General features: G+C 70.4%; 78 protein-coding genes, 3 pseudogenes and 1 riboswitch. Of the genes and pseudogenes, 41 read left to right on the top strand and 40 right to left on the bottom strand.

Annotated features, from left to right (window positions below):
- Positions 1–56: 56 nt before the first annotated feature.
- Positions 57–3,197, bottom strand: coding sequence for an AfsR/SARP family transcriptional regulator (locus tag E1267_RS04215; RefSeq protein ID WP_132329941.1), 3,141 nt, complete (start codon positions 3,195–3,197; stop codon positions 57–59).
- A 40-nt stretch (positions 3,198–3,237) separates the two neighbouring features.
- Entirely contained in the window at positions 3,238–3,600 is a 363-nt protein-coding gene (locus E1267_RS04210; protein WP_132329939.1) for a nucleotide pyrophosphohydrolase, read from the bottom strand.
- A 56-nt stretch (positions 3,601–3,656) separates the two neighbouring features.
- Here E1267_RS04210 and E1267_RS44065 point away from each other — a divergent pair, with 56 nt between their 5' ends.
- The gene (locus E1267_RS44065) at positions 3,657–3,815 is read left to right on the top strand and encodes a hypothetical protein (RefSeq protein ID WP_165959453.1); all 159 of its coding nucleotides are present in this window, start codon (positions 3,657–3,659) and stop codon (positions 3,813–3,815) included.
- Between the two features lie 488 nt (positions 3,816–4,303).
- Positions 4,304–5,314, top strand: coding sequence for a LacI family DNA-binding transcriptional regulator (locus tag E1267_RS04195; protein ID WP_132329937.1), 1,011 nt, complete (start codon positions 4,304–4,306; stop codon positions 5,312–5,314).
- Positions 5,315–5,324: 10 nt separating this feature from the next.
- Here the strand turns inward: E1267_RS04195 and E1267_RS04190 are convergent, their stop codons facing one another.
- Together E1267_RS04190 and E1267_RS04185 are read right to left on the bottom strand one after the other, a co-directional pair.
- Positions 5,325–6,689, bottom strand: a complete 1,365-nt coding sequence (locus E1267_RS04190; protein ID WP_246063437.1) for a sensor histidine kinase — start codon at positions 6,687–6,689, stop codon at positions 5,325–5,327.
- Positions 6,690–6,791: 102 nt separating this feature from the next.
- Positions 6,792–8,363, bottom strand: coding sequence for a DUF4434 domain-containing protein (locus tag E1267_RS04185; protein WP_132329933.1), 1,572 nt, complete (start codon positions 8,361–8,363; stop codon positions 6,792–6,794).
- A 95-nt stretch (positions 8,364–8,458) separates the two neighbouring features.
- On the opposite strand from E1267_RS04185, the gene E1267_RS04180 reads away from it, so the two are divergent.
- The 9 genes and pseudogenes from E1267_RS04180 to E1267_RS04145 all read left to right on the top strand — a co-directional run bounded on the left by E1267_RS04180 (position 8,459) and on the right by E1267_RS04145 (position 15,841).
- A complete protein-coding gene (locus tag E1267_RS04180) occupies positions 8,459–9,238 on the top strand; it encodes an SDR family NAD(P)-dependent oxidoreductase (protein WP_132329931.1) in 780 nt (259 codons plus the stop codon).
- 19 nt (positions 9,239–9,257) lie between these two features.
- A complete protein-coding gene (locus tag E1267_RS04175; protein WP_220449335.1) occupies positions 9,258–9,413 on the top strand; it encodes a hypothetical protein in 156 nt (51 codons plus the stop codon).
- A 102-nt stretch (positions 9,414–9,515) separates the two neighbouring features.
- Positions 9,516–9,701: pseudogene (locus E1267_RS47810) on the top strand (TetR/AcrR family transcriptional regulator); the annotation flags it as partial.
- 91 nt (positions 9,702–9,792) lie between these two features.
- Positions 9,793–10,911, top strand: a complete 1,119-nt coding sequence (locus E1267_RS04170; RefSeq protein ID WP_132329929.1) for an ABC transporter ATP-binding protein — start codon at positions 9,793–9,795, stop codon at positions 10,909–10,911.
- Positions 10,904–11,998: an ABC transporter ATP-binding protein gene (locus E1267_RS04165; RefSeq protein WP_132329927.1), complete on the top strand. Its 1,095-nt coding sequence runs from the start codon at positions 10,904–10,906 to the stop codon at positions 11,996–11,998. Before E1267_RS04170 ends, E1267_RS04165 begins: the two co-directional genes overlap by 8 nt.
- On the top strand, positions 11,995–12,948 hold the full coding sequence (locus E1267_RS04160) for a carbohydrate ABC transporter permease (RefSeq protein WP_132329925.1): 954 nt from the start codon (positions 11,995–11,997) through the stop codon (positions 12,946–12,948). Before E1267_RS04165 ends, E1267_RS04160 begins: the two co-directional genes overlap by 4 nt.
- A 4-nt stretch (positions 12,949–12,952) precedes the next feature.
- Positions 12,953–13,759, top strand: a complete 807-nt coding sequence (locus tag E1267_RS04155) for a carbohydrate ABC transporter permease (protein WP_132329923.1) — start codon at positions 12,953–12,955, stop codon at positions 13,757–13,759.
- A gap of 2 nt (positions 13,760–13,761) precedes the next feature.
- Positions 13,762–14,037, top strand: coding sequence for a DUF2160 domain-containing protein (locus E1267_RS04150; RefSeq protein ID WP_201760647.1), 276 nt, complete (start codon positions 13,762–13,764; stop codon positions 14,035–14,037).
- A gap of 19 nt (positions 14,038–14,056) precedes the next feature.
- Complete coding sequence (locus E1267_RS04145) at positions 14,057–15,841, top strand: ABC transporter substrate-binding protein (protein WP_220449333.1); 1,785 nt, start codon at positions 14,057–14,059, stop codon at positions 15,839–15,841.
- Positions 15,842–15,896: 55 nt separating this feature from the next.
- Here the strand turns inward: E1267_RS04145 and E1267_RS04140 are convergent, their stop codons facing one another.
- The 6 genes from E1267_RS04140 to E1267_RS04115 form a co-directional block, all read right to left on the bottom strand.
- On the bottom strand, positions 15,897–16,937 hold the full coding sequence (locus tag E1267_RS04140) for a dienelactone hydrolase family protein (RefSeq protein ID WP_132329922.1): 1,041 nt from the start codon (positions 16,935–16,937) through the stop codon (positions 15,897–15,899).
- Positions 16,927–18,207 carry a Gfo/Idh/MocA family protein gene (locus tag E1267_RS04135; protein WP_132329920.1) on the bottom strand — a complete coding sequence of 427 codons (1,281 nt, stop codon included), beginning with the start codon at positions 18,205–18,207 and terminating at the stop codon, positions 16,927–16,929. Before E1267_RS04135 ends, E1267_RS04140 begins: the two co-directional genes overlap by 11 nt.
- Positions 18,208–18,229: 22 nt before the next feature.
- Complete coding sequence (locus E1267_RS04130) at positions 18,230–19,513, bottom strand: ABC transporter substrate-binding protein (protein ID WP_132329918.1); 1,284 nt, start codon at positions 19,511–19,513, stop codon at positions 18,230–18,232.
- 43 nt (positions 19,514–19,556) lie between these two features.
- On the bottom strand, positions 19,557–20,423 hold the full coding sequence (locus E1267_RS04125) for a carbohydrate ABC transporter permease (protein ID WP_132329916.1): 867 nt from the start codon (positions 20,421–20,423) through the stop codon (positions 19,557–19,559).
- Complete coding sequence (locus E1267_RS04120; protein ID WP_132329914.1) at positions 20,407–21,369, bottom strand: carbohydrate ABC transporter permease; 963 nt, start codon at positions 21,367–21,369, stop codon at positions 20,407–20,409. Before E1267_RS04120 ends, E1267_RS04125 begins: the two co-directional genes overlap by 17 nt.
- 213 nt (positions 21,370–21,582) lie before the next feature.
- Positions 21,583–22,536, bottom strand: a complete 954-nt coding sequence (locus E1267_RS04115) for a LacI family DNA-binding transcriptional regulator (protein WP_132329912.1) — start codon at positions 22,534–22,536, stop codon at positions 21,583–21,585.
- Between the two features lie 192 nt (positions 22,537–22,728).
- On the opposite strand from E1267_RS04115, the gene E1267_RS04110 reads away from it, so the two are divergent.
- The 6 genes from E1267_RS04110 (at position 22,729) to E1267_RS04085 (ending at position 31,372) form a co-directional block, all read left to right on the top strand.
- Positions 22,729–23,616, top strand: a complete 888-nt coding sequence (locus E1267_RS04110) for an NAD-dependent epimerase/dehydratase family protein (protein WP_132329910.1) — start codon at positions 22,729–22,731, stop codon at positions 23,614–23,616.
- Positions 23,616–24,488 carry a 5-dehydro-4-deoxyglucarate dehydratase gene (locus E1267_RS04105; RefSeq protein ID WP_132329908.1) on the top strand — a complete coding sequence of 291 codons (873 nt, stop codon included), beginning with the start codon at positions 23,616–23,618 and terminating at the stop codon, positions 24,486–24,488. The genes E1267_RS04110 and E1267_RS04105 overlap by 1 nt, the downstream gene beginning before the upstream one ends.
- Positions 24,485–25,537, top strand: coding sequence for a mandelate racemase/muconate lactonizing enzyme family protein (locus E1267_RS04100; protein ID WP_132329906.1), 1,053 nt, complete (start codon positions 24,485–24,487; stop codon positions 25,535–25,537). Before E1267_RS04105 ends, E1267_RS04100 begins: the two co-directional genes overlap by 4 nt.
- Positions 25,537–27,462 (top strand): DUF6807 family protein, encoded by a 1,926-nt coding sequence (locus tag E1267_RS04095; RefSeq protein ID WP_132329904.1) that lies wholly within the window; start codon positions 25,537–25,539, stop codon positions 27,460–27,462. Before E1267_RS04100 ends, E1267_RS04095 begins: the two co-directional genes overlap by 1 nt.
- A 143-nt stretch (positions 27,463–27,605) precedes the next feature.
- A complete protein-coding gene (locus E1267_RS04090; RefSeq protein ID WP_132329902.1) occupies positions 27,606–29,591 on the top strand; it encodes an ABC transporter ATP-binding protein in 1,986 nt (661 codons plus the stop codon).
- Entirely contained in the window at positions 29,588–31,372 is a 1,785-nt protein-coding gene (locus tag E1267_RS04085; protein ID WP_132329900.1) for an ATP-binding cassette domain-containing protein, read from the top strand. Before E1267_RS04090 ends, E1267_RS04085 begins: the two co-directional genes overlap by 4 nt.
- 22 nt (positions 31,373–31,394) lie before the next feature.
- On the opposite strand, the gene E1267_RS04080 is transcribed toward E1267_RS04085, so the two are convergent.
- Positions 31,395–32,048 (bottom strand): TetR family transcriptional regulator, encoded by a 654-nt coding sequence (locus E1267_RS04080; RefSeq protein WP_132329898.1) that lies wholly within the window; start codon positions 32,046–32,048, stop codon positions 31,395–31,397.
- A 249-nt stretch (positions 32,049–32,297) separates the two neighbouring features.
- Here E1267_RS04080 and E1267_RS47120 point away from each other — a divergent pair, with 249 nt between their 5' ends.
- From E1267_RS47120 to E1267_RS04070, 3 genes are read left to right on the top strand one after another with little or no spacing between them, the layout of a single operon-like run.
- Positions 32,298–32,537 carry an ATP-binding cassette domain-containing protein gene (locus tag E1267_RS47120; RefSeq protein ID WP_281283586.1) on the top strand — a complete coding sequence of 80 codons (240 nt, stop codon included), beginning with the start codon at positions 32,298–32,300 and terminating at the stop codon, positions 32,535–32,537.
- Between the two features lie 7 nt (positions 32,538–32,544).
- Positions 32,545–32,904 carry an oligopeptide/dipeptide ABC transporter ATP-binding protein gene (locus E1267_RS47115; RefSeq protein WP_281283585.1) on the top strand — a complete coding sequence of 120 codons (360 nt, stop codon included), beginning with the start codon at positions 32,545–32,547 and terminating at the stop codon, positions 32,902–32,904.
- Between the two features lie 14 nt (positions 32,905–32,918).
- Entirely contained in the window at positions 32,919–34,142 is a 1,224-nt protein-coding gene (locus E1267_RS04070; RefSeq protein ID WP_132329896.1) for an acyl-CoA dehydrogenase family protein, read from the top strand.
- 229 nt (positions 34,143–34,371) lie between these two features.
- Here the strand turns inward: E1267_RS04070 and E1267_RS04060 are convergent, their stop codons facing one another.
- Complete coding sequence (locus E1267_RS04060; RefSeq protein ID WP_132329894.1) at positions 34,372–34,950, bottom strand: DUF6879 family protein; 579 nt, start codon at positions 34,948–34,950, stop codon at positions 34,372–34,374.
- Between the two features lie 101 nt (positions 34,951–35,051).
- Here E1267_RS04060 and E1267_RS04055 point away from each other — a divergent pair, with 101 nt between their 5' ends.
- The gene (locus E1267_RS04055) at positions 35,052–35,618 is read left to right on the top strand and encodes a kinase (RefSeq protein ID WP_132329892.1); all 567 of its coding nucleotides are present in this window, start codon (positions 35,052–35,054) and stop codon (positions 35,616–35,618) included.
- Here E1267_RS04055 and E1267_RS04050 read toward each other — a convergent pair.
- From E1267_RS04050 to E1267_RS04025, 6 genes are all read right to left on the bottom strand, one after another.
- Positions 35,560–36,492 carry a DUF6891 domain-containing protein gene (locus E1267_RS04050; protein WP_165959452.1) on the bottom strand — a complete coding sequence of 311 codons (933 nt, stop codon included), beginning with the start codon at positions 36,490–36,492 and terminating at the stop codon, positions 35,560–35,562. The two genes, E1267_RS04055 and E1267_RS04050, sit on opposite strands and share 59 nt — an antisense overlap.
- 9 nt (positions 36,493–36,501) lie before the next feature.
- Positions 36,502–37,299, bottom strand: coding sequence for a polyphosphate polymerase domain-containing protein (locus E1267_RS04045; protein WP_132329888.1), 798 nt, complete (start codon positions 37,297–37,299; stop codon positions 36,502–36,504).
- Positions 37,296–37,847 carry a DUF4956 domain-containing protein gene (locus E1267_RS04040; RefSeq protein WP_132329950.1) on the bottom strand — a complete coding sequence of 184 codons (552 nt, stop codon included), beginning with the start codon at positions 37,845–37,847 and terminating at the stop codon, positions 37,296–37,298. The genes E1267_RS04045 and E1267_RS04040 overlap by 4 nt, the downstream gene beginning before the upstream one ends.
- Before the next feature lie 88 nt (positions 37,848–37,935).
- Entirely contained in the window at positions 37,936–38,598 is a 663-nt protein-coding gene (locus E1267_RS04035) for a response regulator transcription factor (protein WP_132329886.1), read from the bottom strand.
- Positions 38,595–40,028: a sensor histidine kinase gene (locus E1267_RS04030; RefSeq protein WP_220449332.1), complete on the bottom strand. Its 1,434-nt coding sequence runs from the start codon at positions 40,026–40,028 to the stop codon at positions 38,595–38,597. Before E1267_RS04030 ends, E1267_RS04035 begins: the two co-directional genes overlap by 4 nt.
- Positions 40,029–40,040: 12 nt before the next feature.
- Positions 40,041–40,448 carry a hypothetical protein gene (locus tag E1267_RS04025; RefSeq protein WP_132329885.1) on the bottom strand — a complete coding sequence of 136 codons (408 nt, stop codon included), beginning with the start codon at positions 40,446–40,448 and terminating at the stop codon, positions 40,041–40,043.
- Between the two features lie 135 nt (positions 40,449–40,583).
- Here E1267_RS04025 and E1267_RS04020 point away from each other — a divergent pair, with 135 nt between their 5' ends.
- Entirely contained in the window at positions 40,584–41,366 is a 783-nt protein-coding gene (locus tag E1267_RS04020; protein ID WP_132329883.1) for an SDR family oxidoreductase, read from the top strand.
- On the opposite strand, the gene E1267_RS04015 is transcribed toward E1267_RS04020, so the two are convergent.
- From E1267_RS04015 to E1267_RS03990, 7 genes are all read right to left on the bottom strand, one after another.
- A complete protein-coding gene (locus tag E1267_RS04015; protein WP_132329881.1) occupies positions 41,356–42,852 on the bottom strand; it encodes a hypothetical protein in 1,497 nt (498 codons plus the stop codon). The two genes, E1267_RS04020 and E1267_RS04015, sit on opposite strands and share 11 nt — an antisense overlap.
- On the bottom strand, positions 42,849–43,577 hold the full coding sequence (locus tag E1267_RS04010; RefSeq protein ID WP_132329879.1) for an ABC transporter ATP-binding protein: 729 nt from the start codon (positions 43,575–43,577) through the stop codon (positions 42,849–42,851). The genes E1267_RS04015 and E1267_RS04010 overlap by 4 nt, the downstream gene beginning before the upstream one ends.
- Complete coding sequence (locus E1267_RS04005; protein WP_132329877.1) at positions 43,574–44,146, bottom strand: peroxiredoxin family protein; 573 nt, start codon at positions 44,144–44,146, stop codon at positions 43,574–43,576. The genes E1267_RS04010 and E1267_RS04005 overlap by 4 nt, the downstream gene beginning before the upstream one ends.
- On the bottom strand, positions 44,143–44,712 hold the full coding sequence (locus E1267_RS04000) for a MauE/DoxX family redox-associated membrane protein (RefSeq protein WP_132329875.1): 570 nt from the start codon (positions 44,710–44,712) through the stop codon (positions 44,143–44,145). Before E1267_RS04000 ends, E1267_RS04005 begins: the two co-directional genes overlap by 4 nt.
- Positions 44,706–45,605 (bottom strand): SDH family Clp fold serine proteinase, encoded by a 900-nt coding sequence (locus E1267_RS03995; protein WP_165959451.1) that lies wholly within the window; start codon positions 45,603–45,605, stop codon positions 44,706–44,708. Before E1267_RS03995 ends, E1267_RS04000 begins: the two co-directional genes overlap by 7 nt.
- Entirely contained in the window at positions 45,602–46,621 is a 1,020-nt protein-coding gene (locus E1267_RS44055; protein ID WP_342774768.1) for an MvdC/MvdD family ATP grasp protein, read from the bottom strand. The genes E1267_RS03995 and E1267_RS44055 overlap by 4 nt, the downstream gene beginning before the upstream one ends.
- A 94-nt stretch (positions 46,622–46,715) precedes the next feature.
- Positions 46,716–46,925, bottom strand: coding sequence for a hypothetical protein (locus E1267_RS03990; RefSeq protein WP_132329871.1), 210 nt, complete (start codon positions 46,923–46,925; stop codon positions 46,716–46,718).
- 151 nt (positions 46,926–47,076) lie between these two features.
- Between E1267_RS03990 and E1267_RS03985 the strand changes: the two genes are divergently transcribed.
- The gene (locus tag E1267_RS03985; RefSeq protein WP_132329869.1) at positions 47,077–49,920 is read left to right on the top strand and encodes an ATP-binding protein; all 2,844 of its coding nucleotides are present in this window, start codon (positions 47,077–47,079) and stop codon (positions 49,918–49,920) included.
- Positions 49,921–50,033: 113 nt separating this feature from the next.
- A complete protein-coding gene (locus E1267_RS03980; protein ID WP_220449331.1) occupies positions 50,034–50,453 on the top strand; it encodes a helix-turn-helix transcriptional regulator in 420 nt (139 codons plus the stop codon).
- Between the two features lie 80 nt (positions 50,454–50,533).
- Here E1267_RS03980 and E1267_RS03975 read toward each other — a convergent pair whose 3' ends face one another.
- The 10 genes and pseudogenes from E1267_RS03975 to E1267_RS47800 form a co-directional block, all read right to left on the bottom strand.
- The gene (locus E1267_RS03975) at positions 50,534–50,806 is read right to left on the bottom strand and encodes a hypothetical protein (protein ID WP_132329865.1); all 273 of its coding nucleotides are present in this window, start codon (positions 50,804–50,806) and stop codon (positions 50,534–50,536) included.
- Between the two features lie 19 nt (positions 50,807–50,825).
- A complete protein-coding gene (locus E1267_RS03970) occupies positions 50,826–54,785 on the bottom strand; it encodes a WXG100-like domain-containing protein (RefSeq protein ID WP_132329863.1) in 3,960 nt (1,319 codons plus the stop codon).
- Positions 54,786–54,788: 3 nt separating this feature from the next.
- Positions 54,789–55,073: a hypothetical protein gene (locus E1267_RS03965; protein ID WP_132329861.1), complete on the bottom strand. Its 285-nt coding sequence runs from the start codon at positions 55,071–55,073 to the stop codon at positions 54,789–54,791.
- Between the two features lie 298 nt (positions 55,074–55,371).
- Entirely contained in the window at positions 55,372–55,599 is a 228-nt protein-coding gene (locus E1267_RS47805; protein WP_425465065.1) for a tetratricopeptide repeat protein, read from the bottom strand.
- A 28-nt stretch (positions 55,600–55,627) separates the two neighbouring features.
- A pseudogene (locus E1267_RS03955) lies at positions 55,628–56,307 on the bottom strand (AfsR/SARP family transcriptional regulator).
- A 240-nt stretch (positions 56,308–56,547) separates the two neighbouring features.
- Positions 56,548–58,029, bottom strand: a complete 1,482-nt coding sequence (locus E1267_RS03945; protein ID WP_165959448.1) for an alpha/beta fold hydrolase — start codon at positions 58,027–58,029, stop codon at positions 56,548–56,550.
- A 594-nt stretch (positions 58,030–58,623) separates the two neighbouring features.
- The gene (locus E1267_RS03940; RefSeq protein WP_165959447.1) at positions 58,624–59,334 is read right to left on the bottom strand and encodes an alpha/beta fold hydrolase; all 711 of its coding nucleotides are present in this window, start codon (positions 59,332–59,334) and stop codon (positions 58,624–58,626) included.
- A gap of 88 nt (positions 59,335–59,422) precedes the next feature.
- Positions 59,423–59,908 (bottom strand): DUF3224 domain-containing protein, encoded by a 486-nt coding sequence (locus E1267_RS03935; protein ID WP_132329851.1) that lies wholly within the window; start codon positions 59,906–59,908, stop codon positions 59,423–59,425.
- A gap of 88 nt (positions 59,909–59,996) precedes the next feature.
- Positions 59,997–60,632 (bottom strand): TetR/AcrR family transcriptional regulator, encoded by a 636-nt coding sequence (locus tag E1267_RS03930; RefSeq protein WP_132329849.1) that lies wholly within the window; start codon positions 60,630–60,632, stop codon positions 59,997–59,999.
- Between the two features lie 220 nt (positions 60,633–60,852).
- A pseudogene (locus E1267_RS47800) lies at positions 60,853–60,969 on the bottom strand (hypothetical protein); the annotation flags it as partial.
- 226 nt (positions 60,970–61,195) lie between these two features.
- Here E1267_RS47800 and E1267_RS03920 point away from each other — a divergent pair.
- Complete coding sequence (locus E1267_RS03920; RefSeq protein WP_132329847.1) at positions 61,196–61,633, top strand: hypothetical protein; 438 nt, start codon at positions 61,196–61,198, stop codon at positions 61,631–61,633.
- Between the two features lie 199 nt (positions 61,634–61,832).
- Here the strand turns inward: E1267_RS03920 and E1267_RS03915 are convergent, their stop codons facing one another.
- Positions 61,833–62,630: a hypothetical protein gene (locus E1267_RS03915; protein ID WP_246063431.1), complete on the bottom strand. Its 798-nt coding sequence runs from the start codon at positions 62,628–62,630 to the stop codon at positions 61,833–61,835.
- 524 nt (positions 62,631–63,154) lie between these two features.
- Between E1267_RS03915 and E1267_RS03910 the strand changes: the two genes are divergently transcribed.
- The 9 genes from E1267_RS03910 to E1267_RS03870 all read left to right on the top strand — a co-directional run bounded on the left by E1267_RS03910 (position 63,155) and on the right by E1267_RS03870 (position 72,184).
- A complete protein-coding gene (locus E1267_RS03910; protein ID WP_132329845.1) occupies positions 63,155–63,451 on the top strand; it encodes a hypothetical protein in 297 nt (98 codons plus the stop codon).
- 226 nt (positions 63,452–63,677) lie between these two features.
- Positions 63,678–65,549 (top strand): hypothetical protein, encoded by a 1,872-nt coding sequence (locus E1267_RS03905; protein WP_132329844.1) that lies wholly within the window; start codon positions 63,678–63,680, stop codon positions 65,547–65,549.
- The gene (locus tag E1267_RS03900; RefSeq protein ID WP_132329842.1) at positions 65,546–67,003 is read left to right on the top strand and encodes a type 2 periplasmic-binding domain-containing protein; all 1,458 of its coding nucleotides are present in this window, start codon (positions 65,546–65,548) and stop codon (positions 67,001–67,003) included. The genes E1267_RS03905 and E1267_RS03900 overlap by 4 nt, the downstream gene beginning before the upstream one ends.
- Positions 67,000–67,650, top strand: coding sequence for a hypothetical protein (locus tag E1267_RS03895; protein ID WP_132329840.1), 651 nt, complete (start codon positions 67,000–67,002; stop codon positions 67,648–67,650). The genes E1267_RS03900 and E1267_RS03895 overlap by 4 nt, the downstream gene beginning before the upstream one ends.
- 63 nt (positions 67,651–67,713) lie before the next feature.
- The gene (locus E1267_RS03890; RefSeq protein WP_132329838.1) at positions 67,714–68,391 is read left to right on the top strand and encodes an ABC transporter permease; all 678 of its coding nucleotides are present in this window, start codon (positions 67,714–67,716) and stop codon (positions 68,389–68,391) included.
- Positions 68,384–69,568 carry a betaine/proline/choline family ABC transporter ATP-binding protein gene (locus E1267_RS03885; RefSeq protein WP_281283584.1) on the top strand — a complete coding sequence of 395 codons (1,185 nt, stop codon included), beginning with the start codon at positions 68,384–68,386 and terminating at the stop codon, positions 69,566–69,568. Before E1267_RS03890 ends, E1267_RS03885 begins: the two co-directional genes overlap by 8 nt.
- Complete coding sequence (locus E1267_RS03880) at positions 69,565–70,341, top strand: ABC transporter permease (protein ID WP_132329834.1); 777 nt, start codon at positions 69,565–69,567, stop codon at positions 70,339–70,341. The genes E1267_RS03885 and E1267_RS03880 overlap by 4 nt, the downstream gene beginning before the upstream one ends.
- Positions 70,338–71,294: a glycine betaine ABC transporter substrate-binding protein gene (locus E1267_RS03875; RefSeq protein ID WP_246063429.1), complete on the top strand. Its 957-nt coding sequence runs from the start codon at positions 70,338–70,340 to the stop codon at positions 71,292–71,294. Before E1267_RS03880 ends, E1267_RS03875 begins: the two co-directional genes overlap by 4 nt.
- Positions 71,295–71,332: 38 nt before the next feature.
- Positions 71,333–72,184: an SDR family oxidoreductase gene (locus E1267_RS03870; RefSeq protein WP_132329832.1), complete on the top strand. Its 852-nt coding sequence runs from the start codon at positions 71,333–71,335 to the stop codon at positions 72,182–72,184.
- 7 nt (positions 72,185–72,191) lie between these two features.
- On the opposite strand, the gene thiC is transcribed toward E1267_RS03870, so the two are convergent.
- Complete coding sequence (thiC, locus tag E1267_RS03865) at positions 72,192–73,796, bottom strand: phosphomethylpyrimidine synthase ThiC (RefSeq protein WP_132329830.1); 1,605 nt, start codon at positions 73,794–73,796, stop codon at positions 72,192–72,194.
- A riboswitch (TPP riboswitch) is annotated at positions 73,789–73,901 on the bottom strand. It overlaps the preceding gene by 8 nt.
- A 51-nt stretch (positions 73,902–73,952) precedes the next feature.
- On the opposite strand from thiC, the gene E1267_RS03860 reads away from it, so the two are divergent.
- The 7 genes from E1267_RS03860 to E1267_RS03830 all read left to right on the top strand — a co-directional run bounded on the left by E1267_RS03860 (position 73,953) and on the right by E1267_RS03830 (position 81,001).
- Positions 73,953–74,564 carry a class I SAM-dependent methyltransferase gene (locus tag E1267_RS03860; protein WP_165959445.1) on the top strand — a complete coding sequence of 204 codons (612 nt, stop codon included), beginning with the start codon at positions 73,953–73,955 and terminating at the stop codon, positions 74,562–74,564.
- 38 nt (positions 74,565–74,602) lie between these two features.
- Positions 74,603–74,950: a hypothetical protein gene (locus E1267_RS03855; RefSeq protein WP_132329826.1), complete on the top strand. Its 348-nt coding sequence runs from the start codon at positions 74,603–74,605 to the stop codon at positions 74,948–74,950.
- A 9-nt stretch (positions 74,951–74,959) separates the two neighbouring features.
- Positions 74,960–75,796 carry a universal stress protein gene (locus E1267_RS03850; RefSeq protein WP_132329824.1) on the top strand — a complete coding sequence of 279 codons (837 nt, stop codon included), beginning with the start codon at positions 74,960–74,962 and terminating at the stop codon, positions 75,794–75,796.
- An 83-nt stretch (positions 75,797–75,879) separates the two neighbouring features.
- Positions 75,880–76,611, top strand: coding sequence for a hypothetical protein (locus E1267_RS03845; RefSeq protein WP_132329823.1), 732 nt, complete (start codon positions 75,880–75,882; stop codon positions 76,609–76,611).
- A gap of 126 nt (positions 76,612–76,737) precedes the next feature.
- Positions 76,738–78,261 (top strand): VCBS repeat domain-containing M23 family metallopeptidase, encoded by a 1,524-nt coding sequence (locus tag E1267_RS03840; RefSeq protein WP_132329821.1) that lies wholly within the window; start codon positions 76,738–76,740, stop codon positions 78,259–78,261.
- Complete coding sequence (locus tag E1267_RS47110; RefSeq protein WP_342774769.1) at positions 78,155–78,835, top strand: FG-GAP repeat domain-containing protein; 681 nt, start codon at positions 78,155–78,157, stop codon at positions 78,833–78,835. Before E1267_RS03840 ends, E1267_RS47110 begins: the two co-directional genes overlap by 107 nt.
- A 30-nt stretch (positions 78,836–78,865) precedes the next feature.
- Entirely contained in the window at positions 78,866–81,001 is a 2,136-nt protein-coding gene (locus E1267_RS03830; RefSeq protein ID WP_132329819.1) for an FG-GAP-like repeat-containing protein, read from the top strand.
- Positions 81,002–81,075: 74 nt separating this feature from the next.
- Here E1267_RS03830 and E1267_RS03825 read toward each other — a convergent pair whose 3' ends face one another.
- From E1267_RS03825 to E1267_RS03815, 3 genes are all read right to left on the bottom strand, one after another.
- The gene (locus tag E1267_RS03825; protein ID WP_132329817.1) at positions 81,076–81,402 is read right to left on the bottom strand and encodes a hypothetical protein; all 327 of its coding nucleotides are present in this window, start codon (positions 81,400–81,402) and stop codon (positions 81,076–81,078) included.
- A complete protein-coding gene (locus E1267_RS03820) occupies positions 81,378–81,653 on the bottom strand; it encodes a hypothetical protein (RefSeq protein ID WP_132329815.1) in 276 nt (91 codons plus the stop codon). The genes E1267_RS03825 and E1267_RS03820 overlap by 25 nt, the downstream gene beginning before the upstream one ends.
- 183 nt (positions 81,654–81,836) lie before the next feature.
- On the bottom strand, positions 81,837–82,120 hold a 284-nt coding region (locus tag E1267_RS03815; protein ID WP_165959443.1), incomplete at its 5' end, for an AIM24 family protein.

Genomic DNA, 82,120 nt, shown 5'->3' with positions numbered 1-82,120 from the left:
GGGTGGGGTTCTTGCACCGCCTCGCCACCCACCTCGCATGAGCACCGCCCCACCGGCTACCGCAGCAGGTCGTGCACGTCGTCCAGTTTGTACGCCGCCCCTTCCTCGTACGCCGCCGCGAACCCCTTCTCCCCCAGCGCCTCGCGCGCCCCGGCCGTGACCCGGTCGATCTCGACCTGCTCCGACGGCCCCGCGGGAGTCTGGTTGTGCCGCCTGGCCACGGCCGAGAGCCCCAGCAGCGCGGCGGCCCTGCCGGGCGACCGGGTGGCGGAGGCCGCTCCCTCGACGGCCCACGCCATCGTCCTGGGATCGCCGATTTTCGCGGCGGCGGCCAGCGCCTCCAGGTGCAGGTCGAGGGCGGCGGCCGGGTCGCCGCGCGTCTCCGTGAGGAATCCCAGCTCGACCAGCGTGGACGGGACGTGCAGGGAGGGTTCGAGATCAGGGTCGCGCGGCACACCGTCGAGCAGGTGGAGCAGGTGCTCCTCGGCCAGGTCGAGCCGCCCGGCGCGGCGCGCGGCGAAGGCCAGGCCCATCCTGCCCATGGCCTCGCCCTCCTTGTAGCCCTGCTCGGCGGCGAGTCTCGTGGCGCGCTCGCAGATCTCGACGGCGCGGTCGTACTCGCCGCTGGAGAAGGCGATCCAGCCCAGCCACGCCGTCTGCGTGGCGGCCTCTGTCCAGAGCCCGAGGTCCTCGGCCATCCGCAGGCCCTCGCCGAACAGCCGGTTCGCCCGCTCGGCGTCGTGGGCCATCTCGGCCTGGGAGGCCAGCCACTCGGTGGCCCGCAGCAGCCCCCAGCGGTCGCCCAGCTCGGTGAACAGCCGCGCGCTCTCCCCGGCGGTGCGTTCGAGCGCTTCCAGGTCGCGCTGGGTGAAGGCGTCCCTTGCCTGCCGGGTCAGCGCGGCGGCGACGCCCCACGTGTCGCCGACGGCCCGGAACGTGGCCAGCGCCCGGCCGGTGAGCTCCTGGCCGGCCGGCAGATCCCTGATGTGCAGGCCGACGAACAGCTCGGCCCTGGCCCGCGCGCCCGGGTCGTCGATCGCCGCCAGCGCGGGCTCGTACTCGACCTGTTCGCCCAGCATGAGCGCGAAGCCGACGTGCCAGGCGGCCGCCCTGGCCCTGGAGGGGGACGGCTCCCCTTCGATCGCCAGTGCCCGCGCGAGCGCCCGCCGACCCTCGGCCAGCCTGCCGCGCAGGAACCAGTACCAGGCCAGCGCGTTGGCAAGCCGGGCCGCACGCTCGCCGTCCTTCGCGGCGGCCGCCGTGTCCAGCGCCGCCCGCATGTTCGCCGCCTCGGCGTCCAGGCGCAGCAGCCGGTCGCGCTGCTCGTGGCCGTACAGCTCCGGCTCGGTCCGCTCGGCCAGCTCCAGGTAGTGGCGGAGGTGCGCGAGGCGCACCCGGTCGAGCTCGGCCGCGTCGGACAGCCGGGCCACGCAGTACGCGGACACCGACTCCAGCAGCCGGTACCGGACGCCCGCCGGAGCGTCGGCGGCGACGACGACGAGCGAACGGTCGACGAGGCGGGCCAGCAGGTCGAGAACGTCGAGGCCGCGCTCCCCGCAGACCGCCTCCGCGGACTCCAGGGTGCAGCCGTCGGCGTGCACGGCCAGACGGCGCAGGACGCGGCGTTCGTCGTCGGACAGCAGGTCCCAGCTCCAGTCGATCACCGCGGTGAGCGTGCGCTGCCTGGCGGGGGCGCCGCGCTGCCCCGAGGCCAGCAGCCGGAACCGGTCGTCGAGCCGGTCCACCACGCCCTGCACGCCGAGCGCCCGCACCCGGGTGGCGGCCAGTTCGAGGGCCAGCGGGATGCCGTCGAGCCGCCGGCACAGCTGGGCGATGGCCTGCGCGTTGCCCGCGTCGAGCGCGAAGCCGCGGGCGGAGGCGGCGGCCCTGGACACGAACAGCCTGACGGCGTCGGAGCAGGCCATGGCCGCCAGGTCCGCCCCTGCGGGCACGTCGAGCGGCGGCACGCTCCAGAGCACCTCGCCCGCCACGGCCAGCGGCTCCCTGCTGGTGGCCAGCACGCGCAGGTCGGGGCAGGCCCGCAGGAGCCGCTCCGCCAGGTCGGCTACCTGTTCGACCACGTGCTCGCAGTTGTCCAGGACGAGCAGCGTCCGCCGTGGCCTCAGCGCGGCGGCCAGCTGCCCCACGGGGTCGGCGCCGGCGTCCTCCCTGATGTCGAGCGCCGCCATGACGGCCTCGGCCGGCGAGCGGGACGTCTGGTCGAGCGCGACCAGCCACGCGCCGTCGGCGAAGTCGTCCACGAGCCGGTCCGCCGCCTCCAGCGCCAGCCGGGTCTTGCCGACCCCGCCGGTGCCGGTGAGCGTCACCAGCCGCTCCTCCTCCGCCAGCGCGCACACCTCGGTCAGCGCCTGCTCCCGGCCGATCAGCCTGCCGACGGGGGCGGGCAGGTTCGTGACCGGGCGTTGCGCGGGCACGCTGAGCGCGGGGTCCTGGCCGAGGATCGCCTGGTGGAGCGCCACCAGCTCGGGGCCGGGGTCGAGGCCCAGCTCGTCGGCCAGCCGCTCGCGCAGCTCGGCGTACCCGGCCAGCGCCTCGCTCTGCCGCCCGGCCCGGTAGAGGGCCCGCATGTGCACGGCCCTCAGCCGCTCCCTGAGCGGGTGCCTGGCCACCAGGTCGCCCAGCTCGCCGACGAGCAGTCCGTGCTCGCCCAGTTCCAGCCGGGCCTCCGCGTGCTGCTCCAGCGCCGACAGCCGCTGCTCCTCCAGCCGGAGCACGGCCGCCCTCGTGTACTCCTCGTCGGCGAAGCCGGCGTACGCGGGCCCCCGCCACAACGCCAGCGCCTCGCCCAGCAGCCGCGCCCTGGCCCGCGCGCTGCCCGCCGCCTCGGCCCGGGCCAGCAGGCCGGCGAAGCGGACGGCGTCCACGGCCCTGTCGTCAGCGCTGTCGTCGGGACGCAGCAGGTAGCCGGGGGCGCGGGAGACGATCAGGTTCCTGCCTCCGGGCTCGGCGTCCTCCAGCGCCTTGCGCAGCTGGGAGACGCGGACCTGGAGCGCGCCCGCCGGGTTGGCCGGCGCATCCTCGCCCCAGAGGTCGTCGACCAGCCGGTCGGCGGAGACCGGATGGCCCTCGTGGACGAGCAGGTCCACGAGGAGCGCGCGTACTTTGAGGCCGGGGATCGTGACGGTCTCACCGGCGTCCGTCCACACGGCCAGCGGCCCCAGCACCCCGAATCGCATGTTCGTCACCTTATGCGGGGGGAGGTGACCGCGGGGAGATTCAGGTGGCGCCCGGGGACGGTGGCGCTTTCCTGGCCGAACCGCGGTAGACGGCGGGGTCGTAGCGGCGGTCGTTGTCGTCGAGCTTGGCCCTGGCCGCCTCCATGAGGTCGACGCCCAGGACGTCGGCCAGGCGCACGAGGTAGAGGGTCACGTCGCCGAGTTCGGTGCGCATCCTGGCGAGCGCCTCGTCACCGGGGTTCCCGGACTGCTCGGCGGTGAGCCACTGGAACTCCGCCACCAGCTCCCCCACCTCGCCCGCGAGCGCCATCGCCAGGTTCTTCGGCGTGTGGAACTGCTCCCACTGCCTGACTTTCGCGAACTCCCGCAACCGTACGGCGAGGTCCTCCAGCTCCGTCGTCACGGAACAGGACCCTACCGACCCGGGCTCGCCCAGGCACAGGAGGTGACCGCTCGTCAGTGGGGTTCGAGGTTGTCGGAGAGCAGGTCGAGGCCAGCAGGTCGGCGTCCTGCTCGGTGAAGAACGACGCGAGCAGCCGGTCGAAGAACGACTCCGCCCGCTCCTCCCCCAGCACCGAGCGTACGGCGTGCCGCATCGAGCTCTCGTTGGCCGGATAACCGGTGCCCCCAAGACCCACCCCGCGTAGTCGTACCGGCGTGTTGTCGTCCATGACGAGCTGGGTTCCGGACACGTGAAGCATGTTCACCCTGATGTCGGGCGCCTTGCCCGACTGCGTGATGGTGGTGAGCTTGGCCTTGTAGGCGTCGTTCTCCAGGACGGTGGCCTTGATGGTGACGTTCGGGTTCCTGGCCATGAACTCCTTGGCGCGCTGATCCCAGAGCGTCTTGAGCGGATCGGAGGTCGACAGGTACCACCACTCGATCGTGACCTTGCCGGGCGAGCCGGCCAGGAGCCCGGCGATGAGCACCGGGGCCGCGAACAGCACCACACTGCGTCGCATAGGGGTCCCCTTCCTCAACAGTGCGAAATTTTCATGAAAGCACCGATAGTTTCTTTGCCCGGAGCGCAAGTAAACGCCAGGCAAAGCGTCAACACCTAGGACCCGAGCAAGGGCAAACCGAAACTTTCGGATACACTCCCGAACGTGTCAGCGAAGAGGCGGGTCACGATCGCACTGATCGCGGAGGAGGCTGGAGTCTCCATTCCGACGGTCTCGAAAGTCATCAACGGACGTCCAGAAGTCGCTCCCGCGACCCGCCACCGGGTCGAGCGGCTGTTGCAGGAGCACGGCTACCAACGGCGCATCAGCCAGGACGACACCCCGGCAGGCCTGGTCGACCTGGTGTTCGCCGAGATCGAGTCGCCGTGGGCCATGGAGATCGTGCGAGGCGCGGAAAGCGCGGCCCACGAGGCCGGGGCCAGCGTGGTCATCTCCGTCCTGCACACGCACGCGGGCCCAGGACGCGACTGGCTCGAACGGCTGGCCGCGCGCAGGACCGACGGCGTGGTGATCGTCGCCTCGCGGCTGTCGACAGGCATCCAGTCACAGCTCAGCGCCCGTTCGCTGCCGTTCGCGGTGGTCGACCCCGAGGGCGAGCCCGCCCCCGGCGTGGTCTCGGTGGGCGCCACCAACTGGAACGGCGGCCTGGCCGCGACCCGCCACCTGCTGGAGTTGGGCCACCGCAGGATCGGCGTGATCAGCGGCCTGTCCGACATGCTCTGCAGCCAGGCCAGGATCGACGGCTATCGCGCCGCCCTGGAGACGGCGGGGCTGCCCGTCGCGCCCGAGCTGATCAGGCGCGGCACGTTCCTGGTCGAGTCGGGCCACGACCAGGCGCACGCCCTGCTGTCCCTCGACGATCCGCCCACGGCCATCTTCGCGCACAGCGACCTGATGGCCTTCGGCGTCCTGGAGGCCGCCAGGCAGCGCGGGCTGCGCGTCCCCGAGGACCTGAGCGTGGTGGGCTTCGACGACCTGCCGCTGGCCAAGTCGGCCTGGCCGCCGCTGACGACGGTGCGGCAGCCGCTGCAGGAGATGGCCTCGCTGGCCACCCGTACGGTGCTGGCCATGGGCCACGGTGAGGTGCCGGAGACCAAGCGGGTGGAGCTGGCCACGGAACTGATCGTCCGGGAGAGCACGGCCGCGTACGCGTAGGGCCGGGGGCTCAGCCGTCCTGCAGCGGCGCCCTGAAGACGAACCGGGCGCCGCGCTCGGAGTCCTCGACGGTCAGCGTGCCCCCGTGTGCCGCGGCGATCTCGCGGGCGATGGGCAGGCCGAGCCCGCTGCCGCCGACGTCGCGGTTGCGGGCGGTGTCGAGGCGGGCGAAGCGTTCGAAGACGACCTCGCGATGCTCGGGCGCGATTCCCTCGCCGTCGTCGAGCACCTCCAGGACGGCCTGGCCGTCCTCCTCCCGCACCGTCACCGTGATCCGGCTGTCGGCGTGCCGGTCGGCGTTGTCCATCAGGTTCGTCAGCAGGCGGGCCAACTGCAGCCGGTCACCCATGACGACCACCTCCGGCCGCAGGTCGGTGACGACCTGTTTCGCACGCGGCCGCACGACCTCCCGGGCAACCAGCTCGGCCAGTTCCACGGGCTCACGGCGGCTCGGGGCGCCCGCGTCCAGCCTCGTCAGCACGAGCAGGTCGGTGACGATCGCCTGCAGCCGGTCCAGGCTGGCGAGCACCTCGTCGCTCACCTCGATCCAGTCGGCCTCATCGGGGTGGAGCCGGGCGTCCTCCATCTGGGCGCGCATTGCGGTGATCGGACTGCGCAGGTCGTGCGAGGCGTCGGCGGCGAACCTGCGCTGGCGTTCCACCGCCTGTTCCTTCTCCCGCATCGCCGTCTCCAGCCGCTCCAGCGTGCGGTTGGCGGTCTCGGCCAGGGCCGCGATCTCGTCGTCGCTCTGCGGCACGGGCACCCGCATCCCGCCGACGAACGTGGTCAGCTCGGCCAGCTGCTTGGTGATGGCGCTGACGGGGGCGAGTGTCCTGGTCGTCGCCCGCCACACCACGAACCAGGTCAGCGCGACCAGCGCCGCCGCGAGCGCGGCCTGCGACAGGATCACCTGCGGGCCGACGTACCAGGGCAGCGTCTGGTCGAACGTGTAGATGATCCAGTCGCCGTCCGGCTGGTACGCGGTGATGGCGGTCACGATCTTGCACTCCCCGGGGAACCCGCTGAGGCCGCAGAGCTCCGCGACGGCGTTGGCCTGGCCGTCCTGGGGGATCGCCGTGGTCTGCCTGGGCAGGCCGACGAGATTGAGCGTGGAGGTGACCGGGCGTCCCGACGGGTCGACGACCTGGACGCCGTCGAGCGCGTCGTACTCCAGCACCTGCGGCAGGCGGTTGTCCTTGATCATGGGCAGCACGGACACAGCCCTGCTCGACATGTCCTGCGCCTGGATGTCGACGAGCTGATCGCGGATGCCGTGCAGCACGAAAGCGCCGACTGCGATGTTCAGCAACAGCATCGCGATGCTGGCGAACAGCGCCAGCCGCACCCGCAACGACCGGCCGAACCATGCCCTCACGCGCCTTCCCCCGGCCATCAGAAGATCACAGGCCTGCCCTTCACCGCCAATCCAGGGAGATTCCTCGACAAAGTGCGCACTCCCGCCGCCCGGGACGGCGGTTCAACGCATCGCGTACGGGCTCGTGCTGGTGTGGCCGGCACCGTTCGTGGCCGTGACAGACGTCAGGGGACCCGGGGGGACGTACGGGGCCCAGGCCGACTCGAGCCGTCCGTCCGAGTGCCACTCCTGCCGGACCACCGCCCCGTGGGGGTCGAAGCGCAGCGAGCCGCCCCGCAGGTTGTGGCCCTCGACGAGGATGCCGGGCCGCCCGTTCCTGTCCTGCCTGACGGCGTTGACGATGATGGGCCGCTGCCAGTCGCGCGCGATGTCGTCGGCCAGCGAGGGAGTGTCGTGGCGGGCCTGGCAGGTGAAGAACGGGTCCCAGCCGTACGAGATGATCTTCGTGGCGTGCGGGCCGGAGGCCATGATCTGCTGGTCGAGCCGGCTCTTCGTGGTCCGCCCGCGCAGCGGCAGCGGATCGACGCGCCCGCACTCGCCGGCGACCGGGGTGGGCTCGAAGCCCTCGACGTTCACCCACAGCTCCACCCCGTCGGGCACCTCACGGGCGGCCGCCTCGACGTATGCGTGGGTCGCCCCGTAGTAGGCCTCGGCGTTGCTGACGTCGCCCACCACCGGCGCCAGCCGCGGCACGACCTTGGCGCCGGTCTCGTGCGGGCCGTGCACCGGCACCTTGCCCGTGCCGCGCCCGTCCTGGACCGCGATGGCCATGGGCGCGCCGGCCCGCGTCGCCGCGATGTCCGCCATGCCGTCGCCCGCCTGCTCGGGCGGGAACCCGCGCCCGCGGCGGGCGTCGATGTACGGGCTGACCAGGATCGGCCTGCCCGGCAGGACGCCGGCGACGACGGCGTGCTGCGCGGCGTAGAGCTCGATGATCGGATCGTTGTCGGCGCGGTCCCGCATGGCCAACTCGAACGACTGGTAGACCCCGCCGAAGGCGCCGGACCCCCCGAACCGCGCCCGGTAGTCGGCCAGCACCCGCGCGGTGAAGGCCTTCAGCGCGCCGGTGTGGTCGTGGTCGGGCTCCCACGGCTTGTCCTCCCGCTGCGCGGCCGCCGGCAGCCCGGGAAAGACCTTCATGCCGTACGCCGCCGCCTCGGCCATCAGGTTGCCCAGGCCGTCGCCGTCCGTGGCGACCAGCACCAGGTCGTGCACGGGTTCCCGGCAGTTCTCCGCCAGCGACAACCGGTAGAAGACGCGGCCTGCGCTCTCGATCCGCCGCTCCAGCCCGGGGCAGCGCAGCATGCCCTTCCCGAACTCCTCGCTGGTCGTGTACGTGTAGACCCGCCGGATCTGCTTGCCCGGCACCTGCGCGCACGGACGGCCGTCGACGCGGCAGCTGGCGAAGCCGGGATCCTCGCCGGCGTTGAAGCGCGGGCCGAACGTGACGAGCGTGTCGCCGCCGATCGTGTGGATCGCCTCCACCATGCGCTGGGTCACGCAGCGGTCGGCCCGCGGGATGACCCAGTAGCCGGTGATCGCGTAGGGGGCGGTGACCCGGGTGTCGCGCGGCGGGCACTCCTCGGGCTCCGGCGATGCGGGCACGAACACACCCACGACGAAGGCGACCGCGACGATCAGCCACAGGATCCGGTGCACCCACGCCCCTTCCACGCCCGCGCACCCCAGCCTACGCACCGGCGCCCGGCCCGGTGCGTGCCCGCGGGGCACTGATCGCGGAGAATGACGGGAAAAGGGGGTGCGGAATCGTGCACATCGATCTCACCGGGAAGACCGCGCTGGTCACCGGGTCGACGCAGGGAATCGGAGCGGCCATCGCCGCCGGGCTGGCGAGGGCGGGCGCCCGCGTCGGGATCAACGGCCGCGGCGAGGGCTCGGTCGCCAAGGCCGTCGAACGGATGGAGGGCGACCTGGTCGCGGCGCCCGGCGACGTGTCCAAGGACGACGGGTGCGAGCGGGTGCTGAGCGCGCTGCCGCAGGTCGACATCCTGGTCAACAACCTGGGCATCTTCGGCGCGCAACCGGCGCTGGAGATCGGCGACGACGAGTGGCGGCGCTATTTCGAGGTCAACGTGCTGGCCGCGATCCGGCTCACCCGCGCCTACCTGCCGGGCATGATGGAGCGCGGCTGGGGGCGGATCCAGTACATCGCCAGCGACTCGGCCGTCGTGATCCCCGCCGAGATGATCCACTACGGCATGACGAAGACGGCGTTGCTGGCCGTGTCCAGGGGGTTCGCCAAGGAGGCGGCGGGCAGCGGGGTGACGGTCAACTCCGTGATCGCGGGGCCCACGCACACGGCGGGCGTGGAGGACTTCGTCCATCAGCTGGTGGGCAGGGAACTGCCCTGGGAGGAGGCGCAGCGGGCGTTCATGGCGCGGCACCGGCCGCAGTCGCTGCTGCAGCGCCTGATCGAGCCCGAGGAGATCGCCAACATGGTGGTCTACCTGGCCTCGCCGCTCGCCTCGGCCACGACGGGCGCGGCGGTGCGGGTGGACGGCGGCTACGTGGACTCCATCCTTCCCTAGAAAGTGGCCGCTGCACGCGATGGCCGACGCCTTCACCGCGGCGGGCTTCCACATCACCGCCATCAGCGAACCGTCCCCCGTGCCGGAGGCCCGCGAGCTGTTTCCCGACGTCTTCGCGGACAGGCCGTCGGGCACCTTCGTGTGCTTCCTGTTCTTCGTCCTTCAGGCCTGCTGACACCGCGCCGGGGCGGGCGGCGGGTGCGTGGCCGGCGCCCAACGCCGGTCGCGCTCATGGTGGCCAGCATCGTGAGGTCGCCGCCGCGCCCTTACGCCACTTCCTGCGGCGCTGACCGGCGGTCCCGAACGCGCTCCGGTCCGGACGGGACCCGTCTCGGCGCAGATACTCGGAATGGCCCTGTGCCGTTATGTTTTGGCATTCCCGCCGCTGGCCGCGCTGACCAGCGAAGAAGTCGTCGAGGCTATAGGCCCGGCCGTTCACCGCCATCTCTGTCTCGGGGCTTGACACACAACAGCACCGTCCTTAACTGCGATAACAACTGCCCTCTTTGCACACACAATCAGATCATGTTAGATGGAGAGCAAAGGCACTGATCATGCGCCGGCAGAGAGGACCGGGCACCGTGACGCTGATACTCGATGGCGTCTTCGTGCGGCGGCGCGGGGAGACCTGGCTCGATGACATTCATCTGGAATTACCGAATGGAATGACCACCCTCGTCGGCCCCATGACCGCGGGAAAGACGACTTTGATGCGCGTCGCAGCCGGTTTACTGCCGCCCGACTCCGGCCGGGTGGTGGTCGGCGGAAAGGACGTGACCGGCATTTCCGTGCGCAAACGCTCGGTCGCCTTCGTCTATCAGCAATTCATCAACTACCCGTCCCTGACCGTCTACGACAACATCGCATCGCCGCTCCGCCTCGACCGGGCGTTCCGCCGCGACGGGATCGACCGGCGGGTGCGCGAGGTGGCCGAGCTCATGGGCATCGCGCAGCTGCTCGACCGCCGGCCCGCCGAGCTGTCGGGCGGCCAGCAGCAGCGCACCGCCATCGCCCGCGCCCTGGCCCGGCCCGTCGACGTGCTGCTGCTCGACGAGCCGCTGGCCAACCTCGACTTCAAGCTGCGCGAGCAGCTCCGCGCCGACCTGAAGACCATGTTCACCGGCTCCTCCGGCGTCGTCCTCTACGCCACCGCCGACCCGAACGAGGCGCTGACGTTCGCCGCGCCCACCGTGGTCCTGGGCGAGGGCAGGGTCCAGCACATCGGCGACGTCGCCGAGACGTACGCGCACCCGCCCACGCTCGCCGTCGCGGCCACGCTCAGCGACCCGCCGCTCAACCTGCTGCCCGGGGTCGTACGCGACGGCCGGATCGAGTGCCTCGGCACGTCGTTCCCCGCGCCGCGCGCCCACGCCGACGGCCACCGCGTCATGCTCGGCGTACGCCCCCACCAGGTCAGCATCACCCCCAACGGCCGCGCCGCGCTCGAACTGCCCGCCGAGATCCGGCTCGCCGAGGTCACCGGCAGCGCGACGTTCCTGCACCTGCTGCTCCAGGGCGGGCTCCACCTGGTCGCCCACCTGGAGGGCACCCAGCTCTTCACGCCGGGCGAGTCCACGGTCGCCCGCATCGACCCGGCGCACGTCTTCGTCTTCGACCAGGCCGGGGGCCACCTGCTCGCCACCAGCGCCGCGGAGGTCGACCTGCATGGCTGACATCCGCCTCGAAGGCGTGGGGCACAGCTACGACGGCGGCCGCACGTGGGCGCTCAAACCGATGACCTGGACGTGGCAGAGCTCCCGGGCGTACGCGCTGCTGGGGCCGAGCGGCTGCGGCAAGACCACGCTGCTGAACATCATCTCCGGCCTGATCACGCCCACGGTGGGCCGGATCTGGTTCGGCGAGCGCGAGGTCACCGGTGTGCCCACGGCCGGCCGCAACATCGCGCAGGTCTTCCAGTTCCCGGTCCTGTACGAGGAGATGTCCGTCTACGACAACCTCGCCTTCCCCCTCCGTAACCGGAAATTTCCCAAAAAAGAGGTGGACCAGCGCGTCCGCCAGGTCTCGCAGCTCCTCGGCCTCGACCAGGTGCTGCGCCGCAGGTCGCGCCGGCTCGACCCGGGCCGCCAGCAGATCGTCAGCCTGGGCCGCGGCCTGGTCCGCCCCCAGGTGGCCGCGGTCCTGCTGGACGAGCCACTGACCGTGGTCGACCCGGCGCTGAAGTGGACGCTGCGCAGCAAGCTCAAAGAGATTCACCGCGACACCGGCCACACGCTGATCTACGTCACCCACGACCAGACCGAGGCGCTGACGTTCGCCGACGAGGTCGTGGTGCTCAACGACGGAGCGATCGTGCAGGCGGGCGAACCGGCCGAGCTGTTCCTGTCGCCGTCGCACGAGTTCGTCGGGCACTTCATCGGCTCGCCGGGGATGAACATGGTGCCCGCCGAGATCGCCGGCGGCGTCGTACGCGTCGGCGCGGCGGGCGTGGGCGCCGCCCCCGACGGCCTGCCGCCGGGACCGGTCAGGATCGGGGTGCGGCCGGAGTTCGTCCGGATCGCGGGGCCCGGCGCCTCCCCCGGCGCGGGAGCCACGGTCACCGGGATCGACCGCATGGGCGCGTACGACCTCGTGCACACCCGGGTCGGCGAGCATCCGGTGATCGTCAAGACCGAGGCGGGCTCCGCCTGCGAACCGGACGCGGCCGTGTTCCTGCACTTCCCCGCGGACCGCACGTTCCTGTTCCGCGACGAGGTCAGGTGCGGCTCCCTCGCGCCGCTGAACGGAAGGGAGCCGTCATGACCGAGCGGACCACCGTCGCGGACAGCCCGGCCGGCGTCGCCGAACCGGCGACCGCACCGGCCGAGCAGGCCAAGGACACGAGGGTCGACGCCAGGCCGAAGAACAACCGCGCGTGGTGGCTGGTCCTGCCGGTCGTCGTGTCGGTGGCCTTCACGGCGGTGATCCCGCTGATGACCGTGGTCAACTACTCCGTGCAGGACGTCTTCAGCCCGAGCGAGCGCATCTTCGTCGGCCTGGAGTGGTTCCGCGACGTCGCCCGCGACCCGGAGGTGCGCGGGGCGTTCGTGCGCACGCTGCTGTTCTCGGCGCAAGTGCTGCTGATCGAGATCCCGCTCGGGGTGGCCATCGCCGTGGCGATGCCCCGCCGCGGCGTCTCGGTGTCGGTGGCGCTGGTGCTGGTCGCGCTGCCACTGCTCATCCCGTGGAACGTGGTCGGCACGATCTGGCAGATCTTCGCCCGCGGTGACATCGGCCTCGGCGGCTGGGCGATCAACAACGTGCTCGGCGTCAACTTCAACTACACGCTCGACTCCACCGACGCCTGGCTCACCGTGCTGGCCATGGACGTGTGGCACTGGACGCCGCTGGTGGCGCTGCTGGCGTACGCGGGGCTGCGCTCGATCCCCCAGCCGTACTTCCAGGCCGCGCAGATCGACGGCGCCTCGGGATGGGCCACCTTCCGGCACATCCAGCTGCCCCGGCTGCGCGGGGTGCTGACGATCGCGATCCTGCTCAGGTTCATGGACAGCTTCATGATCTACACCGAGCCGTTCGTGGTGACGGGCGGCGGGCCGGGGAACGCGACGTCGTTCCTGAGCATCCTGCTGTCGAAGATCGCGGTCGGCCAGTTCGACCTCGGCCCCGCGGGCGCGTTCTCGCTGCTCTACTTCCTGTTCGTCCAGGTGCTCTGTTACGTCTTCTTCACCGTGCTGACCAGGTCGGGAAGGTGAACCCATGAGACGGCTCCCATGGGCGCGCACGGTCTTCTGGCTCTACGTCGCCACCCTCATGCTGCCCATCCTGTGGATGTTCGGCATGTCGATCCGGCCGAACGAGGACATCCTCGGCAGTTTCTCGCTCATCCCCGGACGCGTGACGTTCGACAACTACGCCACGTTCTTCGGGGAGACGTCGTGGTATTCGAGCTATCTGAACTCCATCGTCTACACCTCGCTGAACGCGGTGATGTCGCTCATCGTGGCGCTGCCCGCGGCCTACGCCTTCTCGCGTTTCCGGTTCGCCGGTGACAAACATCTGTTCTTCTGGCTGCTGACGAACCGGATGGCGCCGCCGGCCGTGTTCCTGCTGCCGTTCTTCCAGATCTACCAGAGCGTCGGCCTCTTCGACACGCACCTCGGCGTGGCCATCGCGCACATGCTCTTCAACGTGCCGCTGGCCGTCTGGATTCTCGAAGGATTCATGTCGGGAATCCCCCGGGAGATCGACGAGACCGCCGCGATCGACGGTTATTCGCTGCCGCGGTTCTTCATCCGGATATTCCTGCCGATGATCCGCTCGGCCATCGGCGTGACCGCGTTCTTCTGCTTCATGTTCAGCTGGGTCGAACTGCTCATCGCCAGGACCATCACCTCGGTGAACGCCAAGCCCATCGCCGCGTCGATGACGCGGACGGTGAGCGCGGCGGGCGTCGACTGGGGGCTGCTGGCGACGGCGGGAGTGCTGACGATCGTGCCCGGCGCGATCGTCATCTGGTTCGTCCGCAACTACATCGCCAAGGGCTTCGCCATGGGGAGGGTGTAGCCGTGCTCGACTGGATGGTCTGGACCGTCCCCACAGCCCTGGTCTTCGCCGGACTGGCCGTGCTGCTGATCGCCATGACGATCTGGGGCCGCATCTCTCCTCCCGTGGCCAGGCGGGGCTTCCTGCGCATCGAGACCGATCGGGGCGACCGGCTCTACATCGGCCTGATCAGCGCCGCCGTCGTGCTGGCGGGCTGGATCGCAATCACCGACCTGTCCATGTGGCTCGCGCTCGGATGCGCGCTGCTCGTGGCGGTCGTGATCGGCATATGGGGCTAACGGAAAGGGAGTCAAAGCGATGAGGCGACGGACGACGAGGTCCGCGACCATGGGGGCGGCGGCGCTCCTCCTGGTGGTGGCCGGCTGCACGCAGGGCGCGGACAAGCCCACGAGCGACTTCAAGGAGGCCGACGGCAGGGCCGCCGCCCAGCGGTGGGTGTCGGAGGAGTTCACCCCGAGCACGCTGAGCAGGGACGAGCAGCTCGCCGAGATGGAGTGGTTCATGAAGGCCGCGGCACCGTACCGCGGCATGCAGATCAACGTGGTCTCCGAGACGATCACCACGCACGAGTACGAGTCACGCCAGCTCGCCAAGGCGTTCACCGAGATCACCGGGATCAGGATCAAGCACGATCTGATCCAGGAGGGTGACGTCATCGAGAAGCTGCAGACCCAGATCCAGGGCGACCAGAACATCTACGACGCCTACGTCAACGACTCCGACCTCATCGGCACCCACTCGCGCGGCGACTACGTGCTCCCGCTGTCGGACTACATGGCCGGCGAGGGCAAGAACGTCACCTCTCCCACGCTCGACCTCGACGACTTCATCGGCATCAGCTTCACCACCGGCCCGGACAAGAAGATCTACCAGCTGCCCGACCAGCAGTTCGCCAACCTCTACTGGTTCCGCTACGACTGGTTCACCGACCCCGACATCAAGAAGCAGTTCAAGGACGCCTACGGCTACGACCTCGGCGTGCCGGTCAATTGGGCGGCCTACGAGGACATCGCCGACTTCTTCACCAACAAGGTCAACGACGACGGCACCATCGACGGCAAGAAGGTCTACGGCCACATGGACTACGGCCGCAAGGACCCGTCGCTGGGCTGGCGCTTCACCGACTCGTGGTTGTCCATGGCGGGCAACGGCGACCCCGGCATCCCCAACGGCCTGCCGGTGGACGACTGGGGCATCAGGGTCGAGAACTGCCGCCCGGTCGGCTCGTCCGTCACGCGCGGCGGCGACACCAACGGCCCCGCGGCGGTCTACGCGCTCACCAAGTACGTCGACTGGCTCAAGAAGTACGCCCCCAAGGAAGCCGCGGGCATGAACTTCAGCGAGGCCGGCCCGGTCCCCGCCCAGGGCCACATCGCCCAGCAGATCTTCTGGTACACCTCGTTCACCGCCGACATGACCAAACCGGGGCTGTCGGTGGTCAACAAGGACGGCACGCCCAAGTGGCGCATCGCGCCGAGCCCGCACGGGGCGTACTGGAAGGACGGCAACAAGCTCGGCTACCAGGACGCGGGCTCGTGGACGCTGCTGAAGAGCACGCCGGAGGACCGCAGGGCGGCCGCCTGGCTGTACGCGCAGTTCGTGACGTCGAAGACGGTGTCGCTGAAGAAGTCGATCGTGGGGCTGACGTTCATCCGCGACTCCGACATCAGGAGCGACCACTTCGCCGACAACGCCGAGAACTACGGCGGGCTCATCGAGTTCTACGGCTCGCCCGCCCGCAAGCAGTGGACCCCGACCGGCACGAACGTGCCCGACTACCCGAAACTGGCCCAGCTGTGGTGGCAGAACGTGGCCACGGCCGTGACCGGCGAGACCACGGCGCAGCAGTCGATGGACAACCTGGCCAAGCAGCAGGACGACATCCTGTCCCGGCTGGAGCGGCTCTCGCGTGAGCGGGAGGGCTACGGCGGCCAGTGCGCGCCGAAGCTGAACCCCGAACGCGACGCCCAGTACTGGTACGACCAGCCCGGCGCCCCCGCGCCGAAGCTGGCCGACGAGCGCGGCAAGCCCGAGACGCTCGACTACGACAAACTCGTCGCCACCTGGAAGAAGTCCGACTAGCGCCGCTTGTGGAAGGAGCGCCGCCGCCCGTGGCAGGCCGGGCGGCGGCCGTCCGTCAGCCCGCCAGGTGGCGGACCAGCCAGTCGAAGGCCTGCTCCTGCATGGGCACGTCGAAGCTGTGCGGCACGTCGGCGAACACCGCCTCGTAGCACCCCGGTGCGTCGCGGTAGTGTTCGCCGATCGTGGCGTGGGCGCGCCGCATGCCCGTCTCGGGGAACAGCTCGTCGCGCAGGGCGTACTGCACCATGAGAGGTTCGGGCGCGCGGGCGGCCACCAGGTCGGGCCAGTCGCCCAGGCGGGGCAGGCCGGGCGGGAAGAGCATCCAGGTGTGCTTGGCGACGTGCCCGCCGAGCATGTCGCGGTAGGAGGAGGCCATCGCGGCGACGACGACCGCGCGCATCCGCGGGTCGAAGGCGCCGAGCAGCGCCGACCGCAGCCCGCCGCCGGACACCCCGGCGCACCCGACGGGCCCGACGTCCGGGCGGGAGCGCAGGTAGGCCGCCGCAGCCAGGTCCTCGCCCGCGACCACGCCCGCGAACGACGTGCCGAGCATCGCGCAGTGTTTGGCCACGACGTGCTCGTGGTCCCTGGCGGCCAGGTCGTACCTGTCGGCCTCGCTGGCCGGGCCGTCACCGATTTCCAACGGGAAGCGGCGGCTGCCCCAGACGAACACGTCGTGCGCCAGCACCACGAACCCGCGGCGGGCCAGCTCGCCGGCGAACGCGCGGCCGCCGTAGAGCTCCTGCCGCAGCCTGGCCACCTCTGGCGATGGCCCTTCGGGCCCGTCGGCGATCTTCTCCTTGCCGGCCCACTTCATCCCGGCGTGGCAGTGCAGCGCCACGACCCCGGGCAGCGGCCCGTCCGCGCCGCGCGGGCGCAGCAGGAACGCGCGGGTACGCGGCCCGAACCCCACCGACCAGGACAGCTCCTCGCCCGCCAGGTCACCGTCGGTCCAGGTGCGCTCGACCCGCACGTCGCGGGCGGTCAGGTCGAGCACCCCCATCGCCTCACGCGCCGCGGCCCGCAGCTGCGGCCCCGCGGGAACCGGGTAGAGCCCGCGCTGCGTCGCGGCGATCTCCGCCAGCTCAGCGAACACGTGTGCCGTCGTCCTCCAGCGCCACGGGGGCACCGGTGCGGGCGGACATGGTGGCCGCGACGCCCGTCAGCACGCTGCGGATGCCGTCGCGGTAGCCGGCCTGCCGGGCCAGCGGATCGTCGCCGGCGCCGCGGAAGACGTCGTCGAGCAGCAGGCGGTCACCACCGCCGTGCCCACCGGCCCCGCTCTCGATGGGCACCTCCTCCGGCCGGCTCCAGTGGCGGCGCAGCGTGAGCCGCTCCCACGCCCCCGACGCGTGCGCCTTGGAGGCGGCGCTCGGGTCGATGGCGGCGTGCGGCGGCGTCCACTCCCGCTCCACGACGTCCAGCTCCAGCCGCCCCTCCGTGCCGTTGAAGGCCACGCGGTAGCCCTCCCAGGGGGCGTGGGCGTGCAGCGAGTACGTCATGATCGCGCGGTTGGTGTAACGCACGAGCACGGACATGTTGTCGTCGATCGTGACGCCCTCGCCGAAGACGTCCTGGTCGCGGATGTAGCCGTCCTCGTGCTCGGCGTCGAGATAGAGGCTCCTGAGCCGGTCGTCGGCGGAGATGTCCAGGATGAACGGGTCGGTGCCGAGGCCGGGTGCGCCCTGCCCGCGTTCGGGGCGCGGGTCGAGCCCGCGGTTCCTGGCGTTCTCGGCACCGTAGAAGCGCAGGTCGGCCTGGGCGAAGACGAGCGCGGGCGCCGCCCCCAGCCACCAGTTGATCAGGTCGAAGTGGTGGGTGGACTTGTGCACGAGCAGGCCGCCCGAGCTGTCCCTGTCGCGGTGCCAGCGGCGGAAGTAGTCGGCGCCGTGGATGGTGTCGAGCGTCCACTCGAAGTGCACGGAGGTGACCTCGCCGATCGCGCCGTCCATGAGGATGCGGCGCACGGCGGAGTTGCGCGGCGAGTAGCGGTAGTTGAAGGTGACGATCAGCCTGCCGCTGCTGCGCTCGGCCGACGCCGCGATGGCCGCGCACCTCTCGGCGTCGGTGGTGAGCGGCTTCTCGACGATGACGTCCTTGCCGGCGTCGAGCGCCGCGCACACGTAGCGGGCGTGCGCGGCGTCGACGGTGGTGACGATGACCGCGTCGGCGAGCTCGAGCGCCTTGTCGAACTCATCGGGCGCGAAGCGCGGCACCTGGGCACCGATCCGCTCGGCGTAGTAGTCCATGCGGGTGCGGTTCGTGTCGCACAGGGCGACGATGGTGCCGGCGTCGCGCCACTCCCCGAGCAGCGCGTCGACGTACATCTGCGCGCGGTGCCCGAGCCCGACGAACGCGTACTTCATGTCTCTCCTTAGATGCGAAGGATCAGCCCGCGATCGAGGCGTTGGCCTCGGTCAGGAACTTCTGTGCGGCGTCGTCGGGGGTCATCCTGCCGAACAGGATCTCCTCGGAGTACCGCGTCAGGATGTCTTCCATGCCGCTGGCGCCCTTGGGCGGCGCGGCCGGCGGGTCCGACAGCTCGCTCCTGACCTCGTCGATGAAGTCGAGCGTCTTGATGTCGGTCTCCGGCAGCTTCTCCTTGACCGCCGCGAGGACCTTGGAGCTGGCCGGCAGGCCGCGGTCACTCAGGATGATCTCGCCCGCCTCCGGATCGTTGATCATGAAGTCGATGAACTTGGCGGCCTCGGCCGGATGCTCGGACTTCGACGAGGCGGTGTAGAGCATCGCCGGCTGCAGGAACATGCCGCCGGTGGCGGCCCCCTCCGCCTTCGGCATGCGCAGCAGGCTGACGTCCTGGCCCGACGCCTTGTTGATCGCGCCGAGCTGGTTGCTCCACCACATGCCCATCGCGCCGGTGTTGGTGCCGAGCAGCGACTGGTCCACGCTCTGGGCGCCGATCTCGACGCTCTTGGCGGCGTCGGGGGTGCCCTTGGTCTTGATCAGCGTCTGCATGTTCGACCACCACGCCTTGAGCGTGTCGGGCGAGATGCCGAGCTTGTTGCCCTGGTAGAACTTCTCGCCGCGCTGCGCGGCGAAGATCTCCAGATAACCGGGGTTGAAGCTCTGCTGCGTGCCGAAGACCTTGCCGCCGCTCTCGGCGGTGATCTTCGACGCCAGATCGATGTAGTCCTCCCAGGTCCACTTGGCGTCGTCGGGCAGCTTCTGCCCGTTCTTCTCGACCAGGTCCGGGTTGACCACGAGGCTGAAGGCGTTGACGCCGGTGGGGATGGCGTACTGCTTGCCGTCGATGGCGCCGGTGGCCAGCACCTTGGCGTCGATGTCGGTGGCGTTGACCTTGCCCGCGAGGTCGGCCAGCGCGCCGCGCTCGGCGTATTCGCGCAGGCCGCGGATCTCGATGGTGATGACGTCCGGCGCGTCGTTGCCCGCGACCTTGGTGGCCAGCGTCTCGTAGTAGCTGCCGAAGTCGGAGAACTCGCCCTCGATGTCGATGTTCGGGTTCTTCGCCTCGAACTTCTTGATCGCCTCTTCGGTCATCTTCTGCCGCGCGTCGCTGCCCCAGTAGGAGAAGCGCACCTTGACCTTGCCGTCGGCGCTCTCGCCGCCGCTGTCACTGCCGCAGGCCGCGGTGACCGCCAGCACAGCGGTGGCGAGCAGGGTCGCCGACCACATCTTCTTGCCAGAGCTCACGGCTCTACCTCCTAGGGGTCTTCTGGGTTGGGGGGTGGGGGAACTACTTCAGTCCCGTGGTGGCGACACCACGGATCAGGTACTTCTGCCCGGCCAGGAAGAATCCGAAGATCGGGCCGAGCGCGATGATCGACATGGCGAACATAGGACCCCAGGAGGACTCACCACTAGAGTCCAGGAACGTCCGCAACGCGACTGGGACGGTGAAGTTATCCGGGTTGTTCAGATAGAGCAGCTGGCTGAGGAAGTCGTTCCACGTCCAGATGAACGTGAAGATCGCGGTGGTGGCCAGGGCGGGCAGGGAGAGCGGCATGACGACCCTGATGAAGATGCGCCAGTAGCCCGCGCCGTCGATCTCGGCCGCCTCGTCCAGCTCCCTCGGCAGGGTGCGGATGAACTGCACCATGAGGAAGATGAAGAACGCGTCGGTGGCCAGCACCTTCGGCATGACCAGCGGCCAGATCGTGTTGATCAGGTCGAGCTCGGAGAACATGATGTACTGCGGCACGATCACCACGTGGTGCGGCAACATGATCGTGCCCAGCATGATCGTGAACCAGAGCCTCTTCAGCGGGAAGTTCAGCCGCGCGAAGGCGTAGGCGGCCAGCGAGCAGGCCACCAGGTTCGCCACCACCGACAGCCCGGTGATGAGCGCCGAGTTCCACAGGTAGTAGCCGAAGGGATGCTTCAGCGCGGTCCAGCCCTCCGTATAGTTCTCCAGCGTGACCTCGCTCGGCAGCAGGCCGGGCTGCCGGAAGATGAGCTCCTCCGGCTTGAGCGAGCTGGAGACCATCCAGAGCAGCGGATAGAGCATGATCACGCCGAAGCCGATCAGCAGGATGTGCTTGACCACCCGTCCGCCCTTGAGCGGGCGGAACAGCACCGGAATCGGCCTACTTGGTGTCGCCATAGAAGACCCAATACTTGGAAGCGAGGAAGTTCACCCCGGTCAGACCGGCGATGATGAGCAGCAGGACCCACGCCATCGCGGCCGCGTAGCCCATGTCGTAGTCCCTGAATCCGTTCAGGTAGAGGTAGAGCGTGTAGAAGAGCGTCGAGTCGGCGGGCCCGCCGGTGCCGTTGCTCACGATGAACGACTGCGTGAACGACTGGAACGACTTGATGATCTCCAGCACCAGGTTGAAGAAGATGATCGGCGTCAGCAGCGGCAGCGTGATCGATTTGAACTGCCGCAGCGGGCCGGCCCCGTCGACCGCGGCGGCCTCGTAGTAGCTGCTGGGGATCTGCCGGAGCCCGGCCAGAAAGATGATCATGGGGGCCCCGAACGTCCAGACGTGCAGGATGATCAGCGTGCCGAGCGCGTAGTCGGGGTGGCCGACCCAGCCGGGCCCCTGGATGCCGAACGCTCCGAGCAGCGCGTTGACCAGGCCGTCGGCGCCGAAGACCTTGCGCCAGAGGATCGCGATCGCGACGCTGCCGCCGAGCAGCGAGGGCAGGTAGAAGATCGAGCGGTAGATCGCCAGTCCGCGCAGCCCCCGGTCGAGCACCAGGGCCAGCGCGAGCGCGAAGGCGAGTTGCAGCGGCACCGAGACGACCACGTAGATCGTGGTGACCTTGAGCGAGTTGATGTACCTCGGGTCCTCGGTGAACATCTTGACGTAGTTGTCGAAGCCGACCCACTCGGCCTCCTGCAGGAGGCTGTAGTCGGTGAACGACAGGTAGAGCGAGGCGAGGATCGGGCCGATCGTGATGACGAGCAGGCCGGCGAACCAGGGGGCCAGGAAGAGATAGGCGGCCCGTGCCTCACGGCGGGAGCGTTTCGTGGAGCGGTGTCCGCCGCCACGCGGGGGTTCGGTCACCGCCTCCAGGGGCTTCACCGCCACCGAGTCAGCCATGACGGAACTCACTCGTCATTACGAACCTTCCGGCGAGATATGTACTGGATAGCGCTTTCCTATAGCTGGCGGGAAAGTTGCGTCAACCCTTTGCAGCCGTTACCTGGCCGTTACCGATATATCGTTGACACGTTTCCCCTGCTGAACGAACTGACCTGGGAAGAAGTCAGATGAATTTGGCCCTCGTTTAGTACAACCGTTTGCAGCACCCCGCTAGCGCGGAGGCGCCGTGGAATCCCTGACGACCAGTCGGGTCTCCAACGAGGTGGTGGCGCTCACCTCCTGGATGAGCAGGTCGACCGCCAGCCGACCCGCCGCGGCGGTGGGCATGGCGACCGTGGTGAGTTTGGGACGGTTCAGCCGCCCTGAAACGATATCGTCGATCCCCACGACGCTCACGTCCGCGGGAACGGTCAGCCCAAGATCGCCGAGGCCCTCGATGAGCCCGATCGCCACCAGGTCGTTGTAGGCGAGCGCGCCGGTCACCCCCGCGTCGCGCACCCGGCCCGCGGCGGCGAAGCCACCCCGCTCGGTGGGCGCGTTGGGACCGATGACGGTGAGCTCCACGTCCGGCACCTGCTCGGCGGCGGCGCGGATCTCCGCGCTCGTCCACGAGCCCGCGGGCCCCGCCACCAGCGCCACCCGGCGGTGCCCGAGGCCCGCCAGATGCTCGACGGCCAGCCTGGCGCCGTGGCCGACGTCCATCAGCACGGTGGCGGCCCCCCGCAGCCGCCGGTTGATCACCACGAACGGCACCCGCTCGGCCAGCCGCTCCAGCGCTTTGTTGGACGAGCGCGGGCTGCACAGCACCACGCCGTCCACCTGTTTGCTGAACGCCTGCACCAGCTCCTCCTCGGCGGCCGGCTCCTCGTCGGTGTCGGCCACGAACAGGTGGTAGTCGCGCTGCCTGGCGGCCGCGTGGGCGGCCTTGATCAGCGGCGGGAAGAACGGGTTGGCGATGTCGGCCACGATCAGGCCGAGATTGTGGGTGCGCCCGGTCGTGAGCGCCCTGGCCGCCCGGTTCGGCCGGTATCCGAGCTCCTCGGCCACCGTCAGCACCCTCGTGCGGGTGGCGGCGTTCACCATGTGCGGCGCGGAGAACGTCCGCGACACGGTCGATACATGCACACCGGAGGCCCGGGCCACATCACGAATCGTCACAGTCACAAATGCACACCCTAACGCAACCGCTTGCAGAGGCCATGGGGCAGATAAAAGCGCTTGCTGTACCATCCCGGATGCACAGCAGTCAGGAAGCCCCAGCTAGACCGCCGATCAGGAAATCACCCCTTGACGCCCCGGCCCTCCTGACACAAAGGTTTAGTGCAACTGTTTGCAGTCTTGAAGGAGCCCCTAACGGTGAGCAGAGTCCTCGTCACCGGAAGCGCAGGACGCCTCGGCCGCAGCGTGGTCAGCACGCTCGCGGCGGCCGGGCACGAGGTCATCGGCGTGGACCACGCCCCAGGAACCCCAGATGAGGCCGCCGCCACCTTACCCGCCGACCTCACCGACACGGGAGAGGCGTTCGAGACGATCGCCAGGTTCCGGCCGGATACGGTGATCCATCTGGCCGCGATCGCCACACCGTTCAGCCGGCCCGAGTCGGTGATCTTCAAGGTCAACACCCAGCTGGCGTTCAACGTCTGCGAGGCGTCCGTGGCGCTCGGTGTGGCCGGCGTGGTCCTCGCCAGCAGCCCCACCGTGCTCGGCTACGGCGCCCCCGGCGGCTGGGCGCCGGCGTACCTGCCGATCGACGAGGAACACCCGGTGCGGCCATGGAACGCCTACAACCTGTCCAAGGTGGCGGCCGAGCAGACCATGAAGGCGTTCGCCGTGGCCGGGACGACGAAACTGGCCGCCGTCCGGCCGTGCTTCGTCATCCCGCCCGAGGAGTGGGCGGGCGCGCCGACCCAGTCGGGGCACACCGTCAAGGAACGGCTGGACCGGCCCGCGCTCGCCGGCGTCTCGCTGTTCAACTACATCGACTCCCGCGACGCCGCCGACATGATCGCCGTGCTCGCCCAGGCGCTGCCCGAGCTGCCGAACGGCGAGGTCTTCTTCGCCGGCGCCGCCGACGCGCTGGCCAGGAAGCCGCTGGCCGAGCTGCTCCCCCAGGCCGTGCCCGGCACCGAGCAGCTCGCCGCCGGGCTCACCGGCACCGCCCCCGCCTTCTCGACCACCAAGGCAGAGCGCCTGCTCGGCTGGCAGCCGAAGCGGAGCTGGCGCACCGAACTCAAGGACGTCTGATGAAACTCAGCGGTGTGCTGTTCTTCCCCGTCACCCCGTTCGACGCCGGCGGCGGCCTGGCCGAGGAGGTGCTGGCCGAGCACGTCTCCCAGCGCATGGAGCACGGCCCCGGCGCCGTCTTCGCGGCCTGCGGCACCGGCGAGTTCTCCGCCCTGTCGGAGGCCGAGCACGCCCGCGCGGTACGGATCGCGGCCGAGGCCGTGGGTGGCCGGGTGCCGGTGTTCGCCGGCGCGGGCGGCCCGCTCGGCGCGGCGCTCAACCAGGCGCGGGCCGCCAGGGACGCGGGCGCGGACGGGCTGCTGCTCATGCCTCCGTACCTGGCGCAGGGGCCGGGGCACGGCTACACCGCGTACGTGTCGGCGATCGCCTCCGTGCTGCCGGTGATCATCTACCAGCGGGGCACGGTCGCGCTCGAACCCGACACCGTGGTCGAGCTGGCCGGCCTCCCCGGCGTGATCGGGCTGAAGGACGGCCTGGGCGACATCGACAGGATGCAGCGCACCGTGCTGGCCGTGCGCGAACGGTTCCCCGAGTTCCTGTTCTTCAACGGGCTGCCGACGGCCGAGCTGACCATGCCCGCCTACCGGGGCATCGGCGTGGAGCTCTACTCCAGCGCGGTGTTCGCGTTCGCGCCGGAGATCGCCAAGGCCTACCTGAACGGCGACGAGCGGCTGCTGACGGAGTTCTACGCCCCCCTCGTACGGTTGCGCGGCAAGGTCCCCGGCTACCCGGTCGCGCTGGTCAAGGCGGGGGTCCGGCTGCGCGGCCTCGACGTGGGCGGCGTGCGTCCGCCGCTGGTGGACGTCACCGAGGAGCACCTGGAGGAGCTGGAGGCGCTGATCAAGACCGGTCTCGAACGGGCGGCGTCGTGACGGTCGCCGACCTGCGTACGGAGCTGCGCAGCGTCCCGCTCCCCCGCCCCTGGGGAGCGGACGTGCCGTTCAACCACGTGATCGTCACGCACGTCACCCTGGCGGACGGGCGCACCGGCAGCGGTTTCTCGTGGACGCCGCAGATCGGCGCGCACGCCGTCAAGGCGCTGCTCGACCACGACCTGCGTGAGGCGCTCATCGGCCTCGACCCGCACCCCGAGGTGGTCTGGGACCGGCTCTGGCGGCACCTGCGGGAGGCGGGCCCCGGCGGGGTCACCACCGTCGCGCTGGCCGGAGTCGATCTGGCGCTGTGGGACCTGCGCTGCCGCGAGCGCGACCTGGCCGACGTGCTCGGGCGGCGGCGCGACGAGGTCCCGGTCTACGGCAGCGGCGTCAACCTGCACTACCCGCTGGAGGAGCTGGTCGCGCAGGCCCGCCGCTGGGTGGCGGCCGGCCACCGGGGCGTCAAGATCAAGGTGGGCCGCCCCGACCTGGCCGAGGACGTGGCCAGGGTGGCCGCGGTCCGCGAGGTGATCGGCCCCGACCGGCTGCTGATGATCGACGCCAACCAGCGGTGGGACCTGCACAGAGCGCGGCGGGCCCTCGCCGCGCTGCGCGAGTTCGACCTGCACTGGATCGAGGAGCCGCTGCCCGCCGACGACGTGGCCGCGCACGTGGAGCTGCGCCGCTGCACCGACGTGCCGGTGGCCGTCGGCGAGAACGTCTACACCACGTACGGCTTCCGCGACCTGCTGGCGGCCGGCGCCTGCGACGTCGTCCAGCCGAACGTGGCGCGGGTCGGCGGCATCACGCCGTTCCTGCGGATCGTGGAGCTGGCCAGAACGTACGACGTGCCGGTCCATCCGCACCTGCTGAGCGAGATGTCGGGACAGCTGGCGCTGGCCCTGCCGCTGCCCGCCATGGTGGAGGACGTGGAAGACGCCTCGTTCGCTGCCCTGGGGCTGCTGGACGAGCCGTACCCGGTGGAGGTCAGCGGCGGCGTGCTCCGCGCGGGCCCCCACGCCGGGCTCGGGCTGAGGTGGTCGTGATGACGCCGGCGAGGGTCGTGCTGGCCGGGGCCCACGGGCACGGCCAGCACCATCTGCGTCACCTGCACCTGCTGTCCGAGTCGGGGGTGGCCGAGCTGGCCGGGATCTGCGACGTGCGCCCGGTCGAGGTGGACTTCGGCACGCCCCTGCAGTCGCCCGACCTGCGCGAGCTGATCGCCAAGACCGGCGCGGAGGTCACGATCATCTGCACGCCGATCCACACCCACGCCGACCTCGCGGTGACCGCGCTGCACGCGGGCTCGCACGTGCTGCTGGAGAAGCCGCCGGCGGCGACGCCCGAGGCGCACGGGAGGATCGCCGCGGCCGTGGCCGAGACGGGGCTGGCCTGCCAGGTCGGCTTCCAGTCGCTCGGCTCCGCGGCGGTTCCGGCGCTGCGCGAGCTGATCGCGAGCGGCGCCCTCGGGCGGGTGCGCGGCATCGGCGGCGCGGGCGCCTGGGAACGCCCGGTCTCCTACTTCACCCGTTCCGCCTGGTCGGGCAGGCGCCGCCTCGACGGCGTCGACGTGGTGGACGGCGCGCTCACCAACCCGTTCGCGCACGCCGTGGCGACCGCGCTGGCCCTGGTGGACGGCTCCATCGCGGAGATCGAGACCGAGCTCTACCGCGCCAACACGATCGAGTCCGACGACACGTCGTGCGTGCGGATCCGCATGGACGACGGTCTCGTGCTCACCGTCGCGGTGTCGTTGTGCGCGCCGGAGCGGCACGAGCCGTACCTGGTGGTGCACGGCGACGCGGGCCGGGCCACGCTCGTCTACACGCAGGACAGCGTCAAGGTGGAGCTGCCGGACGGCTCGGTCACGACCACCGTGTACGACCGCACCGACCTGCTGGACAACCTCCTCGACCACGTACGCACGGGCGCCGCCCTGCTGGTTCCGCTGGAGCGTACGGAGCGGTTCACGCAGGTGCTGGACGCGGTGCGGCTGGCTCCCGAGCCGCAGCCCATCCCCGAGCGGCACCAGGAACTGGAGCGGGACGGCCTGGACCAGGTCGCGCGCCGAATCCTGCCGGGCATCGCCGAGGTGACCGCCCGCAGCGCCGAGCGGCTGGCGCTCTACTCGGAGCTGAACGTGCCGTGGACCCGGGTGGAGCTGCTGGCCGGCGACCACCGCGTGGCCCGTTACGAGACACGGCCCGACCTGCCGGCCACCGACTCGCCCCGCCCCTACCTGTACGAGGTGCGCACGCTGGGCGGCGTCGAGGTGACCGAGGTCAGGCCCGAGGACCACGTCCACCACCTCGGCGCCGGCGTGGCCGTCGCGGACCTCGGCGGGGCGAACTTCTGGGGCGGTCGCACCTACGTCAGGGACCAGGGGCCCACCTGGCTCGACGACCACGGCGTCCAGCGGCACGCGGCGTTCGCCCGGCTGGACGACGGCGGTTTCGCCGAGCGGCTGGAGTGGATCGGGCCCGGCGGCGGGCTGATGGCCCGCGAGGAGCGCACGGTCACGGTGCGGCCGATCCGGGAGGACGCCTGGGCGCTGGACTTCGCGTTCACGCTGACCAACCTCACCGGGGCGCCGCTGGAGATCAACAGTTCGGCCACCAAGGGCCGCGCGGGCGCCGGCTACGGCGGTTTCTTCTGGCGCGCGCCCGGCACCTCGACCGCCCGGACGACGTTGCCGGGGGACGAACGGGCGGTGCACGGCAGCCGCGACCGCTGGATCGCCCTGTCCGGCACCGACCCGGCGGGGCGGGACTGGACGCTCGTGTTCGTGCAGGACGGCGACGACCCCTGGTTCGTGCGCGTCGAGGAGTATCCGGGGGTGGGCCAGGCGCTGGCGTGGGACCGGCCGCTGCTCGTCGAGAACACGCTGACCAGACGGGTCGTCACGGCGGTGGTGGACGGGCGGCTGGACGCCACCGCCGCCGGCTCCGTCGCGGGCGAACTGCTGCGATAGCGCGAGGGCCGCTGGAGTGTCGTCCGGCGGCCCTTACCGTCCAACGCTGGATATCTAACGCTACGTGAATATCTTCTTGACCCCGGCGATCGCCCCATGTGAAGATCACCACGACTGCCGACCTCGGGAGACGGCGAGACACGGTGACGGACACGCGGCCGGCCTATCCAAGATTCTCCTGGCGCGATCTGAGCCTGACCCGGATCCAGGACACCTTCGACGAACGAAGAAGCCTGCTGGCTCTGTTACGTTTCAGCCGCCCACGTACGCTGGCCGCCCTGTGCGTGACAGTGGCCACCTCGATCGCGGCGGCACCCTTGACCGCCATCTTCGCCAGCCACGCGGTGCATGCGATGACGGCCGCGTCCCCCGAGGTCGATCTCCTGCCGCTGGTGTGGCCGGTGGCGGGGTTCGCGGCCGCGATGCTGGCCAGGCAGGCCGCCGAGGTCCTCGCGCGCGCGCTGAAGGCGTCGGCGAGCAGGCGCATCGACGGCGTGGTGCGCTCCCGGGTACGGCGAATCGCCCTGCGCCCGGATCGCATCGCCCACCTGGAGGATCCGGAGTTCCACGACGTGGCCGTCCGCGCCGGCGACCAGGGCTTCACCTGGCGGGTACGCTCCCCCGGAGCCGCTGCCGTGGGCCAACTGGAGATCACCGCGCGAACGATGTCGGCGGTGGCGATGGCGGCGGTGCTGGCCACGCGCTTCCCCGTGCTGGCGGTGGTGCTGCTGGCGCTGTCGGTGCTGATCCGGTCGATCACCCGGCGGCAGTGGATGCATCTGGAGGCGGTCAAGGACGCGGCGACCCCCGAGCGTCGCAAGGTCGACTTCTGGGCGGACCTGGCGGCGGGGTCCGAGGCGGCCAAGGAGATTCGGCTGTTCGGTCTGGCAGGGTGGGTGAGCGAGCGGCGCCTAGTCGCGCACCACGCGTGGGAGGCCGGCCACTGGAGGACCCGTCGGCGGGTCCTGCGCAGCCAGAAGGCCACCTTCCTGCTCGCGGCGCTGTGCGCTGGACTGGGCTTGCTGGTCCCCGGGCTGGCCGCGTGGGCCGGGGAGCTGAGCATCGCCGAGCTGTCGCAGTGTCTGGTGGCCGTCTGGGGAATTCTCGCGATCTCGGTGATGGGCGGGGAGTCGTACGACATCGACTACGGCAGGACCGCGGTGACGGCGCTGCGGAAGCTGGAGGACCTGACGGGCCCGGATCGGCACGCCCCTCGGGAAAACGCCTCCCCCGGCGGTCCCGCGCCTCTGGTGCGGTTCGAGGACGTTTCCTTCCGGTACCCGGGTGCCTCCGCGCCCGTGCTGCGAGGGCTGAGCCTGACCATCCGCCCCGGCGAGCGGCTGGCGATCGTCGGAGCCAGCGGGGAGGGCAAAACCACGCTGGTCAAGCTCCTGGCCGGCCTGTACGAGCCCACCACGGGCCGTATCACCGCCGACGGCACAGACCTTCGCTCGCTGGACACCACGGCGTGGCGGCGCGGGATGACGGCGCTGTTCCAGGACTTCGTCCACTATCCGCTCACCGCGCGCGACAACATCACGTTGGCCGCGCCTGAAGCCACTCCGGAGAGCGACGAGAAACTCCTCCAACTGGTACGGGCGGGCGGCGCGCAGCCGGTGCTGGACCGGCTGGAATCAGGGCTCGACACCGAACTGTGGCGGACCGGCACCGACGGCCGTGACCTGTCAGGCGGGCAGTGGCAGAAGCTCGCCGCGATCCGGGCACTCTACGCGGTGGAGCACGGGCGGCGCCTGGTGGTCCTGGACGAACCCACCGCGCACCTGGACGTCAAGGCCGAGGCCCGCTTCCACGAGCAGGTGATCGGCTCGGTCGGGGACGCCTCGATCGTGCTGATCTCGCACCGGCTCTCCACCGTGCGTCCCGCCGACCGCATTGTCCTGCTACGGGACGGCCGGATCACTGAGGAGGGCTCCCACGACGACCTGATGCGGCTCGGCGGCGAATACGCCCGACTCTTCCTGCTCCAGGCGTCACGATTCCACGAGCCCACGGCCGGCGGCAGCAGGACCGCCGACAGCCAGGCCGACGGTAGCGGGGCCGACGGTAGCGGGGCCGTCGACATCGAGCAGGGAGCCGTCGCTCGCGAGGGCGGAGAGGAAGCGCGATGACGCTGCGGGACAGCGCTCGGATGGCACAGCACACCCTGGCGCTGGGCCTGCTCGCGGACCGCCGCGTGAGCATCACGGTGGGCGTGCTCGTGCTGCTGCAGGCGGGGATGGCGGCCGGCACCGCCTACGCCCAGCGCCATCTGGTCGACGCGGCCGGCACCCACCTGCTCGGCGGGCTGCTGGCCGCGGTCGCGCTGGGCATGACCGCCCACGCGCTGCAGCTCATAGGCTGGCGCTTCACCCACAACCTGCGCAATGATCTGCGCGACCGCATCCAGCTGGCGCTGGAGCAGGAGATCACCGAGGCAGCGGCGAAGATCCCGACCATAACCCACCTTGAGCGGGCGGACTTCCTCAACCGGATCACCATGTTGCGCCGCGGCACGCTGGCGCTGTCGAAGACCGGGTGGGCGGCAGCGCACGCGGCCTCCGTCCTCGCCGGGATCGGGCTGAGCCTGTGGTTGCTCATCGGGGTGCATCCCGCGCTCGCGCTCCTGGCGGTGGCGGCCGTGCCGATCCTGCCTCTGGCCAACCGGGCCATGCGAATGCAGCGGCAGGCGCTCGACGCCACGGCCGAGTCGCTGCGCCGCGAGAGCAGGCTGCACGACCTCTGCCTGAACCCCGACCCCGCCAAGGAGGTCTGGATCTCCGGCAATGGCGCCGAGCTGGACCGGCACGCGCGCGCGTTGTGGGAGGAGGCGGCCGACCTGGAGGCCCGGGCCCGGCTGCGCGGGCTCGGGGGTGAGATCGGCGCCTGGGCGTTCTACTTCTCCATGCTGGCCGGCGCGCTGCTGGTCGTGGGGCTGCTCCTGGCCCGCGGCCAGGCCACTCCCGGCGACGCGGTGCTGATCATCTCGCTGGCCGGTCAGCTACGGCTGCAGCAGCAGAGCGCGGTCGAGTCCATCGCCCTGGTCGCCGACGGCGGCCGGGTGGCCGAGCACCACCACTGGCTCCTTACCTACGCCACCGAACACGGCGTACACCCTACGGGGACAACCGTGCCGGCCCGGATGACCGCCGGCATCGAACTGCGCGACGTGTGCTTCACCTATCCGGGAACGGACACGATGGTGCTCGACCATGTGAACCTCACTCTCCCCGCAGGCTCCACGCTGGGCCTGGTGGGCATCAACGGCGCGGGCAAGTCAACCTTGATCAAGCTCCTCATCGGGGTGTACCGGCCCACCTCGGGCGCGATCCTGGTGGACGGCGTCGACCTGCGCGAGTTCGATGCGTCTGAATGGGCGGCCGTGTGCACCGGCACACTGCAGGACTTCCTCAAACTGCAGACCCCGGTGGCCGAATCGGTCGGCGCCGGCGACCTGTCCAGGATCGACGACACCGCCCGGATCGGGCTGGCGCTGCGGCGAGCGGACGCCGGCGTATTCGTGGAGAGCCTTCCCGACGGCCTGCGGACGCAGCTCGGACGGACCTTCGGCGGCGCCGAGCTGTCCCACGGCCAGTGGCAGCGCATCGCACTCGCCCGTGGCCTCATGCGTGAGGCTCCACTGCTGCGCGTCCTCGACGAACCCACGGCGGCGCTCGACCCGCAGGCGGAGCACGACCTCTTCGAGCTGTACGCCGAGCAGACCCGCAACTTCGCCGAGCGTGGCGCCGTGACCGTTCTGGTCTCGCACCGGTTCTCAACCGTGCACATGACCGACCACATCGTGGTGTTGTCCCACGGGCAGGTGGTGGAGCAGGGCAGCCACGCCGAGTTGCTCGGAGCGGGCGGCGACTACGCCGACCTCTATCTCACCCAGGCACTTGCCTACCGATGACCGCCTTGAGAGGCGCTGCGCCCTAGTCGCGTGGGCCTTCGTCGCGGCCTGAGCTGGATCTGAGGAGCCTCAGTGCGCCCCTCGACAGGGCCACCAGGATGTCGGCAGCCTCGTCGAGGTCGGGGTAGCGGCCCTCCAGGTGGCCGATGGCCAGGGCGTTGGTGGCGGCGTCGATGCCGTCGGCGATCATCTCCAGCCGCCGCCTGTCGTGCTCGTCGTCGGCGGTGTAGCCGAGGGCGGCCAGGTCGGCGGCGTGGTGCTCGCGGTAGGCGGCGGCGCTCTCCGTGGCGAAGTCGCGCAGCGAGGACGACGGGTCGTGCCGGGCCCGCAGCTGGATGCGCAGCAGCTCGGGGTGGCGGCAGATGGCCTCCAGCGGGATGCGGAAGGTGTCGCGGTGGCGTTGGAGGTCGCCGGGGGCCTCGCGGGCGGCGCGGCGGGCCTCGCGCATGGAGGTGCGAAGCCGCCGGCCGCCCTCCTCGGCGAGCACCCGCAGCAGGTCCTGCATGTCCTTGAAGTGCACGTAGAAGCTCGACTGCGCGATGCCGGCGGCCTTGGCGACCTTGACGGTGGTCAGCCCGGCCTCGCCCGCCTCGTCGAGGATCGCCAGCGCGGCCCTGATCAGCCTGCGCCGGGTCTGGTCTTTCGCCTCGCTCCTGCTGAGCGGTGTGCTCGTCATCGATGCTCCCTCCCTCCCGTGACGATTCTCCCGCGGCTCTTGTGCGGATTTTCACCGATAGTACTATCGGTGAAAATGCTCTCGGGGGGCTTACCGGGAGGAGGCGTGGATGAAACGCTGGAGGACGGACCACGTTGATGCTGGCAGCGGCGGTGATGCTGGCGTGCAGCGGGCAACGCCCCGTCGCCACCCCGCAGGCGGGCACGTCCGGCCCGTCCAGGGCGGGCGCACGCGGGGAGGGCCCCCCGTGTGTGGGGCCTGCCCGGCGACCGGGTGGACGAGGTCCTGGAGGCGGTGGGCCTGGATCCGGAGGCGGCGGCGGTACGCAGGCCGCACGAGTTCTCCGGCGGCCAGTGCCAGCGCATCTCGATCGCCAGGGCGCTCATCCTCGACCCCGAGGTGGTGATCTGCGACGAACCCGTGTCGGCGCTCGACGTCTCGGTGCAGGCGCAGATCCTCGGCCTGCTGGAGGACCTCAAGGACCGCTAACCGGCTCATGCTCGGGTTCATCGCCCATGACCTGGCCGTGGTGAAGAACGTCAGCGACCGCATCATGGTGATGTACCTGGGCAAGGGGTGCGAACTGGCGCCGAGCGCCGAGCTGATCTCCCGGCCCGCCCATCCGTACACGCGGGCGCTCATCGCCCCCATCCCCGGCGGCGGCCTGGACCTTCCGCCGGCCGACACCCTGATCAGCGGCGAACCGCCCTCGCCGGTCGACCCGCCGAGCGGGTGCCGGTTCCGTACGCGATGCCCGCGCGCGTCCGCCAGATGCGCCGAGCAGGAGCCCCGGATCCGGCAGGTCGGCGACGACCACTGGCTCGCCTGCCACCACCCCACCGACTCACCTGACTGACCACAAGGAGCAGCATGGCCATCGACTTCACCCTCGCCCCCGAGCACGAGGAGATCCGCAAGCGGGTCCGCGCCTTCATCCAGGGCACCGTCGCCCCCGCCATGGAGGAGCTGGAGGAGGGCGACCGCGACGCCTACCTCCGCACGATCTTCCACCTGCGCTCCCTGGCCAAGGCCGAGGGGTTGTGGCTGCCGCACATGCCGAAGGAGTGGGGCGGCATGGGCCTCGGTCACGTCGAGCTGGCCATGGTGCAGTCGGAAGCGGCCAGGACCCGCGTCGGCCCGTGGGTGCTCAACTGCCAGGCCCCCGACGAGGGCAACATGCACACGCTGCTGCACTGGGCGAGCGACGAACAGAAGGAGAAGTACCTCCGGCCCCTCCTGGAGGGCACCAAGATGTCGTGCTTCGCCATGACCGAGCCGGAGGTCGCGGGCTCCGACCCCACCCTGATCCGGACGACCGCCGTACGCGACGGCGACGAGTGGGTCATCAACGGCCACAAATGGTTCATCTCCAACGCCCGCCGGGCCAACTTCGGCATCCTCATCGCGAGGACCGAGCAGGACGTGCCCGACGGCTCACGCGGCGCGAACACCGCCTTCCTCGTCGACCTGCCCGACCCCGGCTGGAACGACGTGCGCGAGGTCGAGACGATGCACGGCTCGACCGGCCACAGCGAGATCGTCATCGAGGACCTGCGGCTGCCCGACAGCCAGATCCTCGGCGGCCGGGGCAACGGCCACCGCCTCGGCCAGTACCGCCTCGGCCCGGCCAGGCTCGCCCACTGCATGCGCTGGATCTCACAGGCGGAGACGGCTCTCGACATGATGGTCGGCCGCGCGCTCACCCGCTACAGCCACGGCTCCCTGCTGGCCGAGAAGCAGGGCATCCAGTGGCTCATCGCCGACTCGGCCATGGAGCTCTACCAGTGCAAACTCATGGTGCTGCACGCCGCCTCGAAGATCGACAAGGGCGAGGACTTCCGCACGGAGGTCTCGATGGCCAAACACTTCGTCGCGAACAGCCTCAACCGCATCATCGACCGGGCCATCCAGGTGCACGGGGCCCTCGGCTACTCGACGGACACGCCGCTGGCGCACATGTTCCAGCACGCCCGCTGGGCCCGCTTCGCCGACGGCGCCGACGAGATCCACCAGATGCGCATCGCCGAACGCACCATCGCCGCCTACCAGGCCACCGGCTCCACCGCCTCCGCCACCGGCGACCTGCCCCTTTAGTATCGGCCGGACTTTTTTCCAGCTTTTCAACGAAGTATTCGACGATGCGGCGCAGTGGCCCCCCGCAAGCTGAGCCACGAGGGGACCCTCGTCCTGGATTGCGACGGTCTCTCCAGACTGCTTGACGATCATGAGCACACGGTCGCCCATGTGGCCGAGGCTCGCCACCGGGGCACGGAAGCTCTGCGGAGATCGGGTACACCTCGTCGGAATATGAGCGCCGCGCTGGTCAGGTCGGCACCCGTGGTGCGGTGAGCGGGACGATCTCGCGCTCGTAATACCCTTCGAGCGTCTCCCCCGCGGCGAACAGCTTGTCCAGCTCACCCCGGCAGGCGGCGATCACCCCCTGGTCGTCGATCCGGCGGGCGCCGCTGTGGGCGCCCAGGGCGTCGTACGTCACCTCGTACATCACCGAGGTCCCCAGCACCACCAGCTCGGGCAGTCGCCGGTCGATCTCCAGGTCGGCCACCTGCTGGGCGGCGAGCACCCGCACCTCCTCGCGCACCTGGCCGCGCGAGGCCAGCACGTGCATCTCCCAGCGCAGGTAGGAGGTGACGCACGGCTCGACGATCCGCAGCCGCCTGCGCGGGAACCCCGCCGCCGCGGCCCGCCCGTCGCCGGCCAGCTTGAGCGAGCGCTCCCAGTCGTCCTGCGCCAGCGCGCCCGGCCCCGCTGCCGCGTCGAAGCCCTGCACCCGCTGGAGTTTCCACACCACGTCGTCGGTCCGGCGGTAGCTCGGCCAGAAGTCGTCGAGATAGTCGTCGGCGCTCAGCAGGACGGCCGGTATCTGGTGGATGCGGTCAAGCATGAAGACTTCCCCCGGGGCGGCCATCGCTGCAGGTCGTTACGGTGCCTATCACCGGCCAGGTCCCGGATAAACGGATGCGGCGGGGCGGCTAGCCTGGTGCGGTGCGTGGACGCTCGGACCAGACCCAGCTGATCGTCCTGCGCGGCAACTCCGGCTCGGGCAAGACCACGGTCGCGCGAGCCATCCGCGACGCCTACGACCGGCGCGGACTGGCCATCGTCAGCCAGGACGTGGTGCGCCGCGAGATCCTGCGCGAGCTCGACCAGCCCGACGGCGTGAACATCGGCCTCATCGACACCATCACCCGCTACGCCCTCGACCACGGCCACCACGTCATCCTGGAGGGCATCCTCACCACCGGCAGATACGGCGACATGCTGACCGCTCTGCGCCGCGACCACCCGGACCGCAGCCACTTCTTCTACCTCGACGTCTCCTTCGACGAGACCCTGCGACGCCACGCCACCCGCCCCCAGAGCAGGGAGTTCGGGGCGGACATGATGCGCGACTGGTACGTCGAACGCGACCTGCTCCCCGGCGCCGGCGAGATCGTCATCGACCAGACCAGCTCCCTGGAGGAGACGGTCAGGCGGATCATGTCGCGCACGCTCACCACGGCACCGTCCGCGCCTCCCCGAGATCCTCCGGCGCGATCCCGCCGTCCCTGACGTGGAGTGTGACCAGCTCCAGCGCCTCGTCCACGGTAACGTGCCGCCCGCGCGAGCACCGCGCCGCGAGATCGGGCGTCTCCGCCCACAGCCGCATCCCCGCCTCCCACATGAACTGCAGGGTGGGCCCCGACCGCCCTCGGTAGCAGGCGAAGTTGCCGTCGTGCGGGGTCAGCCAGAGCATCAGGTCGCGGCACTCCTGCACGGACATGTCCACAGGGTCGTCGCCCGAGATCGAGGTGTAGTCGCAGAAGGTGACCGGCACGGCGGGTCCGCCGGGCGGCGTCGGCGCGCCCGGGTGGCCGGCCAGCGGCCCGAAGCGCCGCCGCCGCCAGTCGACCGGCACGTGGACGCGCTGCCGGGCGTCGCCGTCCCATTCGGCCTCCAGGCCGCGGCGCCGGCAGGCCGCCACGATCTCCGCGCCTATCGTGGCGGCGTCGCCGTCGCCGGTGGCCCCGTAGGCGAGCATGACCCCGCCGCCCCCGGCCGCCGCCTGGGCGTCCTGATGGTGGTAGAAGGTGTAGCCGCGCATGCCGGGGAGCTTGGCGAGCTCGCCCCCGATCTCCGTGGTCCCGCAGTTGAGGCAGTCGGTGTAGCTCTCGCGCGACAGGATGCCGGCCATCGCGAGGTCGATCATGGCCATGCTCAGCCGGTCGCTTTCGGTGACCTCCGGCCAGGCCGCCTGTGCCGCGAGGTGATCGGCGAACGCGCGCCCGGCGATCTCTTCGGCCGTGCGCACGAAGAGATCGTGATCGTCGACCTCCCTCCCCCAGACGTCCACGGCGCCACGGACCACCTGCTCGAACGTGCGGCGCCCGATCGCCACCTCCACGTGGATGTGCGTGGCGAGCGCCTGTTGCATCGACTCCTCCATGGGCGATCACTATGCCACCTGGCTGAGACAGGAAATCTCCCCCTGGGGCTCGAGATAGCGCCGCACCACCGGACGCCAGCGGTTGCTGCCGGGCAGTTCCCGCATCGCCGCCATCCCGATGCAGTACTTGCTCACGCTGACCGGCCGCACCCCCATCCCGCGCAGCACCCTGTCCACCAGGGCCCTGCCGTCGGCCGACTTCGACTCCAGCAGCACCAGGTCGCGCCGGGCGGGCACGCGCCGGTGCCCGTCGTGGCAGAGCAGCCCCGTGTCGCAGGTGAGCCGGGCCGCGCCCGCCCGGTCGATGAGCGTCACGCGCCGGTAGTCGGTGGACAGCACCGGCCCGAGCCCGGCGGGCGGGGTGAGACGCAACTCGCCGACCAGGGTGTTGTGCACGAAGTCGCGCGCCTCCTGGGTGAGGATGTGCGCGGGCACGCCGTCGTACGGGATGCGGTGTTTGTCGGTGCTGCCGCGCGCGCCGCTGAGCTTGAGCTCCAGCCACCGCCCTCCGCCGTCCAGATAGGTGCGGGTGCGCAGCTTGAACCTGCGCCGCCGCCCCTGCCGGTGCTGGCGGAAGGTGAGCAGGTCGGGGGTGTCGAAGTAGGTCGAGGTGTAGCGGAACTGCCGTCTGCCGCCGATGCGGAGCACGGAGAACCGGTCCCCCAGTTCCCCCGCCAGCCGGGCCATGGTCGTGCCCGTCACGAGATATTTGCAGTCGACCCGGCTCATCAGCTCGGGCACGTCCGCCAGCCCGACCGGCCTGGCGGCCGCGGCCACCCCGGCGAGCAGCACGTCCGCGTCCGTCATCGCCGCACTCCCGTCATCCTGGGCGCCGTCTTGGGGACCGCGTAGCGCACGTCGACCACGGTCACGTCACGCACGTAGTCGACCTGGGTGACCACGCAGTGCAGCACCCGCGCGCGCAGCCGGCTCTCCAGGTCGGCGCGGAGCAGGTCGGGGTCGGCGTGCACGACGTCCAGCGTCACGACCTGCTGCCGGGTGCGGCCGAGCAGCCGGGGGTGGTCGGCGACGTACATGATCGCCAGCAGCACGCCGTTCAGCAGCAGCGCGGTCAGCGGCCACGCCCCGGCCAGGCCGTTGACCAGCCCCAGCACGATCGCGATGAAGTAGTAGGCGATCTCCTGCTGGGTGATCTCGCTGGACCGCAGCCGGATGATCGACAACACCCCGAACAACCCGAACCCGACCGCGATGTCGACGCGCTGGACGAGCAGCAGGGACACCACGGCGAAGATGCCCACGTTGAGCGCGACGTAGGCGAACAGCAGGTCGCGCCGGTGGTGCCGCCGATAGTAGAGCCCGTAGGCCAGCGCGACGATCGCCGCGAGGTCCATCACCAACCCGGTTGCCACGTTTTCTCCCTCTGTAGTGCCGTTGATGAACAGCCTCTACGTAGGGGGTGAAGCAACCGTGAGGTGATGATTAGGCGGCTCTCATCCGGTATCCGGTGCCGCGCACGGTCTCGATGCGCTCGGCGCCGATCTTGCGGCGCAGATAGCGTACGTACACGTCCACGACGTTGGAGCCCGGGTCGAAGTCGAAGCCCCACACGTGGCTGAGCAGCTGCTCGCGGGTCAGCACCTGGTCGGGGTGACGGCAGAAGATCTCCGCCAGCGCGAACTCCCTGGCCGACAGGTCGACCGCGCGGTCCCCGACGTACGCCCGCCGCGTGCGCAGGTCGAGTGACAGGTCCGACACCCGCAGCACGGTCACCTCGGGTGTGCGCTCCGCGCGCAGCCGCAGCCGCACCCTGGCCAGGAGCTCCTCGAAGGCGAAGGGTTTGGCGATGTAGTCGTCGGCGCCGCCCTCCAGCCCCGCCACGGTGTCGCTCACGCTGTCACGCGCGGTCAGGATGATCACGGGCATGGTGACCCGCGACTCGCGCAGCCGCCGCAGCACCGTGAACCCGTCGCTCAGCGGCAGCCCGATGTCGAGGATGAGCAGGTCGAACCCGCCCCCGCAGGCCAGGTCGTACGCGACGACCCCGTCGCCGACCACGGCGGTCACGAAGCCGTTGGCCCGCAGCCCCTTCTCCACGAAGGAAGCGATCCTGGACTCGTCCTCGGCGATGAGAATACGGTTCACCACTGCCTCCACAACTGCCGCAGCGGCAGCGTCATGACAAATTTGGCTCCTCCGCCCGGAGCCTCCGTCACTTTCACGTCGCCTCCATGGGCCTCGGCGATGGACTTGACGATGGCCAGCCCGAGGCCGGCCCCGTCGTGGGCCCCCTCGTGGGCGCCGTCGTGGGCGCCGTCGTGGGCGCCGGTGCGGCCACTGCCGCGTACGAACCGCCCGAAGATGCGTTCGCGCTCGGCGGGCGGCACTCCCGGGCCGCTGTCGCGCACCCAGAGCTCCACGTACTGGTCGCGAACGGCGGACCCGACGGCGATCAGGTCGCCTTCGGCCGTGTGGCGCACGGCGTTGGCCGCCAGCTGCATGAGCGCCTGGGTGAGCCGCTGGCGGTCGGCGGGCATCCGCGCCTCGGCCACCTCGTCGACCCGCCACCGGCGTTCGCCGAGCGCGCGGGCCTTGGCGACCACGCTGACGGTCAGGTCGGCCAGCTCGACGTCGTCGACCGTGAGGAAGCCCGGCTGCTCGGCCTTGGCGAGGGTGAGCAGGTCGTCGACGATGCGGTTCATGCGGTCGAGCTCGTCGGTGACCAGGGCGATGGTCTCCGCGCGGTCGGCGGGGTCGTCGCCCATGAGCTCCAGGTGACCGCGGATGACCGTGATCGGGGTGCGCAGCTCGTGACCGGCGTCGTCCAGGAACCGCCGCTGACCGACGAACGCGCGCTCCAGCCGGTCGAGCATGTGGTTGAACGTCCCGGCCAGCGCCGCCACGTCGTCATTGCCGGGCACGTCGAGCCGGCGCGTGAGGTCGGTGGAGTCGCTGATCTGCTCCGCGGTCTGCCTGACGAGGCGTACCGGGGCGAGCACCCGCCCGGCCACCAGCCAGCCGGCGCCGCCGGACAACGTCATCGCGGCCAGCGCGGACAGCCCGAGCGTGCTCACCGCCTCCACGATCTCGTCGCGGTGCCGCTCGTAGAAGATCGCCACGACCAGGTGGCCCTGGCGGGGATCGCCCTGCACGCGTACGGGGATCACGGCGTACTTCACCGGGCCCTGCGCGCTGTCCACCGTGCCGCGCTCGGCCTCGGTGGCCTCGGCCAGGTCGGCGACCAGCTCGGCGTCGGCGTCGAGGCGCACGGGTGGCGGGATGGCGGTGACCTTGTGGGCCTCGCCGTCGACGATGCTGAAGAAGGTCTCCCACCGGTCGGGCGTGTTGACCGACAGGTAGCCGTCGAGCAGGTCGTCGAGTCTGGTGAAGGAGTGGCCGCTTTCCGGGTGGACGTAGGCGCGCAGTTTGTCCACCTCGTTGCTGATCTCGAGGTTGATCCGGCTGTCGAGCCGGGCCAGCAGGACGGACCAGGTCGCGAAGATCGACACTGAGAGCGCGAGTCCGACGACGGCGAGCATCCAGCCCACGATCCGGGCACGGGCGCTCACCCGCATGCGCCCTCCCCGTCAGTCGTCGTCATCATCGTCGTCGTCGTCACCATCATCGTCGTCATCGCCCCCGCCCGGTCTCGGCGAAGGCGGTCTGACCGGCTCCGCCTTCGTCGTGCGCGGCGTGGGGCCCATGCTGTGGCGGGGTTCCGGGCTCTTGGACGGCGAGCCGGAGACTGCGGGTTCGGAGGTCTTCTGACCGCTCGGGGCGGTTTCGGACGTGCGGGGTTCTGAGGTCCGGGGGTCGTACGCGCTGCGCCCGTCGGATGAGGGCGTCACCACGACCGGCCCGCCCAGGTCGGGTTCCTCGGACGCCCGCACCAGCCCCACCGACATGAATCCCGCCACTGCCGCCGCCAGGACGAGCAGGATCACCGTTCCCCGCTGCTTCATGGGGTCGAGCATGACGGCCTTTGAGGAGACCACGCTGAGGTCCAGATGAGAAAACTCTCATCTGCGGCCGGTTCCGCCGCATTAGAATCATGTTCTGGTACCGGTCGGCCGGCTCAGGTACAGGTTCGGGTTCCGGCCGGACCGGGCTTGGGCTCGGGAGGAGCACGGATGCGCGTACAGGACAAGGTCGTCGTCGTCACGGGCGCGGCCGGCGGGATCGGCAGGGCGATGGCCCGCAGGTTCGCCGCGGAGGGAGCGGCGGGCGTGGTGGTCGCCGACCTCGACGCCGCCAGGGCGAGCGCGGTGGCCGCGGAGATCGGCGACCGGGCGGCGGCCGTACGCGTGGACGTGTCGTCCGAGCAGGAGGTCGCCGCGCTCGTCGACACCCCGTTCGGCCCCGTCGACCTGTTCTGCTCCAACGCCGGCGTCATCGGCGGCCACGGCCTGGACGCCTCCGTCCAGGACTGGAACCGCCTCTACGCGGTCAACGTGCTGGCCCACGTCCACGCCGCCCGCGCCGCCGTACCGTCCATGATCGCTCGCGGCGGGGGCTACCTGCTCAACACCTGCTCGGCGGCGGGGCTGATCAGCTGCCCCGGAGACGCGCCGTACGCGGTGACGAAGGCGGCGGCGATCGCGTTCGCCGAATGGCTGGCCATCCGCTACGCCCCCGAAGGCATCAAGGTGAGCGTGCTGTGCCCGCAGGGAGTGCGTACGGCGATGCTGGAGCAGGGCCTGGAGGACGACCACCTGACCGCGAGGGCCGTCAGCGCGTCCGGGCCCGTCCTGGACCCGGCGGACGTGGCGGGCACGGTGATCGACGGCCTGGCGGCGGAACGGTTCCACATATTTCCGCATCCGGAGGTGGCGGAGTACGTACGCCGCAAAGCCGAGGACCCCGACCGGTGGCTCACCGGCATGTCCCGCTTCGTCACCTCACTCACGACCTGAGCTCGCCGGGGCGGCGGAGCGGCCACGGTGTGCGCGGAGCTGCGGCAAGGGCCGCACCGGCCCAGACCGCCACCGCCGCCGTCGACAGGCTCGCCACCACCATGGGCAGTGGCGTGTCCGCGGCCAGCAGGACCGCGCACGGCGTCCAGCCGAGCCCGCACACTGCCAGCGCGACCGTGAACCTCGCGGCGATCGGGTCGATGAGCGAGCCGGCCAGCTCGCCCGCGCCGCCGACGAGCACGGCGGTGATCGGAGCCAGCAGCACCCCGGCCCACCACAGGGGCGCCTCGACCACGGGCGAGAAGATCTGGGGCAACCACAGCACCTCCAGCGCCACGGCCGTGCGCGCCACTGGGAGGATGTTGGCCCAGATCAGGACCCGCTCCATCCGCATGCCCGTCACCCGCGCGAAGTGGTGGTCGCGCTCGACTGCCACCCCTCCGACGAGATGCTCGCCCAGCAGATGCGGCACCGCGGGCAGCAGCGGCACCCAGCCGTACGCGGGAGCCACCACCATGAGTCCCACCACCGCCGCCAGGAGCAGGACGGGCATGACCAGGCGGTCGGCCAGCACCCGCCGCTCCTGCGCCAGTGCCCGGTAGAACACCGCCCGCTCACCGGTGAGTGCCGAAGGGGGTCTCAGCGAGGCGGCCCCCGTCCGGAACCGCTCGGCTCCCAGTTCCTGACCTGAGTGGGAGTCGCGCAGCACCTCCTGCGCACCGGCCCTCTCCCGCGCAGCCGCGTCGGCGGGCTCCTGGTAGCCGTCGGCCACGGCGATCAGGAGGGCCGCCGCGCACATCAGAGACGCCAGACCGGCCAGCAGCAGCGGCGCGGATCCTGGTGCCGGTTCGAACAACAGTCCGGCCAGTCCCCGCACGAGCGGCGCGAGCCGTACCCAGGCCGCGGCGGGCAGGTCGGAGGCGTACGAGATCAGCATCGCCACGGCCCACGCCGCTCCGGCGACGCGCAGGGTCACTCGCGCCGGGGCGGACCCCAGCGCCAGCAGGTGGCGTACGCAGGCGACCAGTCCGAACAGCAGGAGCAGCACCGCGCAGGCAGCGGCCGGTTGCCACGCCCACGTCGGGTCGAACCCCGCCCACCAGCGGGTGAGCACTCCGGCGGCCAGGACCATCAGCGCGAAACGTGCCGGCCCGGCCAGCAGATGCCTGGCCAGCAGGGCACGGCCGCCTCCGGGAGCGGTCAGCGACCACGAGGCGTCGGCGGTCGACAGCCGCAGCGGCGAGCGGCGCGTCGCGGTCAGCAGCAGCAGGGGCAGGATCAGCGGCGCGACGGTGACGACCCGGTCGGCCACGCCGTCCTGGCCGGGAGGCGCGAGCGCGGTGAGCCGCAACTGGAGCAGGGCCACCAGTGCCGCCCCTGCGGCGAGCAGCACCATCCGCCACGGGCGCAGTTCCCGCACCCGCCGGGACCAGGCGGCGAAGGAGAGATGGGCGAGGGCGCGGCTCGCGGCCGCGAACTCGTTCATCGGCTCTCCGCCGTCAGAGCGAGATAGACGTCCTCGAGCCCGGTCCGCCCGGCCAACCCCGCCTGACGCACGAGGCTGGACAGGTCGCCGCCGGCGATGACCCGCCCGCGCTCCAGCACGATCACGTGATCGGCGATGCGCTGTGCGTCATGCAGGATGTGGGTGGCCACCACGACGGCCGCACCACCCGCCGCCAGGTCGCCGAGGGTGGCGCGCAACCGCATGGCGCTGTGGGGGTCCAAGCCGTTGAACGGCTCGTCGAGCAGCAACACCCTGGCTCCGTGCAGCAGTGCCATGACCAGGGCGAGCCGGCGCCTCAGCCCCTGCGAGAGCTCGTGGGGCAGCGCGTCGCGCCGGTCGGTGAGCTCGAATCGTTCCAGCAGTTCACGGGCGCGGGGCTCCCATGCGCGCAACCGGTAGGCCAGGGCGACGAAGGTGATGTGTTCCCAGACCGACACTCCCGGGTACAGATCGGGCTGCTCCGGCATGTAGGACACCGTCTGCTGGGCCCGGGTGGTGCCCGGTGCGTGGCCGCCGACCAGCGTGGCGCCCGCGTCGAGCCGTACGAGCCCGGCCGCCGCCCTGAACAGCGTGGATTTGCCGGCCCCGTTGTGCCCCAGCAGCACGGTGATCTGCCCGTACTCGCAGCGGAAGGTCGCGCCGTCGACGGCCGTCCGCTCCGCGAACCGTTTGACGGCCGCCTCGCACTCCCATGCCGGTGTCATCGTGCACCTACGACGTCCGCCTGCCAGCCGCGTACGAGGTTCTGCCAGCCCTGCGAACCGAGCGGGCCGCTGCCGCGCACCACACCTGACTCCACGTGGCAGTACAGCGGCGTGGCCTGCCGCGGGTTGTAGAGTTCGCGCAAGGGGTGGCCCGGCGCGGCCAGCACGGTCCGGGCCGGGACGGCGTGCTCGGCGACCATGCGCTCGGCCTCGGCACGGCTTCCTGACTCTTCGTCGAAGACCACCATCACCAGTTCGCTACCCGCCGACGCGGCCAGCGACCACAGCGCTTTCATGTGGGGAAGGTGCTCGCGGCAGCTCGGACAGTGGTGGGAGACGAAGACGAGGGTGAAGGCGCGCTCGGCGTAGTCCTCGGTGTCCAGCACCGCCCCGTCGAGCGTGGACGCGGAGAAGGCCGGCGCGGACGCGCCCTCCGGGAGTCCCAGGTCGGCCGGCTGATGGCGGAAGGGATCGAGCACGAACCTGAGCTTGGCCGCCATGAAGAGGGTCAGCGCCACCGAGCCGAGCAGGACGGCCCAGGTGAGGGCGAACATCGTCGTCGTGGTCATGAGAGGCTCTCCTTCGTGGCCGCCGCCTGCCGCGCCGGGCGCAGGATCAGGCTCACATCGGGCAGGCGCAGCCAGACAGTGACGAACAGCAGGGCCATCACCGCGACAAGAGCGAGCGCGTCCGTACGCACGACGCTCTGGTGCGGCGTCAGCATCTGCAGAACGAGCGCGGCGCAGGCGCAGGCGATCAGCCCGGCGTTACGGAGCAGGTCGAGCGCCGAGATGGGCTGCGTGCTGCGGCCGAAGCAGTTGCAGGAAACGCTGCGCCCTCTCAGCAGGGCCAGCATGAGCTGGGCGGAGAACAGCAGCAGGAGACCCGCGGCGAGCAGGAGCCCCCACGTCAGCGCGTCGCCGCCGGCCGCGATCGACACGGCGGCGGTGGCCTCGGCCAGCACCACCGCGGTCGCGGCGGGCCGGGCCGCGCGGGCGGGCAGGCCCGACAGGTCGGCGGTCGCCTTCGTGAAGGCCGGCAGGTCGCGCAACTTGGCCACGACCGCCAGGACGAAGACCAGTGTCAGGCTCAGGCGGAAGAACAGCAGCGCGTACTCAGGCAAGGGGCTCAGCATGTGCGTTCACCTTCGGGGTGGTCGAACTCCCAGTAGGGGCGGGGCGGCTGGTCGGGCGTGGGGGCGGTGAAGAACCTGCGGGCGCGGAAGCCTTCGGCGTCGGCGACCATGCCGAGCAGGCCGCCGTTCTCGTCGCTGCGCGTGTGCCACTCGCGCAGCGGCTCGGCGCAGCGCCACATCAGCTCCTCCTCACGCGGGCTCGGCATCGTCACCCGAAGCCCCAGCCGTGCGATCTCGGTACGCGTGATGGCGTGGCCGTGGCTGTCGTAGCCGGAGACCAGCTCGTCGACGACGCGGATGCGTCCTTCCTCGCCCAGGCCGGGCCGCTGGAGGGCGATGAGCTCGCGTGCCGCCCTGCGGATGTTGCGGTCGGCTCGGTAGAAGGTGGACAGTGTCGTGGGGAACAGCCGCTGGCTGACGGCCGAGAAGATGTGCAGCTGGTCGGCCTTCTGGTCCAGGCCGAACCACTCGCCGGCCATCCGGGGCAGGAGCCGGATGTCCTCGGCGGAGATACGGCCAGGACCTGCGGCCTGCTCCCCCGCGGAGGAGACGTGCGGGTCGATCGGCCCGAGTTGCGCCATCGGACCCAGCACCAGCTCGTCAGCGGCCAGGCACAGCAGGGTGCCCGCGGACTCGGCGTGGTCGGGAACGAGCACGGTCAGCCGATCGGCGTGCTCGCGCAGCAGCAGGGCGATACGCCGCGTGGCGTCCACGTCGCCTCCACTGGTGAAGAGCACGAGGTCGATGCGCTCGGTACGCGCGCGACCGCGCAGGCACTCGTACAGGGCGTAGGCGTGCGTGGCGTCGAGGCGGTCGGCCAGCAGGGCGATCGCCCGGCCACCGCGTACGCTCTCCAGCTCGGCCAGCACGTCGGCGACCACGTGCCCGCTCACGACGGCCGTCCCGCGTTGACCAGGCAGCCGGCCAGCGCATCTGTCATGCGCAGCTCCGGCACACGCTCCTCGATGTAGAGGAATTGGCCGATGGGATTGTTCTCCAGGAAGACGTGGCGGCCGTCCGGAGTCAGGACGAGGTCGAGCCCGCCGAAGGTCAGGCCGTAGCTGTGCACGAACTCCAGGCATCGTCCCGCCACCTCGTCCGGCAGCCGGACCGCCCGGTAGGGGACGTCCACCTCGAAGTGCCGCAGGTCCACCGCGGTCTCCGGCCGTGCCTGCGAGTGAATCTCGGCGGCGAAGACCTCGTCGCCGATGACGGTCACCCGCAGCTCCCTGTCCTTGTCGACGTACTCCTGGAACAGGCAGGGGGTCAGGCGAACGGCCTCCAGCGCCGCCAGCTCAGCCTCCCCGAGCATGGTCGTCGGCATCTCCAAGGCCGTCGGCGGGGCGGGCACCGCCTCCGGGGCGGGCTCGACGGAGGCGAGCGCGGCGGGTCCCGTCATGCTCTTGAAGATCGTCCTTTCACCGCACTCGGCGTGGAAGGCGCGTACCGCTTCCGGGTCGCTCGTGATGAGCGTGCGCGGCACCTCGAAACCCATGCGTGCGGCCCGCCGCAGTTGCTCGGGTTTCCAGCTCGCCGCCCTGACGTCGCCCGGGCGGCTCATCCAGTAGCAGTCCAGCGAGGCGAGCAGCCCGCCCATGGTCTGCTCCAGCTCCGCGACGGCGAAGGCGCGTTCCAGCGGCCCGAGCGCGGCCGACGGCCCGTACGGGTGGGGGCGGCGCAGCCACACCGACCGCACGCGCTCCAGGTCGGCGACCCGGTCGCCGGCAATTATGTGAAATCCGCCCGTCCAGCGCGGGCCGCGCAGCGCCGTACGGATCACCGCCGCGTCGGGCAGGTCGTCGGAATTCAGCCGCACAGGTTCATGACCCCAGCTGTTCAGTTTCTTGACGACGACGTCTGCGTGCGGATCCATGGTGTTCGTGAATATCAATATCTGCGATTCCTGCATTTCTGCGGCCCGCCGGTTCGTAATAGGGATGGAACGGGGTGGGGAGCTCGGGGCGGACGCCGCGAAGGTGTCCGCCCCGAGCTGTCCCAGCGGGTCAGCAGCCGATGGGGCCGGTGTCCCAGAGCTGCCGGTTGTAGGTGACGCAGCCGCCGAGGGCGCACACCTTGAACTTGGTGCAGTAACCGGCGGAGACGTCCTCGCCGCCGACCCACACCTGCTGGCCGGCGTCGTAGGCGCCGGCCGGCTCGCCGGTCGCCTCGGCGGGGACGGTGCGTGCGATTCCCAGACCGAACGGAGAATTCATTTTCTTTTCCCTTTCCTTGGGGCGGTGACTTAATAGTGCCGACGGCCGGACGATGACAACAGTCACGAAAACACCTGACACCCGCGTGGTCAGGCAACCGCACAGGCAATAGAGTTGAAGATCGTTGATCTCGCGCAACCGGAGGTCGTACGTGGACGGTCGAGTCAAGCGGCTCGTAGGAAGGCATGCCGAGCTCTCGGCGCTCGACGGTGTGCTGAGAACGACTCTCGCCGGGCGTTTCCAGCTCCTGGCGGTGACCGGTGAACCCGGCGTGGGCAAGTCACGGTTACTGGATGAGGTGACGGCCAAGGCGGAGCAGCATGGCATGTTCGCGGCGAGGGGATTGGCTTCGGAGTACGAGTCCGACCTACCGCTCGCCCTGGTCGTCGACGCCCTCGACGAACGGCTGGCCGGCCTGCGTGAGGAGCTGGGCGAACGCCTCGACCGGCCGGCGATCTCCCTGCTGGCCTCCGTCTTCCCCTCTCTGGCCGGCGAACCGGCCGACGACGCGCAGCTGAGTCCCTTCACCCGCAACCGGTTCTACCGGGCCGTCAGGGGTGTACTGGAGGAGCTGGCCGCTCCCAGGGGTCTGGCCCTGGTGCTCGACGACGTGCACTGGGCCGACGAGGCGTCGGCGGAACTGCTCGGCTACCTGATCCGCCATCCGCCCGACGGCAGCGTGCTCATGGCGCTGGCCTACCGTCCCGCACAGGCCCCCGCCCACCTGGCCAAACTGGTGCAGCCCGGCAAGCACGCCCACCGGCTGACGGTGGATCCGCTGAGCCGTACCGAGGTGGAGGAATTTCTCGGCCCGGCGGCCGGTCCCGCCCGTTCACAGGCGTTGTACGAGGTCAGCGGCGGCAACCCGTTCTATCTGGAGGTCCTGGCCGACCTGGGTTCGCCGGTCATGGCCGAGGCGATGCCGGGCGGTCTGCCCGCCGACCTGCGTAGCGCGCTCAGGCTCGAACTCGACGCGCTGCCGCCCGACGCGCTGCTGGTGGCCCACGGCGCGGCGGTCGCGGGCGAGGAGTTCGATCTGCCGATCCTGGAGGTGGCCGCTGCGCTGCCGGAAGAGGCCGTCGCCGAGAGCATGGACCGGCTGGCCGCTCGCGATGTCATCCGCCCGGCCAGGTCGGCGAGTCGCTTCCGCTTCCGCCATCCCCTCGTCAGGAGCGCGGTCTACGACTCGGCAGGCGCCGGCTGGCGGGTGCGGGCGCACGGGCGCATCGCCGCGTACCTGGCCGAGATTGGCGCGCCGGCGTCGCTGCGCGCCCACCACCTGGTGCAGTCGGCCCGGCCGGGCGACGGCGGCGCGATCCGGACACTGAAGTCGGCGGCGCAGTCGGCGGAGGAACACGCTCCCGCCACAGCCGCGCGCTGGCTGCAGGCGGTGCTGCGCCTGATGCCGGAGCAGGAGCCGGACCGGGTGAAGGTCCTCATGGAACTGGCCAGGCTCCAGGCGATCAGTGGCCAACTGCACGAGGGCAGGAGCACGGCGCAGCAGGCGCTGCGGTTGCTGCCCGACTCCGATCACGCGCGACGGGCATCGGTGGTCCGGCGCTCGGCCATGATGGACCGGATGCTCGGCCGGCCGGCCGAGGGGCTGGCCCTGCTCATGGCGGAGCTCAGCCGCATGCCGCATCCCCTGCTGCGCGCGGCGGTGCCCCTGCGGCTGCGGCTCGTCGGTGACAACCTCATGCGCGGCGACGTCCGGGCCGCTCAGCACTACCTGGACCTCATCCCGGAGATCCCCGTGGAGGAGGAGCCGGGCATGGCCGTGGCCGTGGCCGCGCTGCGGCCCATAGCGGCCTACTCGGCCGGGCGGGCGGAAGACGCGCTCTTCCACATCGAGGCCGCGGAGCGCCTGGCCGGCAAGAGCTCCGACGAGCACCTGGCCGAATGGATCGACGCCTTGTCCTGGTTCTGCTGGGCACAGACGTTGCTGGGCCGCCAGAAGCCGGCGCTGCACTGGTTCTCGCGCGCTGTCGCCGTGGCCCGGTCGACGGGCCAGACCTACATCCTGCCGAATCTGCTGGCCGGGCACGCTCGGACGCTCTGGCAGGCCGGCGAGCTCTCGGCGGCGGAGATGGCGGCCGACGAGGCGACAGAGACAGGCAGATCGCTGTCTTCGGTGCAGTTGCTGACCTTCGGACTGACGGAGCGCTGCCTGGTGGCCTCCTGGTCGGGACGGCACGAGGAGGCCCTGCGACACGCCGAGGAAGCGATGCAGGTGTGCGCGGGCAGAGCGGAATCGTGGGCGGCCACCGCCCGCTACGCCGGCGCGCGGGCGCTGATCAACTCAGGCGAGGTGAGCGCGGGTGCGCAGGCGCTCGCGGAGGTCTGTACACCGTCCGCCAGGATTCTCCTCGACCGGGCCACGCTGCTGGCCTGCTACGAGACCATGGCCTTCGCCGAGATGGCCCAGGAGCGAGGCGAGCAGGCCACGCTGTGGGCCGAGCGCGCCACCCGCCTCGCCCCGTCCGCCTTACCCGCCTCCCAGGCGACGGCCCGGCTGAGCAGGGCCCACGCGCTGCGCCTCGACGAGCCCGCCGCCTCGGCCGAGCAGGCCGCACGCGCGGCCGAGGAGTTCACCCATGCCGGGCACTGGGTCGACGCCGGGCGCGCGTGGCTGGGCGCGGGCGTCGCCTTCACCGCCGCGAACGCGCGCGGTCCCGCGCGTACGGCCCTGCAGCGAGCAGCGGAGATCTTCATCCGATGCGGGGCCAAGCACCTGCTGGCCGAAACCGTCCGGGAGCAACGAAGGAGCGGGGTGCGGGTGCCGTCGTCACCAGGCCGCGCGGCGGGGCCGTTCGGGCTCTCGCGCCGCGAGATGGACGTGGCCGAGTTGGCGGGCGAGGGCAGCAGCAACAAGCAGATCGCCCGGCAACTGTCGATCAGCATCCACACGGTCGAGACCCACCTGTCGCACATCTTCACCAAACTGGGCGTCACTTCCCGTATCGGGATGAGGAACGCTCTCGATGGCTGGATCTGACCACCAAGAACCCTGATGCGGCGGATCGCGGGGAATCAGGGTTTACCGCGATGTTCGTCTGGCCCCTCGTCCCCCATGCTGAGCAGGTCCGTCACAGAGCTTGGGGTGCCTACATGACGATCGTCTCTGTTGTCTCGCCATCGCCGGTTCTCACGCGCGGCCTGGCGGAGGTGCTCCATGAGGAGGGCATCGACGCCGCCACCATCACACCCGTCCTCGTACTGGTGGCCGGCGGGCAGCACGGCGACCTGGTCGAGAAGGTCGTGGGAGTGATCCAGGAAGTGGTGGAGGACGATCCGCCCCTGCGTCATCCCGATCTGTCCAGCAGGGAGAACGAGGTTCTCCAGCGGATCGCCGACGGCCTGACCCAGCAGCAGATCGCGCAGAGCCTGGGCATCAGCCGGCACACCGTCGACACCTACCTGCGCCGGATCAGGACCAAGCTGGGGCTGGGCAACAAGGCCGAACTCACCAGGGCGGCCGTGCTCGGCCATCGTGCTGGGCCGACACTGACGGAGGGCCGGAGCGCCTGAAGCGCCGAGCGCGCCGGCCCGCATCGCGAACCGGACCCCGCCGTCGCCCGGCCACGGCTGCCCGGCGCGCACGTTTTCCCTCACTCACGACCTGAGACAACACCCCGCTCGCCGGTGTCCTGCTCATAGGCGGCCAGCGCCGGCTCACCGCCTTCGCGCAGCTCGAAGAGCACGCCGCCGTCCCCCGGATGGCCCTGCCGGTGATCGAAGCCACCGAAATAGATCTGGTCCGGTACGCCGCCGGGAAATGCCTCGCAGAACGGCAGGACCCGGTCGAGCGACGTCGTCCCCGCCGGGTTGGGCCGCTTCCTGATCCGGGAACACGCGTCGCAGATGGCCGACCGTAGCCGCATGTCCTCTCCCCTGCCTTCTCTATGGCGGTTCGTAGTCGGGGTTGTCGTGCCACGGACCATATTCCGGCGCGGCCCCACCGTTCCCGACCTCTTCCTCGTTCAGCATCAGCCGGAATCTCCGCACGTGCTTGTAGGGGAAACCTCCAGGGATGGCGACCTCCTGCTGGTGCCCGCCGTACAGTTCGCTGCCGACGGTCCGGTCCGCGTCGACGCCGCCCTCCAGGTCGAGCTCGTACTGGTATCTCCCACGCCAGGGCATCGCGGGATTGCGGCTGGTCGACACGAAGGCCCCGTTACCCGCGCCGAGGTGCTGGTCGAGGTCGGCGTCCTGGATGTCCTTCGCCACGAAACCGGTCTCCTTCAACTGGTCCGGGGCACGGTTGTCCACCCGGTAGAGCGGCTCCCGTGTCTCCCGTATCACCACGTTGTCGACATGGCGCCCCAGATTGTCGATGACGTATTCCGACAGGGCCTTCCACTGGGCGTCGGTCCGCGGAGGGGCGACCCGCCCCGCCGCGTACTCGTTGGGCGGGGCGTAACCGGTCGGGGAGATGCCTTGGGGGAAAAAGCTGAGGCCGAGCCGGTCCTTCACCCGCCCCCGCGACTTGAGGTCGTTCTCCGTCCGCACCGTCATGTCGAAGACGTGGGCCGGTACCCAGCGCTCGACAAGGCGCTTGTCCCACACCGTACGCTCGATGACGATGTCGGCGCGGACGGCTCCTACTCTCTTGTGCAGTGGCAGCCGCTCGTCAGCCGGCACGTCCATCTCGCGGCCACGCCGGTCGTACTGGACCCCGCCCCGGATGCGATAACCCCGTCCCTCGTCGAGCAGGCCCGGCCCGTTGCCGGCGAGCCACTCGGCGAGCTTCTCGCGGGCATGCCTCATGGCAGCGTCCTTGGCGCGCCCCGCGAAATGCACGTCGCTCCTGTGCAGATCGGGCTGAGTCTTCTTGACGTGTTCCATCCCCGCTGCCCAGGCGGCGTCGATGGCGTCCGTCAAGCTGTCTCGCAGATGGCGGATCGTCCGCTGGATCTGCCGCTGCACGACCCGGTCGTTATTGGGCACCTCCGGATCGTTCAGCGGAGGCACGAATTCGCCGCGCCGCGCCGCCGCCTCGGCCTCTTCCTCTGCACGCTTCACATAGCCGAGGGCGTCGGAAGACTCCAGGGTGCCGCCGAGATCGTGTTTGCCGGGCCCGGGCGAGGAAGGCTCCGCCACCGCCGGGCGCGCGCCGGAACCCGCATGGTCGCCGCCCTCCGCCGTCCGGGCGCCCTCACCCGGCGGATAGAGCTCATCGTGCGTCCTGCCGAAATGATTTTTCAGCGCCGCGTAGACGTACTCGTGGCCCTTCCGGATCTCGTGCCATTGTGGATGATGTGACGGTACGCCTCGCCAGTTCTCCTTGAACTCCCGCCAGGCGGCCAGGTCGTCAAGGCCGGCGGCGATGATCAGCTCCCGTTCCGCGGCCTTGCCCTCCTCCCACCTGACCCACTGGTGGTTCAGCGCCGCGTTGGCACGGGCATCCCCGACGCGAAAGGCCTCCAGCGCCACATTCACCCAGAAGTCGTCGACGTCGTCCGGCCGCGAGGAGAAGGCGTCCCGGGCACGCACCTCCTCCAGCTCCCGCGTACCCGGCTCCGTGGAACCGTCCGGCCGGCTCGCCGCATCACGAGACAGGTGCCGGTCGATCAGCCGGCCGATCGCCGTGGCCAGCGGACGCGGCCGTTCGGCGTTGTGGAATTCGGTGAACGCCTCCGCGATCATCTCGTGCGGGTCTGCCGCCCCGATGGTCGACAGGTGCCACTCGACCTCCGTCCTGATCGCCGGATCGTCGTGGAAGTCCCCCGCGTCGTACCGCATGCGCAGCGTCCGCGACACGGCCTGGTCGAGCTCCGCGCGGAGGGCGGGGTCGCCCAGTACGCCCTCGGCGAGCTGGTGACCGTACTCGTGGTGGACGATGCCTTCGACCGTGCCTCCGCCGGGCACCGTACGGCCTGTTTCCTCATCCCGGGCCGCACGCGCCACCACGCCGGCGGGGTCGGCGAGCTGCCGCCGGTTGAGATAGATGCCCCGGCGTTCCCCGTTGGTGACGGCCAGGGCCGATTGCGTGTCCGCGCCAGGGATGTGGGCGAAGTCCTCGTCGAAGTTCACGGCCCGGAAGTGGCGGAGCCCTTCGACCGGATAGCGCTCGGCCAGCTTTCGTACGGCCGCCGCACTCGAACGCGCCGCCTCCGGGTGCATGCCGCCGAGATCGACGCCGAGATCGACGCGGAGATCGACGCGGGGGCCGGTGCCAGGCAGGCGTTCCGCCTCCCGCCGCGCCTCGCCCTCGTACGTCTGCGGCCCCACTTGCTTCGCCACCGCGCCGCCGGCCGCGGTCGCGGGCTGAGCCGATTCGGCAACCCGCGCCCCCGGCGGAAGAGAGGAACCGCTGCTCCCCGCCGACGGATCCGGGGATGAAGTGGCATGTCCGGTACCCGGCGCGTCGGTCCCGCCGAGCGCGCTCGTGAGATCTGCAGCGGACGGGACGACGTCCTCGCGCGCGAGTCCAGCGTTCCCACCAGAAGGGTAAGCAGGGGCCTCAGGCGTGCTCGGCGCTCCCGTATCCGGAAGTGCGCGAGAAGGTGCGTCGGGCATCGGCCCGCCGCCTTCGTGCCGCACGGAACCGGATACCGGGGAGGACACGGCATTGGGAGGGCTGGTCGAGCTTGGTGTGGTGGACTCCCGGGATGCTGAGGGATCGGACTGACTCGGTACGGACCCGGCCGATGGGGCCGGCGTCGGGTTGGACTGCGGCGTCGGCGCTCCGGCGGGTGGCAGAGGCGACTCGGCCGCAGGAGTGGAGTCGGCGACCCCGGAAGGTCCGGGACCGGGCGGCGCAGGAGCAGAGCCGACCATCCCGGAAGGTCCGGGAACATGCGGTGCGGGAGAGCCGGCGGCCCCGGGACCGGGCAAGGCGGCGGGGCTCGCGGTCCCGGACAGCCCGGAAGGAGGTTCGGCGGTACCCGAAGGGCCGGAAGGAGGTTCGGCGGTCCCTGGAATGTCGGAAGGGGAGCCGGCGGAACCCGGAGAACCAGTCGACGGCGCGGTGGGGGTCGAGCCGGCGTCGAACGGAGTGATCAGCTCGCGGATGCCCGTAGCCGTACCGATGACGGATTGGGAGACGCCCGCACGTGCCATGTCCTCGAGCGAGACGGGCTCCCCCGTGATGAAGCCCATCACCGCGGCCGCCGCGGCGCCACCGGTGGCGCCGCTGAACGCGTCGTTGCCGGCGGCTCGCAGCAGCAACATCCGGCCGGCGTCGGCGATGCCGGTCGTCCCGGGCGCGCCCTTGCGGTTCAGGGCGCCCTGGGTGAGGCTCTGCACGATCGACTCCATGGCCTCCTGGAAACCCTCGATGGCCGCCTTGCCGAGGTCGATGCGGTCCCGGTTGCCCTGGAACGCCTGTACGCCCTGGACCGCCACGGACAGGCCGGCCCCGGTCGCGAAGTCGACGGCGGCGTACCGAAGCAAGGACTGCAGCAGTTGCCGGTAGATGAGCGTGATCCGCATCCGCTGCTGAGCCAGCCGGGCCGCGACCGCGGCCGCGGTGATCCCGCCGGTCCATAGCGCGGTCACCAGCCGCGCGATCGAGACGACCACCACGGCGAGCGTGGCGAGGATCATCATCTGGGCGTACTCGATCTCGGTGGCGGCGTCCTTGAACTGTGTGCCCATGGCCCGGCAGAGCTGTTCGAGCCGGGCGGCCGACTCGCGCAGTTCGCTCGCGCGGCCCGCGAACGCCTCGGACGAGTCGCCGGTGTTGTGGGAACTGACCTGGCCGAGCACCTCGTCCAGGTGGGGAAGGAGCGCCGCCACGTCGTCCGCCGCGCGCAGCCACGCGTCGCCGAGGCGGCGCATGGCCTCGATGTCGACATCCGGCCACTTGCAGCCGCCGAGCCATCCGGCCGCCCACTCGGCCCAGGAGGGGAACTCCACGGGTCAGGCCTTCATACCGCCGTCGGTCTCCGCCGCGAGGCGACCCGTGGCCTCGACGTCGTCCGCAGTGCCGGACAGTTGCGTGACCACCTGGGAGAAGAGGTCCATCGTGATCTCGCCGTTGGGCTCGAGTGACTCCCCGAGCTGCCTGCCCGCCTCGTCGTCGCGTTCCCAGCCCTCGTCGGCGGCGATCTCCCTCGCGAGCACCGCCCTGATCGTGTCGAGCTCCCCGGCAAGGGCGCGCAGCCGCGCGCCGTCGCCGGACAGCCCTTCAGGCTGCACTTGCATGCGCCTGACGTTCACATTCCGCCTTTCCTGGGTACGTTACGGCGCCGATTCGGTGTTGCGAGACCTGGTCGGCCGGACATCACGTCAACGGGTGGCGATGTAACGGGAACGCACTTTCGGATCGCGGCATCAGGCCATCGTACTGACGCCACTTCGCGATGCAGGGACGCATCAAAAAACGTCGAAACGTGGCCCACGCCGACGGCGTCGCCGCATCACGCCTACATGTTCCTGCTGATGACGTCCGGCCTGTCCGGGTCGTCGCTGGTCTCGATGGTGCGCCGTTCGTCCGCGCTGATCAGGTCGAGCCGGTCGAGGATGGCGGCGCATCTGCCGCGGCACTGCCCTCGCCTGGTCGCGCTCGCCGGTCGGTCTCGGCGAGATGGCCCAAGGCTGCCGCCACTCCGATCGTGTTCCCGACCTCTTCGGCGATGGCCAGCGACTCGGTGTGGGCTTTGACGGCATGGGCGAGCCGCCCGGCCTTCTGGTGGACGTTGCCGAGGTTCGTGAGCGTGACACCCTCGATGAACCGGTTGCCCTGTCTCCGGTCGTGTTCAAGGGCCTGGAGGAACGAGGCTGTGGACCGCCCTCAGGTGGGTGACGCCCTCCGCCGGGTCGCCGAACCGGGTCATTGCCCCGCCAAGGTCACTGTGCGCGACCGCCTGACAGCGAAGATCATCTGCACGAGCGGCGGCCTCGACGGCCAGCCGCCCGATGGCGATCTGCTCCCGCCAGCGTCCGCGCAGGTAGAGCGGCGTCGCCACCGGTACGCCGGCCTTGTCCGCACTGGTTTCCGGCTCCTTCCGTTCCGCGACCGGGTCGCCGCGCAGCACGGCCTGATGCAGCTCCCGCAGCTCCGGCCTCGGTTCGAGTCCCAGCCCGTCCACGAGGGCCTGCCGGGTCCGCTGGTAGGCACGCAGCGCCTCCGCCTGCCGCCCGGCCCGGTACAGCGCGATCATGAGCTGTGCCGTGAACCGCTCCCGCGTGGGATGGTCGGCGATGAGCGCGTGCAGTTCGGGGATCACGTCGGCGTTCCGGCCGAGGGAGAGATCGGCGGCCAGCCGGCCTCCAGCCGCAGCTCCTCCAGCCGGGCCGACTCCTCGCCGAGCGGCGGGCAGTCCGTCAGCCCCGCGTAGGCCGGGTCACGCCACAGATCCAGCCCTTCACGCAGCAGGGAGGCCGCGCCGGCGGGCCTGGTGTTCTGCGAACGGGCTGGCCGGGTATACGCGGGCATCACCGGTCCCGAGACCCCGACCAGCACTGCACCGGTGCCGGAGGGCGCGACCTTTGCCGGCATCGAGTTCGCCGTGGGCACCCCGTTGCGGGCCGCCGTCTTGGACGAAAACGACAGCTGGTCCAGAACCCGTATCTGAACACCGCCGCCGGATGGCCGTGCCTGCCGGAGCGATGGAACAACGGATGGCCGACGTCGAACCGACCGTCGGCCACCCGCCGTCTACTGCTTGGCGGCCTCCTACTCCGCCGGGCAGCGGGTTCCCTTCGCGGGCACCTTCAGCGAGATCAGGTAGTTGTCCATCGCCGTTGTGAGGCACTCGGTCCTGCCGTAGACACCGTGGCCCCAGCCCTCGAACGTGAGCAGCGTGGCCTTGGAGCCGAGCTGGCGGGCCACGTTGGCCGACCACGCGTACGGCGTGGAGGGGTCGTGCCTTGAGGCGCCCACCAGCAGCGGAGCGCTCCCCGTGTACCGCAGCTCGTGCTGCGGGTTGTTGACCGGGTGACCCTGGCACCTCGGCATGTCGCCCATCGGCATCGGGTTGTACCGCATGTCCGGAGCCACCGCGTTCGCGCCGCGCATCACGTCGGCGTACGCCTTGTAGTTGCGCAGCTCGAGGTTGTAGTCCTCGCAGAGGATCGCGGTGGGGAACTCCGCGAACTCACCGCCCACGGGCCCGTTACCGGGAGGGCCCGGCATGTCGTCGGGCACCGGGCCGCCGTTGAGGGCGCGGAGCACTTTGGCCTCCATCGGCCAGTCCGGCCCCTCGTTCATCACCACGCCCAGCCAGAGGAGGTTGTGGGCGCTCACCGGACGGTCGGTGACCCCCGGCCAGTACAGCTCGCCGCGGTCCGCCTTCTCGAGCAGTCCCTTCCACAGGGCCCGGACGTCGCGCCCGTGCAGGACGCATTCGGTGTCACGCTCGCACCAGGCGACGAACTCGTCGAAGCCGTCCTGGACCGCGGCCGCCTCACTGACCTGGAACGCCTTGGCGTCCAGGCTGTGGTCCATGTTGCTGTCCAGCACCATGGCCCGGACCCGCTTCGGGAACAGCTCGGCGTACATCTGCTGGGCGAGCGTGCCGTAGGAGACGCCGTACGAGGTCAGCTTGTCATCGCCGAGCGCGGCGCGAATGGCGTCCATGTCACGGGCCACGTTGGCCGAGTCGATGTGGTCGTACAGGGGGCCGGTGAGCTTGCGGCAGTCCGCGCGCAACTCCTCGTTGAAGGCGATCCACTTGTCGTAGTCGGCCTGGCTCGTCATGACCTCGTACGGGATCTTGTTGTACACCGACGCCGAGCAGGTCACCGCGCCGCTGCGGGCGACGCCCCGGGGGTCGTAGCTGACGATGTCGAACCGCCGCTGCACATCCTCGCTGAACCCCGAAGGACGAAAGATGTCGTTCACGCCGGAGTTGCCGGGGCCGCCCGGGTTGGTCAGCAGGGATCCGATCCGCGCGGAGGGGTCGGTGGCCTTGCGCCGGGCCAGGGTCAGGTCGACGGTGGGTCCGTCCGGCTTGGACCAGTCGATCGGCACGGTCAGCTTGCCGCACTCGACGGTGGGCTCCTCTTCGCACGGCTTCCACGTGATGCCGCGTTTGCCGACGGCATCCGTGACGCCCTTTCCGGCTACGGCCGCGTTGCCCACCCCAGCCATCGGGGCGGATAAAAGGGCCGCCGTCACCACAAGGCCGGTGGCGAGCGTGGATAGACTTCTCCGCACACTTCTCCAATCGTCGATCGGCAGACCGGGTCGCCACACGGGCACGACCGGCCTCGCCCTCGCGCGCCTGTCAGCCGCCATAGGGGCGGGAACAGAGCTCGTCGAAGGTCGGACCTGCAGGCTGTCGAGACGTTCCCAGCCGCAGCGGGATCGTGGGTGCCTGCCTCATTTGATCTTTCAGCCCTCGAATATAACAGGACCAAAGCCTCCTTTTACCCCTGGTCTCCCATCACATCGACCGACGGAGCTGGGGTGAAAGCAATTGGTACTCGAAACAGCGGGATGGCCTCTCTGGCCTCGGGCTCCCCAGGCATGATAGGCAAGCTTCCAGAGGAGGAGTGATCGCCACAAAGGCCAAGGATCACTCGCTTTCGGACAGGTGTCCCGGCCCAGGGCTCCGGCAAGGTCGGCTGAGCATCTCCTGAGCATGCGAGCCCCAGGATCGACAGGACCGGGTAGCGTCCCGGCCGAGGCAACGGATCGTCTTGGCCAGGTCTTTCATACACGTGAGTCGAGGGCGGTCTCGCCGTCCGGAATGGGTTCCTTGGGCACCGGGTCGTCCAAGGAGCGGGCCTTCGCCCATGACCGGCGGAGCTACGCGCCGTCGCGCAGCACTCGGATCGCCACGAGCGCCTCGTCCCGGTTTCCCGCCGACTTCATCCACGCGGGCAGCCGCTTCAGCGGGCTCCGTGATCCCGCGGGCCGGGGCCGCTCACACAACGTCACGGCCACGTACGCCTCCAGAAACTCCAGATGAGCGACGTTGTACACCCACAACAACCCCGAGACCACGGCCCGCGCGGCGACAATCGGGCCCGAATCAAATACATGGCCGAAGAACGCCTCACCGTTGGCGATCACGCGTTCGCGCTGCTGGGGAGTAAGCCGGTCGAAGTTGTCGCCGAGCGTCTGACGGGCGTGCTCTTCCATCGCTGCGCGCGGATGGGACAGGTCGCGGGGAAGGGGCGGCTGTACGCCTCCCTCCAGCACGGAGAACAGCGGCGGCTCGTGGACGAGCGCCGGGGTGAGCAGTTCGGGGCGGTGTGAGAGCAGGTCCATCGCGATGAACGCGCCCAGGCTGCCGCCCCATACGGCCGCTGGGCCCGCGCCGAGGGATTCGATGAGCGCGGCGAGGTCGTTGGTGTGCCGGCTGATCGTGCTCGGCGAACGGTCATCGGATGACAGGCTGCTGCGGAAGTATCCGCGGCGGTCGTAGGTCACGGTGGTGTACGTGTCGGCCAGCAGAGACGCGATCGTCTCGACGTGAGTGGCGTCCACCCCGCCGCCGGGCACGAAGATCAGCACGGGGCCGCTCCCGCGGACCTCGTGATAGATCCGTGCACGCCGGTCTGGAGGTGTCCGGTACGGAAGTGGTCCGCTGCCGTTCGCGGGCTCATTGGTCGAACCAGTGCGTGAAGGTGTCCTCGGCCCGCCAGGTGCCATCCGGCTCCAGCCGGACGGTGAAGGCGCCGCGTCCGCGCAGCCCGGCCAGCTCGCCGGTGCCGGAGCCCGGCACCACGGTCCAGCAACCCTGTGCCGACCCGGGCCGTTCCCCGAAGCCGTAACAGGTCAGTACGAAACTGCCTGAGCGGCCATCGACCGAGCCGACGATGCGCTCGACCCCGGTGACGATCTGTGAGCCGTCGGGCTGGACGACGCGGACGTGGTCGGCGTGCCCAACGCCGACGATTCCCCCGCTGAACTGCTCCGTCATCAGCGTCGCGAACACTGCGGGGCCGCCCTCGACCTGCGGGCCGATGTCCAGCTTGTCCATGCTGAGCACCTGTACGGAGCTGGCGTGCGTGACGGCGTGCGCCGGCGGATGCTCTTCCTCGTATGTGGTGGGGCCTTCGGTCAGCCCACCCCAGGCGAAGGTCATGGGACCGTTCCCTTCCGATGAATCCTCGAAAGTCGATGTCAAACCAAACTGTTCAGTTTGATAGAGAGATAAAAAGGCATGCTCAGGGTCAGTCAGTGCTGACGGCGCGCAGGAACAGGTCCACGAGCCGCTCGACCCGCTCGCGGGGTGGCGCAGCCACCGGCTTGCCGGCTGTCGCCACGATGCCGTCGGGGAGGATGTAGGTCAACACACCGCCCACAAACATCCTGGTGGCCGCCTCCACATCCACGGCTCCGATCACTTCGTGATCGCGGGCGCGTTCCAGCAGTTCCGCGACTATGGGGCGGACGCCGCCGGTGATCGTCTGTGCCCACAACCGGCCGATCTCCGGCACCTGCGGCGAGTCGGCGATGATGACCCGCGCCAGCGCCAGGTAGTCGCTGTCGGTGAGGGCCTGCAGCACCTCGCACGCCAACGTCGTCAGCGTCTCGCGCAACTCGGACAGAGAGCCGGTCGGCCGCTCGGCGTCCAGCACCGCATGGTCCCGGTTCAGCCGTGACAGCAGTGTGTCGAGCACGTCCACCATGAGTTGCTCTTTGGTGCGGTAGTAAACGTACAGCGTCTGTTTCGACACCCCCGCCGCCTTGGCGATGGCATCGGTCGTCGCGCCTGCGAAGCCCCCGGCCAGGAAGACCCGCGTGGCACCCCGCTGGATCTGTGCCCGCTTGGCCCGGCTGCGCGCCGTTTCCTGACTCGCCATCATCTGACCTCCTGAACCAAACCGTACTGTTCAGTTTGATATGTGTCCAGCTCAGTCTGCGGATGGTGTGCCGCTCGAAAATTGAGTTACGTGGTCTCCGGCTCTCCTGCTGGACGCGCCGGAGTCCCGCCATCAATGCGACAGTCGGCGCTGCGCATCGGCAGCGAACACGTGGAGCTGGCCGCGGGCGCGTCAGCTGCGGTGCGGCCGTACGCCAGGTCTCCTGGATCAACCCGCCGCGGCCAGCGTCCCAGAAGCGGTGCTGCAAACCCTTGTCCGTGCCACGCGCCAGGACGTGTTGCTGGGCGCCGGCGAGGTAGGCGACCGATTCCCCGGCCACAGCCGTACCCCAGAGCGTGTCCGTTTCGCGGAGTCATTGTGCCGGGGCGCAAGAGGGGCCTGGAGACGTGCCCAGGGCAGCGCTGGTTCCATGAACGCGCCCGCCTGGCTACCGCATGAACCCGCAGCTCAGCTTACGAGTGGAGACTGCCATACCAGCGACGTACCTGCCCTATACCGGCCGTCTCTATGGTCGCTCCTGCAACTGACAGAAGGAGTGCACACACATGAAGCTCAGAGTGATGACCGGAGCTTTGGTGATGGTGGCCGGATTGGTCGTCGGTGCGCCGGCGGCCTCGGCGGACACCATCATCAGCGTCTCGGCGTGCAAGCAGAAGGACCACCTCTTCACCAAGACGATCACGGGGGCGCAGCTGAGCGGCCTCTTGAGGCGGAACTGCACGGTCCGGTACGCCAGCGGCACAAGCATCGCCGGGCGGGACTACCTCGCCATCAGCACGAAGGACACCAAGTGCGATAACTATGGGCCCAACTTCATGTCCGGCGCGTGGTTCGAAGCGAAGAACAACAACGGCTGCCGCGGAGCCTGGAAGACCACCAAGGCGGCAACCGGCCACACGTCGGGGAGGAAGTTCACGTACATTCTCCAGACGCGGAACGGCAAGAAGATCGGCGCAACGACCGGTTTCGTCAATTTCGGGTAGGGGTCGTGTAGCGCAGAGCAGTGAGGGCGGGTGGGGTTGATCGCCGCGCCGCACGCACGAAATTGACCATCACAGGCCGGGCTGTCGGCTCCAAGGGCACGATGGCCGGCGAGCCGGTCGATCAGGCGTGCACCCGTCGGGTCGGGCGACGGGGCCGAACAGCTCGGGCCGGGTGCGGCGTCTCGCGCGCCGCGTGGGGTTATCGCAGGGCCTCGTGGGCGGAGTCCACGCTCCGCCGCAGAGCCTGCTCCAACTGGCCGGCGTCGGCGGCCAGTTGCTCCAGCTCAGGCACCGCGAACGTGTCGGCCCCTGTCTCGGCCACCAGTTCCTCGTACGCGTGCGCCTCTCCACGCAGTTCCTCGATCTGGTGGCGGGCCATGTACGCGCGCTCGGCCTCGGCGACGTTGGTCGCGTACCGTTCCAGAGCCTCGACCCGGGCCAGCACCGCCGCCTCGCTGCTGTTCAGCGCCTGCGCCATGGGTTCGGCCACGGCCTGCGCGCCGGGCGTGAGGCCCGTCGAGACCACCTTCTCGTGCTTGGTGCGCAGCGCCGACAGCTTGGCCAGCAGACGGGCGATCTCATACTCCTGCGCCGGCAGCATCACCGCGTTGCGCACGTCGTCGAGCAGGCCCTCGGCATTGACGCGGGAACCGCTCACCGTGGCGATGGCGTGCCGCGCGCGGACCAGGAGACGGGCGGCGGGCTCGTCGAGGTCGCCGGTGAACACGTAACGGCCCTCATACCAGCGCAGCTGCGCGAACGCCTCCCGCTCGAAGCCGTGGTCCTCCGTCTCGTCGGAGGATCGGCGCCTGCGGTCGATCAGCATCATCAGCAACGGAACCATGGGCAGACCGAGCAGCAGCATGGCGAGCCCTGGCTGCATGATGCCAAGGCTCATCAGCACGCCGAAGGTCGCCGCCGGCCCGAACGTCGCGAGCATCCAGTACTGCAGACCAGAAGACGGTCGCCACAGCTTGGGGTCCCATCCCTGCCGCATTCTGACCAGGACAGGCCCGCTCCTCCTGAGCACCCGAGCGTCCTGCGGCGGTATTTCGGGATCGACGATCACATCCGCCACGGCACCGAGTCCTCGCTCAAGCAGGAGAAAACGCCGAAGTTGCCGAGCCCGCCGGGGTTGGTCAGCGCGGACCCGGTCCGCGCGGGAGGAGTTCTTGTCGGCACCTTGCTCCTGTCGTTGATCAACCGGCCGGACTGCTCACACCATCGCCGACGATCAACTACCAGGCCCCGCCATGGACGGAGCCCGCACACGCAACGAGTTGAGACCCCAAGCAGAAGGATGCTTCTTCGCTGTTTCCCTCGCCGGCGGATGCCGGTCCCGTCCGTGTGCGCCCCGGCCGGTACATACTTCTCAAAGTAAGCAGAGCAACGGTGGTGGGCCCGTATGGCGATCGGCGCTGTACGGGCCCGGCACCGGGAAAATGGCGGCGAACGAAGAAGTCAGCGCAATTCGGGTGGTCGGCTCAGCAGTTTGCGACGCGGTCGAAGGTGGCGCCCGGAGTGGAGGTGCTCGTGTATTGTTCGCGCACGCTGAGCTCGACGCACGAACTGTCCGGCCCGTTGTTCCACACGACCTTCACGTCGTACGTGAACGCGCAGTTGTTCTGCACCGTGGCCCAAGGGGTGACGAGCGAATTCTTCCCGGCTATTTTCTCCACACAGCTCGCCATGACCGTGTTCGTGGATTGCGCCTGCGCGCCGCCCGCCCCGCTCACGAGAAGGAGTGCGGCGCCCGATGCCACGGCCAATGCCCTGCAGGTTCTGTTCATTTTCTCCGTACCTTTCGCATGGCAGTAGTGGAAAGGTAGCAGGGGTAAAGCGGATCGCGGCCGTAAGAGCGCTCTCAGGATGCCGGACCCGTTCTCGTTGGCGGGTGGCGGCGCACGGACGTCGTCGCGGCTTTCCCGTCATGCCCGTACGCGACCCGTTACCGGGCCGGTTCGTTGCCGTAACAGTCCTGCACGCGCCGCAGAAGCGGATTAGGCTTCACGTATCCCCCTGTTTCATGAGGGCACCCCTTCACATGAGCGAAACACAGCAGGACGAGCCGGCTGCGCCGCCCCCGTCGAGAAAGGCGCAGATCGCCGCAGCGGTGCAGACGGCGCTGATCGGTGCCCTGGCCGGCGCGTTCGTGACGTGGATCTCCGCGCCGTGGCTCGGCCTGTTCGCACGCCAGCCCCTCCACGTCCAGTTGTGGGTTTCCCTGGCCGTGGGGAGCGCGCTCGGCGTCGTCGCGCTGATCCCGGTGTTGCGCGACCTCATCCAGCGGCACCCGGACAAGGTCAGGACGGCGCTGTGCGTGCTGGCGGGCGCGGCGGTGGCCACCGGGGTGTGGACCGTGATCCGGACGGCCGCCGCCGACGACCAGTGCCCGGCGCCCGCGGAGCTGCGGCTGGTCACCGCCTCCGAGAACGTGGCTGAGCTGACCGCGCGCACCCGGACCTACGTGCGCGAGCACCAGACGGAGGACGGCTGTCCCGTGGTCAGGATGACCGTGGGGGCGGCGCCGCCTCCCATCCATCTGCGTGACGCGTTCGACAACGGCTGGGAGTGGCGGGAGGACCGCCGCGACCAGCCGTACGCCCGCCTCTACGACCTGCAGCCGGACGCCTGGGTCGCCTCTTCCGCGGCCGAGGCGGACGAGCTGCGGGCGGGTCAGCTGCGCTCGCTCAGCGCCCGCAAGCGGGAGGACACGGTGGGGCGGGACCAGCTGGTGCTGGCGATGTCCGGGAAGCGGAGCGAGGAGCTGGACACGTACATGGACAATCCGGACGACTACTCGTTCGGTGAGGTGTGGGACACGCTGACGAACACGATGGGCATGACCATCGCGCGGCCGTTCCCCGAGACGTCCGTGGCGGCGCTGATCGGCACCCATGACGTGTTCCACGACCGCGGGCTGCCCGAGTCCCGCTATCCGAAGGCCGAGCAGGAGCTGGTGGAGGACGGGCTCGGCGCGGACACCGTGACCTCGCTGCTGTGCGAGTTCGACCGGCTCGCCGACAGGGCGGATGGTGGCGATCCGAAGATCGCCCTGCTGGTGCCGGGGCACGGCGTGGACGACTACAACGCGGACCGGGTCGAGGGCTGCGAGGGCACCGGTGACAGCGCGCCCCTCGTCGCCGTACGTCACCACGACCTCAGCACGCTCGACTACCAGTTCGTCAAGGTGTCGTGGCCGGACCAGCGTTCGCCCGAACGCGCGAAGCTGGTCGAGCACTTCGGCGCGTGGTTGCGGACCCACCCGCTCTTCCCGAACGCGCCGGGGCCCCGCGACAGCGAGCTCGGCCTGCGGGAGCTCGGGCAGCTGAGGAAGCTGGTGCTGGACGAGCTGCGCCCGCAGCTCGGCCTGCGGCTGCTGGTCGACACCTCGGGATCTGCGGACCGCCCGGTACGCGTCCAGGCCGCCGAGGCGGTGCGGGCCAACAGCAGGCTGCTCGGGCCGCGCGACAAGGTCGAGGTGTTCGGCCTGCACGCGCTCACGAGAAACGGTCCCGCCGAGGTCACGCGAATCGCCGCCGAGAGCACCAGGGAGCAGCTCGGCGCCGTGGCCGCCGGCATCGAGAGCACCGCGTTCGACCGCTGGGACGCCCCCGCCTCCGCCGGGCTCTCCCGGCTGGGCGCGGGCGACGAGGCGGTGGCCGCGCCGGTGGTGCTGCTGACCGACGGCAGGTTGTTCGACAACGAGGGCACGGGCGACGCCGCGCACGTGATCGCGCGGGCTCTGAAGGACGCCGAGACGGTTTCCGGCCTGTACGTGGTCGTCTTCGGCCAGGACGAGTGCGCCGTGAGCGCGCTGCCGGACACGGACAAGCCCTATCGCTGCGTGACGGTGGGCGAGGGCGCGGACCAGGCGCTCACCCGGGCCATCATCACGGTGCGGGGGTGGCGATGACGGCATGGCTGCGGCCGCGCCTGCGCAACCGGGCAGGCCGGCTCGGGAACGTCAGGCTCAACAACGTGGTGGCGGCCTGCTGCGGGGCCCTGCTGATGGTGCTGCTCCTCGCGTGGCAGGCCGCCATGTCCGCCGGGCCGTCCCAGCCCGCCATGCCCCGGACGACCATCTCGCCGCCCACGGTGCCCGCGACGCCGCTGGAGAACTGCGGCGGCAACGACGCCCAGCTGGTCGTGGCCACCGGCGACGACGTCAGCACGGGCAGCGTGCGCCGTGAGGTCATCGAGGAGTGGAACGACCGGTTGAAGCCGCCCGCCGACCCCCGCTCCAAGCTGCTGGAGCTGTCCGGCAGCACCGACGTGCGGCGGGCCCAGATGGCGGCGCTGGCGCAGGCGGGCAGCTGCGCGTACGACATCCTCGTGCTCGACGTGGCGTGGGTGACGGAGTTCGCCCGGCACGGCTACATCCAGCCGATCGACCTGGACGATCGGGACAACCGGTTCCTGACCGGTCCGCTGGAGGCGGGGCAGATCGACGGCGAGCAGTACGGCGTGCCGTTCGCCGCCGACGCCCCGCTGGAGTTCCGGCGGCTGGACCGGCGCTCCGGCGGCTACCTGCTGCAACTGGACGACAACGAGATGGGCACCGTCAACTTCCTGGAGACGATCGAGCTGGGCGGCGGGAAGGTGCTCGACGGCGACGACAGGACCGCCATCGTCCTCGGCCACGCGCGCGACGACGTGTGGCGGGCGCTGACCTCGCCGACCCGTACGCTGTCCGGCACGGAGGAGAGCGCGGTCGTGTTGCGCGAGTCGTTGCAGATGGACGAGGACGCGAGCGTCGTGGCCTTCAAGGAGAGCGAGGCCGGCGGGCAGCCGGTGGCCTACATGCGCAACTGGCCGATCGCGTTCCACCAGTTGGCGAGCGACCCGCGCATGCGTGACTCCGGCCGGAAGCTGCGCTTCGACGTGCACGCGCCAGCGGCGCACGGCGGCGTGCTCGGCGGGTCGGTGCTGGCCGTCTCGCGGCACATCAAGCCGGCCAAACTGGCTCCCGCCATGCGCCTGATCAACCGGCTCACCAGCCCGGAGGTGCAGGCCACGTTGTTCGCCTGCGGCGGTTACTCGCCTGTTCTGTCCGAGGTGTACGAGCGGTACGAAGGCGGCGGCGGCCCGTCGTGCCGGCGCCAGGACGGCTCCGACATCACCAATCCGAGCCTGGACGAGCTGTCGAGACTGGCGACGGAGACCAAGGAGTCGATCGAGCGGGCCAGGCCGCGGCCGAAATCGCCCTACTATGCCCAGTTCAGTGAACTGTTCCGCCGGTGTGCCAGGGGCGTCTGGGAGAACAAGGTCTCGCGGGAGACGTTCTTCGCCTCCGCCGGCGCCCTTGAGGGGGCGCTGAACGGCCGCGTACAGGACGATCGCCCGCTCTGCGGGAAGGACGGCATGTGACAGAGGCATCGATGACGGCGGGACCGTGGGACCGTCCGCTCGGGAAGCTGATCGTGCGGACCGTCATCTGCGTGCTCGTGGCGGCCGGGCTGGCGATCTTCGCGGGCGGGCCCACGTGGGGCGCGGTGGGGCCGGCGATCGGGTTCATGGCCGGCTCGTTCCTGGCCGGCCTGCTGACCGGGCAGGCGCTAGGGCTGTCCGCGGACCCGGAGCGGCGCGTCGGGGTGGTCATGGTGGTCCATCTGGCGCTGCAGGAGCTGATCCGCCTGGGCCTGGTGCTCTGGTCCGGGATGAGCGCGGTCGACGCCGCGTGGATCGGGCTGCTGACGTGGAGCGTCGTGCTGCCGCTCGGGCTGCTCGGGCTCAGGCGTCTGTCCACGGTCGAGCGCGGGCCGGAGGAGAGGCCCGAGCCGGCTCTGGGACCGGTGAGCGTGCTGGTCAGCGGCGGGATGATCGCCAAGGCGATGGCTCCTTGGCTGCTGGTCGTGTGGAGCCCGCCGCTGGTCCTGCTCACGTTCGCGGTTTTGGCGGGGGCGGGCCTGATGGAGCGCGGAGCGGAGCGCAAGCAGGTGTTCTCAGCCGCCGCCGGTTATCTGCTCATGGCCCTGGCGCTGGTTCTGTGGCTCTCACCCATGGGACAGGTGTGACTAAGGGGACAAAGGTTCCGGTTGTGAGGTTTGGTACTTCGAATACCGGTAAGTACGTACTCGATGACCCTGTGGGAGTACGTCGAGGACCGATGGGACCTCATCCTCTTCGAGACGGCGCAGCACGCGAGCATGGTCGCCCAGTGTGTCCTGGTGGCGGCCCTCCTCGGCGTGCTCATCGGCGTGGCCACCTACCGGCGGCCGCGGCTGGCGTCGCTGGCCACCGCCTCCTCCGGGGTGTTGTTCACCGTGCCGTCGCTGGCCATGCTCGGCCTGCTGATCCCGGCGCTCGGGCTCGGGGTGGCGCCCAGTGTGACCGCGATCGTGTTGTACGCGCTGCTGCCGATCATCCGCAACACCGTCGTCGGCCTGCAGGGCGTCGACCAGCTGGTGGTCGACGCGGCGCGCGGCATCGGGATGAGCAGGCAACGGTCGCTGACCAGGATCGAGCTGCCGCTGGCCTGGCCGGTGATTCTCACGGGCATCCGGGTGTCCACACAGCTGGCCATGGGCATCGGGGCGGTGGCCGCGTACGTCTCAGGGCCGGGGCTCGGTGAGCAGATCTTCTCCGGGTTGGCCCGGCTGGGCGGGGCCAACGCGGTCAACTCCACGCTGACCGGCACGATCGGGGTGGCCGTCCTGGCGCTGCTGTTCGACGGCTGCTTCGTGCTGCTCGGCAAGCTGACCAGGCCCGAAGGCCCGCTGAGCCGCCGCTTGACCACAGGAGGTGTCCGTGGCTGACCAGAGCACCTCCGGCGTGCCGATCGAGCTGCGCAAGGTGACCAAGGTGTTCCCGGGCAGCGGCGAGCCGGCCGTACGCGAGCTCGACCTGAACATCCCGGCGGGCGAGATCGTCGTGCTGGTCGGGCCGTCCGGGTGCGGCAAGACCACCACCATGCGCATGATCAACCGCCTGATCGAGCCGACCTCCGGCGACATCGTCATCGACGGCCGCAGCTCCCACGACATCGACCCCGACCGGCTCAGACGCAACATCGGGTACGTCATCCAGCAGGCCGGCCTGTTCCCCCACATGACGGTGGCCGCGAACATCGCCCAGGTGCCCAAGATGCTCGGCTGGGACCGCGCCCGCATCGCCGAGCGCGTCGACGAGCTGCTCACCCTGGTCGGCCTCGACCCCGGTCAATACCGCGACACCTTCCCGCGCCGGCTCTCCGGCGGCCAGCAGCAGCGCGTCGGCGTCGCCAGGGCGCTGGCCGCCGACCCGCCCGTGCTGCTCATGGACGAACCGTTCGGCGCGCTCGACCCCATCAGCCGCGAACGCCTCCAGGACGAGCTGCTCGGCCTCCAGGACGACCTGGCCAAGACGATCGTCTTCGTCACGCACGACATCGACGAGGCGCTGAAGATCGGCGACCACATCGCCATCATGAAGGCGCCCGGCCACATCGTGCAGTACGCCAGCCCCGCCGAGATCCTCACGAACCCGGCCGACGACTACGTCGAGCAGTTCCTCGGCGCCGGCTCCTCGATGCGGCTGCTGCGCCTGACCAAGGTGGGCGACATCGAGGTGGACCAGGTGCCGTACGCCTCGGAGGACGCCGACGCGGCCGAGGTGCTCGCCGAGATCGAGCGACACGGCCTGGACTACGCCCTGCTCACGGACGGGATGCGGCGGCCGCTGCGCTGGGTCGGCGCCGAGCATCTCCAAGGGCTCACGGGCCCGGTCGGCTCCGCCGGCGACCCGATCACCGGCACCCTCCACCACCGGATGACGCTGCAGGACGCTCTGGAGGCGCTGCTCAACGCCGACAACGACGTGGTGCCCGTGGTGGGCAGGCGGCGGGCGTACGCGGGGGCGCTGTCGCTGAGCACCGTGCAGAACGCGATCCAGGCGATCAAGATCAGGGAGCGCGAGCGCCGCCTGCACCGCGGCGAGACCGGGGCCGGCCGATGACCGTCTCCACGGCAGTCCCCGACGAGACCACCAACCCGGAGCCGCGGCTCGGCCGCTCCTGGCACATCGTGCTGCCGCTCCTCTGCTACCTGGCTGTGGGCGCGGCCATGATCATCTATACGCAGTCGGTGCCGCTCGACGGCATCGAGCGCGGCTCGCTCAACCTGCCCTACATCTTCGGCCGCACGTGGGAGCACATCCAGCTGGTCTTCTACTCGACCGTGCTGGTGCTCGTGGTGGCGCTGCCGCTCGGCATCCTGCTCACCAGGGGCACCCTGCGCCGGGCGACGCCGTTCGTGCTGACGCTGGTCAATGTGGGCCAGGCCACCCCGGCGGTGGGCCTCGTCGTGCTGTTGGCGGTGCTCTTCCAGATCGGCTTCTGGACGTCGGTCGCCGCCCTGTTCGCCTACAGCCTGCTGCCCACGCTGCGCAACACCATGGTCGGGCTGCAACAGGTCGACTGGCGGCTGATCGACGCCGGCCGGGGCATCGGCATGTCGGCGGCCAGGGTGCTGTTCAAGGTGGAGCTGCCGATGGCCGCGCCGGTCATCCTGTCGGGCATCCGGACCACGCTCGTGCTGAGCGTCGGCACGGCCAGCATCGCCGCCTTCATCGGCGCGGGCGGGCTCGGCGACCTGATCACCACGGGTGTGAGCACGCAGCGTAACCTTGTGCTGGTCACCGGATGCGTGCTGATCGCGGTGCTGGCCCTGATGATCGACTGGGTGGGCGGGCTGGCCCAGCGGGTCCTCGCCCCGAAGGGGCTGTCGTGAGAGCGTTCCTGGCCCTGCTGCTCGTCCTGGTGATGGCCGGGTGCGGGCTGCGACCGGCGTCGTCGTTCGTGCCGCCGGTCGAGCCGGCCGACATCCAGCCCATCCCGTCGCTGGAGGGCACACCGATCCGGGTGACGTCCAAGGAGTTCACCGAGCAGCTCGTGCTCGGCAAGATCGCGGTACTGGCCCTCACCGCCGCCGGCGCCGACGTGGCCGACCAGACGAACGTGCAGGGCAGCGTGAACGCCCGCGCCTCCCTGACCCGCGGCGACGCCGACCTGATGTGGGAGTACACCGGCACCGGCTGGATCACCTACCTCGGCCAGACCAAGACGCTGCCCGACCCGCAGGCGCAGTACGTCGCCGTTCGCGACCTCGACCTGCGCGAGAACGGCATCGTCTGGCTGCCGCCCGCGCCGCTGAACAACAGCTACGCCATGGGCGTCACGCGGGCCACGTCGCAGAAGTGGGGCGTGAAGACGATCTCCGACCTCATGAAGATCCCGGTGAACGAGCGTACGTTCTGCGTCGACCACGAGACGTTCGGCCGCGACGACGGTTTCCTCGGCATGCTGAAGGCGTACGGCATGACCTACGGCAAGGAGGTCCCGCGGGCCAACGTGCGCCGGGTGTCGGTCGGGGTGCTCTACAACTCCGTCGCCAGCGGCCAGTGCGCCGCCGGCATGGTGACCACGACCGACGGCCGCGTCCAGGCGCTCGACCTGGTGCTGCTGGAGGACGACAAGAAGTTCTTCCCCAGTTACAACGCCGCGGTGACGATGCGGCGCGAGCTGGCCGACGCGCACCCCGAGATCGCGAAGATCTTCGCGCCCATCAGCGCCAAGCTGACCGACGACGTGATGCGCGGTCTCAACGCCAAGGTCGACGTGGACGGCGACGTGCCCGCCCTGGTGGCGCGCGACTGGCTGCGGGACGAGGGATTCGTACGGTAAGGGCGTTAACCCTGCCCTTTCGGGGGCAGCCGCTGGGCATGTCGCAAACACCACCCGCCCAGAACCAGCCGTACCCGGGCCGTACGGGAGAGATGGCCCCCGAGCCGCGCGACGAGATGCGCGACTACGTGGGCCGTGACCTGCTGCACGGCAAGAAGGCGTTGATCACCGGTGGCGACTCGGGCATCGGCAGGGCGGTCGCCGTGGCCTTCGCCAAGGAGGGCGCCGACGTCGCGATCGCGTACCTCAGCGAGCACGAGGACGCCGCGCACACCGGCAAGCTGATCGAGGCGGCCGGGCGGCGCTGCGTGCTCCTGCCCGGCGACCTCGCGGACCGGGAGCACTGCGCCTCCGTCGTCGAGCAGACCGTGGCCGAGCTGGGCGGCCTCGACGTGCTGGTGAACAACGTGGCCTACCAGGCGCCCGTCGACGGCCTGGAAGAGCTGACCGACGAGCAGTGGGAGCACACGTTCGCGGTCAACATCCACAGCTACTTCCGGGTCATGAAGGCCGCGCTGCCCCACCTGCGTGAAGGCAGCGCGATCATCAACACCTCGTCGATCAACGGCCTGCGCGGCAACAAGACGCTCATCGACTACTCCGCCACCAAGGGCGCCATCAACGCCTTCACCTACTCCATGGCCCAGAACCTGGTCGACCGCGGCATCCGGATCAACGCCGTGGCTCCCGGCCCGGTCTGGACGCCGCTGATCCCGGCGACCATGCCGGAGGAGAAGGTGGACTCGTTCGGCGGGAACGTGCCCATGGGCCGGCCCGCCGACCCGGACGAGATCGCCCCCTCGTACGTGTTCTTCGCCTCCGGCCGGATGTCGTCGTACTACACGGGTGAGGTGCTGGCCCCGATCGGCGGGGAGACGCTCCCCGGTTGATCCCGGGTCAGTCCGCCATCGGCAGGTAGACCCTGCCTCCGCGCCTGGTGAACTCGGCCGCCTTCTCCGCCATGCCGGCCTCGATCGCCTCCTGCGTGTCCAGCCCGTGCTCGTCGGCGTAGCGCCGTACGTCGTGGCTGATGCGCATGGAGCAGAACTTGGGCCCGCACATGGAGCAGAAGTGGGCGGTCTTGGCCGGCGCGGCGGGCAGGGTCTCGTCGTGGAACGAGCGCGCCGTGTCGGGGTCGAGCGACAGGTCGAACTGGTCCTCCCAGCGGAACTCGAAGCGCGCGTCCGACAGCGCGTCGTCCCACGCCTGCGCGCCGGGGTGCCCCTTGGCGAGGTCCGCCGCGTGGGCGGCGATCTTGTACGTGATCACGCCGGTCTTGACGTCGTCCCTGTTCGGCAGGCCGAGGTGCTCCTTGGGGGTGACGTAGCAGAGCATCGCGGTGCCGTACCAGCCGATCATGGCGGCGCCGATGCCCGAGGTGATGTGGTCGTAGCCGGGGGCGACGTCGGTGACGAGCGGGCCGAGGGTGTAGAACGGCGCGTCGTCGCAGAGCTCGCGCTGCAGGTCGACGTTCTCCTTGATCTTGTGCATGGGCACGTGCCCCGGGCCCTCGATCATCACCTGGACGTCGTGCGCCCGCGCGATCGTGGTCAGCTCGCCGAGCGTGCGCAACTCGGCGAACTGGGCCTCGTCGTTGGCGTCCGCGATCGAGCCGGGACGCAGCCCGTCGCCGAGGGAGAACGACACGTCGTAGCGGGCCAGCAGCTCGCACATCTCGTCGAAGTTGTCGTACAGGAAGCTCTCGCGGTGGTGCGCCAGACACCAGGCCGCCATGATCGAACCCCCGCGCGAGACGATCCCGGTCTTGCGGCGGGCGGTGAGCGGCACGTACGCCAGCCGCACGCCCGCGTGCACGGTCACGTAGTCGACGCCCTGCTCGCACTGCTCGATCAGGGTGTCGCGGAAGACCTCCCACGACAGCGCCTCGGGGCGGCCGCTGACCTTCTCCAGCGCCTGGTAGATGGGCACGGTCCCGACCGGCACGGGCGAGTTGCGGATGATCCACTCGCGGGTCTCGTGGATGTCGGGCCCGGTGGACAGGTCCATGATCGTGTCGGCGCCCCACCTGGTGGCCCAGGTCATCTTCTCGACCTCCTCCTCGATGGAGGAGGTGACGGCGGAGTTGCCGATGTTGGCGTTGATCTTCACGAGGAAGTTGCGGCCGATGATCATCGGCTCGGTCTCGGGGTGGTTGACGTTGGCGGGGATGATGGCTCTGCCCGCGGCGACCTCCTGGCGTACGAACTCGGGGGTGACTCCCTCCCGGACCGCCACGAACTCCATCTCCTTGGTGACGATCCCCCGCCTGGCGCAGCCCACCTGGGTCACGGGCGCGCCCGCCGCGCGGCGCTCGGCGATCCACGGCTCGCGCGGTCTCGCCAGCCCGCGCCGCACGTCGGTCTCGACGTACGGGTCGGTGTACGGGCCCGAGGTGTCGTAGAGCGTCACCGACGACCCGTCGGTGAGGTTCACCTGGCGCTTGGGGACGCGGAGGTCGCCTTCGTAGATCTTGGTAAAGGTGGGGACGCGCGCGTCGGTCATCGCGCAAACTCCCTTCGCCGGCATTACCCGGGGCAGGTTCTGGCGGTCGGCGGCTCTCAGCCGTCCTCTCAGCCCGGTCTGCACCGGGCTCCCGCGTTGGACGGCCGTGATCGTACCCACGCCTGTGCCATGACGAAACATGACATCATCCGCAAAATGGAAGATCCCACGTCAACGACCACGGCCGCCTACGACCACATCGCCTCCGACTACGCCGCCCGCACCGAGCACCCCGACGACGCCCTTCAGGCCTTCAGGCGGCGCTTCGCCGAGGCCGTGCCCGCCGGCGCGACGGTCGCCGACCTGGGATGCGGGCCAGGAAGGGACGCCGCCTGGCTGCGCGAGCGCGGGCTGCGGGTCGTCGGCGTCGACCGCTCGGCCGCGATGGCGCGGCTCGCCGCCGCCCGCGGCGTGCCCGCCGTACTGGGAGACCTGCGCCGGCCCTCCGTGGCCCCCGGCTCGCTCGCCGGCCTGTGGTCGGCCGCGGCCCTGCTGCACGTGCCCGCCGCCGACACCGAGGCCACACTGCACGCCTGGTGGACGGCCCTGCGACCGGGCGGCGTGCTCGGGCTGAGCACCTCGGCGGGCGACACCGAAGGATGGGAGGAGCTGCCGCGCGACACCGGCCGCCGCCGCTGGTTCGCCCACCGCGACCCCGGCACGCTCCTGCGCCTGCTCGGCGCGGCCGGATTCGAGACCGTCGAACACGGCCTGAACCGCGCCGAACGCACGTGGCTGAGTGTCCTGGCGACCAGGCGCGAGGTTTGACGACCGCCTCCAGCGGTACCAACCCCATCAGGGGGACTATGAAAAAGATCGCCGCTGTCGCAGGACTCGTGCTACTGGCCACGTTCGGCGTCACCGCCGCCCACGGCGACGGTACGGACCAGCACGAGGTGAGTCAGGAACAGTACGAGACCCTGCTCGCCCAGTGCAGCTACGCCGGCACGGGCAAGGCGCGTTGCCGCTCGACGGTCAAGGAGATCTACCGCATCGGCGCCGAGGACACGAAGCTCGACTGCCGTACGTACGGCGGCGTGTCCGTCTGCGGCACGCTCAAGCTCAGCCAGGCCGAGCGGGCGTGCATACGCGACTCCACGGAGGGCGGCATCTCGTTCCGCCGCGCCGAGGTGGAGTGCTACGCGTCCTCCTGAGGAGCTGCCGTGATCATTGTGGGAGTCGATGGCTCACGCGCCGGGCTGGAGGCCGCCGGCTGGGCGGCCAGGGAGGCGGCGCTGCGCCGCGCGCGACTGACCGTCGCGCACGCGGTGCCGCGGTGGGTGTGCGACGAACTGTCCGCCCGCTACGCCGAGGTCGCCCGGTGGATGCGCGACGAGGCGAACTCGGTGCTCACCGCCGCACGCGACCGGGCGCTCCGCGAACGCCCCGCCATCGTCGTCGAGACCACCCTGCTCCCCGGCGACCCCCGCACGGCGCTGATCAAGGCCGCGGAACAGGCCGAACTCCTGATCGTCGGCAGCCACGGCATCGGCGGCGTACGCGGGCTGCTCGTCGGCTCCGTCGCCCACGGGGTCGCCGCCCACGCCCGTACGAACGTCGTCGTGGTCGGCGAACGGCCCGCGACACCGTCGCGCGGCGAGATCGTGGCCGGCTTCGACGGCTCCCCACCCAGCCTTCGGGCGCTCGACTTCGCCCTCGCCGCGGCCGGGCTGCGCGAGGCGCGGCTGCGGGTCGTGCAGGCGTGGGCCTGGCCGCGGCCCGGCGGCTTCCCACCGGCCGACCCCGACACCGAGCAGCACACCCTGCAACAGCTGAAGGACCAGTTGGCCGAGCGCCAGGAACGGCACCCGGACATCGACCTGGTGCCCGAGCTCGTGCACGGCCATCCCGTCGAGGTCCTGAAGGAGGCGGCCGAGGGCGCCGACCTGCTCGTCGTCGGCTCACGCGGGCACGGCCAGCTCGCCGGCATGCTGCTCGGCTCGATCAGCCAGGCCCTGCTGCACCACTCGCCGTGCCCGCTCGCGGTCGTACGGGCCTGAAAGCCACGTCCGGCCCGTCTCCCCCGGCCGTCTCCCCCGGCAGGGGGAGGCTCCGGACGCGCGGCCCCCGTAGCCTGGCCGCCATGAGACCACACCTCCAGCCGGCCCTGCTGACCGCGGGTTTCGCGGGGGCCGCCGCCCTGGCGCTGGTGGCGCCGGGGAACCTGGTCATGCGGCTGGCGTTCGGCAAGCTCGACGACCCGGCGCTCGGCCCGCAGCTCCTGCTCACCGTGCTCGGCCTGCTGCTCGCCCTGGCCACCGTGCGCTACGGCACCCGCCCCCGCGGACCCCGGCCCGACGGAACCGTACGCCCTTCGCCCTGGGCCAGGGCGGCGACCTGGGCGGCGGCCGGCGTGCCCGTGCTGGGGTTCTCCGTACCGCACCTGCTGTGGGGGCTCGGCGTGCCGTTCGGCGTGGCCGGACCTTCGGCGGCCGGACTCGCGGACCTGAGCGGATCGCCGGTGTACTGGGGGCTGCTCGTCGCGGGGCCGGTGGCGGGGGGCCTGCTCACGCTCGGGCTGATCAGCCGGTGGGGGCAGATCGTGCCCGGATGGGTGCCGTGGGCCGGGGGCAGGCGCGTACCGACCGGCCTCGCCGTCGTCCCGGCCGTGGCCGTCGGGCTGCTCGTCGGCCAGTACGGGACGATGATGACGGGTTGCCTCGCTTTCGGCATCACCCGTACGTGCGCGCCCGAGGGCGGCGCCGACGTTCTTGACGGCAGTTGGGCGTTCGCTGGGACATATCCGATTTTTCTGGCGTGGGGCGTGTGCCTGCTCGGCGCCGCCATTGGATATGTCCACACCCGGCGCCTTTAGAGCGACAAATGAGACCTAATTGACAAATAGTATGAAATATCCGATATAACGGCGGTATAGAGGGCCTAAGTAGGTTTCCCACCCGGCAGCGGGCGACGGCGTCCGCGACCGAGCGAAGGGAAACCCATGCGGCGGTTATCAGGCACCGGCAGAGCTCTCGCCGGACTGGTCACGATGGCGACGATCATCGCGGGCACCGTGGTAGCGACGTCCTCCCCGGCCGCGGCGGCGGCCCCCGATCTCCAACTTCCCTTTCCCTGCGGGCAGAAGTGGCGCCTCGACACCTGGGGTCACGCTCCCGCGCTCGACATGGTGAAGGAGCCGGATCAGCACGGCACCGACGGCGCCACCCTGGTCGCCGCCGCGGCCGGAACCGTGAACGAGTCCCGGTGGCTGGACAGCAGCGGCTGGTCCGTACAGATCGACCACGGCGGCCGCTACCACACCACCTACATCCACCTGAAGTCCAAAGGCATCGCGGCCGGGACCAAGGTGAAGCGCGGGACCGTGATCGGCAAGGTCGGCGCCAGCGGCAGCATGTCCAACAACCATCCGCACCTGCACTTCGAGCTGGGCTACGACGCCAACGGCGACGGGCGCGCTTCATGGGGGGACGGCGGCGAGAAGGTCCGGCCGACCTTCAACGGCGTCACCTACGGGCAGGCCAACAGCCGCACCTGGCGCAACGTGGAGAGCCACAACTGCGGAGGCTCGGACGAGCCGGATCCGCCGAGCCTGTTCGGGGCCGACTTCAACGGTGACGGCATCGGCGACATCTTCGCCACCGGAACCGGCAGCCTGACCATCTGGAACGGCAAGGGCGGCAACAACTTCACCCCGCCGGACGTGGTCGGCGCGAACTGGAACACGTACAGCCGGCCCATCGGCGGCGACTTCAACGGCGACGGCAAAGGCGACCTGGCCGCCATACGCGACGGCACCCTCCACATCTGGAACGGCAAGGGCGGCAACAAGTTCACCCCCGCCGAAGAGGTCGGCTCCGGCTGGTCCCACCTGGCCAGGACGCTGGTGTCCCTCGGCGACGTCAACAAGGACGGCCGTACCGACATCGGCGCCGTCGACCCCGACGGGGTGCTGTACGTCTGGAACGGCAAGGGCGGCAACAACTTCACCTCACGCGACCGCGTCGGATCCGGCTGGACCGGTTACGGCCGTCCCGTCGGCGGCGACTTCAACGCCGACAAGATCGGCGACATCGCCGCCGTCGACACCGACGGCGTGCTGCACATCTGGAACGGCAAGGGCGGCAACAACTTCACGCCCGCGGTGAGGGTCGGCTCCGGCTGGAACCGCGCGCTGGCGAGCACCCTGATGTCGCTGGGGGACGTCAACGGAGACGGACACACCGACCTCGCCGGCCGTCCAGGACGGAACCCTGTCGATCTGGAACGGCAAGGGCAACAACAAGTTCGGCCCCGCAGAGCCCACCGGCCCCGGCTGGACACCGCACTTCCCCGCCGAGTTCGGCGCCGACTTCGACAGCGACGGCGTCGGCGACATCTTCGCCACCGGAACCGGCACCCTGAACGTCTGGAACGGCAAGGGCAGCAACAACTTCACCCCCGCGGATCCCGTCGGCACGGGATGGGCGGACGTCAGCCGCCCCGTCGCCGCGGACTTCAACCGTGACGGCATCGGCGACCTGGCCGCCGTACGCGACGGCACCCTCCACATCTGGAACGGCAAGGGCGACAACAAGTTCACCCCCGCAGAGGCCGTCGGCCCCGGCTGGGAGGACCTCGCCGCCACCCTCGTCTCCCTCGGCGACGTCAACGGCGACGGCCATCCCGACCTCGCCGCCGTCGACACCGAAGGTGTCCTGCACATCTGGAACGGCCAGGGCAACAACAACTTCCACCCGCCGGTCCGCGTCGGCTCCGGCTGGACCGGATTCAGCCGCCCGATCGGCGGCGACTTCAACCGTGACGGCATCGGCGACATCGCCGCCGTCAAGGACGGAACCCTGTCGATCTGGAACGGCAGAGGCCACAACAAGTTCACTCCCGCCGAGGCCGTCGGCCCCGGCTGGACGGATCTCGCCCACGCGCTGATGTCGCTCGGCGACGTGAACAACGACGGCCAGACCGACCTCGCCGCGATCGACCCCGAAGGTGTCCTCCACGTTTACAACGGCCGTGGCGGCAACAACTTCGATCCGCCTGTCCGGATCGGCCCCAACTGGAACGAACACTTCCCCCGCTGATCCCGCCCCGCCCATCGACAGGAGCACGCCATGTCCTCGTCAACTCTCCGCGGCGCCGCCACGGCGGCCCTGGCCGCGCTCACCATCGCCTGCTTATCCGCGCCGGCGCACGCCGTGGACCCGCCGACCGAGCCGCCGACCGGCGACATCACTCTCCACGACGTCACCGTCCAGTGGGACACGGCCCCCTGCGACCCTGACGGGACGACCGGTTCCGACGCCACCATCGCCTCGCAGTTGAACGGCGTACTCACCGGCAGGCTCGACGGCCACATGACCGCGTACAAGGTCTCGTGCGCCCGCATGGTGGTGAAGGCGGTCCGCGACCGCGGCATGCCGAAACGAGCGGCCGCGATCGCGATCACCACCACGATCGTCGAGACGAACATCGAGAACGTCAGCGAGATGGTCGACCACGACAGCCTGGGCCTGTTCCAGCAGCGTGGCTCGTGGGGCAGCGCCAAGAACCGACTGAACCCGACCTGGGCGACCAACGCCTTCCTCGACAAGATGGTCAGGCTCTACCCGAACAACTCGTGGCAGTCCGCGCCGGTCGGCGAGGTGTGCCAGGCCGTCCAGGTCTCCGCGCACCCCGACCGCTACCAGCCGCAGGCGAGCGACGGCCAGAAGATCGTCGACGCGCTCTGGACGGCTTCCGAACGGCCGAACCTGCACGGGGCTGACTTCAACGGCGACGGCGTGAGCGACATCTTCGCCACCGGTACCGGAACGTTGACCGTCTGGAACGGCAAGGGCAGCAACAACTTCACCCCCGCCGACGCGGTCGGCGCCAACTGGAACACGTACAGCCGGCCCATCGGCGGCGACTTCAACGGCGACAGGATCGGCGACCTGGCCGCCGTACGCGACGGCACCCTCCACATCTGGAACGGCAAGGGCGGCAACAAGTTCACCCCCGCGGAAGAGGTCGGCTCCGGCTGGTCCCACCTGGCCAGTTCCCTGGTCTCGCTCGGCGACGTGAACAAGGACGGCCGTACCGACATCGGCGCGGTAGACCTCGACGGCGTGCTGCACATCTGGAACGGCAAGGGCAGCAACAACTTCGCCCCCGCCGACCGCGTGGGGGCGGGCTGGAACAGCCTCTCCCGCCCCGTCGGCGGCGACTTCAACGGCGACGGCATCGGCGACATCGCCGCCGTCGACCGTGACGGCGTCCTGCACATCTGGAACGGCAAGGGCAGCAACAACTTCACCGCCCCCGACCGCGTCGGCGCCGGCTGGACCCGCCAGTTCGCGCGCACCCTCATGTCCCTGGGCGACGTGAACGGCGACCGGCACTCCGACCTCGCCGCCGTCGACGGCGCCGGCGTCCTGCACCTGTGGAACGGCAGGGGCAACAACAAGTTCACCCCGGGCGATCCCATCGGTCCCGGCTGGGCGCCGCACTTCCCCGCCGAGTTCGGCGGCGACTTCAACGCCGACGGCATCGGCGACATCCACGCCACAGGCACGGGCACCCTGCACGTCTGGAACGGCAAGGGCAGCAACAACTTCACCCCGGCGGTCTCCGTCGGCACGGGATGGACGGACGTCAGCCGTCCCGTCGCCGCCGACTTCAACAGCGACGGCATCGGCGACCTGGCCGCCGTACGCGACGGCACCCTCCACATCTGGAACGGCAAGGGCGACAACAAGTTCACCCCCGCAGAGGCCGTCGGCCCCGGCTGGGAGGACCTCGCCGCCACCCTGGCCTCGCTCGGCGACGTCAACCGCGACGGCCACGCCGACCTCGCCGCCGTCGACACCGAAGGTGTCCTGCACATCTGGAACGGCCAGGGCAACAACAACTTCCACGCACCGGTCCGCGTCGGCTCCGGCTGGGGCGCCTTCACCCGCCCGGTCGGCGGCGACTTCAACGGCGACGGCACCGGTGACATCGCCGCCGTCAGCAAGGCCGACGGCTTCCTGCACATCTGGAACGGCAGGGGCAACACCAAGTTCACCCCCTCCGACGCCGTCGGGCCGAACTGGGAGGATCTCGCCGCCACGCTGATGGCTCCCGGCGACCTCAACGCCGACGGTCACACCGACCTCGCGGCCATCAACCCCGAGGGCATCCTCACCCTCTGGAACGGAAAGGGCGACAACAAGTTCGGTCCGGCGGTCACCATCGGCCCCAACTGGAACGAACACTTCCCCCGCTGACGACACCTGGGGGCCGGGGACGTCGCTCCCGGCCCACCGGGTCATGACCGCACGCCGTAGCGGGACACGCTTCTTCAGGTGTCGGTGGACGCGTGCTGCCTGCCGAGCGACAGATCATGCCCTTCCGCGAAGGCCCGCCGACACAGGCCGTGGCAGAAGCCGTACAAGGTGCCCTGGTGGACGAGGGTAAGAGGCGCGTCGAGATCCACGCTCATGCCGCAGATCGGGTCGATCAGCTTGCCGGACTCCTGGGCGGGCACCTCACGACCGGGCGCCACGTCACGGTACGGGCGCGAGACGAACTCGGTGAGATCCACGCTGTCCATGACCCTCCCGAGGATCCCGATGCCGCCCTCGGTGATGCCCCCGACGAGGATCACGGCGTGGGGTTCGCGGCGCACGCTTCGGGATCGCGGCCGGCGTCCCGCTCCGTCCCGCCCAGGACATCGGTGATGGCGGTCACCATGTGCTCGCACACCTCCTTGCGCCACGACGCCGGGACCGTGACGCGTACGACATAGCGCGGCGGAGCCGCGGCATCCGTCGCCGGGCGCTGACCGAGGACCCAGGTGGCCGGCTCGTGCACGAGCACCTGCATGATCAGCCGTTGAGCGTCGACGATCTCGATGGCGTGACCGTCGTCCTCGACCATCAGCGTGTCGACGAGCCGGCGCCCCAGCGCCTCGCGTTCGTTCCCGCTGGGAGCCCCTCCTCCACCATGCCCGTGAGGGGTATACGAAGCATCCGGCGGGCGGAGCGTTTCTCCCCTACCACGAGGGAAGTAGGCCGGCACGGACGTGCGACGCCACCCGTAGCCGTCCGGCCCTCCGCCGGGCTAGGAGGCCTGCACCACGGGAGCGCCCTCGCTGGCCTGCACCAGCACGAACCCCTGCCCCTGGAATGCCAGCTGCATGGCCTCGCCACTCCCCCGTCCGATCAGCGCGCCAGCCTTCATCGTCCGGTTCACGCCCACGTGCAGACTGGTGCTCCAGCACACGGCCGACTGGCCGTCGGCGTACGTCGGCATCTGCGCGGCGTCCAGCAACACCGGCGTCCCGTGCGTCGTCACCGCCACCCACCCGGTGCCGTTGATCGTCGTGTTGAACAGCCCGCCCGCCG

The sequence above is a fragment of the Nonomuraea longispora genome (assembly GCF_004348345.1).
In the GTDB taxonomy this organism is placed as follows: Bacteria; Actinomycetota; Actinomycetes; order Streptosporangiales; family Streptosporangiaceae; genus Nonomuraea; species Nonomuraea longispora.
The sequence above is the reverse complement of the archived record's forward strand: the minus strand, read 5'-3'. Positions and strand labels throughout refer to the sequence as shown.

Coding starts and splice junctions, on each gene's coding strand:
- E1267_RS04215 (WP_132329941.1), bottom strand. CDS start 3,197: ATGCGATTCGGGGTGCTGGGGCCGCTGGCCGTGTGGACGGACGCCGGT.
- E1267_RS04175 (WP_220449335.1), top strand. CDS start 9,258: ATGGCCGACGCCTTCACCGCGGCGGGCTTCCACATCACCGCCATCAGC.
- E1267_RS04170 (WP_132329929.1), top strand. CDS start 9,793: ATGCGCCGGCAGAGAGGACCGGGCACCGTGACGCTGATACTCGATGGC.
- E1267_RS04165 (WP_132329927.1), top strand. CDS start 10,904: ATGGCTGACATCCGCCTCGAAGGCGTGGGGCACAGCTACGACGGCGGC.
- E1267_RS04160 (WP_132329925.1), top strand. CDS start 11,995: ATGACCGAGCGGACCACCGTCGCGGACAGCCCGGCCGGCGTCGCCGAA.
- E1267_RS04155 (WP_132329923.1), top strand. CDS start 12,953: ATGAGACGGCTCCCATGGGCGCGCACGGTCTTCTGGCTCTACGTCGCC.
- E1267_RS04145 (WP_220449333.1), top strand. CDS start 14,057: ATGAGGCGACGGACGACGAGGTCCGCGACCATGGGGGCGGCGGCGCTC.
- E1267_RS04135 (WP_132329920.1), bottom strand. CDS start 18,207: ATGAAGTACGCGTTCGTCGGGCTCGGGCACCGCGCGCAGATGTACGTC.
- E1267_RS04125 (WP_132329916.1), bottom strand. CDS start 20,423: ATGGCGACACCAAGTAGGCCGATTCCGGTGCTGTTCCGCCCGCTCAAG.
- E1267_RS04120 (WP_132329914.1), bottom strand. CDS start 21,369: ATGGCTGACTCGGTGGCGGTGAAGCCCCTGGAGGCGGTGACCGAACCC.
- E1267_RS04105 (WP_132329908.1), top strand. CDS start 23,616: ATGAAACTCAGCGGTGTGCTGTTCTTCCCCGTCACCCCGTTCGACGCC.
- E1267_RS04095 (WP_132329904.1), top strand. CDS start 25,537: ATGACGCCGGCGAGGGTCGTGCTGGCCGGGGCCCACGGGCACGGCCAG.
- E1267_RS04085 (WP_132329900.1), top strand. CDS start 29,588: ATGACGCTGCGGGACAGCGCTCGGATGGCACAGCACACCCTGGCGCTG.
- E1267_RS04080 (WP_132329898.1), bottom strand. CDS start 32,048: ATGACGAGCACACCGCTCAGCAGGAGCGAGGCGAAAGACCAGACCCGG.
- E1267_RS47115 (WP_281283585.1), top strand. CDS start 32,545: ATGCTCGGGTTCATCGCCCATGACCTGGCCGTGGTGAAGAACGTCAGC.
- E1267_RS04070 (WP_132329896.1), top strand. CDS start 32,919: ATGGCCATCGACTTCACCCTCGCCCCCGAGCACGAGGAGATCCGCAAG.
- E1267_RS04060 (WP_132329894.1), bottom strand. CDS start 34,950: ATGCTTGACCGCATCCACCAGATACCGGCCGTCCTGCTGAGCGCCGAC.
- E1267_RS04050 (WP_165959452.1), bottom strand. CDS start 36,492: ATGGAGGAGTCGATGCAACAGGCGCTCGCCACGCACATCCACGTGGAG.
- E1267_RS04045 (WP_132329888.1), bottom strand. CDS start 37,299: ATGACGGACGCGGACGTGCTGCTCGCCGGGGTGGCCGCGGCCGCCAGG.
- E1267_RS04040 (WP_132329950.1), bottom strand. CDS start 37,847: ATGGACCTCGCGGCGATCGTCGCGCTGGCCTACGGGCTCTACTATCGG.
- E1267_RS04030 (WP_220449332.1), bottom strand. CDS start 40,028: ATGCGGGTGAGCGCCCGTGCCCGGATCGTGGGCTGGATGCTCGCCGTC.
- E1267_RS04020 (WP_132329883.1), top strand. CDS start 40,584: ATGCGCGTACAGGACAAGGTCGTCGTCGTCACGGGCGCGGCCGGCGGG.
- E1267_RS04015 (WP_132329881.1), bottom strand. CDS start 42,852: ATGAACGAGTTCGCGGCCGCGAGCCGCGCCCTCGCCCATCTCTCCTTC.
- E1267_RS04010 (WP_132329879.1), bottom strand. CDS start 43,577: ATGACACCGGCATGGGAGTGCGAGGCGGCCGTCAAACGGTTCGCGGAG.
- E1267_RS04005 (WP_132329877.1), bottom strand. CDS start 44,146: ATGACCACGACGACGATGTTCGCCCTCACCTGGGCCGTCCTGCTCGGC.
- E1267_RS04000 (WP_132329875.1), bottom strand. CDS start 44,712: ATGCTGAGCCCCTTGCCTGAGTACGCGCTGCTGTTCTTCCGCCTGAGC.
- E1267_RS44055 (WP_342774768.1), bottom strand. CDS start 46,621: ATGCAGGAATCGCAGATATTGATATTCACGAACACCATGGATCCGCAC.
- E1267_RS03990 (WP_132329871.1), bottom strand. CDS start 46,925: ATGAATTCTCCGTTCGGTCTGGGAATCGCACGCACCGTCCCCGCCGAG.
- E1267_RS03980 (WP_220449331.1), top strand. CDS start 50,034: ATGACGATCGTCTCTGTTGTCTCGCCATCGCCGGTTCTCACGCGCGGC.
- E1267_RS03975 (WP_132329865.1), bottom strand. CDS start 50,806: ATGCGGCTACGGTCGGCCATCTGCGACGCGTGTTCCCGGATCAGGAAG.
- E1267_RS03965 (WP_132329861.1), bottom strand. CDS start 55,073: ATGCAAGTGCAGCCTGAAGGGCTGTCCGGCGACGGCGCGCGGCTGCGC.
- E1267_RS03935 (WP_132329851.1), bottom strand. CDS start 59,908: ATGACCTTCGCCTGGGGTGGGCTGACCGAAGGCCCCACCACATACGAG.
- E1267_RS03930 (WP_132329849.1), bottom strand. CDS start 60,632: ATGATGGCGAGTCAGGAAACGGCGCGCAGCCGGGCCAAGCGGGCACAG.
- E1267_RS03920 (WP_132329847.1), top strand. CDS start 61,196: ATGAAGCTCAGAGTGATGACCGGAGCTTTGGTGATGGTGGCCGGATTG.
- E1267_RS03915 (WP_246063431.1), bottom strand. CDS start 62,630: ATGCGGCAGGGATGGGACCCCAAGCTGTGGCGACCGTCTTCTGGTCTG.
- E1267_RS03905 (WP_132329844.1), top strand. CDS start 63,678: ATGAGCGAAACACAGCAGGACGAGCCGGCTGCGCCGCCCCCGTCGAGA.
- E1267_RS03900 (WP_132329842.1), top strand. CDS start 65,546: ATGACGGCATGGCTGCGGCCGCGCCTGCGCAACCGGGCAGGCCGGCTC.
- E1267_RS03890 (WP_132329838.1), top strand. CDS start 67,714: ATGACCCTGTGGGAGTACGTCGAGGACCGATGGGACCTCATCCTCTTC.
- E1267_RS03880 (WP_132329834.1), top strand. CDS start 69,565: ATGACCGTCTCCACGGCAGTCCCCGACGAGACCACCAACCCGGAGCCG.
- E1267_RS03870 (WP_132329832.1), top strand. CDS start 71,333: ATGTCGCAAACACCACCCGCCCAGAACCAGCCGTACCCGGGCCGTACG.
- thiC (WP_132329830.1), bottom strand. CDS start 73,796: ATGACCGACGCGCGCGTCCCCACCTTTACCAAGATCTACGAAGGCGAC.
- E1267_RS03860 (WP_165959445.1), top strand. CDS start 73,953: ATGGAAGATCCCACGTCAACGACCACGGCCGCCTACGACCACATCGCC.
- E1267_RS03855 (WP_132329826.1), top strand. CDS start 74,603: ATGAAAAAGATCGCCGCTGTCGCAGGACTCGTGCTACTGGCCACGTTC.
- E1267_RS03845 (WP_132329823.1), top strand. CDS start 75,880: ATGAGACCACACCTCCAGCCGGCCCTGCTGACCGCGGGTTTCGCGGGG.
- E1267_RS03840 (WP_132329821.1), top strand. CDS start 76,738: ATGCGGCGGTTATCAGGCACCGGCAGAGCTCTCGCCGGACTGGTCACG.
- E1267_RS03830 (WP_132329819.1), top strand. CDS start 78,866: ATGTCCTCGTCAACTCTCCGCGGCGCCGCCACGGCGGCCCTGGCCGCG.
- E1267_RS03820 (WP_132329815.1), bottom strand. CDS start 81,653: ATGGTCGAGGACGACGGTCACGCCATCGAGATCGTCGACGCTCAACGG.